75 protein-coding genes, 9 tRNA genes and 1 rRNA gene (1 of these 85 cut by a window edge) are annotated in these 94671 nt (G+C 45.4%); 22 read left to right on the top strand and 63 right to left on the bottom strand.

The genetic code is table 11. From position 1 onward, the window contains the following. Window positions 1–128: 128 nt before the first annotated feature. The 5 genes from AC6R00_RS11920 to AC6R00_RS11900 all read right to left on the bottom strand — a co-directional run bounded on the left by AC6R00_RS11920 (window position 129) and on the right by AC6R00_RS11900 (window position 6643). Window positions 129–1681: ribosomal RNA gene (locus AC6R00_RS11920) — 16S ribosomal RNA — on the bottom strand. Between the two features lie 485 nt (window positions 1682–2166). Next, window positions 2167–3429 (bottom strand): HD-GYP domain-containing protein, encoded by a 1263-nt coding sequence (locus tag AC6R00_RS11915; protein ID WP_500640537.1) that lies wholly within the window; start codon window positions 3427–3429, stop codon window positions 2167–2169. Window positions 3430–3548: 119 nt separating this feature from the next. Then, complete coding sequence (locus tag AC6R00_RS11910) at window positions 3549–3956, bottom strand: VOC family protein (RefSeq protein ID WP_500640536.1); 408 nt, start codon at window positions 3954–3956, stop codon at window positions 3549–3551. 204 nt (window positions 3957–4160) lie between these two features. Further along, window positions 4161–6074 (bottom strand): methyl-accepting chemotaxis protein, encoded by a 1914-nt coding sequence (locus AC6R00_RS11905; protein WP_500640535.1) that lies wholly within the window; start codon window positions 6072–6074, stop codon window positions 4161–4163. Window positions 6075–6558: 484 nt separating this feature from the next. Further along, window positions 6559–6643: transfer RNA gene (locus tag AC6R00_RS11900), tRNA-Leu, on the bottom strand. Window positions 6644–6900: 257 nt separating this feature from the next. On the opposite strand from AC6R00_RS11900, the gene AC6R00_RS11895 reads away from it, so the two are divergent. Then, a complete protein-coding gene (locus AC6R00_RS11895) occupies window positions 6901–7671 on the top strand; it encodes a substrate-binding periplasmic protein (protein ID WP_500640534.1) in 771 nt (256 codons plus the stop codon). Between the two features lie 123 nt (window positions 7672–7794). Further along, window positions 7795–8271 carry an RDD family protein gene (locus AC6R00_RS11890; protein ID WP_500640533.1) on the top strand — a complete coding sequence of 159 codons (477 nt, stop codon included), beginning with the start codon at window positions 7795–7797 and terminating at the stop codon, window positions 8269–8271. A gap of 65 nt (window positions 8272–8336) precedes the next feature. Here AC6R00_RS11890 and luxS read toward each other — a convergent pair whose 3' ends face one another. The 23 genes from luxS to pncC form a co-directional block, all read right to left on the bottom strand. Continuing rightward, window positions 8337–8855, bottom strand: a complete 519-nt coding sequence (luxS, locus tag AC6R00_RS11885) for an S-ribosylhomocysteine lyase (protein WP_171325048.1) — start codon at window positions 8853–8855, stop codon at window positions 8337–8339. A gap of 24 nt (window positions 8856–8879) precedes the next feature. Next, window positions 8880–9479 carry a transglycosylase SLT domain-containing protein gene (locus tag AC6R00_RS11880; RefSeq protein WP_500640532.1) on the bottom strand — a complete coding sequence of 200 codons (600 nt, stop codon included), beginning with the start codon at window positions 9477–9479 and terminating at the stop codon, window positions 8880–8882. Window positions 9480–9488: 9 nt separating this feature from the next. Then, on the bottom strand, window positions 9489–11057 hold the full coding sequence (gshA, locus tag AC6R00_RS11875) for a glutamate--cysteine ligase (RefSeq protein ID WP_500640531.1): 1569 nt from the start codon (window positions 11055–11057) through the stop codon (window positions 9489–9491). Between the two features lie 108 nt (window positions 11058–11165). Further along, window positions 11166–14024 carry a M16 family metallopeptidase gene (locus AC6R00_RS11870; protein ID WP_500640530.1) on the bottom strand — a complete coding sequence of 953 codons (2859 nt, stop codon included), beginning with the start codon at window positions 14022–14024 and terminating at the stop codon, window positions 11166–11168. 9 nt (window positions 14025–14033) lie between these two features. After that, entirely contained in the window at window positions 14034–14495 is a 462-nt protein-coding gene (locus tag AC6R00_RS11865) for a YqaA family protein (RefSeq protein ID WP_004748154.1), read from the bottom strand. Next, a complete protein-coding gene (locus AC6R00_RS11860; RefSeq protein ID WP_500640529.1) occupies window positions 14489–15439 on the bottom strand; it encodes an NADP-dependent oxidoreductase in 951 nt (316 codons plus the stop codon). The genes AC6R00_RS11865 and AC6R00_RS11860 overlap by 7 nt, the downstream gene beginning before the upstream one ends. Before the next feature lie 122 nt (window positions 15440–15561). Continuing rightward, entirely contained in the window at window positions 15562–16692 is a 1131-nt protein-coding gene (locus tag AC6R00_RS11855; RefSeq protein ID WP_069667473.1) for a sodium ion-translocating decarboxylase subunit beta, read from the bottom strand. 9 nt (window positions 16693–16701) lie between these two features. Further along, on the bottom strand, window positions 16702–18486 hold the full coding sequence (gene oadA / locus AC6R00_RS11850; RefSeq protein ID WP_500640528.1) for a sodium-extruding oxaloacetate decarboxylase subunit alpha: 1785 nt from the start codon (window positions 18484–18486) through the stop codon (window positions 16702–16704). A gap of 31 nt (window positions 18487–18517) precedes the next feature. Next, window positions 18518–18775: an oxaloacetate decarboxylase subunit gamma gene (locus AC6R00_RS11845; protein ID WP_004748148.1), complete on the bottom strand. Its 258-nt coding sequence runs from the start codon at window positions 18773–18775 to the stop codon at window positions 18518–18520. A gap of 449 nt (window positions 18776–19224) precedes the next feature. Continuing rightward, window positions 19225–19301: transfer RNA gene (locus tag AC6R00_RS11840), tRNA-Arg, on the bottom strand. Window positions 19302–19365: 64 nt separating this feature from the next. Next, a tRNA-Arg gene (locus AC6R00_RS11835) sits at window positions 19366–19442 on the bottom strand. A 64-nt stretch (window positions 19443–19506) separates the two neighbouring features. Continuing rightward, window positions 19507–19583, bottom strand: a tRNA-Arg gene (locus tag AC6R00_RS11830). 64 nt (window positions 19584–19647) lie between these two features. Beyond that, window positions 19648–19724, bottom strand: a tRNA-Arg gene (locus AC6R00_RS11825). A 64-nt stretch (window positions 19725–19788) separates the two neighbouring features. Beyond that, window positions 19789–19865 (bottom strand) — tRNA-Arg (locus tag AC6R00_RS11820). Between the two features lie 96 nt (window positions 19866–19961). Continuing rightward, a tRNA-Ser gene (locus AC6R00_RS11815) sits at window positions 19962–20054 on the bottom strand. 25 nt (window positions 20055–20079) lie between these two features. Further along, window positions 20080–20156 (bottom strand) — tRNA-Arg (locus AC6R00_RS11810). 74 nt (window positions 20157–20230) lie between these two features. Beyond that, window positions 20231–20323, bottom strand: a tRNA-Ser gene (locus AC6R00_RS11805). A gap of 183 nt (window positions 20324–20506) precedes the next feature. Then, window positions 20507–20704, bottom strand: coding sequence for a carbon storage regulator CsrA (gene csrA, locus AC6R00_RS11800; RefSeq protein WP_004415691.1), 198 nt, complete (start codon window positions 20702–20704; stop codon window positions 20507–20509). A 92-nt stretch (window positions 20705–20796) separates the two neighbouring features. Further along, window positions 20797–21984, bottom strand: coding sequence for an aspartate kinase (locus AC6R00_RS11795; RefSeq protein WP_500640527.1), 1188 nt, complete (start codon window positions 21982–21984; stop codon window positions 20797–20799). A gap of 196 nt (window positions 21985–22180) precedes the next feature. Next, the gene (gene alaS, locus AC6R00_RS11790) at window positions 22181–24763 is read right to left on the bottom strand and encodes an alanine--tRNA ligase (protein WP_239827096.1); all 2583 of its coding nucleotides are present in this window, start codon (window positions 24761–24763) and stop codon (window positions 22181–22183) included. 141 nt (window positions 24764–24904) lie between these two features. Then, a complete protein-coding gene (gene recX, locus AC6R00_RS11785; protein WP_239827095.1) occupies window positions 24905–25369 on the bottom strand; it encodes a recombination regulator RecX in 465 nt (154 codons plus the stop codon). A gap of 78 nt (window positions 25370–25447) precedes the next feature. Beyond that, window positions 25448–26491, bottom strand: a complete 1044-nt coding sequence (recA, locus tag AC6R00_RS11780; RefSeq protein ID WP_004747283.1) for a recombinase RecA — start codon at window positions 26489–26491, stop codon at window positions 25448–25450. Window positions 26492–26682: 191 nt separating this feature from the next. Then, entirely contained in the window at window positions 26683–27177 is a 495-nt protein-coding gene (gene pncC, locus AC6R00_RS11775; RefSeq protein WP_500640526.1) for a nicotinamide-nucleotide amidase, read from the bottom strand. 127 nt (window positions 27178–27304) lie between these two features. On the opposite strand from pncC, the gene mutS reads away from it, so the two are divergent. Beyond that, window positions 27305–29842, top strand: a complete 2538-nt coding sequence (gene mutS / locus AC6R00_RS11770; protein ID WP_500640541.1) for a DNA mismatch repair protein MutS — start codon at window positions 27305–27307, stop codon at window positions 29840–29842. Window positions 29843–29932: 90 nt separating this feature from the next. Here the strand turns inward: mutS and lptG are convergent, their stop codons facing one another. Both lptG and lptF read right to left on the bottom strand, forming a co-directional pair. Continuing rightward, window positions 29933–31003: an LPS export ABC transporter permease LptG gene (gene lptG / locus AC6R00_RS11765; RefSeq protein WP_500640525.1), complete on the bottom strand. Its 1071-nt coding sequence runs from the start codon at window positions 31001–31003 to the stop codon at window positions 29933–29935. A gap of 3 nt (window positions 31004–31006) precedes the next feature. Then, entirely contained in the window at window positions 31007–32110 is a 1104-nt protein-coding gene (gene lptF / locus AC6R00_RS11760; protein ID WP_004747275.1) for an LPS export ABC transporter permease LptF, read from the bottom strand. Between the two features lie 190 nt (window positions 32111–32300). On the opposite strand from lptF, the gene pepA reads away from it, so the two are divergent. The 4 genes from pepA to AC6R00_RS11740 all read left to right on the top strand — a co-directional run bounded on the left by pepA (window position 32301) and on the right by AC6R00_RS11740 (window position 38213). Next, window positions 32301–33809 carry a leucyl aminopeptidase gene (gene pepA, locus AC6R00_RS11755; RefSeq protein ID WP_004747273.1) on the top strand — a complete coding sequence of 503 codons (1509 nt, stop codon included), beginning with the start codon at window positions 32301–32303 and terminating at the stop codon, window positions 33807–33809. Between the two features lie 78 nt (window positions 33810–33887). Then, window positions 33888–34337, top strand: coding sequence for a DNA polymerase III subunit chi (locus AC6R00_RS11750; RefSeq protein WP_500640524.1), 450 nt, complete (start codon window positions 33888–33890; stop codon window positions 34335–34337). A gap of 111 nt (window positions 34338–34448) precedes the next feature. Then, complete coding sequence (locus AC6R00_RS11745) at window positions 34449–37322, top strand: valine--tRNA ligase (protein WP_500640523.1); 2874 nt, start codon at window positions 34449–34451, stop codon at window positions 37320–37322. A gap of 153 nt (window positions 37323–37475) precedes the next feature. Next, a complete protein-coding gene (locus AC6R00_RS11740; protein ID WP_500640522.1) occupies window positions 37476–38213 on the top strand; it encodes a substrate-binding periplasmic protein in 738 nt (245 codons plus the stop codon). A gap of 12 nt (window positions 38214–38225) precedes the next feature. Here AC6R00_RS11740 and AC6R00_RS11735 read toward each other — a convergent pair whose 3' ends face one another. From AC6R00_RS11735 to rapA, 3 genes are all read right to left on the bottom strand, one after another. Next, window positions 38226–39188, bottom strand: a complete 963-nt coding sequence (locus AC6R00_RS11735; protein WP_500640521.1) for a D-2-hydroxyacid dehydrogenase — start codon at window positions 39186–39188, stop codon at window positions 38226–38228. Between the two features lie 37 nt (window positions 39189–39225). Then, window positions 39226–39963, bottom strand: a complete 738-nt coding sequence (gene rluA / locus AC6R00_RS11730) for a bifunctional tRNA pseudouridine(32) synthase/23S rRNA pseudouridine(746) synthase RluA (protein ID WP_500640520.1) — start codon at window positions 39961–39963, stop codon at window positions 39226–39228. 62 nt (window positions 39964–40025) lie between these two features. Beyond that, window positions 40026–42935 carry an RNA polymerase-associated protein RapA gene (rapA, locus tag AC6R00_RS11725; protein ID WP_500640519.1) on the bottom strand — a complete coding sequence of 970 codons (2910 nt, stop codon included), beginning with the start codon at window positions 42933–42935 and terminating at the stop codon, window positions 40026–40028. 475 nt (window positions 42936–43410) lie between these two features. Here rapA and AC6R00_RS11720 point away from each other — a divergent pair, with 475 nt between their 5' ends. The 5 genes from AC6R00_RS11720 to AC6R00_RS11700 all read left to right on the top strand — a co-directional run bounded on the left by AC6R00_RS11720 (window position 43411) and on the right by AC6R00_RS11700 (window position 48097). Then, window positions 43411–44787, top strand: coding sequence for a PhoH family protein (locus AC6R00_RS11720; RefSeq protein ID WP_500640518.1), 1377 nt, complete (start codon window positions 43411–43413; stop codon window positions 44785–44787). A 119-nt stretch (window positions 44788–44906) separates the two neighbouring features. After that, a complete protein-coding gene (gene argF / locus AC6R00_RS11715; RefSeq protein WP_272785749.1) occupies window positions 44907–45911 on the top strand; it encodes an ornithine carbamoyltransferase in 1005 nt (334 codons plus the stop codon). A gap of 251 nt (window positions 45912–46162) precedes the next feature. After that, on the top strand, window positions 46163–47092 hold the full coding sequence (gene pyrB / locus AC6R00_RS11710) for an aspartate carbamoyltransferase (RefSeq protein WP_272785750.1): 930 nt from the start codon (window positions 46163–46165) through the stop codon (window positions 47090–47092). A 13-nt stretch (window positions 47093–47105) separates the two neighbouring features. Continuing rightward, window positions 47106–47567, top strand: coding sequence for an aspartate carbamoyltransferase regulatory subunit (pyrI, locus tag AC6R00_RS11705; RefSeq protein ID WP_272785751.1), 462 nt, complete (start codon window positions 47106–47108; stop codon window positions 47565–47567). Window positions 47568–47707: 140 nt separating this feature from the next. After that, entirely contained in the window at window positions 47708–48097 is a 390-nt protein-coding gene (locus tag AC6R00_RS11700) for a RidA family protein (RefSeq protein WP_004747250.1), read from the top strand. Window positions 48098–48159: 62 nt separating this feature from the next. On the opposite strand, the gene AC6R00_RS11695 is transcribed toward AC6R00_RS11700, so the two are convergent. Continuing rightward, entirely contained in the window at window positions 48160–48351 is a 192-nt protein-coding gene (locus AC6R00_RS11695; RefSeq protein ID WP_004747248.1) for a hypothetical protein, read from the bottom strand. Between the two features lie 115 nt (window positions 48352–48466). Continuing rightward, entirely contained in the window at window positions 48467–49399 is a 933-nt protein-coding gene (mdh, locus tag AC6R00_RS11690) for a malate dehydrogenase (protein WP_004747247.1), read from the bottom strand. A 333-nt stretch (window positions 49400–49732) separates the two neighbouring features. Here mdh and argR point away from each other — a divergent pair, with 333 nt between their 5' ends. From argR to AC6R00_RS11665, 5 genes are all read left to right on the top strand, one after another. Next, window positions 49733–50203 (top strand): transcriptional regulator ArgR, encoded by a 471-nt coding sequence (argR, locus tag AC6R00_RS11685; RefSeq protein WP_500640517.1) that lies wholly within the window; start codon window positions 49733–49735, stop codon window positions 50201–50203. Between the two features lie 331 nt (window positions 50204–50534). After that, window positions 50535–51503 carry a TAXI family TRAP transporter solute-binding subunit gene (locus AC6R00_RS11680; RefSeq protein WP_171324963.1) on the top strand — a complete coding sequence of 323 codons (969 nt, stop codon included), beginning with the start codon at window positions 50535–50537 and terminating at the stop codon, window positions 51501–51503. 224 nt (window positions 51504–51727) lie between these two features. Beyond that, window positions 51728–54307 carry a TRAP transporter permease gene (locus AC6R00_RS11675; RefSeq protein ID WP_239853042.1) on the top strand — a complete coding sequence of 860 codons (2580 nt, stop codon included), beginning with the start codon at window positions 51728–51730 and terminating at the stop codon, window positions 54305–54307. Between the two features lie 101 nt (window positions 54308–54408). Continuing rightward, on the top strand, window positions 54409–54849 hold the full coding sequence (locus AC6R00_RS11670; RefSeq protein WP_004747240.1) for a universal stress protein: 441 nt from the start codon (window positions 54409–54411) through the stop codon (window positions 54847–54849). Window positions 54850–54991: 142 nt separating this feature from the next. Next, on the top strand, window positions 54992–55384 hold the full coding sequence (locus AC6R00_RS11665) for a DUF2061 domain-containing protein (protein WP_500640516.1): 393 nt from the start codon (window positions 54992–54994) through the stop codon (window positions 55382–55384). On the opposite strand, the gene AC6R00_RS11660 is transcribed toward AC6R00_RS11665, so the two are convergent. Together AC6R00_RS11660 and rraB are read right to left on the bottom strand one after the other, a co-directional pair. Next, the gene (locus AC6R00_RS11660; protein ID WP_500640515.1) at window positions 55381–56184 is read right to left on the bottom strand and encodes a glycosyl hydrolase 2 galactose-binding domain-containing protein; all 804 of its coding nucleotides are present in this window, start codon (window positions 56182–56184) and stop codon (window positions 55381–55383) included. The genes AC6R00_RS11665 and AC6R00_RS11660 overlap by 4 nt on opposite strands. 139 nt (window positions 56185–56323) lie before the next feature. Further along, a complete protein-coding gene (gene rraB / locus AC6R00_RS11655) occupies window positions 56324–56734 on the bottom strand; it encodes a ribonuclease E inhibitor RraB (protein WP_004747235.1) in 411 nt (136 codons plus the stop codon). Window positions 56735–57291: 557 nt separating this feature from the next. On the opposite strand from rraB, the gene arcA reads away from it, so the two are divergent. Beyond that, window positions 57292–58512: an arginine deiminase gene (gene arcA, locus AC6R00_RS11650; protein ID WP_171324952.1), complete on the top strand. Its 1221-nt coding sequence runs from the start codon at window positions 57292–57294 to the stop codon at window positions 58510–58512. Between the two features lie 194 nt (window positions 58513–58706). Here arcA and tldD read toward each other — a convergent pair whose 3' ends face one another. The 26 genes from tldD to AC6R00_RS11520 all read right to left on the bottom strand — a co-directional run bounded on the left by tldD (window position 58707) and on the right by AC6R00_RS11520 (window position 87978). Then, on the bottom strand, window positions 58707–60152 hold the full coding sequence (tldD, locus tag AC6R00_RS11645) for a metalloprotease TldD (RefSeq protein ID WP_500640514.1): 1446 nt from the start codon (window positions 60150–60152) through the stop codon (window positions 58707–58709). Window positions 60153–60161: 9 nt separating this feature from the next. Continuing rightward, entirely contained in the window at window positions 60162–60980 is an 819-nt protein-coding gene (locus AC6R00_RS11640) for a carbon-nitrogen hydrolase family protein (protein WP_500640513.1), read from the bottom strand. 12 nt (window positions 60981–60992) lie between these two features. Further along, window positions 60993–64868, bottom strand: coding sequence for a YhdP family protein (locus tag AC6R00_RS11635; protein WP_500640512.1), 3876 nt, complete (start codon window positions 64866–64868; stop codon window positions 60993–60995). Window positions 64869–64877: 9 nt separating this feature from the next. Beyond that, the gene (rng, locus tag AC6R00_RS11630; protein ID WP_004747224.1) at window positions 64878–66347 is read right to left on the bottom strand and encodes a ribonuclease G; all 1470 of its coding nucleotides are present in this window, start codon (window positions 66345–66347) and stop codon (window positions 64878–64880) included. A 20-nt stretch (window positions 66348–66367) separates the two neighbouring features. After that, window positions 66368–66928 carry a Maf family protein gene (locus AC6R00_RS11625; RefSeq protein ID WP_500640511.1) on the bottom strand — a complete coding sequence of 187 codons (561 nt, stop codon included), beginning with the start codon at window positions 66926–66928 and terminating at the stop codon, window positions 66368–66370. 2 nt (window positions 66929–66930) lie between these two features. Continuing rightward, window positions 66931–67419: a rod shape-determining protein MreD gene (gene mreD, locus AC6R00_RS11620; protein WP_486787251.1), complete on the bottom strand. Its 489-nt coding sequence runs from the start codon at window positions 67417–67419 to the stop codon at window positions 66931–66933. A gap of 2 nt (window positions 67420–67421) precedes the next feature. After that, entirely contained in the window at window positions 67422–68294 is an 873-nt protein-coding gene (mreC, locus tag AC6R00_RS11615; protein ID WP_500640510.1) for a rod shape-determining protein MreC, read from the bottom strand. Between the two features lie 54 nt (window positions 68295–68348). Further along, window positions 68349–69392: a rod shape-determining protein gene (locus tag AC6R00_RS11610; protein WP_004747218.1), complete on the bottom strand. Its 1044-nt coding sequence runs from the start codon at window positions 69390–69392 to the stop codon at window positions 68349–68351. A gap of 152 nt (window positions 69393–69544) precedes the next feature. Further along, window positions 69545–72445: a hypothetical protein gene (locus AC6R00_RS11605; protein ID WP_500640509.1), complete on the bottom strand. Its 2901-nt coding sequence runs from the start codon at window positions 72443–72445 to the stop codon at window positions 69545–69547. A gap of 2 nt (window positions 72446–72447) precedes the next feature. Continuing rightward, window positions 72448–72867, bottom strand: coding sequence for an MSHA biogenesis protein MshP (locus tag AC6R00_RS11600; RefSeq protein WP_500640508.1), 420 nt, complete (start codon window positions 72865–72867; stop codon window positions 72448–72450). After that, entirely contained in the window at window positions 72857–73582 is a 726-nt protein-coding gene (locus tag AC6R00_RS11595; protein WP_500640507.1) for a PulJ/GspJ family protein, read from the bottom strand. Before AC6R00_RS11595 ends, AC6R00_RS11600 begins: the two co-directional genes overlap by 11 nt. Beyond that, window positions 73582–74112: a type IV pilus modification PilV family protein gene (locus AC6R00_RS11590; RefSeq protein ID WP_500640506.1), complete on the bottom strand. Its 531-nt coding sequence runs from the start codon at window positions 74110–74112 to the stop codon at window positions 73582–73584. Before AC6R00_RS11590 ends, AC6R00_RS11595 begins: the two co-directional genes overlap by 1 nt. After that, complete coding sequence (locus AC6R00_RS11585; protein ID WP_500640505.1) at window positions 74112–74585, bottom strand: type II secretion system protein; 474 nt, start codon at window positions 74583–74585, stop codon at window positions 74112–74114. Before AC6R00_RS11585 ends, AC6R00_RS11590 begins: the two co-directional genes overlap by 1 nt. Window positions 74586–74726: 141 nt before the next feature. Continuing rightward, window positions 74727–75182 carry a prepilin-type N-terminal cleavage/methylation domain-containing protein gene (locus AC6R00_RS11580; protein WP_500640504.1) on the bottom strand — a complete coding sequence of 152 codons (456 nt, stop codon included), beginning with the start codon at window positions 75180–75182 and terminating at the stop codon, window positions 74727–74729. Between the two features lie 33 nt (window positions 75183–75215). Then, window positions 75216–75782: a prepilin-type N-terminal cleavage/methylation domain-containing protein gene (locus AC6R00_RS11575; RefSeq protein ID WP_500640503.1), complete on the bottom strand. Its 567-nt coding sequence runs from the start codon at window positions 75780–75782 to the stop codon at window positions 75216–75218. 78 nt (window positions 75783–75860) lie between these two features. Beyond that, window positions 75861–76340, bottom strand: a complete 480-nt coding sequence (locus tag AC6R00_RS11570; protein WP_500640502.1) for an MSHA biogenesis protein MshF — start codon at window positions 76338–76340, stop codon at window positions 75861–75863. Then, the gene (locus AC6R00_RS11565) at window positions 76324–77544 is read right to left on the bottom strand and encodes a type II secretion system F family protein (RefSeq protein ID WP_500640501.1); all 1221 of its coding nucleotides are present in this window, start codon (window positions 77542–77544) and stop codon (window positions 76324–76326) included. Before AC6R00_RS11565 ends, AC6R00_RS11570 begins: the two co-directional genes overlap by 17 nt. Window positions 77545–77552: 8 nt before the next feature. Next, a complete protein-coding gene (gene mshE, locus AC6R00_RS11560) occupies window positions 77553–79277 on the bottom strand; it encodes an MSHA fimbrial ATPase MshE (protein ID WP_500640500.1) in 1725 nt (574 codons plus the stop codon). Beyond that, the gene (locus AC6R00_RS11555) at window positions 79267–80313 is read right to left on the bottom strand and encodes a tetratricopeptide repeat protein (protein WP_500640499.1); all 1047 of its coding nucleotides are present in this window, start codon (window positions 80311–80313) and stop codon (window positions 79267–79269) included. The genes mshE and AC6R00_RS11555 overlap by 11 nt, the downstream gene beginning before the upstream one ends. A gap of 3 nt (window positions 80314–80316) precedes the next feature. After that, the gene (locus tag AC6R00_RS11550) at window positions 80317–81156 is read right to left on the bottom strand and encodes an ExeA family protein (protein WP_500640498.1); all 840 of its coding nucleotides are present in this window, start codon (window positions 81154–81156) and stop codon (window positions 80317–80319) included. Window positions 81157–81161: 5 nt separating this feature from the next. After that, window positions 81162–82829: a pilus (MSHA type) biogenesis protein MshL gene (gene mshL / locus AC6R00_RS11545; protein ID WP_500640497.1), complete on the bottom strand. Its 1668-nt coding sequence runs from the start codon at window positions 82827–82829 to the stop codon at window positions 81162–81164. Between the two features lie 15 nt (window positions 82830–82844). Beyond that, entirely contained in the window at window positions 82845–83168 is a 324-nt protein-coding gene (locus AC6R00_RS11540; protein WP_500640496.1) for an MSHA biogenesis protein MshK, read from the bottom strand. Further along, window positions 83161–83811: an MSHA biogenesis protein MshJ gene (locus tag AC6R00_RS11535; protein WP_500640495.1), complete on the bottom strand. Its 651-nt coding sequence runs from the start codon at window positions 83809–83811 to the stop codon at window positions 83161–83163. Before AC6R00_RS11535 ends, AC6R00_RS11540 begins: the two co-directional genes overlap by 8 nt. After that, a complete protein-coding gene (locus AC6R00_RS11530) occupies window positions 83811–85250 on the bottom strand; it encodes an MSHA biogenesis protein MshI (protein ID WP_500640494.1) in 1440 nt (479 codons plus the stop codon). The genes AC6R00_RS11535 and AC6R00_RS11530 overlap by 1 nt, the downstream gene beginning before the upstream one ends. An 8-nt stretch (window positions 85251–85258) precedes the next feature. Next, a complete protein-coding gene (gene csrD / locus AC6R00_RS11525) occupies window positions 85259–87277 on the bottom strand; it encodes an RNase E specificity factor CsrD (protein WP_500640493.1) in 2019 nt (672 codons plus the stop codon). A gap of 164 nt (window positions 87278–87441) precedes the next feature. After that, entirely contained in the window at window positions 87442–87978 is a 537-nt protein-coding gene (locus AC6R00_RS11520) for a single-stranded DNA-binding protein (protein ID WP_069667424.1), read from the bottom strand. Between the two features lie 283 nt (window positions 87979–88261). Here AC6R00_RS11520 and AC6R00_RS11515 point away from each other — a divergent pair, with 283 nt between their 5' ends. The 4 genes from AC6R00_RS11515 to AC6R00_RS11500 form a co-directional block, all read left to right on the top strand. After that, entirely contained in the window at window positions 88262–88912 is a 651-nt protein-coding gene (locus AC6R00_RS11515) for a LuxR C-terminal-related transcriptional regulator (protein ID WP_500640492.1), read from the top strand. Between the two features lie 117 nt (window positions 88913–89029). Beyond that, entirely contained in the window at window positions 89030–89905 is an 876-nt protein-coding gene (gene galU / locus AC6R00_RS11510) for a UTP--glucose-1-phosphate uridylyltransferase GalU (protein WP_500640491.1), read from the top strand. A 137-nt stretch (window positions 89906–90042) separates the two neighbouring features. Next, entirely contained in the window at window positions 90043–92865 is a 2823-nt protein-coding gene (gene uvrA / locus AC6R00_RS11505) for an excinuclease ABC subunit UvrA (protein ID WP_500640490.1), read from the top strand. Window positions 92866–92933: 68 nt separating this feature from the next. Continuing rightward, a protein-coding gene (locus tag AC6R00_RS11500; RefSeq protein WP_500640489.1) for a PglL family O-oligosaccharyltransferase crosses the window boundary here: on the top strand, window positions 92934–94671 show its 5' portion. 38 nt of this gene lie beyond the right edge of the window; the window shows 1738 of its 1776 coding nt (coding positions 1–1738); the start codon lies at window positions 92934–92936; the stop codon falls past the right edge of the window.

Genomic DNA, 94671 nt, shown 5'->3' with positions numbered 1-94671 from the left:
GACTTGAACCACCGACCTCTCGCTTATCAGGCGAACGCTCTAACCACCTGAGCTACAGACCCAGTATCGTCTCTTAACGTGTATAAACATATCAATCTGTGTGAACACTCATCGCAATAATCATCGTATAAGGAGGTGATCCAGCCCCAGGTTCCCCTAGGGCTACCTTGTTACGACTTCACCCCAGTCATGAACCACAAAGTGGTGAGCGTCCTCCCGAAGGTTAAACTACCCACTTCTTTTGCAGCCCACTCCCATGGTGTGACGGGCGGTGTGTACAAGGCCCGGGAACGTATTCACCGTGGCATTCTGATCCACGATTACTAGCGATTCCGACTTCACGGAGTCGAGTTGCAGACTCCGATCCGGACTACGACGCACTTTTTGGGATTCGCTCACTTTCGCAAGTTGGCCGCCCTCTGTATGCGCCATTGTAGCACGTGTGTAGCCCTACTCGTAAGGGCCATGATGACTTGACGTCGTCCCCACCTTCCTCCGGTTTATCACCGGCAGTCTCCCTGGAGTTCCCGACATTACTCGCTGGCAAACAAGGATAAGGGTTGCGCTCGTTGCGGGACTTAACCCAACATTTCACAACACGAGCTGACGACAGCCATGCAGCACCTGTCTCAGAGTTCCCGAAGGCACCAATCCATCTCTGGAAAGTTCTCTGGATGTCAAGAGTAGGTAAGGTTCTTCGCGTTGCATCGAATTAAACCACATGCTCCACCGCTTGTGCGGGCCCCCGTCAATTCATTTGAGTTTTAATCTTGCGACCGTACTCCCCAGGCGGTCTACTTAACGCGTTAGCTCCGAAAGCCACGGCTCAAGGCCACAACCTCCAAGTAGACATCGTTTACGGCGTGGACTACCAGGGTATCTAATCCTGTTTGCTCCCCACGCTTTCGCATCTGAGTGTCAGTATCTGTCCAGGGGGCCGCCTTCGCCACCGGTATTCCTTCAGATCTCTACGCATTTCACCGCTACACCTGAAATTCTACCCCCCTCTACAGTACTCTAGTCTGCCAGTTTCAAATGCAATTCCGAGGTTGAGCCCCGGGCTTTCACATCTGACTTAACAAACCACCTGCATGCGCTTTACGCCCAGTAATTCCGATTAACGCTCGCACCCTCCGTATTACCGCGGCTGCTGGCACGGAGTTAGCCGGTGCTTCTTCTGCAGCTAACGTCAAATGATGCCGCTATTAACGACACCACCTTCCTCACTGCTGAAAGTACTTTACAACCCGAAGGCCTTCTTCATACACGCGGCATGGCTGCATCAGGCTTGCGCCCATTGTGCAATATTCCCCACTGCTGCCTCCCGTAGGAGTCTGGACCGTGTCTCAGTTCCAGTGTGGCTGATCATCCTCTCAGACCAGCTAGGGATCGTCGCCTTGGTGAGCCCTTACCCCACCAACTAGCTAATCCCACCTGGGCATATCCTGACGCGAGAGGCCCGAAGGTCCCCCTCTTTGAGCCGAAGCTATTATGCGGTATTAGCCATCGTTTCCAATGGTTATCCCCCACATCAGGGCAATTTCCCAGGCATTACTCACCCGTCCGCCGCTCGACGCCGTTAACGTTCCCCGAAGGTTCAGTTAACTCGTTTCCGCTCGACTTGCATGTGTTAGGCCTGCCGCCAGCGTTCAATCTGAGCCATGATCAAACTCTTCAATTTAAGATTTTGTCGGCTCAATGAATACTGAACATTACATAAAGTAATGTTTGAATTGACTGTGCTGAGTCTTTCGACTCGTTGGTCACTTCGTATCATTGAAACCTAAATTGATACCGAAGTATCTATTTGGATTATCATCAACGAGTGCCCACACAGATTGATAGGTTTATATTGTTAAAGAGCTTTGCTTTGTGAGAAACTTTCTCTCAAAGCGGAGGTGCATTCTAGCGAGTTAATTTGAAGAGTCAAACACTTTTTCAAATTTATTTCTCAGAAGCTTTTTACCTCTCTGACACTTGCTGAAGCCTTGTGGCGTCTGCCGTGTCAGTGGAAGCGCATTATAGGGAGTTCCGTTTTGAAGGCAAGTAAAAAAACACGTTTTTTTCATAAAAAAAGCCTGACTGAACACTTATCAATCAGACCTTAAATTACACCCACTTTACACTCAATTTAATCAGAACTTACTCACAAGATCCTGTGTATAACTACTCATCAGAGTCGAAGAAATAGGAAATTCGTGAGCGTGGGTTTAGATACTCTCTCACTTTATCCGGCAACTTGGTCGGTAGTATGGCATTAACTATCTTTATATCTTTCTCTGCCAAGTCAATAATCGGGGCTTGCGTTCTAGGTACCGACGGATCATAAATCAGCACATTAGGGTGAAGGATGTTTTGCGCATTTACCGAAATCACTAAACCGACCATATCATTCGATAGCTGCACTACCGTTCCTGGCGGGTAGATTCCCATAAACTTAATTAAGAGGCTCAAGTTCTCATTATTATACTGATGCTTACAGTTCTTATATAAGTGGGAAAGCGCAACATACGGAATTTTTTGTTCCGAGGGGATATTGCTATGGCACAAGTTGTCATACGCATTTGCTACAGAGACTATCTGAGTAAGTTCATCAATTTGACCTTCTTTCAAGCCTTCAGGGTAACCGGAGCCATCGTTCAGCTCATGGTGCTGAGCAATCACTGTTCTAGCACTTTCGGGAAAGCTATCCATATTGGCTGCGATTTCCAAACCATACTTGGTATGCAATTTAAGATAGTTTTTTTCAGGTTCAGTTAAACGCGTCGGTTTTCGTAATATTGCGGTCGGTACTTTTACTTTGCCCATATCATGGAAAAGCGAAGCAAACGCCACCTCTTTTATCTGATCTGCACTTAACTGCTTTGCCTTCGCGATCATCATTGCAACGACAGATACATTGAGAGAATGGAAATAGATATCTTCAAACTCGCTTTTGCCATTCATAAGATGAAGTGTGACATTGTCATCGCTCAACAACTTGTCGACGATATCATTTACTAATTGGCTTGCTTCATCGACGGCTTGTTCTGGACGGTTACGAATCTTGTTCATCACCGCTCTCATTCTTGATAGAGAACGTTCAAACTCTTTTTCACAATTAATGACACGTCGACGGTAAGCACTTAACTTTTCGATTCTATCTTGCTTTTCTTTCCAAAGTTTTTGCGCCTCTAGATCGATTTCTTCATGCAAAACTTGTTCTACCCCCTCACTCGCTTTTTCTTCGGCCACAGGTAAAGGCTGAGTATCACTCTGAGAGGTGTTAATAAAGACGTGTTTAATCCCCAAATGGCGAATCATGCGGATCTGGTCTTCGTCTTTTATCTTAAAACTATTAAATAAGAAGGGGTGCTCATTCCATTTGACCGGAAGTCGAATATGCAACCCTGGCTGTAGTCTATCTACTGTTATCTTGATGCTGGCCACGATCTATATACAACTTATCTTTTACTAACCAATTTATAATTTTAGATGATTGAAAAACTGAATTCATCACGAGTGAATGTTAATGAGAGCTCACTAACACGTCAGATTGTATGCTTTTGTTATCTGACTAAATCACAGTTAAGTATCCAACGCACTCCGAACTTATCTTCTACTTTGCCAAAACGGGCTCCCCACGGTGCATCGGCAAGTGGCATCATGATATGTCCACCGTGAGACAGCTTGTCAAACACACGCGCCTGCTCATCAAGATCGGTCAGCACAATCGCTAGAGCAATGTTATTACCACTGCGTTCTTGAGCCAAAATTCCGTCAGAGAGCATCAACTTCATGCCAAACGCTTCGAATTCCGCATGCATTACCCAGTTAGGATCCGCCCCTTCTATTTGCTGGGGTGCATCTTTAAAAAGCTGTTTTGTTAGAACAACGCCAGCAAAACATTTGTGGTAAAAATCAAGCGCCTCTTCACAACGGCCAGCAAAAAATAAGTAAGGGGTAAGTTGATACATTTTCTATCTCCATGTTGTTATTTTAAAGATAGACAACCTTTTTCTAACTAGCAGAAAATTTTAGCTTTTTCAGTAAAAACTGTTACTCAACGCCAAGAACTCAAATCCCGAACCTTTTAGCCACAAACGTAAAAAAGACCGTGCATTGACGGTCTTCATTAGAGATTTACTGGGCTTAGCTTATTTACCCAACCATAAATCTAACTATTGCAGTTTAAACTGACGAACGATTGCTGATAACTGATGATTACTTTGTGCTAAATCGACAGTACTTGCCATCGTTTGAGAACTATTTGACGTCAGTTCATCAACCATCCCTTGGATTGTGGTCATATTTCGACTAACTTCTTCAGTGACAGAATTTTGCTGTTCGGCAGCTGTTGCGATCTCTAAGCCTAAATCATTGATACGTACAATTGAGCTCACCATCAGGTCAAGGCTTTCATTCACGTTTTCTGTGGTTTCAGCAGTTTTGTGGCATCGTTGCTTGGTTTCATCCATCGCTTGAACAACCGTTCTAGTCCCTTCATTAAGGTTGGCAAGCATGTTATTGATCTCAGAAGTGCTTTGCTGAGTTCTGGCCGCCAGTGCTCTTACTTCATCAGCAACCACTGCAAATCCACGTCCTTGCTCACCTGCTCTTGCCGCTTCAATGGCCGCATTGAGCGCTAATAAGTTAGTCTGATCCGCGATTTCACCAATAACTGTAAGTACAGAGCCAATCTTCTGAGAATCTTCGTTCATTGATTGAATACTGTTAGCCATGGCCTCAACTTCTTCAATCAAATCCGCCACGCTGCGCACTGCACTTGCAACCACCAGCTTTGACTGCTCGGCTTCGTCGTTAGTCACTTTGGTAAATTCCGCTGTCTGAGAAGCACTTTGCGCCACGCTTTCCGCAGTAGAACTCATCTCGTTCATTGCAGTTACAACTTGAGTCGTTTCCATCGCATGGGAAGTCAGGACTTGATCATTACTTTCTGTCTGCGCATTCAGCAATTCAATATTGTCAGATATATGTTTAGAAGATTGAGACACTTCTATCATCATTGTTTGAAGGTTGCCTATGAAAGTATTCACAGCCTGAGCGATCTGACCCAAGTCATCTTGAGTATTCACATCTAAGCGACGAGTTAAATCTCCGTTGCCTTGTGAGAGATCTAATACGGTACTTTTCAGAGCGAGTATTGGTCTATATGCGTAGCTTAGGATGGCAAAGAAAATGACGAAAGAAATGACCAATAAAGTCAGAGCAGTATAAAGGGATGTTTTAAGTGCCTCATCAACTTCTGCATAAGCAATAGACTTGTTAACACCAACTAGTAGATGCCAGCTAACTCCATCATCTAGTGGTAGAGTCTGAAAGAAGGCAACTTTTTCGACGCCTCCTAAGCTGTAATCCATCATACCTGTACTTTGTGACAACAAAGCATCAGTTAAAGGATTGAGGTCAGAGAAATCATACAACTGAGTTTCACCTGGTACATCGACTTCACCATTAGATGCGATGGTAAGACTAGTCTGATCATACAATCCCATCATAGCCCCTGGGAATGGTGCCTTCCTTACTAGCTCATCAAGCAAACCTAATTCTATGTCAGCTAACAGCACTCCTTTCAATTGACCTTGTGAGTAAAAAGGTTCAGCAACGCTCACCATTAAGCTCTTCGTTAAGGCATCACTATATATATCGGTAACAATAGTCGAACCTTTCTGCTTGGCTTTTTTGTACCAGTCACGAACCCTTGGATCATATTTTGTGAGATCTCTTTTGCCACTGTTATTACCGTAGGAACGTCCATCTTCATAGCCAACCAGTATGTCAGATGCTGGAGATGTATTAGCAATCTGCCTAATCATCAACAGAATCTGGGCATCATTGTAATCGGGAACAAAATCAGGCGCGTTCGATACCAAGCCAGATTTAATGGTATCTATCCAAGTCAAAATTGTGTCACTGGTCGTGCTAATTTTTAGCATCGAGTACTCATTCACTCGTTCATGGATAGACGAAGAGATTTGTCGATAAGAGAGGAAGCTGGATACTGTCAAAGACACCGTCAGTAATAGTATAACGACGGCAATGATTCTTCCTTTAAAGCTATGCAGAACATTCATATCATTTACCACTGTTTTATAAATGAGACGAATGTAACACCATGATTAAGTAATGCTCGCTATTTGCATTCAACTTTTAATATTGATCACACTATTAACAAACCTAACAACATACTGATAAGTCATTGTAAATATTGATTATTAATCATTAGATAGTGTGGGAGTTTGAATTTTTGGCCCCGTAGAATGCAATGAGCCATCAATAATGGAAATGTCTCCCCTATGTTTGAGAGACCAGCAAAGCGGTAAAAAGCTTGGTTTGTTTCGGTATTTAGTTAGTTGGACTAGAGTTAAATAGGCTAGCCCTTTGGAGTTAGCTAGTTTGCGAAAGAGCCGAAGAAAATTATAGAGAGCTCTCAAGAAATCGGGCGAAGGAAAGTAGATTCAGCAACGATAGTTCAACAAGGGTGCTTGAAAAATGCGCCTGAGTAGATATAAGCCCCGAAACGACGAAAGGCCGCTATAAAAGCGACCTTTCTATGTATGGTACCGGTGGGCGGACTTGAACCGCCACGCCCGAAGGCAACGGATTTTGAATCCGTCGTGTATACCAATTTCACCACACCGGCATCTTAGGACTTTGTCCTTTGATGCTTCGCATTATACGTATGCATTTTAGCTCTGCAAGGAGAAAAACCTTAGATAACCGTTGTTTGCTGATAAATTAGCCACGTTTCTGAAATTTTTGTCTTGTTCGTTACGTTAGTAGGTGTTTTAGCAGCTCCGCTTAAGGCATCGGTATGGCTGTAGGTAGGTGTTATTGCGCACCTGTAAAGGGTGAAAAGCTTTATCACTTTAAGTATGACTCTCACAATAGGCGTAACTCATGAGATTGTTGAATACTCACTTAATTGCTTTTTGTTTGTTCTACTCTTCTATTGCTTTCGCTACCACGATAACCCTTGCGTATTCGGATATTGAGTCTTACCCGTATCAACTTGGTAACGACAACAATACTCCAGAGCCTCCTGGCTTATCTTTAGATATCCTTAATCAAGTCGCCGTGCAATTAAACATAGAAATTGAATACTTTAGATTACCCGGAAAAAGAGTACTTGATTACATCGAGAGTGGTGACGTCGATGGCGGATTTATATTTTCGTACAATTCTACTAGAGCCCAATACGCACAGTACCCAATGAAAGACACAAATCCAGATAGCGAAAAGCGTATCGCAACACTTGGGTACTACTTCTATAAACTCAAAGAGCAACCTCTAGAATGGGACGGTTCTAACTTCTCAAAACTTGAAAACAACTTCATCGCGGCACATCTTGGATTTTCAATCACAAACAAACTCAGGCAAAACAAAATCAAAGTACACGAGGCTAAAAACACCGAGCAGCTTTTTGCTATGCTGAGATCACGTCGAATAGAGGCAATTGCGATCCAAAACACCATCGCTCAAGAATACCTTAGAGATAAGCCATGGTCTGATGAAATCGAACAAGTTCTTCCCGCGATTACGACGAAAGATTACTTCCTTATTTTTAACCAGAATTTTGCTAATTCTAATCCGAACTTAGTGAATCAAATATGGCTAGTCATCAGTGAAATCAGAGATAAAGTGGTATCAGAGAAAAATGACAAATACTGATCTTATGATGGCTATCCATTGCTCTCACTTCACGAATTGAAAAGTCTGTGGGGAAACTCTCTTTTCAGGACATTGGTGACACTATATTCTGTCGACTTATTTTGTTCTAAGTAAGTGAGTGTTATGTCTGCAACAGAGGCATTGCCACCAGCAGGGCTTTTTCGCCGCCTTGGTGCGCTGTTATATGATGGATTAATTATCATTGCCGTAGAAATGATGGCGGCGGGTGTTGTCGTCGCAATTTTACATGCATTGATGGCAATGGGACTATTTGGTCTTGGTGGGTATGAGGATGTAAGTGATTTCCTAACTAATCATCCAATTTGGAGCCCTGTTTATACTGCTTACTTAGCCTTTGTTTGGATCTACTTCTTTGTCTTTTTCTGGACTCGCGCAGGCCAAACATTGGGGATGCGAGCATGGAAATTGCACATGCGCAGTAATGATGGCTCTCCGGTGACAGTGACTCAGGCGTTGATTCGCATAGGTACTTCAGGTTTTGGCCTAGCGAATTTGACTGTACCAATCGACCCTAAAAAACGAGGTTTTCACGATATTTGGGCAAAGACCCAAGTCGTCGTCCTACCAAAAGCTAACTAGCGTCTGGTTAAGTACATACAAAAAAGGGAAAGCGAAATGCTTTCCCTTTCGCTTTTATGCGATAGCTAGTCTATTTTAAGCTCTTTTAGCATCTCTTCTGGCAGCGCTAACTCATCATTTTTGTTAACCGAAACTCCGGCAGCAAGAATAGCTTCAGCAATCTGTTTCGCTTCATCTAGCGAGTGCATAGCCGCCGTACCACATTGGTACTCATTCAGCTCTGGGATTTTGTTTTGGCTTTCTACTTTTAACACGTCTTGCATTGCAGATAGCCAAGCATCGGCAACTTGCTGCTCTTGCGGCGTACCAATCAGGCTCATGTAAAAGCCCGTACGACAGCCCATTGGAGAGATATCGATAATCTCCACAGCATCGCCATTCAAGTGATTACGCATAAAGCCCGCGTAAAGATGCTCTAAAGTATGAATCCCTTTCTCTGACAAGATATCTTTATTTGGTGCGGTAAAGCGTAGGTCAAATACCGTAATGGTGTCACCTTTAGGTGTCGTCATGGTTTTCGCTACACGGACGGCAGGTGCATTCATTCTTGTGTGGTCTACGGTAAAACTATCTAATAACGGCATTGTACTTCTCCATGTTTACTGCTCTTAAAAGAACCAGCTTCTGTTGTCTTCTAATTCTTGTCGGCACTGCTTGAGTTGCCAACCATAATCCTTTGCTTGTTGCTCCACTTTACGAGCGACTTTCACCAATGAGGGCTTACTTTGGTAGCTTTTTCTTTTAAAACCTCCGCGTCCTTCATGATAGGCAAGATATTGATTGTAGGCATCCCATTTAGAAACGCCCAGCTGCTTCTGCGTGGCATCAGTATACCAACCCACAAACATTATTGCGTCTGAAAAATCGGTTCTCGAACCACCATGATTGGTCGCCTTCTGGAAATCTTCCCATGCAGGGTCTTGAGCTTGTGCATAACCATAAGCACTGCTCACTCGTCCCCAAGGAATGACACCTAAAATATAGTCTTTCGGTGGTCTAGCATCATGGCGAAAGCTGCTTTCTTGCTTGATAAATGCCATTGCGACCTGAATAGGGGTTCCCCACTCTTCTTGCATGTCTAGCGCATCATCATACCAATCTGGCTTTTCACGAAATATTTCGCACAGGTTGGTCTGATTTTTTGGTGGTGCAGTGGCACAACCACCTAACACCACCAAGCTAAGGATGACAACTAACGTCCTTATCACTTTGCTACCTTAAGCTTTTAAGTAAGCGAAGTACTCTTCAAGGAATTGATCAAAGCTCTGTGTGTCTGCTGCTTCTGCTTCTGTCTGAGCAACACGAGAACGCTCTACTTCGTGCTCCATCTCAGACTCACTATAGAAACGATAGTGATGACCAAGGTGCTGTTGACGGTACTCTTTACCAAATTCACAGCCAACTTTACCTAAACCACCAAAGCGCTTGGTATCTTCAAGTAACTGACCAGAAATGGTTTGCTCTGGGTTATCAATCCACGAAAGCAGTTTGTAGCAAACCGCCTGATATTCGTTAACGCCATTCGCCGCATCCATTTTCTCAGCGATTTGGGTCAACTCAACAAACACGCGCTTTGCCCAATCTTGTAGCGTTAGAATCTCACCTTTACAACCGATTTGCAGCTCTAAACCGTGTTTACGGCCTTCTACGATAACTTTATTCCAGTTCTCGCGCCAACAAGCCTGTTCGCAGTGATCCATCGGCTCTGATTCTGTTAACGCTGCCCATGTCAAAAATAGGTCTAAGAAGCGAACTTGATCCTCATTGATACCAATTGCGCTATATGGGTTTACATCAAGAGAACGAACTTCGATATATTCCACGCCACCACGAGCTAACGCTTCTGATGGTTTTTCGCCTGCCTTAGCCACACGCTTAGGACGAATTGGCGCATAAAGCTCATTTTCGATCTGGAGTACATTACTATTCAGCTGACGATACTCACCTTCAACCTTAACGCCTATTTCCGCAAACTCTGGCGACGGGGTACGAATCGCTTTGTTCAACCCTTCCAAATACTCGTCGAGGCTGTTGAAGCCAATCTTCAGAGCACTTTGCGCACTGTTGGTGTAACCAAGATCGCTCAAGCGTAATGAAGTTGCGTGAGGTAGATACAGCGTGCCGCCAATACTTTCAAATGGTAGATTGGTTTCGCGCCCTTGAATAAATGAACCACATAAAGCCGGTGAAGCGCCAAAGAAATAAGGAATTAACCAACCAAAACGGTAGTAGTTTCGGATCAGACCGAAATAAGCTTCAGACTTGCTATCTTGTCTGTCTTCATCACTCTGCTCACCAAATAACTGCTCCCAAAAAGACTCAGGGAATGAAAAATTAAAATGAACACCAGAGATAATTTGCATCAAGCTGCCGTAGCGATGCTTGAGGCCTTCTCGATACAGCGTTTTCATTTTTCCAGAGTTAGATGAACCGTACTGCGCCAGATTGATGTCATCTTCGCTACCTACATAACAAGGCATAGAAAGTGGCCACATTTTCTCTTCACCCAGCTTAGTTTGAGTAAAGTGATGAATATCCTCTAACTGAGCAGTTAAGGTGGAGATGTTACTTGATACAGGCGTAATAAACTCCAGCAGCGACTCAGAAAAGTCAGTGGTTATCCAATTATTAGCGTAAGCCGAGCCTAGCTCAACCGGATGAGGGGTTGTTGCGAGATGTCCATCTTGGTGGTATCGCAGCGTCTCACGCTCCACACCACGTCCAAAACTCTTAAATACTTCTTGGTTTTGTGCAACTCGCTCCAGTCGCGCAGCAAATTCAGTCAAAATGAGGTTCGCTTATATCTGTAGTTTGGTTGTGATACCAAACTGGCTAAACAAATTATAAAGGGTGACCAAAGTCACCCTTTAGCTATGCACTATGTTATGTGTACTCTAGCGGATGATTTCAAGCTCTTCTATCGGAATCTGTAAACTTTCTAGCTGAGGCTTTAACGTTTTCGCATCACCTACCACAATAATCTGGTACTCATCAGGAGCAAACCATTTGCTTGCTAGCCCATCTAAGGTCTTCTTACTAACGGTTTCTACGATCTCATTTCTCTGCTTGAGGTAATCTTCATCCAAGCTATATGCCAGAATACTATTAAGTAGTCCTGTTTTCTGTGAAGGCGTTTCATACTTTAACGCATCTTGTTGACCGACCGCTAAGCGCAAAAATTTCATTTCATCATCGGTCATGCCATTTTTGCTGTAATCCTCGAGCTCTTTTTGCATCTCGACAATTGATGGCACCGTAGAGTCTGCACGAACTTGCGCTGAGAAAATTATCGCGCCGACTTCTCGATTTGCCGCGAGATAACCGCTTGCACCATAAGTGTAGCCTTTATCTTCACGCAAATTTTGGTTAACACGACTATTGAAGTTACCCGCTAAGTTAAAGTTAGCTAACTGCGTTAAATACACTTCTCCTGTCGCATCAAACGGTAACCCTTGACGAACCATGCGTACCACACTTTGCGGAGCACCCGGTTTATCTATCAGGTAGATCTTCTGCTGTTCGAGTGGTTTCACCAATTGCGGCCTTAACAAAGGAGCAAACTCACCTTGCCAGTTGTCAATAAAGGCCAGTTCTTTTTTCACTTGGCGTTTGTTAATGTCGCCGACCACCACAATTTGCGCACCTTGTGGCGTGTAATGCTGTTTATAGAAGTCTTTAACGTCATCTAAGGTTAAGCTAGATACAGAGGCTTCTGTACCATCATTGGAGCGTTGATAAATCGAGCCAGCAAAAAGAACTTGTCGCGTCGCCTGAGAAGCCATCCAACTTGGCTTTTGATGCTGATAAACCAAACCTTCTAACATCTGTTTCTTCAAGCGATCGAAGTCCTCTTGACGGAAAGCCGGTTTGAATAACACTTCCTCAACGATCTTCAGCGTTTCGGTAAGGTTCTTTTCCAAACTGGAGACGGAAATACCCGTGGTATAGTTACCCGCATCAATAGAAACCGTACTACCTAAGGTATCTAACCTAGCTTGCAGCTCTTCCAAGCTAGAGTCGAGTGTCGCCTCTTGCATCATCGCAGCAGTTAAGTTGGCTAGCCCCTCTTTACCTTTCACTACATAGCGTTCTCCGGCAGGGAAACTGATATTCAGTTGAACGGTTGGCGTTTCAGAACTGACCGTGCCAAGTAATTCAGCACCATTGTCGAAGTAGAGGTGATACAACTGTGGCATTTGAGCTTTCACCCCCTGAGCGACTTCAGGCATCGCAGAGCGATCAAAGGTATCTGTCGCACGACGATAAGCTAGCTGATCTTCGGTCACTTTTTGATACTCTGGCAGAGTTCTCGGTGGCGTAACAAAGGTAGCCGGTTTAGCCGCTAGTTCAGTTTTTCCACGCGGAACGACACTGAGTGCCACTTTATGGTGACCGTTTACATAGGTTTTGTATGCCGCCATTACTGACTCTGGCGTGACCGCTCGAATTTGCTCTAGTTGGGTTTGAATCCGATCAGGCGTATCGAAGAAGGTTTCGTTGGAAGCAAGTTGAGTTACCTTGCCACGAACACTTTGCAACGCAAATACCGCATTAGCTTCTGCCATTCCAGTGATCTGCTCTAGTCGCGCCTCATCGACACCTTTCGCCTCAAATTCATCCAGAGTTTGCATCAACTCCTGATACAGAGGTTTAAGTGCGCCTTTTTCTCCAGATGGTGCCATTGCGTACACATAGAAGGTACAGGCAAGCTCTGCGCAATCTTGGAAAGCCCCGGCATCTACCGCCTTCTGGGTCTTCACTAGCTTTTGATAAAGCAGACTGTTTGCCCCGCTGCCTAACACGTTAGCCAGCGCATTGATCGACGCCTGCTCTTCAGCCCCGTTGTATTTCGTCGGCCAGCCAATCATCAGCATCGGTTGCTGAATACGATCTTCTAGTGTGATGTAACGATCTTCTGTCAGTTTTGCTGGTTGCTTAGGTGCCCGCTGAACTTCAGGCCCAGCAGGAATAGAACCAAAATATTTGCTTACCCACTCTAAAGTCTGCTCAACGTCAATGTCACCACCTATTGTCAGCACCGCGTTGTTTGGACCGTACCAACGAAGAAAGAAGGCTTTAAGGTCATTCACATCGACCCTATCTAGATCTTCAACATACCCGATAGTTTGCCAAGAGTAAGGGTGGCCTTCAGGATACATAGCTTCACCCATTCGCTCCCACATCAATCCATAAGGGCGATTGTCATAGTTCTGCGCACGTTCGTTTTTAACCGTATCGCGCTGAATTTCAAACTTACGTTGTGAGACAGCATCTAGCAAAAAGCCCATTCGATCAGACTCAAGCCAGAGCATTTTCTCTAGCTGATTCGATGGCACAGTTTCAAAATAGTTGGTGCGATCTCGGTTCGTCGTCCCATTAAGCGTTCCGCCTGCTTCGGTAATGATCTTAAAGTGCTGTTGGTCACCAACATTCTCACTACCTTGAAACATCATGTGCTCAAAAAAGTGAGCAAAGCCTGATTTACCAATCTCTTCACGCGCCGAGCCAACATGATAAGTCACGTCAAGGTGAACCAGTGGATCGGAGTTATCTGGTGATAGGATCACCGTCAGACCATTATCTAGCTGATATTTTGAGTATGGGATTGTTGCCTTACCAGGTTGAACTGGAACTTCTTCAACGAGAGTAACGCCTTGTGGCAGTGAAGATAAAAATGAAACAGAAGAGAGGTTGTTGGAACTACAACCGTAAAGTGCGACAAGAGAAATAGCACCAAGCCATATCTTTCTCATGACATCCCCTTAGAAAAATCCGTAAAAAATTGCTGCCAGTAATGAGTATCGAAGCGCTTTACCAATCAATATAAGCCAGAAACATGGCCAAAAGCGCATTCGAAGCCAACCTGCGGCTAAACATAAAGGGTCACCGATTATCGGTAACCAACTAAAAAGAAGCGACCAATAGCCGTATTTATTGAGCCATAATAAAGCTTTATGACCATGTTTTTCATTTTGAGTTCGGTTTGGTAACCATAAACCTAACCAAAAGTTGGTCAAGCCACCGAGCGTATTACCCAAAGTGGCGACAAGAATGATTAGGGGAGTTGAAAACTGATTGAGACTTAATGTGGCAATCAAGCCAGCTTCTGAACCACCAGGCAATAAAGTGGCACTGAGAAAGCCGCTTAGAAACAGAACCCACAGTGCCGAGTCAGAAAACCATAGTGCAAAAGATTCAAAAGCGCTATTAAACGCTTCTAGCACTGCATATCAAGCAAAACCTTGCCTCTCGTGTGACCGGTTTCAATCTGTTTATGTGCTTCGACCACTTCAGTCATTGGATAAACCTGTTGGATCTCTGTTTTCACCAAGCCAACGCTGACCATATACAATAAGGCATCGAGCTGTTCTGGGTTAGGATCAACCAGCATACCTGTTGCTTCAAAGCCAAGTAGTTTGGCTTTCTCACAGATAAGCTCAGCGGTAAGTGTTGGAACTGTCACGACTTTAGCACCGTCTTTTAGACATTTCAGTGCATCAAGCGCTGCGTCACCACCAACCAGATCGATCAATACATCGGCTTCCTCTACACGCTCTGAAACAGGTGCAAATTGGTAGTTGACGGCATGGGCACCTAATGTCGCCATATAATCTAAGTTAGCTTCACTGCAGGTGGTAAACACCTCCGCTTTTGCTGCCACAGCAACTTGAATCGCAATATGACCAACGCCACCTGCCCCAGCTAAAATCAGTACTCGATCACCCTCATGTACACCTGCCTTATCCAAGGCTTGAACCGCTGTTTGACCAGCTAAAGGTAAAGCTGCCGCAGCTTCTAAAGTGACAGAATCTGGCACTAGGCTAAGTGCGCTTTCTGGCACACAAATATATTGGCTATAACCACCACCAGTAAGAGGAAAGCCAACAAAGCCCGCTACGTTATCACCCACGGAGAATCGCTCACTGTTTTCGCCCAAAGAGGCGACTTGACCAGAGACGTCGTAACCTGGTACCCAAGGCAAGTTGTCTTTGTTTTCAGACGCGGCCCAGCCTAGCCCTGCTCGTGTTTTCACATCGATAGGGTTTACGCCAGAAAAATGTACTTTGACCAGTACTTCACCTGCTTGTGGCTGTGGTATCGGTGAGGTCTGAGTAACAAGAACGTCTGGGTCACCAAATTGAGAGATTGCGATTTGTTTGTTTTCCATTTCTTCATTTCCCTATCGGTACAAAAAAGGGATGCTAAAGCATCCCTTTGAATATATACCATTTATTGGCAGCAAGTTAACCACTTGCTCTCAAATTAACCAATTACTAACGCTAAAGGCGATTAACCAACCAGTGCCAGCAGAATACCCGCGGCGACAGCAGAACCAAGTACACCAGCTACGTTAGGGCCCATTGCGTGCATCAGTAGGAAGTTTTGAGGGTTGGAATCCAAGCCGACTTTATTCACCACTCGCGCCGCCATTGGTACCGCTGAAACCCCAGCCGCACCAATAAGAGGGTTAATATCTTCTTTAGAGAACTTGTTCAGTAGTTTAGCCATAAGCACACCGCCAGCAGTACCAATACTGAAGGCTACCGCACCTAAAGCCAAAATACCTAACGTCTCAACGTTAAGGAACTCTTCTGCTTGAAGTTTAGAACCAACACCAAGGCCAAGGAAGATGGTTACGATATTGATCAACTCATTCTGCGCTGTTTTGGATAAACGATCGACCACACCAGCTTCACGCATCAAGTTACCAAGACAGAACATACCAACCAGAGGGGTTGCTGCAGGCAGGAACAGAATCGTCATCAGCAGTACCGCGAGTGGGAACAGAATCTTTTCAGCTTTACCCACGTGACGTAACTGCGCCATCTGAATCTTGCGCTCTTCTGGCGATGTTAACGCCTTCATAATTGGTGGCTGAATAATCGGAACCAATGCCATGTAGCTGTATGCGGCAACGGCTATCGCACCCAAAAGATCTGGTGACAACTGGCTCGCCAAGAAGATCGCTGTTGGTCCGTCTGCACCACCAATAATGGCGATTGAAGCCGCATCTGGCATGCTAAATTCCATGCCCGGTACATAGTTAAGCAAGATCGCACCAAATAGAGTGGCGAAAATACCAAACTGCGCTGCGGCACCTAACCAAAGCGTTTTGGGGTTAGCGATCAAAGCACCGAAATCGGTCATTGCACCAACCCCCATGAAGATCAATAGTGGGAAAATCCCTGACTCAATCCCCACGTAGTAGACGTAGTAAAGCAAGCCACCTTCATCGGTAAAACCCGCATTGGGAATATTGGCTAAAATAGCGCCAAAACCAATGGGCAGTAGAAGTAATGGCTCGAAGCCTTTACGAATAGCCAAAAACAGCAGAGCACAACCAACCAAGATCATACAGATCTGGCCAAACTCAAAGTTAGCGATCCCTGTTTCTGACCATAAGATCATTAATCCTTCCATGGTACTCCCTTACGCTAAGCTCAGTAGCGGAGCGCCAACTGTCACAGAGTCACCCTCTTTGACGTGAAGATCTTGAATGATACCACCACGCGCTGCGCGCACTTCCGTTTCCATCTTCATCGCTTCAAGGATCAGTAACACGTCACCTTCAGCCACTTGCGCACCACTTTGGACATGGACCTTAAAGATGTTACCGGCAAGAGGAGCTGGAACCGTTTCCGAATTACCCGTTGGTGCAGCTGCAGGCGCTGCCGCTTGTTGCGGAGCTGCAGCTGAAGGAGCAACTGAGGTTAACTGACCTTGTGGGCCAACTTCAACATCGTAGACCTGACCATCAACTTTAACGCTGTAAGTTTCGATGCCACCTTGAGCAGGCTGAGCTTGAGGAGCAGCAGGCGCTTCTTCTAGCCATGGTGCTGGCTCAAAGGCTTCTGGGTTACGGCGGTTCTTAAGGAACTTCAGACCTACTTGTGGGAATAGCGCGTAGGTCAGCACGTCATCAACCGTATCTTCTGCGAGAGAAATGCCATCTTGTTTCGCTTTAGTCAGCAGTTCTTCAGTCAGCGAGTTCATCTCTGACTCAAGCAAGTCAGCCGGACGACAAGTAATCGGCTCCGCGCCTTCCAGTACTTTGGCTTGCAGCTCTGCATTCACTTCTGCTGGCGCTGCACCGTACTCACCTTTCAGCAAACCCGCCGTTTCTTTGGTAATGCTCTTATAGCGTTCTCCAGTCAATACGTTGATTACCGCTTGGGTACCGACGATTTGAGAGGTTGGAGTCACGAGCGGAATGTAGCCAAGATCCTGACGTACGCGTGGGATCTCTTCGAGAACTTCATCGAGCTTATCAGCTGCGCCCTGCTCTTTGAGCTGACCTTCCATATTGGTCAACATGCCTCCTGGCACTTGAGCAATCAGGATACGAGAGTCAACACCCTTAAGTTGACCTTCAAACTTGGCATACTTCTTACGAACATCACGGAAGTAAGCGGCAATCGGCTCAATTTGATCTAGTTTAAGGTTGGTGTCACGCTCGGTGCCTTGCAGCATAGCGACCACTGTCTCTGTTGGTGTATGACCATAAGTACAGCTCATTGATGAGATAGCGGTATCAAGGATATCTACTCCAGCTTCTACCGCTTTTACAGCAGTCGCTGTTGATAGACCCGTTGTTGCATGACAGTGAAGCGCTAAAGGAATATCAGTAGAAGATTTGATGCGAGTAATTAACTCTTCCGCTTCATATGGCTTAAGCAACCCAGACATATCTTTGATACACAATGAGTGACAGCCAAGGTCTTCAAGACGTTTAGCAAGATCCACCCAAGTATCTGTATTGTGTACTGGGCTAGTAGTATAAGAAAGCGTACCTTGAGCATGCGCGCCGACATTGACCGCTGCTTTTACTGCCTTCTCAAAGTTGCGCACGTCGTTCATCGCATCGAAGATACGGAAGACATCCATACCATTGGCATGGGCGCGTTCAACAAATTTTTCGACCACATCATCTGCGTAGTGGCGGTAACCCAGTAAGTTCTGGCCGCGCAGCAGCATTTGCATTGGTGTATTTGGCATCGCTTTTTTCAATGCACGCAAACGCTCCCAAGGATCTTCCCCTAAGAATCGAATACAGGCATCAAACGTCGCACCGCCCCATGTTTCTAGAGACCAGTAACCGACTTTATCCAGTTCCTCTGCGATAGGTAACATATCCTCTAGACGCATACGAGTCGCAAACAGCGATTGATGGGCGTCACGAAGGACCACGTCCGTTAAAGCTAGTGGTTTAGACATGCTCATTAACTCCTTTTAATCCTGTCAAATGCTACTTAGCGGTAGAGGTACGATACTGATGTACCGCTGCGGAGATTGCCGCAACTACCTTCGGGCTAACAGCAGAAGATGGTGATTGAACTTTGTTATTTTGAATAGGGGTCGCGATCGGCTCAGGTACTTCTTGTGGTACCAGTTTTGACATCAACCGAACGAGATAGACGAGAATAGTGAGGAATATAAATACTACAGCCATCCCTGTAAGCATCAGGGTTGCAGCATCTACTAGCAGGCTTCCAATATTATCCATTTTTGCATCCTTTCTTTGTCATCCTGACAACAGCATTAGGTATATCGCTAAAAACATCGTGTTTTATCATCGCTCAACGCTAAATTTAGCCAGCATCTTGCTAGCACTCTTGTTGCCAGAACATGCAGTAAAATCCTGACAAGAGGTCTAGGATTATCTCGATTGGTTAAACTTTGTCAATTTTGTTTAAGGTGCTATTGAGGATATTGCACAAATCTAGGGAATTATTCGTCACACAAATCACATAAATCTGCAATACATCTTCATATAAGCATAAATAACTGCGTGTTTTATGACGTTATGCCAAAACATGGTGCATTACTGCGATAGGCTTAAAAGAAACAGGAAAAGAGTCTAAGAAACAATAGCTTGTAAACTCATTGTTTCAATAATGTTGCTAGAGTGTTAATAAAAAAGCCCTGCTATTTCTAGCAGGGCTTTAAAATAAGTGGCGCGTCCTGGAGGATTCGAACCTCCGACCGCCTGGTTCGTAGCCAGGTACTCTATCCAGCTGAGCTAAGGACGCACGGTTTTGATATCGACTCTAGATCAATATCAGGATGACTTTGATAAAAAGAAACCCTAAAGAGTGGCGCGTCCTGGAGGATTCGAACCTCCGACCGCCTGGTTCGTAGCCAGGTACTCTATCCAGCTGAGCTAAGGACGCGCAGTTTTGATATCGACTCTAGATCAATATCAGGATTGCTTTGGTAAAAAGAAACCCTAAAGAGTGGCGCGTCCTGGAGGATTCGAACCTCCGACCGCCTGGTTCGTAGCCAGGTACTCTATCCAGCTGAGCTAAGGACGCGCAGTTTTGATATCGACTCTAGGTCAATATCAGGATTGCTTTGATAAAAAGAAACCCTAAAGAGTGGCGCGTCCTGGAGGATTCGAACCTCCGACCGCCTGGTTCGTAGCCAGGTACTCTATCCAGCTGAGCTAAGGACGCGCAGTTTTGATATCGACTCTAGGTCAATATCAGGATTGCTTTGATAAAAAGAAACCCTAAAGAGTGGCGCGTCCTGGAGGATTCGAACCTCCGACCGCCTGGTTCGTAGCCAGGTACTCTATCCAGCTGAGCTAAGGACGCGCAATGTTCTCTAAAACAAGAGATGTGAAGTATATCACACTAGTTCTTTGAAACAACAGGGCTTTAAAACAAAAAAATTGGCCATAAGCCAATTAATGGCGGTGAGGGAGGGATTCGAACCCTCGATACGGCTACAAACCGTATACTCCCTTAGCAGGGGAGCGCCTTCAGCCTCTCGGCCACCTCACCGTTTTATTCCCTGGTAAGGAAATTATGGCGCGTCCTGGAGGATTCGAACCTCCGACCGCCTGGTTCGTAGCCAGGTACTCTATCCAGCTGAGCTAAGGACGCGCTATGCTTTCTTGCGAAAGAAAGTTGTTTTAAAGCTGTTCCGAAGAACAATTCTTCCGAGGAAGATGCAAGAATGGCGGTGAGGGAGGGATTCGAACCCTCGATACGGCTACAAACCGTATACTCCCTTAGCAGGGGAGCGCCTTCAGCCTCTCGGCCACCTCACCGTCTTGCGGAGGCACATATTACGATTTACCAAAAATATGTCAAACATTTTCTTGGCAAAAATAGCAAAAAGTCATTCAACCGTTGGCTATTTAATCAAAGCGATGTTAATTCGCTCTTTTTCCTATGTTTAGTTGCCTTTGTCGCACAAAAAAGGCTGACAAAATGTCAGCCTCTTCGTGTAATTAGTAGTTGCCTGATGCAACGTTACCATTACCTTTTTCTGCCTGAATGCGCATGTAGATTTCTTCACGGTGAACAGACACTTCTTTCGGTGCATTTACGCCGATACGTACTTGGTTACCTTTAACACCTAGTACAGTTACTGTTACTTCATCACCGATCATGAGAGTTTCGCCAACGCGGCGAGTTAAAATTAGCATTCTGTGCTCCTTGAGTAATCTCTGATTTATCTTGCTACGCGGCTATTATCCAACAAAAGTTATATTTTCGTAAACTCTATTGTGGCTCGAATCTAGCCTAAAAAGGCATGTTTTTGTCGGCAGTCGACTGCCTCCGCAGAAGTTATGTAAGCATCATGCAGTATGTTAGCCGCTTTGTCGACACATTCTGGTAACAGGACAAGCATCAAAGATTGTGGATTGACTGCGTAGTGCTCAACCTCAATACCCTGCTCCGTCAACAACGCGTAAGATCTTTCAACCAGTCCTTCGACATGTAGACCAACTGCTGTTAGCAAGCTTACTAACTCACTATTACGGATTTTGTCACCGAAAACCAGTTCCAGTTTTGCATAAGCGTCGTGTTTTATCACTACACCTATCCATTCTGCATGCTCGATCACATTCCAAATTGTGACGCCCAGCATCTGACACTGTTTTCTCAGACTGGCTAAGGCATCTTTTTCAATTCTGATCAAACACATATCGCGTTGAATGGCAACGCCACACACTGCAGACTGGCACTCCTCACCTTTGACCAAACTGCCAGCATTTACATCGAATGTAGATAATACCCGCAAAGGTACATTGTGTTTCCATGCATACTGGACTGAAGGCAAGTGCAACACTTTAGCCCCTTTACGAGCCATCTCTTCCATCGAAGGGAAATCGATGACATCTAATTTTTGTGCATTGGCGACCACGCGCGGATCGCAAGTATAAATACCGTCAACATCAGTAAAAATCTGGCACTCATCCGCTTCAAGCGCTCCAGCAAGTGTTACCGCACTGGTATCTGAGCCACCTCGACCAAGAGTTGTGATATCCCCGTTATCATTCACACCTTGAAAACCGGCGACGATTACAACTTGATCCTGTTCAAGGAGTTGAGTTATCGCGGTCGTATCAATTTGTTTAATCGTTGCGTCATTATGCTGATTGTCAGTCACAATACACGCCTGTGCTCCGGTAAGTGAACGTGCTGCATAGCCTAGTTTATTTAGAGCCATTGCAAGCAGTGCCATCGACACCTGTTCACCAGCAGAGAGCAAAACATCAAGTTCTCTGGCGGTAGGCACTCTGTCTACCTGTTTAGCCAAGTCCATCAATCTGTTTGTTTCACCAGACATTGCCGACACGACTACGACAACTTGATTACCATCATTTTTCGCCTTTATGATGTGTTCAGCAACCTTATGGATTCTTTCTATTGAACCCACAGAAGTTCCGCCAAACTTTTGCACGATAAGGGGCTTTTTCACCAGTCTTCACCTTCCCAAGACCAAAGTCTCATTCGAACCACATTCAATATGTTGAATATTGCTTGCAGTAGTTATAATAAAAACCAAGTGACTTACTTGATGTTCATTGTGAGCATCAATTAAAGCACTTGGTTGTCAGAAAAAAATTACGCTCAATCAAATAACTGATTGAGCGTAAGAATCGTTTAATTTTTAATTAAAGACGTTCTTCTAGCCATGGCTGAACTGTCTTCATTGCTTCAGGTAGAACAGCAACGTCAGTACCACCCGCTTGAGCCATATCAGGACGACCGCCACCCTTACCGCCAACTTGCTCAGCAACCATCTTCACTAGGTCACCGGCTTTTACTTTGCCGATAAGATCCTTAGTCACACCCGCGATTAAGCCAATCTTGTCACCGTTAACATTGGCAATCATTACAACGCCGCTGCCCATTTGGTTCTTAGCATTGTCGACCATAGTACGAAGGTTCTTAGGATCCGCCCCTTCCATACCTGCGATAAGTACTTTAACGCCATTGATCTCTTGAGCTTTCGCCATGATGTTGGCGCTTTCAGCTGCCGCCATCTTGTCTTTTAGCTTCTGAATTTCTTTCTCTAGCGATTTTGCTTTCGACGCTGATTCTGCAAGCTTCTCTTCGAACTTCGCTTGTTGAGCTTCGATTGCATCTAGTGCCGCTTCACCTGTTACAGCTTCGATACGACGGATACCTGCTGCAATACCACCTTCAGAAGTGATCTTGAATAGGCCAATATCACCCGTGTTTGATGCGTGGATACCACCACAAAGCTCGGTAGAGAACTCACCCATTGAGAGAACGCGAACCTCATCATCATACTTTTCGCCGAATAGTGCCATTGCACCTTTCTGCTTCGCTGATTCGATGTCCATTACGTTAGTTTCAATAACGTGGTTACGACGAACTTGAGCATTCACTAGACGCTCAACTTCTTTTAGCTCTGCTGGCGTTACCGCTTCTAGGTGTGAGAAGTCAAAACGTAGGTTTTCAGGTTTAACAAGCGAGCCTTTCTGCGTAACGTGTTCACCAAGTACTGAACGTAGCGCTGCGTGTAATAAGTGAGTCGCAGAGTGGTTAAGAGAAATCGATGCACGACGCTCAGCATCAACGGTCGCTTGTACTTCATCACCCTTCGCTAGAACGCCTTCCGCAAGAACACCGTGGTGCGCAATTGCGTTACCTAACTTCTGAGTATCTTCTACTTTAAACAGACCAGATTCAGTCTTCAGAACACCAGCGTCACCACATTGACCGCCAGACTCAGCATAGAATGGCGTTTCACCAAGGATGATGATCGCTTTGTCGCCTGCCGATAGAGCCTCTACTACTTCACCATCAACGAAAATTTCAGCAACATTACTCTTACCTTCGGTACCTGTGTAGCCACAGAACTCAGACTCAGCTTCCGTTTTGATCGTTGCGTTGTAGTCAGTACCAAACTGGCCTGCTTCGCGAGCACGTTGGCGCTGCTCTTCCATCGCTTTCTCAAAGCCAGCTTCGTCAATTGTAAAGTCACGCTCACGAGCCACATCGTTAGTTAAGTCAGCAGGGAAACCGTAAGTGTCGTAAAGTTTGAAGACTGTTTCACCGTCTAGCTCTTTGCCTTCAAGTGCATCAAGCGCTTCATTAAGAATAACCATGCCGCGCTCTAGTGTGCGACCAAAGTTCTCTTCCTCGATGCGAAGTACTTTCTCAACAAGCTCTTGCTGTTTCTTAAGTTCTTCTGCAGCGCTGCCCATCACTTCAGCAAGTACACCAACAAGTTTGTGGAAAAATACGCCTTGCGCACCCAACTTGTTACCGTGACGAACGGCACGACGAATAATACGGCGTAGGACGTAACCACGACCTTCGTTTGAAGGCATAACGCCATCAGCGATTAGGAATGAACAAGAACGGATGTGGTCAGCAATAACGCGTAGAGACTGGTTTGACAGATCATCGTGACCTACAACCTCAGCTGTCGCTTTGATCAGCTTTTGAAATACATCAATTTCGTAGTTTGAGTGAACGCCTTGCATGATTGCAGAAATACGCTCAATACCCATACCTGTATCAACAGCAGGCTTAGGTAGTGGCTCCATCGTGCCATCTGCATGACGGTTAAACTGCATGAATACGTTGTTCCAGATCTCGATGAAACGGTCACCGTCTTCTTCTGGAGTACCAGGACGACCGCCCCAGATATGCTCACCGTGATCGTAGAAGATTTCTGTACATGGACCACAAGGACCTGTATCGCCCATCGTCCAGAAGTTGTCAGACTCGAACTTCTTGCCACCTTCTTTGTCGCCTATGCGAACGATCTTGTCAGCAGGCACGCCTACTTTCTTGTTCCAGATCTCGAATGCTTCGTCATCTGTTTCGTATACCGTAACCAGTAACTTTTCTTCTGGTAGACCAAGAGTCTTAGTCAGGAACTCCCAAGCAAACGCGATTGCGTCTTCTTTGAAGTAATCACCAAAGCTGAAGTTACCGAGCATTTCGAAGAAAGTGTGGTGACGAGCTGTGAAACCAACGTTCTCTAAGTCGTTGTGTTTACCACCCGCACGTACACAACGCTGAGCCGTAGTTGCTCGTGTGTAGGCACGCTTTTCGGCGCCTAAGAAGCAATCTTTAAATTGGTTCATACCTGCGTTTGTAAATAGCAGGGTTGGATCGTTATGCGGAACCAACGATGAACTGTCTACGATTTGGTGTCCTTTGCTTTCAAAGAACTTAAGGAACGCGTTACGAACCTCATCAGTGCTCATGTACATGCAGCTCTTCCTGAAAATAGTCGAGTTAGAATTTTGCGCTATTGTAGATCATGGTTAACGCTACGACTAGTTTTCTCGCAGAAAAGAGCAGATTGATGTGTTAATTCATCGCAAATCTTTAAATTGATGAGTTATTTGACTTCAGTCCTCATCATTAGCGCTAAGCGCATAACTAATTTGTTCAAAGCTATAGCCACGATATTGAAGAAAACGCACCTGTTTGGCGTACTCTTTTTGGTCTTTCGCTTTAATCCCTTTAAATTTCTTCTCTGCGGCTTGTTTTGCTAACTCGAACCAATCTTGCGGCTCTTCTTCCATTGCTTTATCGACCACTGAGTCCGCGACTCTTTTCTGCTGCAATTCTTGTCGGATGCGCCTCTCTCCATGGCCTTTGTAGACATGTTGGCGAATTTGGCTTTTGGCATATCGCAGATCATCCAGGTAGTTATGATCGATACAAAAGTTCACGGCCTCTTGAATAGCGTCTTGTTCATAACCTTTCAGGCTCAATTTCTGGTATAGCTCGTATTCACCATGATCTCGGCGACTTAGCAATTGAATAGCGGCTTCTTTGCTCGATAATGTCGGTGGCTTTCTTTGAAACATCTGAAATAAATTTCTAAATTCTAAATACAACAAAGCCCCGCACATAGGCAGGGCTTAAACAATGAGTAGTGAGCTAGCTTATAACTCTTGCTCTGGCATCTCACCTAGCTCAGCATCATCTGGCTGAACTTCAGCTGGTGACAGTAGCATTTCACGTAGCTTAGCATCGATCGCTTGTGCAGCTTGCGGGTTCTCGCGTAGGAACTTACCAGCGTTCGCTTTACCTTGACCGATCTTATCACCATTGTAGCTGTACCAAGCACCCGCTTTTTCAACTAGCTTGTGCTTAACGCCTAGGTCGATTAGCTCACCTTCACGGTTAAAGCCTGCGCCGTATAGGATTTGCGTTTCAGCTTGCTTAAATGGTGCCGCAATCTTGTTCTTAACAACTTTGATGCGAGTTTCGTTACCAACCACTTCGTCGCCTTCTTTGATAGAACCAGTACGACGAATATCAAGACGAACAGATGCGTAGAACTTAAGCGCGTTACCACCTGTGGTCGTTTCTGGGTTGCCAAACATGACACCAATCTTCATACGAATTTGGTTAATGAAGATACACATACAGTTAGACTGCTTCAGGTTACCTGTTAGCTTACGCATTGCTTGAGAAAGCATACGCGCTTGAAGACCCATGTGGCTGTCGCCCATTTCACCTTCGATTTCAGCTTTAGGAGTTAATGCTGCAACTGAGTCAACAACCATTACGTCGATAGCGCCTGAACGTGCTAGCGCGTCACAGATTTCTAGAGCTTGTTCACCTGTATCTGGCTGAGAAACCAATAGCGCGTCAATATCAACACCTAGCTTCTTAGCATAAACTGGATCAAGAGCGTGCTCAGCATCGATAAAGGCACAAGTTTTACCTTGCTTTTGCGCGGCTGCAATACACTCAAGTGTTAGCGTCGTTTTACCTGAAGATTCTGGACCGTAGATTTCTACGATACGACCCATAGGTAGACCACCAGCACCTAAAGCGATATCCAAAGAAAGTGAACCTGTAGAGATAGTTTCTACGTCCATTGCGCGGTTGTCACCAAGGCGCATGATTGAACCTTTACCGAATTGCTTTTCAATCTGACCTAGCGCAGCGGCGAGCGCTTTCTGTTTGTTCTCGTCCATCACTTTCTCCAAATGATTCATCTATTTCGTGCTGATGATTATCAATCTAATTCTTCCGTTCAGCTCAGTGACTGAACAATCAATGCAAGCCATTATACTGTTGATTCATACAGTGTCTATACCTGTATGGTTTTTTTTTAGCTTTTGGTGATATCCACCTAATTTTAAAAGCATTTAAATTACAGGGTAGCTCATTTATTTCTTGCCGATAGTTCCACGTACAGTACTTTTAGCGCGTGTTCGACAGCCTGTAGGCGAACTTGCGCACGGTCGCCTGAGAAGCACACTGTTTCTACTTTTTTCCAATTTCTAGAGTCAGCCCAAGCAAAACAAACGGTTCCTACCGGTTTTAGCTCAGTGCCACCTTCTGGGCCCGCGATACCGCTGATTGAAACGCCAATATTGGCTTTTGAGTTCTGTATCGCCCCCTTAACCATCTCCACCACAGTTTGCTCACTCACCGCACCAAACTGTTCGAGTGTCGCCGCTGACACCCCGAGCATCTCCATCTTGGCTTCATTGCTATAGGTGATAAACGCACGATCAAACCAAGCTGAGCTGCCAGCAATATCGGTAACTGCCGCTGAAACACCGCCACCAGTGCAAGACTCGGCAGTGGTCATGACTAATTTATGATGATTTAGCAGCTCACCTAACTGTTGAGAGAGATTTTGCTGTGATTCCATATCTAAAACCCTTTATTACACCTTTTCGCTCTTAGGCTATTCACGTATCCTAAGCCGCAATAGGAATAAACAAAAGATCTATACCGTGAAAGCGTTACCTGAAAAAGAAAAGCAAAAACACACGCCTATGATGCAGCAATATCTCAAGCTCAAAGCTGAGAACCCAGATATCTTGCTGTTTTATCGGATGGGAGATTTCTATGAGCTTTTCTACGATGATGCGAAGCGAGCATCTCAATTGCTCGATATTTCTCTGACTAAGAGAGGCGCTTCTGCCGGCGAACCTATACCAATGGCGGGTGTGCCATTTCATGCCGTGGAAGGCTATCTGGCAAAACTGGTTCAACTTGGTGAGTCTGTCGCTATTTGTGAACAGATTGGCGATCCTGCAACCAGTAAAGGGCCAGTTGAGCGCGCTGTTGTTCGCATTGTTACACCGGGTACCGTCACCGACGAGGCACTGCTCTCGGAACGACTAGATAACCTGATTGCTGCCATCTATTACCACGATGGCAAATTCGGCTATGCGACTTTGGATGTCACGTCAGGTCGATTCCAATTAATGGAACCTGAAAGCGAAGAAGCGATGGCGGCAGAGTTGCAACGCACTTCGCCACGTGAACTGCTTTTCCCGGAAGATTTTGAACCTGTTCACCTGATGTCTTCGCGCAACGGTAATCGTCGTCGCCCTGTTTGGGAGTTTGAACTTGATACCGCTAAGCAGCAGTTAAACCAGCAATTTGGTACACGTGACTTAGTGGGCTTCGGAGTGGAGCACGCGAAGCTCGGACTCTGCGCAGCAGGTTGTTTGATTCAATATGTCAAAGATACTCAGCGCACGGCACTACCACACATTCGCTCGTTGACCTTTGACAGACAAGATCACTCTGTCATTTTGGATGCCGCGACACGACGCAACCTAGAAATTACTCACAATCTAGCTGGCGGCACAGATAACACCTTAGCTGAGGTGCTAGATCATACTGCGACAGCTATGGGTAGCCGTATGCTCAAACGTTGGCTACATCAGCCGATGCGCGACATCGACACGCTGAATCATCGTTTAGATGCCATTTCTGAATTAAAAGAAGTGTCACTATTTGCTGACCTTCACCCTGTGCTAAAGCAAATCGGGGATATCGAACGTATTCTTGCTCGCTTAGCTCTACGCAGTGCAAGGCCTCGTGATATGGCTCGCCTTCGTTTTGCCATGCAGCAATTACCTGAGCTAGCAGAGTCGATGAGTTCATTGGCTCACCCATACTTATCCAAACTGGCTCAATACGCTGCGCCAATGGACGAAGTATGTGGGCTACTAGAGCGCGCAATCAAAGATAACCCACCTGTGGTAATTCGTGATGGTGGTGTGATTGCTGAAGGCTATAACGCTGAACTCGACGAATGGCGTAAGCTAGCGGATGGGGCAACAGAATACCTTGAGCAAATGGAGCAGGATGAACGCGAACGTCACGGTATCGATAGCCTAAAAGTGGGCTACAACAACGTGCATGGTTTCTTTATCCAAGTCAGCCGTGGTCAAAGCCATTTAGTTCCTCCGCATTATGTCCGCCGTCAGACATTAAAAAATGCTGAGCGTTACATTATCCCAGAGCTCAAAGAGCATGAAGATAAAGTGCTTAACTCTAAGTCGAAAGCACTCGCTCTGGAGAAGCAGCTTTGGGAAGAGCTATTTGATCTCTTATTGCCACATTTGGAACAGATGCAAAACGTCGCTTCAGCGGTGTCGCAGATCGATGTATTGCAAAACTTAGCTGAGCGCGCAGACAGCCTAGATTACTGTCGTCCTACTTTGACTAAAGAAGTGGGCATTCATATTCAAGCAGGCCGTCACCCAGTGGTTGAACAAGTAATGGACGACCCATTTATTGCCAACCCTATTGAGCTAAACCCACAGCGTAAAATGTTGATTATTACTGGTCCGAATATGGGTGGTAAATCGACTTACATGCGCCAAACCGCATTGATTGCGCTGATGGCCCACATTGGTTCTTATGTACCTGCAGAGTCCGCTCAAATTGGTTCTGTTGATCGCATTTTTACCCGTATTGGCGCTTCTGACGATCTGGCCTCTGGTCGCTCGACCTTTATGGTTGAGATGACGGAGACAGCAAATATCCTCCACAACGCCACAGCCAATAGTTTAGTTTTGATGGATGAAATCGGTCGCGGTACCAGTACCTATGACGGGCTGTCTCTTGCTTGGGCTAGTGCCGAGTGGCTAGCTAAAGAGCTAGGCTCAATGACCCTGTTTGCGACTCATTATTTCGAGTTAACTGAGCTGCCAAATCAGATCCCACACTTAGCTAATGTCCACCTAGATGCAGTGGAACATGGCGACAGTATTGCCTTTATGCACGCGGTCCAAGAAGGGGCTGCAAGTAAGTCTTATGGTCTAGCGGTAGCGGGCTTGGCTGGTGTACCTAAGAGTGTGATTAAAAACGCGCGAGCTAAGCTGACACAGCTAGAACAGTTAGGCCAAGAAGGTGAAGGAGCACCCCGTTCAAGCGCAGTAGATATCGCCAACCAACTTAGCCTGATTCCAGAGCCAAGTGAGGTTGAAGAGGCACTGTCTGCGATTGACCCTGATGACTTAACGCCAAGGCAAGCATTAGAAGAACTTTATCGACTGAAAAAGTTGATGTGATAACTAAGGTCTGTTGACCTAATACCATAGAAAACAAAAACGGCAGCCAATTGGATTGGCTGCCGTTTCTTTATTACGAAAACACTTAGCTTAGAGCTTCCTACGCAGTAGCAACAAAGCGACCGTTAAGAACACAATACTTGGCATCACCGCGCCAAATACTGGCGGGATGTTATAAACCAAACTGAGCGGGCCAAAGAATTCACTCGATATATAGAAAGTAAATCCGGCAATCACACCCGATAGAATACGCGCACCCATTGTCACACTGCGCAAAGGGCCAAAGATAAATGACAGAGCCATCAACATCATCACCGCAATGGAAAATGGCTGAGTCACTTTACGCCAGAAGGCCAATTCATAACGCGATGGATCTTGCTCAGACGCTTTCAAATAAGTGACATAATCATACAGACCACCTAGAGATAACTCTTCTGGTTTGACCGTTACTACCGCTAGCTTGTCCGGTGCCAGAGAAGTCGTCCAGCTATACTCAGCGAGACTTTGCTTGGAGATTTCTACCTCGTCCACCATTTCGGTTAGCTGAACGTCTTTCATCGTCCAAGTGTTATCTGATACATACTCTACTTCCGCGGCATAAACGACGCTTTCCAAACGCTTGTCATCGTCGTAGCGCCACATGTTCATGCCATAAATTTTGCTGTCCTCAACCTTACCGATAAAAATAAAGTCATTGGCGTCGCGTGCCCAAACCCCGGTTCGTACTGACATTAGCGCGCCACCTGAAGTGGCAAAGGCACGCAAATCACGCGCCGCTTTTTGCGCTTGAGGCGCACCCCATTGACCAAGCAAAGTAACCATTATCATCAGGGGCACAGCGGTTTTCAGCACCGATAAGCCAATGTCGAGTTTCGAAAAACCCGCCGCCTGCATAACCACTAGCTCAGAACTTGAGGCCAACATACCAAGACCAATCAGAGCACCAAGCAATGCCGCCATTGGAAAGAACATTTCAATATCACGTGGAATACTGAGCAAAACATACAGCAAGGCTTGCAAAAGGTCGTATGTCCCCTCACCAACTTTACGCAACTGCTCTACATATTTGATGATCGCAGAAAGGCCGACAAAGGTTGCCAATACCAAAGATGAAGTGGCAATAATGGTTCTACCTATGTAGAGATCGAGAATCTTAAACACGACTTACGCTGCCTTTTTTCTTTGTCTTAATTTGTCTTTGAAGCGGCGAACAGGAATGCTGTCCATCGAGTTAATACCAATCGCGGTCAAGAGTAGCGCAGCATTTATTGGCCACATACCAACGAAAGTAGGAATAGAACCATCTTCAATCGCTGACTTAGTGGCACTAATCGCCAAGAAGTAAGCCAGATAGATTAAAATAGCCGGTCCCATTTTAGCAAAGCGCCCCTGACGTGGGTTAACCGCAGAAAGAGGGACAACCAACATAGTCAGTAGTGGAATACAAACAACCAATGAGATACGCCATTGAACTTCTGCTTGTGCGCGAGGATCTGGATTCTTCATCAATTCAAGAGTAGGAATCGCTTCCCAGTCACGACCTTGAGGCTTAACGTCACGCTGACCAATCAGACCTTCATACTGATCGAAATCCGTCACCATGTAATCAACGCGTGTAGGAACACCCTCGTAACGGACACCATCGTACATACGAATAACTTGTCGCCCGTCACTGAGCTCTTTCACTTCTCCTGATTGAGAAAAAGAGACGCTCGGAAGAATGGAGTCACGCGGACGCATCTGGGCAACAAACACGTGCTTGAGTTTCTTGCCATCAATATCATCAATGAAAACCACTGAAGAGCCATCTGGCGTGCCTTGGAAGTGGCCTTTCTTCAGCAAATCGACACTGTTTTCTGCCGCCGTTTCTTCTTGCAGCTTAACCAGCTGGTCTTGGCTATATGGGGCGAAAACAAAAGAGTTAAAACCCGCAATCGCACCGGTAATAACGGCTAAGTATAAAGCTGCGCGGATCAAGAACTTATTACCAATCCCCGTCGCATTCATCACGGTAATTTCACTTTCTGCGTATAAACGGCCAAAAGTGAGCAAGATCCCTAAGAAAAGACTCAACGGCAACATCAAAAGTCCCATTGAAGGCATGCTTAAAGCAACATAGTGCATGACCAAGCTGGCGGGAATATCACCATCCGACGCATCGGCCAAAACTTTGATCAATTTTTGGCTAAGGAACACTAAAAACAGGATAAAAAATATCGCTAATTGGCTTTTGAGTGTCTCGCGGATCAAATATCTAACAATAATCACGCTGAAATTACCTATACAAAACTTGTTTTTTTAATTGAATCACTATAATTTCCCGTTGAACCTTTTATTTTTAAATTTTTGGCTAACTGTTAATGCGCTTATTTAAGAATAGTTCCGAGTAAGGAATCAACAAGTAAGACGGCATTATCTAACATTTAGTTCTATTTGTCTTCAGGATGTAGGAGTACGCATGGAGTTCAGTGTAAAAAGTGGCAGTCCAGAGAAACAACGCAGCGCATGTATCGTTGTGGGCGTGTTCGAGCCACGTCGCCTTTCTCCAGTTGCCGAGCAGCTAGATAAGATCAGCGATGGCTATATTAGTTCACTACTTCGCCGTGGTGACCTAGAAGGAAAACCGGGGCAGATGCTACTGCTTCATCAAGTACCAGGTGTACTGTCTGAGCGCGTTTTACTGGTTGGTTGTGGTAAAGAGCGTGAACTGGGTGAGCGTCAATACAAAGAGATCATCCAAAAGACCATCAACACACTTAACGAAACAGGTTCAATGGAAGCGGTATGTTTCCTAACAGAACTTCACGTTAAAGGCCGCGATACATACTGGAAAGTTCGTCAAGCGGTTGAAGCAACAAAAGATGGTCTATACACCTTCGATCAGTTCAAGAGCCAAAAGCCAGAAACTCGTCGACCACTACGTAAACTGGTATTTAACGTACCTACACGTCGTGAGCTAAATCTAGGTGAGAAAGCGATCGCACACGGTCTTGCTATCTCTTCTGGCGTTAAAGCATCAAAAGATCTTGGCAACATGCCACCAAACATCGCTAACCCTGCTTACCTTGCTTCTCAAGCACGTCGCCTAGCTGACGACTACGAGACAGTCACAACCAAGATCATTGGTGAGCAAGAGATGGAAAAACTGGGCATGACTTCATACCTAGCGGTAGGTCGTGGCTCTAAGAATGAATCTATGATGTCTATCATGGAGTACAAGGGCAACCCAGATCCAGAAGCGAAACCAATTGTCCTTGTTGGTAAAGGTCTTACTTTCGATTCAGGCGGCATCTCACTAAAACCTGGTGAAGGTATGGATGAGATGAAGTACGACATGTGTGGTGCGGCATCAGTATTCGGTACAATGAAAGCACTGGCAAAACTGAACCTACCAATCAATGTGGTTGCTGTTCTTGCTGGCTGTGAAAACATGCCGGGTAGCAACGCTTACCGTCCAGGTGACATTCTAACTACGATGTCAGGCCAAACCGTTGAAGTACTCAACACTGATGCTGAAGGTCGCCTAGTATTGTGTGACGCGCTGACTTACGTAGAACGCTACGAGCCAGAGTGTGTTGTAGACGTTGCAACGCTAACGGGTGCTTGTGTTATCGCACTAGGTCACCATATCAGTGGTGTTATCTCTAACCACAACCCACTGTCTCACGAGCTAGTGAACGCTTCTGAGCAAGCAAGTGACCGCGCATGGCGTCTACCTATGGCAGACGAGTACCACGAGCAACTTAAGAGCCCATTTGCTGATATGGCAAACATTGGTGGTCGTCCTGGCGGTACTATCACTGCGGGTTGCTTCCTATCTAAGTTTGCGAAGAAATACCACTGGGCGCACGTTGATATCGCAGGTACTGCGTGGAAATCAGGTGCAGCGAAAGGCTCAACAGGCCGTCCAGTCTCAATGCTTGTCCAATTCCTGCTTAACCGCAGTGGCCAAGAGACAGAGGAATAATCCTCAAAATCTTAAAAGGGCCGCAAGGCCCTTTTTTGTATCTTCTAGTCCTGTTGTTTCGACTAAAGGCGAACTGCTATGGCAAATGCAACCTTTTACATTATCAATCCAGACTCTCCTCAGGCCGAAGCTCAGGGGTTTGGTTTATATGTATTGTTTCTTGCACATCATTTCGCCAAGCAAGGTGCTAAGGTTCATCTCAATTGCAACGATAAATCTCACGCTGAACAAATCGCTGAATTTTTCTGGCAAGTCGATGCCAAACAATTTGTTGCCCATAATCTAGTCGGTGAAGGGCCAAGATACGGCACCAACATCGAGATTGGCTACCAAGGGGTTAAACCTTCTTGGAACCGACAACTGGTAATAAATTTGGCGGAAAATGAGACAACCTTTGCGAACAAGTTTGCTGAGGTGGTAGACTTCGTCCCTTGCGAAGAAAAAGCCAAGCAACTGGCGCGAGAAAGATATAAAATCTACCGCCAAGCGGGCTATCAGCTACAAACGATCGAGATCGCACACAGCTAGCAGCAACAAAATATGCAACCGGTCAATCTTTATAGTTAAGCTCTCCACTTAGAGAGTTCACTTATAATGATTGACTACGATTACCATCAACGTATCCAGTAAATGAGTACTATGGAAAAGACATACAACCCAACTTCAATTGAACAAGCTTTATACCAAGCTTGGGAAGAGAAAGGCTACTTTAAGCCACACGGTGACACGACGAAAGAATCATACAGCATCATGATCCCGCCACCGAACGTCACTGGTAGCCTACACATGGGCCACGCGTTCCAAGACACCATCATGGATACTCTGATCCGTGCTGAACGTATGAAGGGCAAAAACACCCTTTGGCAAGTAGGTACTGACCACGCTGGTATCGCAACTCAGATGGTTGTTGAGCGTAAGATCGCGGCTGAAGAAGGCAAGACTAAACACGATTACGGTCGTGATGCTTTCATCGACAAAATCTGGGAATGGAAGAACGAATCTGGTGGCACAATCACTAAGCAGCTTCGTCGCCTAGGCGCATCTGTAGACTGGGACCGCGAGCGTTTCACTATGGATGATGGCCTATCAAACGCTGTTCAAGAAGTATTTGTTCGCCTGTACGAAGAAGACTTAATCTATCGTGGTAAGCGTCTAGTAAACTGGGATCCTAAACTGCACACAGCGATTTCTGATCTTGAAGTTGAAAACAAAGACAAAAAAGGTCACATGTGGCACTTCCGCTACCCACTAGCAAATGGTGTGAAAACAGCGGAAGGTAAAGACTACATTGTTGTTGCGACAACACGTCCTGAAACCATGCTTGGTGATACTGGTGTCGCTGTTAACCCAGAAGACCCACGTTACAAAGATCTTATCGGTAAAGAGATCCTACTTCCTGTCGTTAACCGTCTGATCCCTATCGTAGGCGATGAGCACGCAGACATGGAAAAAGGCACAGGTTGTGTGAAGATCACGCCTGCGCACGACTTCAATGACTACGAAGTTGGTAAGCGCCACCAGCTACCAATGATCAACATCCTAACTTTCAACGCAGACATCCGTGATGCGGCTGAAGTCTTCACTACTAATGGTGAAGCTAGCGATGTTTACTCTACAGAACTGCCTGCGAAGTACCACGGCATGGAGCGCTTTGCTGCACGTAAAGCGATCGTTGCGGAATTTGAAGAGCTTGGTCTACTAGACGAGATCAAAGATCACGATCTAACAGTTCCTTACGGCGACCGTGGTGGCGTTGTTATCGAGCCAATGCTAACTGACCAGTGGTACGTACGCGCTGCACCTCTTGCAGAGCCTGCAGTTAAAGCAGTTGAAGATGGTGAAATCCAATTCGTTCCTAAGCAGTACGAAAACATGTACTTCTCTTGGATGCGTGACATTCAAGACTGGTGTATTTCTCGTCAGCTTTGGTGGGGTCACCGTATCCCTGCATGGTATGACAACGATGGCAATGTATACGTAGGCCGTACTGAAGAAGAAGTACGTGCAAACAACAACCTTGCACCGGTTGTAGTTCTACGCCAAGACGACGACGTACTCGATACATGGTTCTCTTCTGCTCTTTGGACTTTCGGTACTCAAGGCTGGCCTGAGCAAACTGAAGACCTGAAGACATTCCACCCTTCAGACGTTCTAGTAACGGGCTTCGACATCATCTTCTTCTGGGTTGCACGTATGATCATGATGACCATGCACTTCAACAAAGATGAAAACGGTAAGTCGCAAGTACCATTTAAGACTGTTTACGTAACGGGTCTAATCCGTGACGAAAACGGCGACAAGATGTCTAAATCGAAAGGTAACGTTCTTGACCCGATCGACATGATCGATGGTATCGACCTTGAGTCTCTAGTAGAGAAGCGTTGTGGCAACATGATGCAGCCTCAGCTAGCGAAGAAGATCGAGAAGAACACTCGTAAGACTTTCGAGAACGGTATCGAACCATACGGTACTGACGCACTGCGTTTTACTCTTGCTGCTATGGCTTCTACTGGCCGTGACATTAACTGGGATATGAAGCGTCTTGAAGGTTACCGTAACTTCTGTAACAAGCTATGGAACGCAAGCCGTTACGTACTAATGAATACAGAAGAGCACGATTGTGGCATGTCACTATCAGCTGAAGACCGTGCAAACATGGAATTCTCTCTAGCGGACAAATGGATCGAGTCTCAGTTTGAACTAGCAGCGAAAGAGTTTAACGCTCACCTAGACAATTACCGTCTAGACATGGCAGCGAACACGCTTTACGAATTCATCTGGAACCAATTCTGTGACTGGTACCTAGAGCTAACTAAACCCGTTCTTTGGAAAGGTACAGAAGCTCAGCAACAAGCGACTCGCTACATGCTGATCACTGTGCTAGAGAAGACGCTACGTCTTGCTCACCCAGTGCTACCTTACATCACTGAATCTATCTGGCAGAGCGTTAAGCCGCTAGTAGACGGTGTTGAAGGCGACACTATCATGACTCAAGCGCTTCCTCAGTTTAATGAAGAGAACTTCAACGCTGAGATCGTAGAAGACATCGAGTGGGTTAAGACTTTCATCACGGCTATCCGTAACCTACGTGCAGAGTACGACATTGCACCTAGCAAAGGTCTAGAAGTAATGATCAAGGTTGCGAACGAGAAAGACGCTGCACGTATCGAAGCAAACAAAGTTGTTCTGAACTCTCTTGCTAAGCTAGATAGCCTAACAGTGCTAGCTCAAGATGCTGAAACTCCTGCGTGTGCGACTAAGCTAGTGGGTCAATCTGAACTGATGATCCCTATGGCAGGTCTTATCGACAAAGATGCAGAACTTGCTCGTCTTGATAAAGAAGTGCAAAAAACGCACGGCGAAATCAAGCGTATCGAAGGTAAACTAGGTAACGAAGGTTTCGTTGCTAAAGCACCTGAAGCGGTTATCGCGAAAGAGCGTGAAAAACTAGTGGGTTACCAAGAAACACTAGCCAAGCTTGAAGAGCAGAAAGCGACAATTGCTGCGCTTTAAGATAAGCAAATAAACGCTTAAAAGATACAAAGGCCAGTCATCATGACTGGCCTTTTTTGTTTCCTTAAGAGTCGGGATGTTTTTGAACCTTGGCTTGGTCACTGGTAAATTATCTTCTAACTTTAATAGAGGACGAATAAAGCAGGAGCCTATATGCCGTACTACTTGCTATTATCAAGCGCTCTGCTTCTGTTGCTCTCTCCCTTTTCGTTTGCAAATGAACCTCCTAAAGTCATCAAAATTGCGGCTGGTAACTGGGCTCCCTTTATCGGCGAGAAGCTTGAAAACTACGGTTATGTTGGTGAAACCATCCAGCAAGTTTTTGCCAATAAGGGCTACCAGGTTGAGTTCCACTTTTACCCTTGGAAAAGAGCTTACAAAAAGGCGAGCGAAGGTGAGTACGTCGCGACTGCAGTTTGGATGTATGCCGAAGAGCGTACCGAATTTTTCATGTACAGCGATCCTGTAGCCCAAGAGCAGTTTGTCTTTTTTCATCTGCGCGAAAAGCCTTTCGATTGGCAAACTTTGGCTGACTTAGAAGGAAAGCTGCTTGGAGGCGGACTGGGCTACAGTTATGGCGCTGAGCTCGATCAGTTGCTAGAGAGCCAATCCATCAAAATGAATCGAGTTGAAAGCCCAACCAAAGCCTTTCAACTGCTTAAATATCGTCGAGTTGAACTTGTCCCAGAAGAGAAACATATTGGCATGTTCTCACTAAGTAAACTGCCGATAGAAACACAGCAGTTGATCACCTATAACCCAAAACCTTTCCTGACCAATGACAGCTATTTAATGTTTTCCAAAGCTCACCCCGAAGCGATGGCATTAATGGAGATATTTAATCAGGGCTTAACAGAGTTAAAAGCCGCTAAGGGAGAACTAGAGAACTAGAGAACTAGAGAACTAGACTACGCGGTTTTGCTCTCTGCCCTCAATAAAGGCAACAATATTATCAATCAGAATATCGGCAAGCTTTTGAATCGATGAGTCACTACCCCACGCAACATGCGGGGTAAGAAGTAAATTCGGTAGATGCATGTTAGCAATCAAAGAGTTGGACTCATCCGCAGGCTCATCGGTAAACACATCAAACCCTGCGCCTCTTATCACGCCATGCTTAAGTGCATCAATTAGAGCTTCTTCATCGACCAAGCCACCACGTCCGGTATTGATGACAATACTTGAAGGTTTCATTGAGGATAGTTCTTGGCGACCAATAAGGTGTTTTGTCTGCTCGTTCAATGGACAGTGCAATGTCAGGACATCAGAAACAGCTAACACCTGCTCGAAAGGTAAATAGCCCTCACGACACGCCTTCGCTCCTTTATGCTCAGCAAACAATACATACATGCCCAAAGCCTTAGCTAAGGCTGCTGTTGCTTGGCCTAACTCACCGCCGCCAATTACACCCATAGTCGAGCCCACCGTATCGCTGATTGGGTGAGTAAAAAAGCAAAACTGCTTGTTGCGCTGCCACTCTCCGGCAGCGATATCGTTGTGATAGCCTTTTAAGTTGCGCTTTAACGCGAACATCATTGCGATGACATGCTCTGGAACGGATTGTGTCGCATAACCTTGAACATTAGTCACCGCGATCCCGCGCTCTTTACAGCAAAGCGTATCAACATTGTTGAAACCTGTAGCCGAGATAGCGACAAGCTTTAGGTTAGGTAACTGAACTAAGACATCTCGATCCAAAACGACTTTATTAGTAATGACGATCTGGGCATCTTTGGCTCTCTCGACAACTAATTCTGGTGCAGTGAAATCATACTCGATCCACTGATGATCGAAAGGTAGGTGAGGCAATTCAATTTGAGTTGGGATCGTAGCACGATCCAGAAAAACAACAGTAGGCAGCGACATAAGATCTCCTTGCGCTGCCGAATCTATCCTTGAATTATTATGGGCGTGGCAGCAATTTATAGTCTGGTAATTCTCGCACAAGTGAAAAATAGTTAAAGATCATCGCTTCTGCTTCAAGATAGAAATCACACGGTACAAAGCGAGTTTGCAATAACTCAGTTTCAGGATGATAAAAACTAAGTTCAGCGGCATGAAGTTCTAAGCGCGAAGAAAACTTAAAGGCCTCTCCTTGTGAGTAAAACTCATCACCGACGATCGGGTAGCCCAACGCCTGCATATGTACCCGAAGTTGATGAGATCGACCCGTAATCGGTAGCAGCCTAACAATCGTAGTTTTCTCTTCGTGTTTGACCACCTGATATAAAGTTTTTGAAGGCTTGCCGTGTTCAAAGCAAACTTTCTGCCTTGGGCGGTTTTCCCAGTCGCAGATCAAAGGCAGGTCAACCTCTCCCTCAGGCTGCTCAACATGACCCCAGACACGCGCGTAGTACACTTTATGCGTCAAGCGATATTGAAACTGCTTCTTAAGCGAGCGTTCCGCTTGTTTATGTTTAGCCAACAACATCAAACCCGATGTATCCATATCGAGGCGATGTACCACTTGGATCTCAGGGTAGAGTTCAACTAAGCGCGACCACAAACTATCGTAATGCTCTGCTAAACGACCCGGCACAGACAAAAGCCCCGATGGTTTATTAGCCACCAAGATATGCTCATCTTCAAATACCACATCAACCCAAGGCTCTTGAGGTGGGTTGTATTCAGTCATTGACATAATATCTATCCAATAAAAACCCAGCTGAATGCTGGGTTTAATACATGCTTACTGTCTAATCACTAATTATGACTAACAACTATCATACGTAACGAATCCAACTGATACTGAGCTTGGCCGATGTAGCCCGTAAGCTCTTTGATTTGCCCATCAATCGCTTCTATCTCTTCGTCACGAATGTTTGGGTTAACCGCTTTCAAAGCTTGTAGACGTTCTAGCTCACTGTTCAAGCTCGCTTGCATCTCTTGCTGAGCCTGATTACGGATCGCATCAACTTTTTCAACAATCAGCTTTTCGCCAGCTTCAACCAATTGGTGGACCTGTGCCTGAACCGAAGCGACTAGCTTAGTTGCGATATGACGACCCACTGGGCTTAGCTGACGGTTGAAGCTCTCGAACTCAACCTGTGAGGATAAGTCATTACCTTTACCATCAAGCATAATGCGGATAGGTGTTGTCGGTAAGAAACGACTAATACCACTGCGCTTAGGCGCCTGAGCATCGACTTTGTAGACAAGCTCTAACAACATGGTACCAACAGGCAGTGCTTTATTCTTAAGTAAAGAAACCGCCGTCGTGCCCACACCTTCACTCATCAGTAAGTCGATGCCACCCTGAATCATCGGGTGCTCCCAGCTGATGAAGTTCATATCTTCACGCGATAGTGCTGTTTCGCGGTCAAAGGTAATGGTTGCACCTTCGTACGGTAAGCCAGGGTAGCTTGGCACTAGCATATGCTCAGATGGCGTTACAACGAGCGCGTTCTCACCTTTGTCATCTTGGTCTAAGCCAATCGTATCAAACAGGCTTAAAGCAAAAGTAACTAGGTTAGTATCACCATCCGTCGCTGCAATCTTATTGACAATCGCTTGCGCTTTTTCGCCGCCATTCGAGTGCATCTCAAGCAGACGGTCACGACCTTGCTCAAGTTGCGCTTTAAGTTCTTTATTCAGCGCCGCAGATTCTGCAATAACTTCATTAAGATCACTGGTATCACCGGATGCCAGCATCTCAATTAAACGCTCAGAGTACTTGTCGTAAACGGTACGTCCCGTCGGGCATGTTTCCGCAAACGCATTGAGCCCCTCTTCGAACCAACGCGCCAAAATAGCCTGCGACGTCCCTTCTAAGTAAGGCACATGGATATCAATATCGCGGTTCTGACCAATACGGTCTAGACGACCAATACGTTGCTCAAGCAAGTCAGGGTTAAAAGGTAAATCGAACATCACCAGTTGGTTAGCAAACTGGAAGTTACGACCTTCTGAACCGATTTCACTACAGATAAGAACCTGTGCACCACCTTCTTCTTGTGCGAAGTAAGCCGCGGCTTTATCGCGCTCAAGAATCGACATCCCTTCGTGGAAAACTGTCGCTCGAATACCTTCACGTTCACGTAATGCTTGTTCAAGCTGCAACGCGGTACTTGCGCGAGAAGCGATCACCAAGATTTTTTCGCTACGCTTCTCTTTAATCTTCTCTAGCAGCCAGTTCACACGACTATCAAACTGCCACCAGCTTGCATCATCGCCTTCGAACTCTTGGAAGATCTCCTCTGGGTAGAGATTCTTCAACGCGCGAGCTTCAGGACTAATCTTGCCACCAATCATACCAGATACACGCATAGAGGTGGTGTACTGCTGTGGGATTGGCATTGGAAGTAGATGAACGTTACGCTGCGGGAACCCTTTGATTGCCGCACGTGTGTTCCTAAACAGAACACGACCTGTGCCGTGACGATCCATCAGATTGTCGATCAATTCCTGACGCGCGGCCGCTTTAGCTTCTTCATCTGAGTCGCTTTCGATGATGCGAAACAGTGGCTCGACATCCTGTTCTGAAAGCAATTCTGTAATTTGGTTCTTTGCTTCATTCTCTAGTGATTGGCCTGAGAACAAGGCGCTCACTGAATCGGCAACTGGTGCGTATTGCTCTTCTTCTTTGACAAACTCTTGATAATCAAAGAAACGATCTGAGTCTAATAGACGCAAACGGGCAAAGTGACTTTCACGGCCTAGCTGCTCTGGTGTTGCGGTTAGCAGTAAAACTCCTGGAGTACGCTCAGCTAATCCTTCAACCACTTGGTATTCACGACTAGGCTGTTCCGGGCTCCATTCAAGGTGATGAGCTTCATCTACGACAAGGAGATCCCACTCACCTTCTAAAGCTTGCTCAAAACGCTTGCGGCTCTTACGTAAGAAATCAAGGGAACACAGCACATATTGCTGAGTATCAAAAGGGTTGTCAGAGTCGGCAAATGCTTCGATACAGCGTTCTTCATCAAAGATAGAGAAATGCAGATTAAAACGACGCATCATCTCTACCAACCACTGGTGCTGTAGTGTTTCTGGTACCACAATTAGGATACGCTCGGCACGACCTGCCAGCACTTGCTGGTGAATGATCATCCCCGCTTCGATGGTTTTACCTAGACCTACTTCGTCGGCTAGTAGGACGCGAGGTGCATGGCGGCGACCGACTTCATGAGCAATATAAAGCTGATGAGGAATTAAGCCAGCACGCATACCACACAAGCCACGCATTGGGCTTCTGTGCTGTTCATATTGGTTCATCAATGCACGATAACGAAGCACAAAGTTATCCATACGGTCGATCTGACCTGCATACAACTTATCTTGTGGCTTGTTAAAACGAATCTGGTTACTCAGCATAATTTCACGCAGAATTACACCTTCTTCAGCGCTGTCTTCGCGTACACCAACATAGCTAAATAGCCCTTGGTCTTCGACCACTTGCTCAACTTTAAGAGACCATCCTTCCTGGCTATCAATTACATCGCCAACATTAAAGGTTACTCTGGTTACGGGCGCCTCATTTCGAGCGTAAACTCGGTTCTCTTCAGAAGCTGCAAACATTAGTGTCACAGTACGAGCATCCAATGCTACAACGGTTCCCAAACCTAGGTCGCTTTCCGTATCGCTGATCCAGCGCTGGCCCAAAGCAAATGTCATGAATCGACTACCTCATCTATTAATTCAAAAATGGGTCTATTTATTTTAGTAACTCTTACGCAACTTGAAAGGCAACTGACGAGGAAACAAAGGTGTCAGCCGTTGCGTGGAAAAAGGTCGCTAATCTTACTCGAAGCTGTGACATTGGTCACGTACAAAGGCCTCAAAAACCAACAATTTTTTGTCCAACATGAGGATGACATCAAAGTGTAAGAAATCAGTGGCACTTCTAAACAAGAGTGTTGAAAAACGTGCTTATACTTATTGATGAAAGTGCATCATTTAGCGTCAAGTTTCTGGCTGGCACGAGTGATGCATTTGATAGGATGACGATCAACACGGGTTTGCAGTTTTTGTAGTCAAACCATCAGCGTACTCTGATTGCCAGGCTACATTACTGCAAGCAACCGCAGGTAGACCACTTCATGCACATGCATGAGGGGTAAGCAAGCCGCAGCGCGGCAAGGAGACGCTTATGGGTGACACAGACCGGAAGCTTTTTGTCCTAGACACCAATATTCTGCTACACGAACCACTAGCCATCTACTCATTTCAAGAACACGATGTAGTCATCCCGATGACTGTCCTCGAAGAGCTCGACAGGATTAAAGACAGTAAACGCGACGTTGCTCGTGATGCCCGAGTGGCAATACGAGCACTCGAAGCCATGTTTAAAGACGCCACGCCAGACGAGATTTCGGAAGGCATTCCTATCAACAAAGATAAAGAGGCCACAGGTCATATCGCGATTTTGGCTGACTTTGAACTGCAAGAAACCGTTAAAGCCTTTGCGGATAAAGCCGGTGACAATCGCATTCTTAACGGAGTGCTATACCTACAAAATAAACGCGCTCCCCGTGAAGTCATTTTGGTCACCAAAGACATCAATATGCGCCTGCGCGCCAAAGGAGCAGGGGTTCGTTTTGTTGAAGATTATCGTACCGACCAATTGATTGATGATGTTCAGTATCTCACCAAGGGCTTTCAACAGATCGAAGGTGAGTTCTGGAGCAACATTCAGAATGTAGAGAGCAAGAATCTGGCAGGCCGAACTTATCACACCTTAGATAGAGACCCGTTCGAGCCCACTTATATCAATCAATATGTCATAGATGAAGAGAGTGATTTTGCCGGACGGGTTGAAGAGATCGAAGCGGATAAAATCACCATCAAGGATCTTAGCCGTGAGCGTATGATGCATCGCCGTGCTTGGGATATCACACCAAAAAATATCTACCAAGGTATGGCTCTGGATGCTCTGCTCGATCCCGATATCGACCTGGTGATATTAACTGGCGCCGCTGGTAGTGGTAAGACCCTACTGGCTATGGCTTCTGCCCTAGAGCAAACCATAGAGAAAGGCGTCTTTGATAAGATCATTGTTACCCGCAACACGCCAGATATTGGTGAAGCGATAGGTTTCTTACCCGGCAGTGAAGAGGAAAAAATGATGCCTTGGTTGGCGGCGGTGACCGATACCTTAGAGGCGCTACATAAGAATGATCATTGTACTGAAGGCTCACTTAAATATATTTGCGATAAAGCCAATATTCAGTTTAAGTCGATCAACTTTATGCGCGGGCGCTCGATCCAAAATGCCTTTGTTCTGCTCGATGAATGTCAAAACCTGACTGCATCACAGATCAAAACCATCATCACTCGCTGTGGTGAAGGCACCAAGATCGTCTGTTCAGGTAACTTGGCTCAGATAGATTCACATTACCTAACCCCTGTGACATCGGGTCTGACTTACATGGTCGAACGCTTCAAAAACTTTGAAGGCAGTGCCAACATTCACCTTAACGGTGTAGTTCGCAGTCGCTTAGCAGAGTTTGCCGAAGAGAATTTATAGTCACATTTGCCGAGATATAATTCATATCTCGGCACTTTATTAAAATAATTATTCACAAACAGTGGTTAAATATGATTAACTAAAGCCATTATAATGAATGAACATTCAAGGACTGGAGCATGGCCTTTAATCTACGTAACCGAAACTTCCTTAAGCTACTCGATTTCTCCCCTAAAGAGATCCAGTTTTTACTCGATCTATCGGCTGACTTAAAAAAGGCCAAATACGCTGGGACTGAGCAAAAAAAACTGGTCGGCAAAAACATCGCTTTGATCTTCGAGAAAGCCTCTACACGTACGCGCTGTGCTTTTGAGGTCGCGGCATTTGATCAAGGAGCACAGGTCTCTTATATCGGCCCATCGGGTTCTCAGATCGGACATAAAGAGTCAATGAAAGATACTGCGCGTGTTTTAGGTCGTATGTACGATGGAATAGAGTATCGCGGCTTCGGCCAGCCAATCGTTGAAGAACTTGGCGCTCATGCAGGCGTACCCGTATGGAATGGCCTCACCGACGAATTCCACCCAACCCAGATCCTAGCGGACTTCCTCACTATGCTGGAACACGGTCGTGGCAAGCAACTGCATGAGATTAAATTCGCCTACTTAGGTGATGCGCGCAATAACATGGGTAATTCCTTGTTAGTCGGTGCAGCTAAGATGGGAATGGACATTCGCCTAGTCGCACCAAAAGATTTTTGGCCAGAACAAGAATTGGTTACCACCTGTCAACAGATTGCACAGCACACTGGCGCCAAAATCACCCTTACTGAAAATGTCGAAGAAGGCGTCAAAGGTTGTGATTACCTCTATACCGATGTTTGGGTCTCAATGGGCGAAGCGCCGGAAGCCTGGGATGAACGTGTCGCCAAAATGACACCGTATCAGGTCAACATGGATGTGATTGCAAAGACAGGTAACCCACAGGTTAAGTTCATGCATTGCTTACCAGCCTTCCACAATGACGAGACCGTAATAGGTAAACAAGTCGCGGATAAATATGGCATGAATGGCTTAGAAGTTAGCGAAGAGGTATTTGAGTCAGAACACTCCATTGTTTTCGACGAGGCAGAGAATCGCATGCATACGATTAAAGCTGTGATGGTTGCCACACTTGGTGCTTAAGAGGCGGGACTAAACGACACTAAAACCCTCGATGTAATCGCTTGCGTTAACAAATCTTCAGCGTATAATGCTCGGCAATTTGTCTGGAGGTAGTAAAAACAATGCCACGTAATTCGTGCTCTACAAAGCGTCTTACATTGGGTAAGCCAACGTGCTTATCTGGACTGTTGTTTTCTATTTCCACCGATTTCTAAAGCCTCCCGTAATGGGGGGCTTTTTTGTGCCTAAAATTCATGACTGGGAAGATGATTATGACAAACACGCTTTATAACAAGCATATTATCTCAATTCCTGAGCTTTCTCGTGAAGAGCTGGAATTGATTGTCAAAACGGCGGGAGAATTAAAAGCAAATCCGCAGCCAGAGCTGATTAAAAACAAAGTCGTTGCAAGCTGCTTTTTTGAGCCATCTACCCGCACCCGTTTATCTTTCGAAACCGCTATTCAGCGAATCGGTGGTGATGTGATTGGCTTTGATAACGGCGGCAACACTTCTCTGGCTAAGAAAGGAGAAACGCTTGCAGACTCAGTACAAGTAATCTCTTCTTATGTTGATGCATTTGTAATGCGCCACCCTCAAGAAGGTGCTGCGCGATTGGCTTCTGAGTTCTCTAATGGTGTTCCAGTAATCAATGGTGGCGATGGCGCTAACCAGCATCCAACCCAAACGCTACTCGACTTGTTCTCTATCGCTGAAACGCAAGGTCGTCTTGATAACCTCAATGTTGCTTTCGTTGGTGACCTGAAATATGGCCGCACCGTTCACTCTCTGACTCAGGCACTGGCGAAATTTAGTAATGTTCGCTTTTTCTTTATCGCGCCAGAAGCACTCGCAATGCCAGATTACATCTGCGAAGAGCTAGATGAGTCAGGTATCGAATACAGCCTGCACACGGACATGGAGAGTGTGATTCCACAACTAGATGTGCTGTATATGACTCGCGTCCAGAAAGAGCGCTTCGACGAATCTGAGTATGCGCATATTAAGTCTGCGTACATTCTAAATGCAGCTCTACTGAAAGATGCGCGTGAGAACTTGAAAGTCCTTCACCCGCTACCACGTGTTGATGAAATTACGGTTGATGTCGATAAAACACCACACGCTTACTACTTTGAACAAGCAGAGAATGGGGTTTACGCCCGTCAAGCTCTACTCGCCCTTGTCTTAAACGAAACACTGTAATGAGGTAATCACCATGGCTAAAGAAACTCAATTGCAGGTTGAAGCAATTAAAAACGGTACTGTTATCGACCACATCCCTGCACAGATTGGTATCAAGGTGCTTAAGCTGTTTTCAATGCATAAGTCGCAGCAGCGTGTCACTGTTGGTTTGAACCTGCCTTCATCAGCACTGGGGCACAAAGATCTACTTAAGATTGAAAACGTGTTTATTAGCGAAGAGCAAGCAAGCAAACTAGCCTTGTATGCCCCGCATGCAACAGTCAATCAGATCGAAGACTACCAAGTGGTAAAGAAACTGCCTCTTGAGTTACCAGAGCAAGTCAACAACGTGTTTGAATGCCCAAACACTAACTGTATTACTCACGGTGAGCCGGTAGAAAGCAGCTTTAAAGTGTTTGAGAAGAAAGAAGATATTCGTTTGAAATGTAAATACTGCGAGAAAGTCTTCTCACGTGAAATCGTCACTGAGCGTTAAACCGACTCGGGTTACTCAATAAGCATAAATTAATTCTCCTCGCTCGATTTGGGCGAGGATTTTTACTTTACCCAACCGCTATTTCGCGGCACACTGAATCCCCTAAATTCTGTTCACCCCTTAATAGATGGAACATAATAATGACTAAAGTACTTCACACAGAATCAGCTCCAGCAGCAATCGGCCCATACGTACAAGGTGTTGACCTAGGCAACATGGTTCTGACTTCTGGCCAAATCCCAGTAAACCCAGCTACTGGTGAAGTATCTGCAGATATCGCAGAGCAAGCACGTCAATCTCTAGACAACGTGAAAGCAGTCGTAGAAGCGTCTGGCCTGTCTGTTACAGATATCGTAAAAATGACGGTTTTCGTTAAAGACCTAAACGACTTCGGTACCGTAAACGAAGTTTACGGCAAGTTCTTTGATGAGCACAATGTAGCAAACTACCCAGCACGTTCATGTGTTGAAGTCGCTCGTCTACCTAAAGATGTGGGTATCGAAATCGAAGCGATTGCAGTACGCAAATAATCTTTCGCTAAAGATTGAAAAAGCGAGCTGATTAGCTCGCTTTTTTGTTGGTGCTTTCGACACTAGTAGTACTTGTCGCACCCTTGATGAAGTTGAGGGTCTTCCATCAAATCCTTGATATCTACCTCGAATTTTTGGTGAGAATTACGCTCTTCAATCACCACGGCTCCATGTTCCTGATCGACTTCAAGAACAGTTCCAATCCCTTGCTGACACTCAACCAGCATGCCTTTCTCGATTTGACTTATCTCCATTGTGCACTCCTTGGCTAGAATCTATTGCCTCTCATTAAGTGTACATCTCGATGGGCAAAAAGGATCAAAAAAGCCGACTTAGAAAAGTCGGCTCTCAAATTCAGCTTAGGTTTGATTACTTAACGAAATCAACACCTGTTTGGATATCACCATTCAGTGTTTCTAGCATGCCATCTAGTGCAGACTTTTCAAAGTCACTTAGTTCACCGTAGCTTAGTACTTCTTCAACACCTTCTTTACCTAGCTTCACTGGCTGAGCGAAGAATGGTGCGTGCTCACCGTCGCCTTCAACGTAAGCGTACTCAATCACGTCTTCACCTTGAAGTGCTTTAACAAGAGCAAGACCGAAACGACAAGCTGCTTGGCCCATAGATAGTGTTGCACTACCACCGCCAGCTTTCGCTTCAACAACTTCAGTGCCCGCGTTTTGAATACGCTTAGTCAGTGCTGCAACTTCTTCATCAGTGAACTCAACACCTTCAACTTGAGAAAGTAGAGGTAGGATAGTTACGCCCGAGTGGCCACCGATAACAGGAACGCGAACGTCACCTGGATCTTTGTCTTTTAGGTCAGCAACGAAAGTTTCAGAGCGGATAACGTCTAGAGTGGTTACACCAAATAGACGACGCTTGTCATAAACACCCGCTTGCTTAAGAACTTCAGCAGCAATTGGCACAGTCGTGTTTACAGGGTTAGTGATGATTCCCACGAGCGCTTTAGGACATACATCGGCAATTCTTTGCGCAAGAGATTTAACGATACCCGCATTTACGTTGAACAGATCAGCACGATCCATACCTGGTTTACGAGCAACACCCGCAGAGATAAGCACAACGTCAGCACCTTCTAGTGCCGGTGTTGGATCTTCACCTGCGTAACCTTTGATTGATACTGGCGTTGGGATATGGCTTAGATCAGCAGCGACACCTGGTGTAACAGGTGCGATGTCATACAGTGCTAGATCTGAACCAGCTGGAAGACGGTTTTTTAGTAAAAGGGCTAGGGCTTGACCGATGCCACCAGCGGCACCAATAACGGCTACTTTCATCGTAGTTCTCCTTGAGACGATTCTCTTATATATGTTTTGTAGAGCGATTTGTAATCAACTAGGTCAAACTATAGTAATCACAACCTGATTACAATCAATTAACGTCAGCTTTGCGACCTTGCGCAATCCGACAAAAACGTGCCACACACAAGGGCGCCATTATGTTCTCCTTCACCTGTAATGACAAAGGTTTAAGCAAGTTTTCTGTCAATAATTTCTGCCAGATTTACAGTGATAGACTAGACAGAAATCAGGCTTCACATTGGCACTATTTGCATAGCTATGCGAGAATATTCACTTGCTTTTTATAAAAACCAACATAGAAAGAGAACCATGCGCCATTCTGAAAAACAAGATAACCTCGTTCGTGCTTTCAAAGCCCTGCTAAAAGAAGAACGTTTTGGCTCCCAAGGCGACATTGTGGAAGCTCTTAAAAACGAAGGGTTTGAGAACATCAACCAATCGAAAGTATCACGTATGCTGACCAAGTTCGGTGCAGTACGTACTCGCAACGCAAAAATGGAGATGGTTTACTGTCTTCCTGCTGAGCTAGGCGTACCAACTGTTTCGAGCTCACTTCGTGAACTTGTTTTAGACATCGACCACAACAAAGCATTAGTCGTGATTCATACCGGCCCGGGTGCCGCGCAGTTAATTGCACGCCTACTTGACTCATTGGGTAAAGCCGAAGGTATTCTAGGTGTGGTTGCCGGTGACGATACCATCTTCATCACCCCAACTCTGTCGATCACCACCGAGCAGCTATTTGCCTCAGTTTGTGACCTATTTGAGTACACAGGTTAGTTTCATATAAAACGGCAGAATACAAATCACGCCGCCAAATTCGCGGCGTGATTGAGATCACATCTTAAAAAAATCATACCTTAGTTAACCACTCAATATAAGCCAATGATTTTAAAGAACTTTAACCTGGAAATATTCCAGATACATCAGGTTAATATTCAGGCATATTGTCTATATTCTTTAACATCCGTGTAATTATGTGCCAATTTTTTGCTATTATTCAGCCACTTTTTCAACATACGGATTGAAAAAGATGCCGTTTCCAGTAATAGGAAACGCCCAAAGCAACTACACTTGCTAGGGGTTAATAATGAATAAGGAAGGGAAATTCATGGCATTGAACAAACTTATTAAAGTTGGTGCGATTGCAGCTGCTGTAATGGGCGCTGGCGCAGTTAACGCTCAAGAATTCATCACTATTGGTACTGGTTCTGTAACTGGTGTTTACTACCCAACTGGTGGTGCAATTTGTAAGCTAGTTAACAAAGGCCGTAAAGAACACAATATTCGTTGTTCTGTAGAGTCGACTGGTGGTTCGATCTACAACGTGAACACTATCCGTGCAGGTGAACTAGACTTCGGTATCGTTCAGTCTGACTGGCAGTACCACGGTTACAACGGTACAAGTAAGTTTGCTGAGCAAGGCCCGTACAAAGAGCTACGTGCAATGTTCTCTCTACACACAGAACCGTTCAACATCATCGCGCGCAGCGACGCTGGTATTGAAAACGTTTCTGACCTAAAAGGTAAACGTGTAAACATCGGCAACCCAGGTTCTGGTGACCGCGCAACAATGGGCGTTGTGATGGAAGCTATGGGTTGGACGAACGACGACTTCAAACTGGCTTCTGAGCTGAAAGGTTCTGAGCGTTCACAAGCACTTTGTGACAACAAGATTGATGCGTTTGTTTACGTAGTTGGCCATCCGAATGGATCTATCAAAGAAGCAACAACTTCATGTGACGCTAAACTAGTTTCAGCAACTGGTGCGAAGATCGATGAAATCGTTGCAAACAACCCTTACTACGCATACAGCACAGTACCTGCGGGCATGTACCGTGGTACAGACAAAGACGTAAACAGCTTTGGTGTTGCTGCAACTATGGTAACAACGACAGACGTATCTGATGAAGTTGCTTACAACGTTGCTAAATCTGTATTTGAAAACTTCGATACGTTCAAGCGCCTACACCCAGCGTTTGCAAACTTGAAGAAAGAAGACATGGTGAAAGCTGGTCTTTCTATCCCTCTACACCCAGGTGCAGAGAAGTACTACAAAGAGATCGGTCTACTTAAGTAAACTCTCTTTACCAAGGAGGCGATAGCCTCCTTGGTTCGTAGTTGCAGCGACTAAGCCGTTGCGTTCAAATTTTGAGTTTCACACTCTTGAAACTCACCCTCGTTTTATACCTAAGAAAATCACACAACTGAGCAATATTTCATCTTTTCACTACACTGAAAGATGCTAAATAAAGGTTCTCATAATCATAAATATACGGACCATTTATAATAAGGATTAAGTACATGTCGAAGACAACAGCTCCGTCTCAAGATGTGCAAGAAATGGTAGCTCAATCCGATACAGGTGCACGTGCCCCGCAAGGGCTTTCTGGTCGCATCTTATGGTTTGTGCCGCTATGTTGGTCACTGTTCCAACTTTGGTACGCATCCCCTCTGCCGTTCATTTTTAATTTTGGCGTACTCAACGATACTGAAGCGCGTTCAATTCACCTGATGTTTGCGGTATTCCTAGCGTTTACAGCTTACCCAGCGATGAAAAACTCTCCACGAGATCGCATTCCAGCTATAGATTGGTTGCTTGCCTTGGCAGGTAGTTTTTCTGCTGCTTATATCTATATTTTCTATACCGAGCTAGCGGGTCGTTCTGGCGCCCCAACGACGCTCGATATTGTTGTTGCCGTGATAGGCATGGTGTTACTCCTTGAAGCGACACGTCGTGCGCTCGGTCCACCGCTAATGGTAGTCGCAGCGGTCTTCTTGCTGTACACCTTTGGCGGCCCATACATGCCAGACGTTATTGCTCACAAAGGCGCGAGCCTTAACAAAGCAATGTCTCACCTATGGCTAACTACCGAAGGTGTCTTCGGTGTTGCGCTAGGTGTATCCACTTCATTTGTTTTCTTATTTGTTTTGTTCGGCGCTATGCTAGAGCGTGCTGGTGCGGGTGCTTATTTTATTAAAGTCGCTTTCTCGTTACTTGGTCATATGAAAGGCGGCCCTGCCAAAGCTGCCGTTGTCGCTTCTGGTCTATCAGGGTTAGTGTCTGGCTCTTCAATCGCTAACGTTGTGACGACGGGTACTTTCACTATTCCCCTAATGAAACGAGTTGGTTTCCCAGGAACGAAAGCAGGTGCAGTAGAAGTTGCCGCTTCAACCAACGGTCAGCTAACGCCACCTATCATGGGCGCGGCTGCTTTCCTAATGGTGGAATATGTCGGTATCTCGTATGTAGAGGTAATTAAGGCTGCGATTCTTCCAGCTCTAATCTCGTACATCGCTCTGATCTACATTGTCCACTTGGAAGCGTGTAAAGCGGGTATGACTGGTCTTCCTCGTCGTCATAACCCAACCCTGCTTGCTAGCTTACTTTCATTTACCGGCACTATTCTTGGCTTGTGTGTGATCAGTGCCGTGGTTTACTACGGTGTCGGCTGGACTAAAGACGTATTCGGTGACGCAGCTACTCCAATTGTGACTGTCGCCTTGCTGTTAGCTTATGTTGGCCTAGTCAATATCTCTGCTAGGTACGCCAAAGAGGGCGCAATTGAAATTGATGCAGAATTGACTGAAGTGCCAGATCCAGGTCCAACGATTAAGTCGGGTTTACACTACCTACTGCCAATTGTGGTTCTCGTTTGGTGTTTGACAGTAGAGCGTTTCTCTCCTGGCCTATCTGCTTTCTGGGCAACGGTATTCATGATCTTTATCTTGATCACTCAACGCCCTCTAATGGCAGTAATGTCAAAGCAAGGCTCTATTGCCGAGCAAACCAAAGAAGGCTTTGTTGATCTGCTAGAAAGCCTTGTCTCAGGCGCACGCAACATGATCGGTATCGGTGTCGCGACAGCGGCTGCAGGTACGGTTGTGGGTGTCGTGACACTAACGGGTATTGGCTTGGTGATGACGGACTTCGTCGAGTTCATCTCCGGCGGTAACATCATTCTAATGCTTCTGTTTACAGCCGTGATCAGCCTAATTTTGGGCATGGGTCTACCTACGACAGCGAACTATATTGTTGTATCGACTCTGATGGCTCCGGTTATTGTCACCTTAGGCGCGCAAAGTGGTTTGATCATCCCGCTCATTGCCGTCCACCTATTCGTGTTCTACTTCGGTATCCTAGCTGATGACACGCCGCCGGTAGGTCTTGCTGCCTTTGCCGCTGCAGCAATTGCTAAGTCAGATCCGATCAGAACTGGTATTCAAGGTTTCACCTACGATATTCGAACCGCGATCTTGCCATTCATGTTCATCTTCAATACTCAGCTATTGTTGATGGGTATCGATTCATGGTGGCATTTGTTGCTCACGATCATATCTTCCGTGATTGCAATGCTGATATTCTCTGCTGCAACGCAAGGTTGGTGGTTTACCAAGAACAAATGGTGGGAAACAGTTCTACTGCTTGCGTTGACCTTTACCTTCTTCCGTCCAGGGTTCTGGTGGGATCAAATCTACCCTGCCAAAGTACTTTACCCGGGAACCGAGATCGCACAGATCACAGAAGGACTCAAAGTTGGTGAAGAGATTGAGCTGCTTGTTGCCGGTGAAAACCTAGAAGGTGACTACATCTCTAAAACGGTTCGTCTGCCGTTTGAAGATAAAGCAACAACAGCCGAAGAGCGTATTTCTTCGATGGGTCTAATGCTCAACAATGCCAATGGCCGTATGTTGGTCGACATGGTTGAGTTTGGTAGCCCTGCCGAGTCAGCAGGTGTTGATTTTGACTGGGAAATTCGCTCAGTAGTTGTAGAAGCGGATCGACCAATGAAAGAGTGGGTATTTGTCCCGGCTCTACTCATCTTAATTGGCCTTGGTCTCAACCAGAAACGACGAGCTCGAAAGGAACAGATGAGCGCGTAACTTAGTCAGCCCCGCATGGTATGTGGGGCTACACTTAAACTAAGGATGCATTAACATCGCCTGTTGTCAGTAGTAACAGGTGACGAAATAGAGAAATTACAATGTATAAGCAAATTCTTGTTCCAGTCGACCTCAATGACAAAGGTTTCTCAGATAAAGCGGTCGAGTTAGCCGTTTGGCATGCTAAGCACTCCAATGCTGAAGTACACTTACTTAATGTGCTGCCTGGCATTCATATGTCGATGGTCGCAACCTATTTCCCAAAAGACGCGGCGCTAAAAATGAAAGCCGATGTCGAAAGTCAATTGAAAGACTTTGCGGTTAAGCATATCGATGAAGATGTAGTGTATAAAGTCCATGTAGCGGAAGGTAAACCTTACTCGACCATTTTAGACTTCGCTGAAAAGCTGGGGGCAGATCTGATTGTGATGCCTAGCCATAAGCGTTCTAAGATTGATAAAGTCGTACTTGGTTCGGTTGCCAGTAAAGTGGTACAGAATTCACCGATTAATGTCTTAGTCGTCAAGCCACAAGGCTCATAAAATAAATACTTAGTAAAAAGGCGCTCGATGAGCGCCTTTTTAATAGGTATTGACTATTAATTGTATTGAAACAAGCCATTTCACTTATTAAGAATAATTCTCAATAATAACCCTATCGCAAGACATTACACGGGTTATCAAGATGAAGAAAACAATCACATTCGCAGCCATTCATTTTACGATTGCATTTACAGTCGCCTACCTACTGACTGGTGATATTCTGATTGGTAGCCTTATCGCTATGATTGAACCATCAGTCAACACGGTCGCGTTCTACATTCATGAGCGCGTCTGGTCAAAGAGCAAGTTACTGTCCAATTTATCTCGCTCTGCAAAAATCAAAACCACTAGCTTTGCCGTTGTTCACTTCAGCGTTGCATTTGGGGTGGTTTATATGATGACTGGCGATGCATTTGTTGGTGGCATCATGGCAGCCATCGAGCCTTCAATTAATACCGTTGCCTACTATTTTCACGAAAAGGTTTGGCTACGCAGTCAGCAGGATACTCAGCACTGGGGCTGTGCTCACGCTTAAAGCGGATAGTGAGATACACACATGTCTTTACTCAACCCAATGTGAAAACGTTGGGTTTGCCCATCGAGAGTCACCTCAAGTAAGTACAAATCTTCGAGCTTAGGGTTTTCGTTATCGGCATAGATAGGTGCTTCAATCTGAAACAGTGCACTCGTATGGTTATCCCGAACATCAATGGGTAGATGATAGGTCATTCCATTAAACTTAACCGATGCGGAAACCAAGCCAGGAGAGTAAGTCTTGTAGTGCAAATCAACCAAGAACTCACAACCACCGCCGTGATGCCAAATTTGCTCAGTGGTCACGTGCTCAAGGCGAACATTGCGAATAAACTGAAGTCGTGGAGTATGCCAGATACCCAGTCTTTCATCATGCTTGCGATATTCAGGCGTGCCTAGCTGACAAAGTTCTTGGCTCTCTTCTTCACCGAGTAACCAATCTTCATCTTCCTGCAGAAAGAGAACTTCAAAACGATTTCGCCCCATCTGCAGATATGGGCGGATATCTTTCTTATATTCAGATTGAGTCTGATCGCAATCGAATACCGCAACACCGTTAATACGAACTTCAGCATGATAATCGACACCAGACATGATCAGATCAACGGATGGAAAAGCCAGCATGGCTTCATCAACCTCAATGTCATGCATTAGATGCCATTCTTGTGCAACAATTTCAGATTCAGATAAGGAATCAGGCAGTACCTGACTTAAAGGGGCAGGAAAAGTAATATCATCTTGAGGGATAGATAAATCGGTCAAAGGTGACACTTGCCAAAGGCCTGCGAGAGAGAGTTCCATAGAGCTAAATCTTGTCCTAGATCAAAGTTGCCTGATTATAATGCTAACTCGATAGGAAAAGATATAAGTCGCATGAGACTAAACAAAAATACCAGCCGATTGGCTGGTATTTAGAAATTCGCTTTAAGAAGAAGCTTACTTACTCTTCATCATCTTCTTCTGGGTATAGGGCGTCTTCACCTTCATAGTATGTACCCCAGCCGTCATAAATAATGTCGAACTTTTCCGCAAGGTGAACAAGCTTTTCTACTTGAGCATCGATTGCTTCAGGGTTTAATGCAGACTCCATCGTTGCATCACAGCAAAGCAGCTTCTTGCCATCTTCATCTTCTGTCTCTTCTGCTTCAAGTACTTCGAAGCCCATCTTGAATGCTTCAACAACAGCTTTCTCTAGCGTGTTGAAGTCTTCAGCGAACAGATGGTGCTCAATTTCGTATAGCGCATCTGGATCACTGCCGTCTTCTAATAAGGCTTGGATGATTTCGCGAGTCTCTTCCTTTTGAATCTCAATTAACTCTTCAACAGACAGATATTCATCTTCGTGAGACATATTTTGTGCTCCAGATAGTGACAAAGTTGATCATAATTTACCGCGACGAAATATCGCATGGATCCAGAGAAATTACTACCCAGAATATGTCTTGAACCTGATCTTTCTGCATCACTTCAACCGTGATCAAATAAGATCCATCTCACAACAAGAGAAATTAACAAATTTTTATCATAACGAGGATTCAGAGTTTTCTCTCAGTTCTTAATACCACCACAAAAGTACAATTCACTGCGTTTTTATATCAGCCCACTGCATAGACTCGATGATAGGTGAAATGCATAAATAGGTAGCAATAATCCTTATCAACTCCCAATTGTGCATAGCTATGCTCTGGTTCACAAAAAACGAGCACTCTTTTTAGCCATTAAGAATCGCATAGCAACGCATATCATTGAACCGAACAGTTAAGTTATAAAATAGCACCAAAACTCAAAATTTAGGGGTATTTCACTACAATAACACATAAAAGCAGCAAACCAATCTGTATTAGCCGCTTGCATCTTTATAACAAACTTGTCATAAATACGCTCTGGAACTAATTGTAAGGATACAAAATGAGTAAGTTGTATGTAGGCTCAGAAGTTGGTCAACTTAGACGTGTACTATTAAATCGTCCAGAGCGAGCACTCACCCACTTAACCCCATCGAACTGTCATGAACTTTTGTTTGACGATGTGTTAGCGGTTGAAGCTGCGGGTGAAGAGCACGACAAGTTTGCCGAAACCTTACGTAGCCAAGACGTCGAAGTTCTGTTACTTCACGACCTACTTGTTGAAACTCTTGCTGTTGATGAAGCAAAGACTTGGCTCCTTAACACCCAGATTTCAGATTTCCGTTACGGCCCGACCTTTGCCAAAGACCTACGCCATTATCTGTCTGAAATGGACAACGAGCATCTAGCAACCGTATTGCTTGGCGGTTTGGCGTATTCAGAGCTGCCGATTCAATCATCGTCAATGCTGCCACGTATGCATCGTCCATTAGATTTCGTGATTGAACCTCTTCCTAACCACCTCTTTACCCGCGACACGTCTTGTTGGGTATATGGTGGTGTGTCACTCAACCCAATGATGAAACCTGCACGTCAACGTGAAACTAATCACTTACGCGCTATCTACCGTTGGCACCCAGTATTTGCAGGCCAAGATTTCATTAAGTACTTCGGTGATGAAGACCTGCACTACGACAACGCCAATATTGAGGGCGGTGACGTACTAGTTATCGGTAAAGGAGCTGTTCTTGTCGGTATGTCAGAGCGTACCACTGCGCAAGGGGTTGAGAACCTAGCAGCTAGTCTGTTTAAACATGGTCAAGCTAAGCAAGTGATCGCTATTGAACTGCCTAAGCACCGTTCATGCATGCACTTGGACACCGTTATGACCCATATGGATATTGATACCTTCTCCGTCTATCCAGAGATCATGCGTAAAGACCTCAACACTTGGCGCCTGACTCCGAAGGACGATGGTGATATGAAAGTTGAGAAAGTGCCAAGCTTCATCCATGCGATAGAAGAAGCATTGGGCTTGGATTACCTTAAGATCATTACCACAGGTGGCGACAGCTACGAAGCTGAGCGTGAACAATGGAATGACGCCAACAATGTATTAACCGTGAAACCAGGCGTTGTGATTGGTTATGAACGTAATGTCTACACCAATGAAAAGTATGATCAAGCAGGCATCAAGGTCCTTACCATTCCAGGTAATGAACTAGGCCGCGGCCGCGGTGGCGCTCGTTGTATGAGTTGTCCGATTGAAAGAGATGGGATTTAAGCGAGAAGCGAGAAGCGAGAAGCGAGAAGCGAGAAGCGAGAAGCGAGAAGCGAGAAAAATTAAAGGGTTGGCGCATGGCGTCAACCCTTCTTTTTATGGCCAATTAAGCTTTCCAGCAACTTTCGACCACTCATCCACAAAGACTTCTCGAAGGACAGAGTCCGTTCTCGGAGCGAAAGCGTTCCCTTCCTCTCCTACTCCGTACCACCTACAGTGATGGAGTCGAGCTTGAGCGTTGGCTGACCAACACCGACAGGGACACTTTGGCCTGCTTTACCACACACGCCGACACCGCGGTCGATGCTAAGGTCATTACCGACCATAGAGACTTGCTGCATTGCTTCTATACCAGAACCAATCAGTGTCGCACCTTTTACTGGGCGAGTGATCTTACCGTCTTCAATTAAATAAGCTTCAGAGGCTGAGAACACAAACTTACCTGAAGTAATATCAACCTGACCACCACCAAAGTTAGGCGCATACAGGCCTTTCTTAACCGTTGAGATAATCTCTTCTGGTGTATGCTGACCTGGCAACATGTAGGTGTTAGTCATACGAGGCATAGGTAAATGTGCGTAAGACTCACGGCGACCATTACCCGTTGGGTTGACACCCATTAAACGGGCATTGAGCTTGTCCTGCATGTAACCTTTGAGTACACCATTTTCAATCAAGGTGTTGTATTGACCATTGACGCCTTCATCATCAACGTTTAACGAACCACGCAGATCTTTCAATGTACCATCATCAACAATAGTACAGAGCTCAGACGTTACTTTCTCGCCGACCTTTCCACTAAATACCGAAGACTCTTTACGGTTAAAGTCACCTTCAAGACCGTGACCGACGGCTTCATGCAGTAATACTCCCGGCCAACCAGAGCCGAGAACCACTGGCATCATGCCAGCAGGTGCAGCATCCGCTTCCAAATTGACTAGTGCCATACGGATCGCTTCGTCTGCGTAGTGATAAGCGACCTTGGCACCCTCTTCTTCAGTGAGGAAGAAGTCGTAACCAAATCGACCACCGCCACCAGAACTACCACGTTCACGGCGGTCACCTTTTTGAGCAAGCACGCTAATCGACAAGCGCACAAGTGGGCGCACATCGCCAGCATAAGTGCCATCAGTTGCCGCGACAAGCATTTGCTCATGCACACCACTTAAGCTGATGGAGACTTCTTTAATCAATGGTTCTTTGGTACGAATATACGCATCAAGCTCTTTAAGCAGTTTTGTCTTCTGCTCTTTTTCCCAACTCTCTAGTGGGTTAGCCGCAGCATAGTAGCTTTGATTGTCGCTACGCTTAAACGCCTGTACTTGACCGTTTTGACCTTGTTGAGCAATACCGCGAGCGGCAACAGCGCTTTGGGTCAAACCTTCAAGTTGGATTTGGTCTGAATAGGCAAAACCGGTTTTCTCTCCAGTGACAGCACGAACGCCCACACCGCGATCAATGTTGAAAGAGCCATCTTTGATAATGCTATCTTCTAGCACGAGAGATTCATGCCAGCTCGACTGAAAGTAGATATCTGCGTAATCAATTTGGCGAGTTGCAATACTCGCTAGCGTATCAGCAATATCTTGTTCACTAAGTCCGGCTGGCTTTAGCAACGCATCTTCTACATGATTTATTGTCATACTTTGCTCTTAATTTTGTAACTGGTTGCTGAATCGAGCATGCTGACCCACTGGCATCGCAGCTCTCAATTCTTGTACTTGGCTGAGGTCGATTTCGACCAATAAATTACTTGCTTGATCGGCAAGACTCGCGATCACTTCTCCCCATGGAGAAATAACCATAGAATGCCCCCACGTTTCTCTGCCGCAGGGATGAGTCCCGACTTGGTTAACGGCTATCAGCCAAGATTGAGTTTCAATCGCACGGGCCCGGAGTAAGGTTTCCCAATGTGCCTTGCCCGTCACCGCTGTAAAAGCGGCAGGTACGAGAATCACGTTTGCCCCTAAGCGAGCTAACTCACTATACAAACTTGGAAAACGTACATCATAGCAGATACTCAAGCCAATATGGGCGAATGGTGCAGGATAAGAAACCACGCTCGAGCCCGGAGTAAAGGTTTCTGACTCTCGATAGCGTTTGTGACTATCAGCTACATCAACATCAAACATATGCAGCTTGTCATACTCAGCCACTAACTTGCCTTCGGGCGAATAAAGCAAGCTGGTTGTCGTAACGCCTTGTTCTCGTTGAATAGGCATACTGCCAATGACCAACCAAACCGTATTCTCTCGCGCAATCTCAGATAGTGCAGCTTGCAAATCACCGTCACCTATCGGCTCAGCATTTTGGTGATAGTCCTGACGATTGCCGAACACTAAAGCGTTTTCAGGCGTAACAACAAACTTTGCTCCCTGCTTAGCCAAGCTTGCCACTTGTTGACGAATATAGGCCAAATTCTCACTCGGATTTGGCCCAGAGGTCATTTGAATTATTCCCACTCGTTCCATGAGCCTTATTCCTTACTTAGTCGATTCGCGTAAAGATTCCGGGAGTTTAAACTCCCCTTTACTGCGTGAGAGTTCTTTAACCACAGGTGAATCAAGCGGCCCTTTCACTTCATAATTAACCTGAGTAAAGACTTCAACCACTGGAGAGATCACGGTAGTAATCGCTAAGACATACAGCGCAGTTTGCGGGGTAACCGCAAAGGCGGTTAATACCGGAATACCCGAGGTAATATCTGGTGTAAACTTCACTTCCGCATCCACGGTGCGAGAGTTAAGGTTAGCTAGCCCTTTGATATTCATCTCACCAGCAACCGCATCCATCTTGATATCGTTAGTTAAGAAAATACCATTACGGATTGAGCCACTACCTGTAATTGAATTGAACGCCATCCCTTTATCAAATACGTCACTGAAATCGAGCTGCATCTTACGGATAATCGAATCTAGGCTAAATATCCCAAGCAAACGCGCAGCACCGCTGACATCAGAAATCATCCCCTTACCTAGCTTAGTCGACACTTCACCATTAAGCGTATCTACCTTGCCAGACCATGGAGATCCATCCCATTCAAGCTGAGTACTGATTTCAAACGGCGCACGCTGAATACCTGATGTAATACCGAAGCGTTCCATTACATCACTGTTATTTTCACCGGACATTTCAACATCGAATTTGGTGTGGCTTTCGGTTTCACTCATCCGCCACCAGCCTTTTATATCGACTTTGTTTGCACCGCTCTCAAATGTCAGTTTCTTCCATTCCAACTTCTCGCCCTGACGTTGTAAATCAAGATGAGTTTTGCCGACTTTGTATCCTTGTAGCCAAAAGTCATTGATCGCTAAAGTGATATTTGGAATCTGCTCATGGAAAGTCCGTTCAAAATGACTGATCAGAGGCGCGTCGTTGTTTTCTGGCTCAAACATGCCCTTGTCTTTGTATTCCTTATCTAATGCAGGAATGTAGACGTGTAAACGTTCTAAAGAGACCGAGAGATCATACGGCTCAATATAGCTGGCTTCACCTTTTGCTTCTTGACTATCTAAGTTCATGTACCAGCCAAGCCCCTTCCGCTTGGCACTAAAATCGACATCGTTCCAGTCAATTGTACCTAGCGTGAGCTCTTTAGCATCAAGGTCAACTCGGGTTGGCAATGGAATCTGTGGCGTGTTCATCTGCGCAACAAGGGCTTCAGAAGGTCCTTCTTCAACGGCGAAACGCTCGAGCCACTTATCCAAATCGAGCTCATCGACCACCACTTTAGCTTGATGACCGGCTACTGGGCTGATCTTAAAGCTACCTTTACCTAACAATAGGTAAGTATCGGTTAGAACAGGCACATCAGGTCGAATATCTATTTCGGTTTGATATTTAAAGTTCGGCAGCTGTACTCGAGCAGTAATACTTTCCTGGTTACCGGATGCTTCAAGGCGAGCCTTACCAGAGACTCCAGCAGCTTTATTTAGTGGTGCAGGAAAATCACTCGCAAGAAACTTAAGATCCGCTTCAGTATTGATCTGATAGGTGAACCCAACATCGTTGAGCTGAATATCCACATCCATACTCCAAGGAGCGTGGCCATTCAAAGGTTCAAGCCACTGCTTACCTAAATATGGAATCAAAGGTTCAACTTCCCAATCGCCAACAACATCAATCGCGACACCATAACCTTGATTGATATTTTCGCCTTGGAAGTCAATCGATACCGGCTGGTTAAGCAGTCCAGCGGACAAACCCGCGGCACTGACAACGTCATTGTCAAATTCCACTCGACCCGAGACTTTCTCTAGTGTCATTGGCGGAGCATCAATAGTGACATGGTTGTCTTTCAGATCCGCGTACCCCCAAGCTCTCGCTTCCTTATCTTCGCTAAATGGAATATTAAGCTGGAAGCTAGACTCTACTCGCCCGTCGACTTGCACTGCCGTCAGAGCAGCACCAACAGAATCAACCAAAGGAGAGGCTGTCATGTAGTCACGTACCGCATTACCTTGTGCGACTGCCTGCGCTTCAATTTCAATATGCCCGCCTTCCGCTAACTCTGGAATTCGACCAGTAATGCGCTTAGCTTTAACATCCATTAAGGTAGCACTGCGTGAGTCGAGGTGCATGGCATCATTCTGGAACAGCAGGTCTAGCTGCAGATCGGTAATAGGTGGCCAAGCTGTATCAAAGCTAAACTTGGCTTGCTTTAAGCCCACCCACGCTTGGAACATACCGTCGTTATTGTGGTAAGGAAAATCGCCTAACTCGCCATACCAAAGCAGTTTGGCCGTATTCACCTTACCACCTTGAATAGCAGTACTTAGGTAGTCGGTTAGATCACGGCCGAGCGCCAAAGTTGGTAAGTAACGCCAAGTTTCAGCGGCATTATATAAATCGGCTTCTGCGTAAAAGGATAAAAATGGGCTTTGGTCTTTAGGGAAGTCTAACTTAAAAGCGCCCAAGACTTGCAAGTCGGGAGTCGCTGCGGTGACTTTATCTGCCCACAAGCTCCAACCTGATTCACTATTTTGCCAAACAATATCTACTTGGCCTTGCTTGATATTGAGTGGCGCTTGGAAGACATCACCATAAGGAAGCACGTCGTCAATTAAAGTGACTTTAGCTTTCGCTTGTTGCAGATCACCAGACACAGACGCCGATAAATGATTTAGACCCGGTAGAAGTTCCCATTGAGTCATAGAGGCATGGGAAAGCTCTGCCGAGTATTGCAAGCTATCTAACTCAGAGCCCATAGACACTCTGATATCTTCAATCAAACCACCGATAGATAGCGATTTAAGGAAGTCAGTCGTTTCCTTGGAATTTGGGGCCAGCTTTACTAAAGGCGTAATCGCTGCAATGTCGAGTTGTGAGACATTCAAACGCCACTCATCAGGTTGCCAGTCAAAGGCGATATCGAGTGCTGGCCATTTAGTCTCATCCGTTGTGAAGCTTAGTGAGTGAGCATTTACTTGCCAGCCATCGTTATAAGGCTCTAACTCAACAACCCCCGAATCTAACCACAACTCGTGCTGTTGTCCTTCCTGCCAACTTAGCTCTGAAGAATCAAACTCCAAGTAGGCGCTGGTAGGTTGGCTATGCTTTAACGTTAACCAGCTACTGAAGCTGATTTGGCCTTTATCGATACCCGATTCAGTTTTTATAAATTTGGTCAGCCACGGCGTAATCAGAACGTTTTGCACCGAGAGATAAAACTCACCGCTCACTTCTTTCAACGAGCCGTGATCAATGAAATTCGCTTTTACTTGCGCCGAATTCAAGTTGCTATGGGCAAGACTGACTTCACCATCTGCAAGGTGATGACGACCATTGTTTTGCCAACGTAACTTTTTAATATCGAGTTCGCGGTTAGTGCCATCAATACCTAAGAAATGTATTCTCGACTCTGCTAAAGAGAAACCATCAAGCTGACGCAGTAACAGTTGGTCAAGCTGCTGCATTACATCCTTCTGTTCGCCCTGAGGCTGCAACTTAGGGGTTTCATCACTGCCAGTATTTATCCACTCAACCGACGAGATATCTAGATTGAGTTGATAGATATTGAGATCTGCTACGACGGGCTGTTGTTGCAGTAAAGATTGAATAAGGTCGAGTTCAACTTCAACTTTATCGGCCGAAAAATGAATACCACTGCTTGCAGGCGTCTTGGCTTTTACCTGTTGCAGTGACAGTGAGGGGTGTGTATTGCGCCAAAAGCCCTTAATTTCAGCAACCTCAAATTCAAGCCCTGTACCTTGGTTTATCCAGCTTTGGATTTGAGGCTGAAAGTGGTTGAGTTGAGGTAGCGCAATACGCATCGCCGTTACCGCTATGGCCAGAATGACCAAAGCTGTAACGGTAAGCCAAAGTAGTAATCGAATAAGCCGAGTCGCTGTTGAAATCACAAACAACCTTTACATCATCACAACGTCAAATTGCTCTTGAATATAGAGTGGCTCAGCTTGGATTTTCACCTGCTTGCCAATAAACACTTCAAGTTCAGCGAGGGCATGAGATTCGTCCCCTTGTAGCGTCTCTGCGACTGCAGGAGATGCATAGACAACGAACTTATCAGCGTCATAGGCGCGATTAACACGCGTAATCTCACGCAAGATCTCGTAGCAAACTGATTCCACCGTTTTGACACTGCCTCGCCCTTCACAAGTTGGACAAGTCGAACAAAGAATATGTTCAATGCTTTCACGGGTACGCTTACGTGTCATCTCGACTAAACCAAGTTGAGTAAAGCCATTGATATTGGTTTTAACTCTATCTTTGTCCAAGGCAGCTGCTAATGAAGTAAGTACACGCTCACGGTGCTCATCAGAAGCCATATCGATAAAGTCGATGATGATAATACCGCCAAGGTTACGTAGCCTTAATTGGCGAGCAATCGCTTGAGTCGCTTCAATGTTGGTATTGAAGATGGTCTCTTCTAGGTTACGTCTGCCAACAAATGCTCCGGTGTTAATATCGACAGTCGTCATTGCTTCGGTTTGGTCGATGATCAAATACCCACCAGATTTAAGCTCTACTTTACGCTCTAGAGAACGTTGTATTTCGTTCTCAGTGTCGTACATATCGAAGATAGGTTTATCACCTTCATAAAGCTCAAGCTTTTCTGTTAGTTCAGGAACATATTCAGAGGTGAACTCTTTGAGGTTTTCAAATTCGGTACGTGAGTCAACAAGGATCTTGTTTAGCTCGGTGCCGACAAAGTCACGTAGGATACGTTGCGACAAACCTAGCTCACCATACAGAGTAGCGCGGGTTTTGTATTTACTGCGGCGTTCAATCACCTTTGACCACAAACGTTTTAAGAAAGCGGCATCTTGTGACAATTCTTTCTCGTCTGCACCTTCAGCAGCGGTACGAATAATGAAACCACCATTTTCGTCACAATACTCACCCACCACCTTTTTAAGACGGTTACGCTCTTGCTCACTTTCAATTCGTTGCGAAACGCCGACATGGCTCGCACCAGGCATAAACACAAGGTAACGAGAAGGTAGAGTGATATCGGTTGTCAGGCGTGCGCCTTTTGTGCCAAGTGGATCTTTAACCACCTGAACGACAATATCTTGCCCCTGACGAACGAGCTCAGAAATATCGCGCACCTGAAACTGCTGCTTTTCATTTTCAGCCACACACTCAGTATGAGGAACGATATCTGACGCATGAAGAAACGCTGCTTTTTCTAGTCCGATATCGACAAAAGCAGCCTGCATACCCGGTAAGACTCGACTGACCTTACCCTTATAAATATTCCCGACAATTCCGCGTTTTGCTTCACGTTCAACATGGATCTCTTGTAGGGTTCCCCCTTCAATCATGGCCACGCGAGTTTCACTCGGGGTCACGTTGATAATCAACTCTGCACTCATAAGAGTACCTCAAATTTTAATTATAAGAATTTGTGCAAGAGCTGGTCAGTTTCATACAGAGGTAAGCCAACGACTGCGTAGTAACTGCCTTCAATGCGAGTTACAAATCGTCCGCCCAATCCTTGAATTCCATAACTACCAGCCTTATCGCAAGGTTCGCCCGTGTGCCAGTATTGTTCTATTTCTTGCTCTGACAGGGTCTTGAACCATACGTCTGTAGATACCACTACAGTTTCTTGAATTTCTTTTGTGGCGACAGTCACTGCTGTCATCACTTGATGCGCTCTGCCCGAGAGCGCCATTAGCATTTGTTTAGCATGCGCTAAATCATCTGGCTTTTCCAATACCTGTTGATCGCAAACCACAATGGTATCAGACCCGATTACCACTGAATTTGGCTCAAGCTCGACTACTGCCATCGCTTTGTCTTTAGCTAGGCGAGAAACATAGTCAAATGCGTTCTCACCAGATTGGCGACACTCTTCAACATCGGTTTTCACCACCGAAAAGGTATAGCCAAGTTGAGAAAGCAGCTCTTTACGTCTTGGTGAGCCTGAAGCCAAAATCAATGGTTTAGTCATTTTTATCGTATATGCCAGTGACGTCTTACACGACGCATTAATAGGAACATCCAAGGCCATAGAATGCAGTTAATCAAACCACTCCACAGCGAGACCGGATTAAAGGTCACATCTTGGATTAGATACTCCCCACAGAAGATAAGCACGTCGAGTAACATCGACATCGCACCAATCAAAATGGCTTGTTGCCACAAGGCCATGTTGCGGATCACGAGGAAGTTGAGCGCAACGAGGTAAATCACTATCGACATCATCATGCCGCGGATACCCAGTGTCGAGCCAAGCAGTAGATCCCATAGCAAGCCCAAGATCAATGCCGAACCAACGTTCACTCGGTGCGGCAATGCAAGCACCCAGTAACAGGTCACTAATAGCAGCCATGACGGACGCAACAAATCAAGCATTCCCGGCCAAGGTATTGTTTGTAAAGTCAAAGCGATTAAGAACGAACAAGCAATGACAAACTTTCCTTTTAGTACACTATTTGCCATCTCTATTGTTCCTCTAGACTCTCTGGTGTCACTTGCTGGATTTTCTCCTGACGAGAATCATTCGGCCAGATAAGTAGTAGATATCGTAAGCGTTCAAAGTCGACCACAGGTTCTGCCTCTATAACGGCAAATTCTCGTGCGGTATCACGCTCTACTTCTGAAACGTGTGCAACTGGGAAGCCTTCAGGATAGATACCACCGAGACCGGAAGTCACCAGTAGATCACCTTCTTCGATATCTAAACTGATCGGGATATGATCAAGGTTGATTCGATCTGATTTACCTGTACCGGAAGCGATGATTCGAATATCGTTGCGGATCACTTGTACCGGGATGGCACTTAAGCTATCGGTAAGCAGCAGCACTCGACTATTGTGCGCCGAAACAAAGGTCACTTGACCAACAATACCCTTCTCGTTTGCAACAGGTTGACCAACATAAACGCCATCAATCTGACCTTTATCGATCACCACTTGATGGCGATAAGGTGACGTATCTACCGCCATCACTTCGGTTACGACTTTGCGCTCATCGCGAATAAATGAAGAGCCGAGCAACTTACGCAATCTTTGGTTTTCTTCGCGATATTGATCAAGCAGTAGCAGGTCGTTTTTAAGACGCAGCACTTCACGTTTAAGTTTGCGAGTGCTTTCCATATAGTCTTGACGAATATTGAAACGCTCATAAGCGCCATCAAACATCACGCGAGGGACATCCGCCAAATACTGAATAGGTGCCACCATACTGTTAAGTAGGTAACGAACTTGAGCAAACGCACCTAAACGACTATCAGCCAGCATAAGGCTGGCTGATAGAATAACGGCAAAAAACAGGCGTAACTGTAGTGAAGGTCCTCGGCCAAAAATAGGCTTCATGGAATATGAGATCCTTATCTTGCCAATCTTGGCACTAGGCCAAGATCATTCAAATTACTCTTCGCTAAATAGATCGCCGCCATGCATGTCGATCATCTCTAACGCTTTACCACCACCACGAGCAACACACGTGAGTGGATCTTCAGCAATAACGACAGGAATACCTGTTTCTTCTGTTAGTAGACGATCAAGATCTTTAAGTAGAGCACCACCACCTGTCAGTACCATACCATTTTCTGAAATATCCGACGCTAGCTCTGGTGGACATTGCTCTAATGCAACCATTACCGCAGATACGATACCTGTTAGTGGCTCTTGCAACGCTTCTAGGATTTCGTTTGAGTTTAGGCTAAAGCTACGCGGCACACCTTCTGCTAGGTTACGACCACGCACTTCGATCTCTTCTACTTCATCACCTGGATAAGCAGAACCAATCTCGTGTTTGATCTTTTCAGCTGTCGCTTCACCAATCAAGCTGCCGTAGTTACGACGAACGTAGTTGATGATCGCTTCATCAAAGCGGTCACCGCCGATACGAACTGAAGAGGAGTAAACAACGCCGTTTAGTGAGATAACTGCAACTTCAGTAGTACCACCACCGATATCGACTACCATAGAACCAGTAGGCTCTGATACGCGTAAACCTGCACCAATTGCTGCCGCCATAGGCTCATCAATTAGGTAAACTTCACGCGCGCCTGCGCCTAGTGCAGATTCACGAATTGCGCGGCGCTCAACTTGAGTAGAACCACAAGGAACACAAACCAATACGCGAGGGCTTGGTTTTAGCACGCTGTTGTCGTGTACTTGCTTGATGAAATGCTGCAGCATTTTTTCAGTCACGTAGAAGTCAGCGATAACGCCATCTTTCATTGGACGGATAGCAGAGATGTTCCCCGGTGTACGACCCAACATTTGTTTAGCAGCATGACCAACAGCGGCTACGCTTTTACCTGCGCGGTTACGGTCTTGGCGGATGGCTACTACTGAAGGCTCGTCAAGAACGATACCCTGTCCTTTAACGTAGATAAGTGTGTTGGCAGTACCTAAATCGATTGATAGGTCATTAGAAAATATGCCACGAAGTTTTTTGAACATATTCTTCGCTCGTCCTGAAAGAATTAGAAGATAGAAAATTGCACTAAATGTACCAATGCCTTGCCGTCACAGCAAGGCATTGAAGTGTAAACATGGGCTGAAACACGCAATTTCTAACAGATTCCTAACGATAGGCAAAAAAATGACAAAAATTACTGGCCGGTTAATCCAGATTCACCGCGGAAAATCACTCGATCATTGCCGCGGAAAATACCAAAAGTAACTACGGTAGAGGGATTCTCCTCATCGGTGCCATTTTGGTTCCAATCATACATCATCCAAGTCTGACCATTATTAGTTCCACTGCAATTTGCGGAAGGGCTACTGTTGTCTAATCGAAGCCATAATTGCACTTGCTCTCTTGCCGATGTTGTTTGACGAGCAACAAGGGTTCGTGAATCCCCAGAACTTAATGTACCGTTTTCATTTAAGGTGACATTGCCATTGGTCGCTCCCACACTAGGCCAGATGACATTGCTGCAATGGTGTGTACCATCAAAAGTCGAAAAACTATCATTAACATTGGTCTGGAAACTACTACCATTCCAATACTGAGCTTGCAAAGGTACAGTGATTGACTCACCTTGCACACCACCGACATCGGCAAGGTTATATCGTCCAAACAATAAGCGAGGTTGCTCATCAGGTAGGACTTGAGTTGACGAAGGATTAGTATCAGAAGCAGATAGCTTGAACCTTACAGGATCATTTACCGTAGAAGGTGAAACTTCTAGGTTTACATTAAGCGTACTGCCTGAAAGATAGTTATATGGTCCATCTGGTGTGAAGTCAGCATTTTTGCTCCAAGCAATTTGATCACTACTTAAAACCCACTGGCTCGATTGATATGAAGATTTCGTCGCTAAGGAAGCGGTATCAGCATTGGTCAGCCTATCTCGATTATCAAACTGAAAGACTGCCTGGAGAGAGCTCGAGAACGCTCCATAATTTGTAGTCGCTGTACCTTGAACATTGTACGCTCCGACCTTAGCTGTCACGCTGCTAAAGGCTTGGTTCATATATGTAAAGGCTTGTTTTTGCGGCCCCCCACCTACTAGCGGATCATTCCACGCGTTCTCGTCTATTTTAAAGAAATCAGGATAGAAACGCCCAACTTTGCGAAGGCCTGCGATGATGCTGCCGCTATAGCCTGAGCTACTAGTATTGGCTATCAAGCTGATGCTACCGACCTCACTCCATTTTAATTTCGTTAATTCATGCTTCAGTTCAGGGTTTACCACAGTGTTAGTTCTTTGCAGGCTATCATCACTTGTAATAACTCCGAGGCTTCCTCCAATAGGGCTATCAAGCTCATGACTTAAAGAAACCGTATAACTAGGTGAATTAGAAATAGAAGGGTTGGAAAGTGGGGGGACTGAACAAACTACATCATCACTAACTAAACGACCACTACTATCAATAGTAACTCCAGATTGATAACCTATAGGGTAAACCTGAACATCAAACTCCCCACCAGCCGCAACAAAAGCAGGGCCAGATGAGGATGTCCCGGAAGTCTCCGCTGAAGTACATACAGCAAAAGCCCAAGGACGACTCTGTATAGTAAAAGTACCAACGATATCTTGACTGCCTCCTGAAGGACACCCCTGTAATCCTCCCCCTAGGTCATCACAGCTGATATTGTCGCTAAATTCTCCAGTGAGGGTACCAGTTTCATCAAACCGCATTGTCGCTGCTGCTTCTCCATTAGTGATTGGAGCACTAAAGCTAAGCTTTCCAATATAAGTACCTGATGCGGGAGAAAATGAAGAAACGTTGATGTCTGACTCAGTAAAAGTTTTATTGTAGTTAATCGAAATTGGCTTCCCAGCACTGTCACAAGCTAATGTTTTCACGGATATATTAGTATCTTGCAACCCAGCAACTAGAGAAATAGCGTTTCCGTTATTCACTTCAAACTTAAAAGGGACATACATTAAATCACTTGTAGCAGACACACTATTATCGGAATCGAGTGAGGCTTTAATTCTGATAGCTTCATATTGATTGTCTGACTTATCCCCCAAAGTAAACTCATATCTCCCTTCACTAGCATTAAAACCATTGCTCGTTACAGTGAGCTTGTTTGTAGATACTTCTGAAAGGGTTACGTTTTCTCCATCTACGTCAAAAAGGCGATTGCCATTGCTGTCATATGGTACAACGTATAATTGAGTATTGTCTTGACAGGTTAAATGGAAATTATTCGGTTCAACTACCAGAGAAGCAACGGGGCTATTAGAGGAATCACAAGAAAAGCCACTAAAATGGGAGAAGGTATTATTGTTGCCTGATACCTCAATATTGTATGCCGTTATGCCACCTGTAAAACTATTGTTGTTACTTAGTACACCAAAGCCACCCTCACTGGTTGCTTCATGACTGATGTAGAAATATGCTTTAATCGTGGCACTGTTTTTTTCAACTTTGACAAAAGAGTCTTCGCCATGACCAATAAATAAAACCTGATTCGCAGGATTATTGCTGTTAACAACTATTCCATTCTGCTTAAAAAAGATTTTATTGAAGTGAATTTCAACCGGACCAGTAACTTCTAACTTGGCTCCATTAGCGTCAAAGTTCAGCTCATTAAAATAGTACACTCCAGAGTTAAGCGTTAAAGTTGCATTGTTTTTTGTTATCTTGACGTCTTTATATGTCCCTGAAGATAAAGAACAGTTTGTACTCTTACACTCGAAATCACTCCCTGATGCAGGAAAAGCGGGAACATTGAAAGGGAAACCAGGGTAAGTAATCGTATTGTCAATCAAACAAGTTTGCTTAGGGTCTGTTGGATAGTCGCACTGAAAGTTACCGCTATTACTATCAAATGAAAGCTTTTGTCCATCTTTGGGCACTTGAATAACATTCTGAGCATTTCCAGAAAGTACAAGTCTACCGTTGTAAACTCCCCCATTATTATAGCTGTTAGTCTGTGCAACGGAGGGAACATACTGACAGATTTTTGTATTCAGCTCTTGCTGCGTTAGTGCATAAGAAGGCACAGAGAAAAGAGCCAATAGAATAAAACAAAATTTTGTTGGTAGCCCCATACCTACTCCCGAATCCATACTTCTTGGTTGCGCTGCATTTGGATAATACCGATACCACATATCGCCGTTGAACTGATTACGTACATCTGACTTCCATCAGACAATTGCCCACCGCGCGACTCACAGCTTACCTGCACATCTTGGCAATTTACCGTGGTATCAAACGTACTAATATTCGTCCCATTGATAGCAGGACACTGCGTACTGACTGGGTTAGTACTCGTAATGCCATAAATTTGTTCGAGTGCCCATTCATTACCAGAGTGCGCTAATAACGCCGCTTGAGTACCAACAACATCTTTGGCATGACTGTCACTGTTCGACCAACTAATCTGGCTCAATGTGGTGGCAAGGAAACCCATCACTACCAATACAAAGATAATGACTATGTATAAACTACCCTGCTGTTTATTACGGGACATTTAACACCTGTATCTCTTGTATAAAGTTAGTTGATTCATCACCAGCCGCATTGTTGAAGGTCATATTTACCTGAACGATGCCATTGTTTTGCACAGTTGCAGGCGTGTAAGTTAGCGTTCCAGTAACACCAGAATCCGATAGTGGCAGCGCATTCGCCCCACTCACACTGCGTCGAAGCTGACCCGCTACCAAACAATAGTTGACCATTCCATTGGGGTTGTAGATATAGTGGCGATTTGATACTGAGCCTCCAGCGATAGAAGCTGCTGCATCTGGCAATATAAAAGTATTACTCGCACTGCTGACATTGGCTAACGGAAATACATTGGTAGTTGGGTTTGCTTGGGTTGGATTAATTACCATGTTGAGTGTATTAATGTTAGCGACAGTCACCCCATTGCGTCCTACTACAAAGTTGATATCTGCCCCTGATATGGCATAAAAACCTGACTCGACAATAGGAAAGAAGGAAATACAACTGTTTGCCTGAGGAATAGCCAAGTCACTATTGAGCATATTGGGCACTGCATGGCGTACTTCACGAGACATCTTCTCAAGAATAAACTTGGCTTGGGTCTGCAGCCGCTGCCTATCAACCGTATCGCTATAACCGCGAGCACCTAGCTCAACAAATCCAGCAATACCAAGTACTAAGATCGCCCCGACAATCAAGGTCACCACCATTTCGATTAAAGTAAAGCCTTTCACTTTCATCAGTAGTTACCTCGATAAGCATTAAGCACGATCGGAGTTTGATCAGAGGCACTCACAGTAAGGCGGATTCGTTTAAGCTGATTCGTTATCGCATATGTGACATCAATATCGACTCGAAAGTTAAGATAACTACTCCCTCCAACTAGCAAGTTTAGATCACGACAACCATTGGTTGCTAAAGGCTCCCAGCAGCCATGGAAATCATCAACATCGTTATAAGCATCAGGGTTGTTGTCAGTCTCGCCTGTATCGATTCCAAAGTTACCTAGGGCGGTACAAGCGGTAGACCCAGCATCTGTTGATGAACAGCGCGGTATACCACCTTGATCGCCACTATTTTGATCAAACTTACGCGCCAATATCTGAGTCATCACACTCTGCCCTAAAGCAGCAGTTCGCGTTTGGTAATGTGGGTCAGCACTACGCGATACTTGGGGGACTAAAAAGCTAGTAATAGTAAGCATAGCAATACCCATGACAACAATGACTATCACGCTTTCAACCAATGTAAAACCGCGCATACGCTCCATTAACAACTCCCCGGTGAAACATAGCCCACTGCATTGATTTGTACAGCGACACAAGTGCCGTCCGTCGAGGTCATTTGTATATTAATGGGAGTTGCGACGCTATCAGGATTGCCTAGCAAATCAAAATTAACCAGTGCGCCAACATTGGAAGTAAAAGAAACATCATTGAGCGAGACCCAATCGCTGCGCCCATCGTCGCGTGCGACACAGGCAGCCTGAGAGCCAATGCAGTTGCTGAGTAAACTAAGCGTAAAGTTGGTATTGCCAGTGATTGCGTCCATATCAACATTAGACTGCATGCGATTAACCTGAACTTGGCGAATAACCGAAATAATGCGTTCTTGGGCAGCGTAAGGAGAGAAACCAGAACGACCCGAATAACGGCTGGCAGCATAGACTGAAACAATCGACACCAATAAAATAACGACGATAAGTTCGACTAATGTAAAACCAGAGACTTTTGACCGAGCCATAACCAGTGACCGTGGGACGTATACTTAAGTTGAGTATATACCAGATGGGACTAGAGCTGTTGTTTATTAAGGATTTTTGATAGGTTACAGGGTTGAATAATCGGTTATAAAAAAGGTCAGCGTGTGCTGACCTTTAAGTAATTAGTTGCTACACCCTGTAGTGACGACACTCGCCGAAGCAGCACTCGTGGTACTTGTACCAGAGGCTTGTGTATATACGACAGCACAATTGGCATCTGTAGTACCTTCAAAACTGTAAGTAATGCTTGTTCCAGAACTAGCGACTATATCCCAGTCCGTACCTAATCCAACAACCGCTTCACCTATCCCTGCAGCAGTAGCAGTTGGATAACCGTATATAGTGCTAATACCTGATACGTTTACTGCAGAGCTAGATGTCTCCTTACCATCTATTGCGGCCTTACCATAGACAATACCCGCAGCTCCATCAATTGCCCCCTTTAGTCCTTGGAGTGAGGCTTGACGGGCATCATTTTGCAAATTTAGAAATCTTGGTGCTGCAGTCACTGCAAGAATACCAAGAATCACAATTACCACCACTAGTTCAATTAGGGTGAAACCGCCTTGTCTTTTCATAGTAAAAATCTCTCTATGTTGTGGGCTGCAGAGTTACTGCAAAGTTACGGTCACACGACCAGTTTCAATTTCATAAACAAACTGATGCTGGCTATTGCCTTCTCGCTGAATATAAGTGCAAGTTGACGCAGCATTATCAGCCTGTGCTGAATACTTAATATTAGAATCCGCTTGAGCCTCAGTTACTGTCCCTACTTTTGGTGGGTTTTGCAGTAAATTGGTCATCAGCTCAACACAAATTGTGTTAGTTAACTCGGTAGGAAAGTTAGCATCATTGGTGTTGATGGCAAAAGGGTAACCATCTCTAAAGTCACCACCAGATTGACTGGTACTGGTCAGCCAAAATTTAACGCCGTCATAATTTACTGTATTTCGCACAACCGAGTTGACTGTCACTGAAGGTCTCGCTTCCGCTTCCCATTGCGCTCTAGCTGACAAAACCCCAGTCGCATAACCACCAGCAACACCCTCAACGCTGGCTTTTTTCGCTTCATCGGTTACATCCAAGAAGCGCGGTAAGGCAGCAACAGCGAGTAGGCCAACCACCACGATAACCACAACGAGCTCAACTAGTGAGAAACCAGACTGTTTGTTTGACATATACTTATCACCTACCGTTATGTACCGTGCATTATACGGAAATTGCATTAATTCGCCATATTGAGAGTCTCAATAACTCTACTCCGCCAAGAAACCGGTCTTAGCTATAAACCTATTATCTATCAAAGTAATGGAGATTAATCTGTTGTTGCTATATAGATAATTACAATGATAGCCGTTATCTATAATTTGATTTTCAATCTGGCTAGGTCGATTACCTAAAACCTCATGCTGTGGGTATAAGATATCTAGCCAATACGAGCAATTCACCTGCTGCCTATCACCCAAAGGTTTAATCCACCCCATACTAGTATAGTTCAACGTAAGACCATCAATAGTTATCTCATTTTGCTGCCCAGATAACAACCACTGCTGTTTGTAGTAGTTTGCTCGCTCAACGATTCTTTGACTCGCGAGCAAAAAAGCCGATTGATTGGCTTCTTTAACCACGTTTTGCCACACCAACATAAAGCTCATGATCAAACAGACAATTACCAGTAACCAAATTGCTAGCCGTAATCGCTCTATGTAGCTGATTAAATTAGCCTTTAATGGCATCTAACATTCCCCACATTGGTAGGAAGATACCTAGAGCCAGAATCAAAACCATACCTGCCACAATGACAAGCAAGATAGGTTCGATCCGTGCGGTTAGCGTCTTTAAATCATAATCGACTTCACGGTCGTAAAAATCGGCTACTTCTAATAGCAACTCATCGATACGACCCGTTTCTTCACCGACACTGATCATTTGAATAACCAGTGGGGTAAACACACCACTATTTATTGCTGTTGCAGAGATAGTTCCCCCCGCTTCAATAGAGGACTTCATCTCAATGAGTCTGTTCTCTAAAAACTTATTGCCGAGGGCTTCTGCTGAGAGCGCCAAAGACTGGTTCAACGGCACTCCCGCTTTAAGCATCAGAGCAAATGTACGCGAAAAACGCGACAGCTGGGCGCGATTAATCAACTCACCTACTACAGGCATTCGTAAACGAAACTTATCCCACTTTTCTCTTCCACTGGCGGTATTTAGCCAAGCTCTAAAACCAAACAAAACCGCTACTATTCCTGCTACCATCATGATCCAGTAGTTGACAAAAAACTCTGACGTCGCAATTAAAATGCGAGTCGGTAGAGGAAGATCCACGCCAAAGCGAGAGAACATACTGGAAAACTGAGGGATCACTTTGACGTTAAGAATAAACAGAGCAATAACAATAAAGCTGATAACAAACGTTGGATAACGCATCGCAGTTTTGATTCGTTTGCGTGTCTCTACTTCTTGTTCGTAATAATTAGCAAGCTGCAACAGAGCTTGATCGAGTCGACCAGTATTCTCACCGACGTGGATCATAGAAACAAACAACGGGCTAAATACCTTAGGGAATAACTGCATAGAGGCAGACAAACTGCGACCATTTGTGAGTTCTTGCGTCACATCTTCGAGCGCAGCTTGCAGCTGTTTGTTGGCGCTATTTTGGCTCAGCCCTTTCATAGAGCGAAGCAGAGGGACCCCTGCTTTGGTTAAGCTATAAAGCTGACGGCAGAAAATAACCAACACCTCTAAAGGAATCGCAGGGGTAAACAGCGCCTTAAGGTCAAGATTCAACGGGCTCTTACCACTATGAACTGAGATATTAATTGGAATAATACCTTTGCCCATAAGCTGCTCTGCTGCGGCTTCTTGAGTTGATGCTTCTAGCTGCCCTGAAACCGCACTGCCATCAAGATTTCGTCCTTGGTATCGAAAGCTCTTCATCGTTTACCTTAGATATAAATCGCTTGCTGGAAACCAGATGAATCGCCTTCACCTAGGCTCATCACTTCACTTAAACTTACTGTCCCCTGCAAGGCTAACTCCATCGCTGATGCCAACAAAGGTTTATAATTTGCTGACTGCCGCGCTACTTTAGAAAACCCAACCGCATCATTGGCGCGCAGCATGTCCATCATCTCTTGCTCGAGCTCAAGCATCTCAAACACACCTATCCGGCCTCGATAGCCTGTGAGGTTACAGTTCTGGCAACCTCGCCCCTTCACAAAACTCGCCCCAACTTGATTAGGGAAACGCTGAGCAAGCCACTGCACTCTTGCATCGTCAAGCTGCTCCTCGGTTTTACAATCAGGGCAAACTTTACGTACCAGTCTCTGCGCAACCACAGCACGAACCGCACTCGCGACCAAATAACCTGGCGCCCCCATATCCATCATTCGCAGCGCGCTATCTATCGCGTCATTAGTGTGCAAAGTACTCAATACCAAGTGACCAGTAAGCGCCGCTCGTAAACCAATCTCGACCGTCTCTTGGTCACGCATCTCACCGACAAGTATAATATCCGGATCCTGACGGAGGAAAGTTCTCAGTACCGTCGAGAAATCAAGGTCGATCTTGGGGTTAACTTGTACCTGATTGACACGTGGTAGTCGGTACTCGACAGGATCCTCAGCGGTGATAATCTTTTTGCCCGGCTCATTAAGCTCACTCAACGCACCATACAAGGTAGTGGTTTTACCTGAACCCGTTGGTCCGGTTACCAAAATCATGCCGTGTGGGCGACGGAGTTGACGCCTTAACTTATCGAGGAGATGAGAAGGAATACCCGACTCTTCTAACTTACGCACACCCGAGGACTGATTAAGCAGACGCATTACCACCGACTCACCGTACTGAACGGGCATAGTCGACATACGAATATCAACCGACTGACCTTTCGAACGGATATTGAAGCGTCCATCTTGCGGCAAGCGCTTTTCGGAAATATCCAGATTAGCCATCAACTTCAAGCGCAAGACTAGAGCAGAGGCAATATTAACCTCGTTAAGTAGTGTCTCGTGTAAGACACCATCAATACGTTGACGCAAGCGCAATACATTCGAGTCCGGTTCGATGTGGATATCTGATGCCCCAACTTGAATCGCATCTTCAAACAGCGAGTTGATCAACTTAACAACCGTCACTTCTTCGCTATCATCACCTTCAATACTGAAATCAAAGGCTTCGGTCACTTGGTGCTCAGCCTGTAACTGCTCAGCAAAAGAGGCAATTTCCTTAGTGCGGCGATAATAACGATCGAACCCCTCCACCAATTGATTTTCTGGTGCGATCACAAACTCGATACCATATTGAGCGAGTTGACCTAGCAATGCTTCTTGAGCAAAGAGGTCGGCAGGATCACTCATCGCAACGCGTAAAGTATCCATGTGGCGACCGATCACTAACGCTCTCAGTCGTCTAGCATGTACTTCTGGAAGAAGTTGCACAGCCTCGACATCGACATCAGCTCGACTGAGATCAATTAGAGGAATATCAAGTTGTTGTGATAAGAATGACAACATCTGATGCTCGGTCAAAGCCCCAAGCTCTATCAGTGTTGCACCTAATTTTCGGCCTGTTGATTTTTGCGCACTCAGTGCTTGTTCTACTTGCTGCTCGGTAATAATACCTTCTTCAACCAGTAAGTCGCCGAGACGTTTTCTTAGCTTAATTTTCACTCGGCTGCTCCTCTAAACTTTCAATCAAGGAAATTCGGTCACGTATAAACTGTTGCGATTGGCTAGAGAGACCCAGCTTCGTCAAGGCTTGTGAGTAAGATGACTTGGCATCCGCTAACTGAAATGCGCGCTCTTGTTGAATACCTAACCCCATCCACCAGCGACCACTTTCCGGCTCTCGTTGAACGAGCTGTTGGTAACTTTGTAATGCAAGTTGATCTTGTTTCTCTTTTTGGGCTAATGCTGCGCGGAGAGAAAGGTATTCAACAGGAACTGATGCTGGGAGCGTACTTAACACAGTGAGTGCTACCGCATTTTGCTGCTCTTTCATCAACATTTTTGCCAAGGAGAGGCGTAAGGCAGAGTCATTGCTGTCTAATGCAATTCCCTTTTGCAGGATATCTGCTGCCTTACGTACTTCACCCTTGCCATAGTAAAGGGCAGCGAGGCGTTTTCTTACCTGTTTATTCGTTGGCGTATAACGCAATGATTCGGCGTAGTGATTTAGCGCATCAGTGAGGTTATTGCTGTCGAGCGCCTTTTTCGCTCGCTCTTGAGCTTTGGCTGAAAGCTGCTCTGGTGTCAGCTCCACTTGCTCTATCACCACTTCACCTTGAGTGGGAGCAGGATTTGAAGCCGAAGCCGGCGTACTTGTGGCCGCTTTAGCAATCACAACAGGTTTGGTTGGTTGCTTAGCTTGAGGTTGAACCGATGAGGCGGGTTTCGAGCGAGGGGAAACATCCTCTTCTACTAATGTTTGATAAACAGGTTGGTCGACAACAGCTACCTTTGTCGTAGGAGACTCCACAGTTTGTTGCTGGCTGTCAGTAGTCGTGATAGAGCTAACAACCACCTCTGATGGCGATTGTTGCGAGAGCGCCCAGCCACCAACTGCCAAGCTTAGCGTGAAGCTCCCAACCACCCATGGCAATACGGCTCTTTGCTTTACTGGCTGCACATTCGCTTTGCAGATACCCTTGGCCAAAGTGGACTTGTCATTGGCTAGTTGGGACAGCGCATTATTAATCGCACTCATTGTTTAACTCCACCCCCATAACAGCGGGCTCTTGAATTTTGGTTTACTACTGTCGTAAGTGTCATGAATCGCATCGAACAAATGACCATTCGCCACCTGTTCTTGTTTGTCGCTACTCGCCAGTAGCAGAGCTTTATGGCAAATCTGGTTAATCAGACGTGGATAGCCCTTGCTTGCCCGCCAGATTGCCTTTTTGTGCGCGAGCAAAAAAAGATTCTCGCTGCCGCCCGCTTTCTTCAAGCGACTCTCGATATAAGCGACACACTCATCTAAAGTTAGCCCCCGCAGTTTGGCACTGAAGGTAATACGCTGACGAAACTGCCTTAGGTGATGACTGGCTAAACGCTCATCGAGTTCAGGTTGACCAAGCAAGATGATCTGCAAGAGCTTTTCTTGCTCTGTTTCTAGGTTGCCAAACAATCTAAGAACTTCTAACGCGTCATCACTCAATGCCTGCGCTTCATCGACTAAAACCACCACCTGCTTTTGCTTTTTTTTGAGTTCTATCAGGCGCTTTTGAATCTCATCAACAATTGTCGCTTCATTGTCAGTACTCAGACCCAACTCACTTGCAACTGCTAAGCGTAACTGGCTTCCATTTAAGGCAGGATTTGGCACAAAAACCAATTGAACACTCGATTTAAAGTACTTAACCAGTACACGACAAATCATAGTTTTGCCAGTACCGACCTCTCCAGTCACTTTGATCATCCCTTCACCCATTTCTAGTGCCGAATTGACCATTTGAATCGCCTCATAATGTGGCGCTAGCCCCAGAAACATCTCCGTATCTGGGGTGAGATGAAAGGGTAAACTCTCAAAACCAAAGTGCTCAAGATACATTGTGACTATTGCTCGTCAGGGAACCATTCTTGTAAAAGATCCCGCGAGCGCTCCAATTCTTTTTGCCACGTATTAACACCGACTACCGAAGGCTTAAGCAAAATAACCAATTCCGTTTTCTGAGTTAACTTGGTTGTATTGCGGAATAAATGCCCTAACGCAGGTACATCACCTAAAAATGGCACTTTCGATACTTGATCAAAGGTGTTGGACTTCATCAAGCCGCCAATCACGACCACATCACCATCTTGTGCACGAATTACAGAATCAGATTCACGAATCGAACTGGTTGCCAGTGGCAGCGTTAAGCTGTTGTTGTTTCCGTAATCTATCGTTTTGCGCTCTTCTTTGACTTCGAGAACCGCCGGATGAACATGCAATAGAACATTGCCCTGATCATCTATCTGTGGCGTTACATCTAACGAGATACCCGAGAAGAAGGGAGTCAATTCGACATCGGTCGTCGTGTTGTCATTGTTGGTGTTGCTACTGGTGCTGGTATTCGAGGAAAAGTCGGTCACGTAGTAGCTATCTGTACCAACTTTAATCACTGCCTTTTGGTTATTTGAGGCCGTAACACGTGGACTAGAAAGTACGTTTAGGTCACCTTGGGTTGCCATAAAGCTCAGTACCGCTTCAAAGCTGCCACTCGAAATAACCAAGTTTGATTGCCCGCCGAGCAGAGTGCCGATTGAGTCTAATCCCGGTAACGCAGCAGGAACGATAGCCCCCGCAGCATCCTTGACAATTGAGCCCTGACCTAAGGAATAGTTGGTTCCATTAGAAGAGAATGCTTTTGACCAGTTGATCCCTTGCTGATAACCATCACTCAAAGTGACTTCCAGTATTTTCGCTTCCAAAATCACTTGGCGATGCATGCGCTGCTGAGACACACCTAAGAAGTTACGCACTTCTCTGATTTCATCAGGGAAAGCTCGTACTGTAATCACACTGGCTTGTGGCGTAACCACAACACTTTGGCCATCACCAGAGCCTATCAACTGTGCGACAGCCGTTTCTAATTGAGGCCAAAAATCACTTTCGCTGGTTGTTTCTATCTCCGTTCCACCTTTAACGCTGTTACTACTGTTGTTCGAGCTAGAGTTAGAAGAAGTCGTAGAGCTGGTTGAACTCGAAGATGAGTTATTGTCAGTGTTAGTGATCGTCCCTGTCGAGATAGAAGTTAAGGAGCGCCCCGCGCGTTTAAACTGCAGATAGTCAACAGGAATAGTCACTGTCCTAAGACCTGCAGGATAAATCTGAATGACATTGCCCACTTTATCGATGTCATAGCCATACATATCTTGCACAACTGACAATACTTCATCTAAAGAAACATCATTTAAATTAACAGTAATATTACCAGTAACATTGGGGTGGATAGCCGCACTGTACTGCGTGCCTTTAACCAAGCTAGCAAAAAAGGCTTTCGCATCAACACCATTGGCTTTAATCCTGAAACGCTTAATGGCCTTAGAAACCGCTGCCTCATCACCGCTAAGTTCAGGCATTAGATCAGCTTCAACCGAAGGTGGCAGTGTCTCTAAGGTACGACTATTATTTTCGTTAATCGCTTGATTAATTGTACTTTTAGCCTCTACAGGATCTCTATGTCCCATCGCACAACCGGCTAATAAGCTTGTAATCGTGATTGCTATCGCGAGTTTACGCATACGTTTCCACTGACCTTACTGTTTCACTTCCAGAGAGAAGAGATTTAATTTCCACTGCTTGCCACCTCTAACTAAGGTCACAACTTCTGGTTTTATTTGACTCACTTTGTAGCCGTTCACTTGCTCCCCAGCAAGTACAACCTGACCATTGATAATGGCGCTACATCCCCCCACTTCCTCGCAGACGATACTTTGTAGCTTAGGCACTGGCTTACGCTTTACAATTGCTGCCTTACTCTGCTGAGGACTTTGCCACCCGAGTGGTGCAGTTGGGTCTTGAGATGCCATGACGTTAAGAGAAACCCCAACCGAAAGCAGTGTAAGTATCGTTCTAACCACCTATAAACTCCTGCCTTGTTCCTAAGGTATACACCTCTAGCACTAAACGCGCTGTTGGGTACTCCTCAACCGAGTAGTGAAAGCTGCGCCAATAATATTTTACCGGTAGTGCTTCCAATGCCTCTAAGTAATCGACAATGGCAAAATACTTGCCAGTCAGCTCCAATCTCACTGGGTGCACATAGTAACTGGCCAAATCGGAATTGCTTTCATTGCTGACAATTGGCTCTGCCGTCTGTGACTCTAAAGAAACTAAATGCAAACCTTTAGAATCTGCGAGTACTTGTTCCAACAACTGAGCCATTTGACTCGGTGCGATAAGGTTTTCGACAATCGCAGCCAATTGCGTTGACAGCTCTTGGCTTTCTACCATCAGCTGTTTGTACTCTTGATTCAGCACTTGATCCGGATCTTTTTGCAACTTTGCGGTCATCAACAAAATATCGGCTTCTAAGCGCTGTACATTAAGCTTAGTCGACGCAATGCGCTGCGAGGTTGCCCTGTTTTGCTCATAGGCTGGCTCAATCAATAGTGTCAGCAGGCCAAGGATAATGACCACAAAACCACAGACAGTGATCAACACCTTTTCTCTCACGCTTAGTTGGATAAATCGATCACACCACGACTGCCAGTACTGCTGCATTATTTACTCTCCTGCTCAGTCTTAAGCTCAAAGGTAATGATGTTCTGCTCATTGCGGCTTATTTTAAGTTTTTCAAACGTTCGCCCAACGAGGTTCAACTCGGTTTTAAACTGATTGATCCAATTTGGTATGGCTTTCGCCTCACGCGCTAATCCATGCAAGTCCAACTGGGTCGCATTGATGGTGATTGAGTTTAATGAAATATCGTTACGACCAAGTTGAGCTAAAGAGCGCATCACTCCGGAGTAACCCAGTTGTAGTGAATTATCGAACTCACCAACGGCTTGTAGTGAATTACGCTTAGCCTCTATCTCTAACTTAAGTCTAGCGACTGCCGCGACTTTTGCAGGTGTTGGTTTATGCTGAGCGACACGTTGGGTTAAGCTCTCGGCTTGCTGCTTAAACTCGACTTCTTGCGACAAGTAGGTTTTCAGCTCAGAGTCCATTTGGCTGTGTTGGTATTTTAATCCGACATAACCTAGGCCTAACAAAAGCGCCGTGACAAACCAGCCCAACGCAACGTAGGGCATAGTGAAGTACTCTTTGCTCGGTTTTAAATCATCAGGAAATAAGTTGATTTCCACCTGCTCTAGCTTAAGGGCGCTCTCAGCTAGCACCGTGCCAGACTCTTGCTCCATATCAGCAAGAGCGGCGACTTTTACACTCAGGCTATCAGCTAAATTTTGTATGAGTTCTTGCTGCTGCTCTTCATCACAACAAACTTGTAACTGATGCAATGAAGCCCCGCGCATCTGGGAAGAGAGGTAATCAATCGAGCGTTGTAACTCTAGAGCGAGACTATCAAGTTGTAGCGCGCTCGCCACCATACCTGTTAATGGTGCGACAACACCACGAATCGTCCTTTGAAAAGCACATTGGGATTCGACAAAGGCACTAATCCGGAATGCCCCTTGCTTACTTCTTTGCAACAGCAAGAAGGTCGTCATATCGCCAGCGGAATGCCCCCATACTTCGTCTTCAACCAACACTCCTGACAACTCAATTTTGAGCTCTTTTAAAGACTCATATAGCCCAACAACCACAGCGCGTTGCAGCACGTAAACCTGAAGCTTGTTGTTGACAGCAATAGGGGCTGAATCAGCAACAATCTCAGTAATTTTCTCACTAATCAAATCTTTAACTAAGAACGGCAATGCACTTTTCAGTTCTTCAGGCGGAATGTTGGGTTTATCAACCTGGAAGGTTTGATAAATATTGGCGTGCAAAACGACTTTTAGTGAGATATTAGTAACATGAGCGTCACGTAAGGTGTTAAGTAGCGCCTCTTGCCATGAGATACCTTCAATTGCCACTTGGGTCGGCAAGGAGAGGTCTGCCGGAGCAGAGAAAAAAAGTGCACTGGGTTGCACCACGACGCAAACACCTGCCGTAGCCTGATTGCTGCTTTTAAACTTTCCTATTAAAGATTGAATCTTCATCTTTATATCTACGCTTTGCGCCAACGGTTGCGGCGGCCAATTTGTACTTTGTTCTGCTTAACCTGCATAGGTTCTTTGCGCTCAGCCACTTTTGGCTTAGGCAACATCTGCTGTTCCGCTGCCAAAAATCGCCCTTGAATACCGTGAACGCCTAGGTCAAGCATAGTCCTGTGCTCTTGTTTATTATCGACACCTACAGCGATAACCTGAGTTTTTAGTCCTGCACATGCCCCGAGCAAACTACGTACAAACAATTGGTTTTCATGACGTTGGTCGATTTTCTTAATTAAACTTCGGTGTAACTTCAGGTAGCTAACCGGAAACTCTTTCAGGTAGTGAGTACTAACAATGGAGCGCCCAGCTTGACCAACAACAACACGACAACCTAGGCCTGTAATCATTTTGGCAACTGGTCGAATGTAATCTAAATGCTTAACCAAGCGAGCTTCAGCAAACTCAAAAGATAGTCTAGCTCTCTGCTCGCTAGTCAGTTGCAGCAACTCATCACGAAACCATTTAAAGAAACTCCGTTCGGCAAAAGGTACCACATGCAGGTTAATAGAGTAACTGTTTGAATCATTTGAATGTCTTATATGGCGAATTATTGTTTTCACCACAGCTTTATCTAGTGTTGCTTCATAGCCGATAGACTCTACCGCTGAGTTAAATCGAGAGGCCTTTATGACCCCTTTTTCAGGATCATTAATGCGAGCAAACAACTCAAAATGTTCGACTGACGGCTCATTTTGCTTATCTAACAAGTAACACGGTTGGGAAAATATATAGAGTTGATCAGGTTGTAGCGCGACATCCAATAGCGTACGCCAACGAACACTACCACGTTCTTCATCTTGACTGACGTGTTTTTGAAATCGGCTCCAAGTATTGATTCTTTGCAACTGGGCACTCTTTAATGCAGTCTCAGCTTCATCAAGAATACGACCTTGGCTTTCACCTTCTCGGTACATACTGACCCCAATGTGTACCCAATTATCATTTTCTAAAGGTGAAGGAGGCGCTAGTTTAGTAAGTTGTTTGAGACATTGAGCAGCCACATTGGAGACTTCTTTGCTCGAAAGGTTTGGCGCGAAAATCGCAAAGTCAGAGCTGTAGTAGCGCGACAAGATCACATCCGGGTAACGCTGTATTACGTTGCTCAGTCCTTCTCCGACGCTAATGAGGAAATCATTCGCGACTTGCTTATCATGGTCTTCTTCGATTTGCTCCCAATCATCTACACGTAGGATCAGTATCCCGCCACGCGAACCGTGTTCAGATAGCGCTGCTTCCAACTTGCTATCAAACAGCACTCGGTTTGCCGCCCCAGTTAACTGATCTAGAAACGTCTGACTACGAATAAAGGTATCAAAACGACTGCGCTCCTGGCGTGCATCTTGCAACTCTTCAATAAGTCGGTCTAATGCTTGGCTCGCGGTAAACGGCCACTCTCTTTCATCCCCGACCGAGTGCTCTTCAACCCTTCCTGCAAGAATCATTCTGCCGCGTTCTTCGAGTAGCTCAGAACCATATAGCTGCTCTTTTAGCCATTTCAGTCCCCTCACCAAACAAAATACAATAAACGCTACCGCTAAAGTGATCGACCACAAGGCTTGGATTGAATAGCCATAGCCGATATAAGGTGGCACTGCTTTGAAATGTATCCGATAACCTTGATTGCGCTCCAATGTATACTCGGTTTCATAAAGCAATGCAGTCTCGACTTTCGATGAGGTATCTTTAAAGCGGTAAATCACGCCAAACTCAGACAACAACTCCATTTCAACAATGTTGGAGGCTTGGAGCATTTTAGGCATCCACCTTTGCAGCGAGTAGGCGGCATCAGGGTCTTCCATTTCTTTATCAAGCACTTCCACAATCCCTTTGAGAGATTGATCGAGATATTCTTGCCCAAGACGTTTAAACGATAGGGTGCCACCTAAGAAAAGGATAAACATCGCACTGATAACGATCATGGTGACAAAAGCAACCAGCCGAGTACTGAGCTTTAAGGTAGGGGTATACCTCATGAATCGAGAATTCCTTTTCTAAATAGACAATCGGTTTATTTATGCTGGAGAGGCTAAAAATCAACATGGTAAGGAACGGATGTTGATGACGACAATAATTTTAGCCCTCTATTTACTATATAAAAAAGCCGCGACTTGCGCGGCTTTTTTTCAATAACAGGCACTTAGAATGGGATGTCGTCATCAAAATCCATTGGCGGCTCATTGTACTGTGGCTGAGCTTGCTGTGGTTGCGACTGCGGTTGTTGAGCAGGTTGATGCTGCATTGCAGGCTGTTGAGGCTGTCCCCACCCACCTTGCTGAGGTTGCTGCTGTTGGCCCATACCTTGACCTGGAGCACCACCTTGAGCACGACCACCAAGCATTTGCATTACGCCGTTAAAGCCTTGAACTACAACTTCTGTTGTGTAGCGGTCTTGACCACTTTGATCTTGCCACTTACGAGTTTGAAGTTGGCCTTCAACGTAAACTTGAGAGCCCTTACGTAGATACTCACCAGCAACTTCAGCTAATTTGCCGAATAGTGCAACACGGTGCCATTCCGTTTTTTCACGCTGTTCACCAGTGGCTTTATCACGCCACGATTCAGACGTTGCGATAGTAATATTGGCTACAGCACCGCCACTTGGCATGTAACGTACTTCTGGGTCAGAACCCAGATTACCGACTAAAATAACTTTGTTAACTCCACGGCTAGCCATGTTTCGCTCCGTCTAACTTTGGTATTGATTAAGAAATAGCGCAATAGGATAACACGCTTTGCGCTCGGTACAAATCTCTGTCACCACAATGTCTAGAATCTAGAGATAGCTATATCTTGCGCGGTGTAATTTTAGAGAAAACTCAAAACTTATCGAGATTGAGAAATCAGTTAATTACCGAATGGCATGAAATAAAACGCAAAGCCTGCACCTCAATTCGCACATATTTCCCCTTTAAGTCACTCTAAATGGAAACGTAATCAATGTCAGTAACGAGGGGCTTATGGCTAAAAACATCTACGCACGAACCATTTACTTTCTCACAGAAAACAAGTCTGTAAATCCAATCATTCAACACCTAGAGCGACGGATGGAGATTTCTATTCCAACGATGACACCCAAGGATTTGTTACTGGCCTTACAACAGTATAAACATCGCATCCTCATTATTGATTACCAAGAATACACCCAACTCAAAAACGTGATTAGTGAACTACCACTGGCAGACAAATCATTTGAAACCATCATTTTTAATGTCTCTCATCGTTTGACCACCGACGAGCTATTGGCATTTGGTCATTTGAAAGCAGTTTTCTATCAAGATCTAGACATAGAGCAGCTAGTCAAAGGGTATGAAGGTGTTATCAATGGTGAAACCTGGTTACCAAGAAAAGTAACGGCTCAGTTGCTGTTCCACTACCGTAATGTTGTTGATACCCATACCACTCCCGCTACCGTGGACTTAACCACTAGAGAAATGCAGATCCTACGCTGTTTAATGTCAGGGGCTTCCAACACTCAAATCGCTGACGATATGTTTATTAGTGAGTTCACCGTCAAATCCCACTTGCAGAAAGTGTTCAAGAAATTAAGCGTCAAAAATCGCGTACAGGCTGCAGCTTGGGCGAAACAACATATGAGACCACTGTCTTAAATCTAAAACCAAATTATATTTGGTTGTTTTTCTCGCTGCTCATTCATCAACAATTCACTTTCCTTGTGGTATTGTTGCGCCAGTTTGAGAATAAGTATCTATAGCAAGGGATGAATCATGATTAAAAAATGCCTGTTTCCGGCAGCGGGTTACGGTACGCGCTTCCTACCAGCCACCAAATCAATGCCAAAAGAGATGATGCCAGTGGTGAACAAGCCACTTATTGAATACGGTGTCGAGGAGGCGATTCAAGCAGGTATGGACGGGATGTGCATCGTGACAGGCCGCGGTAAACACTCGATCATGGATCACTTTGACAAAAACTATGAATTGGAGCACCAGATCAGTGGTACCAACAAAGAAGAACTGCTGGTCGATATTCGCGATATTATCGAGAGTGCTAACTTCACATACATTCGTCAACGCGAAATGAAAGGCTTAGGTCATGCAATCCTTACAGGTAAAGAGCTGATCGGTGATGAGCCTTTTGCTGTCGTACTCGCAGACGATTTATGTGTGAACGAGCAAGAAGGTGTTTTGGCGCAAATGGTAGCACTTTTCAAGCAGTTCCGTTGCTCCATTGTCGCGGTGCAAGAAGTACCTGAAGATGAAACCCATAAATACGGCGTTATCTCTGGGGAAATGATCAAAGACGATATCTTCCGCGTCGATGACATGGTCGAAAAACCAGAACCTGGCACAGCACCAAGCAACTTAGCGATCATTGGCCGCTATATCCTTACTCCAGATATTTTTGAACTGATTGAAAAAACCGAGCCAGGTAAAGGTGGTGAAATTCAAATCACTGATGCGTTGCTTAAGCAAGCCAAAGCAGGCTGCGTATTAGCATACAAATTCAAAGGCAAACGCTTTGACTGCGGCAGCGTAGAAGGCTATATCGAAGCAACGAATTACTGTTTTGAAAATCTTTACTTAAAAGACGCACATAAATCTGAGTTAGGTAAGCAAAAGACAACCAAAGAAAACGCTTAATTCACTCCGATATAGTTATCTCTTCTTAAGGCAGCCTCATCGCTGCCTTTTTACTGTTTTTTTATCCAGTATTTTCTTTGCACAATTCTCACACTATGTAATACTTAGCCAACTTATTGTTACCTAGAGTGTTGAGAATGGATCAGATAGAAGTCCGTGGTGCCCGCACCCATAACCTGAAAAATATTAACGTAACCATACCTCGTGATAAGTTGATCGTGATTACAGGTCTATCTGGTTCAGGTAAGTCATCACTCGCTTTTGATACCTTGTATGCTGAAGGACAACGTCGCTACGTCGAATCGTTATCCGCTTACGCTCGTCAGTTTCTCTCTTTGATGGAAAAGCCTGATGTTGACCATATTGAAGGCCTGTCCCCAGCGATCTCAATTGAGCAGAAATCAACCTCGCATAACCCACGTTCAACCGTCGGTACCATTACCGAAGTCTACGACTATCTAAGACTGCTCTATGCTCGTGTTGGTGAGCCACGCTGTCCTGACCATAAGGTTCCACTAGCAGCACAAACTGTGTCCCAGATGGTGGATAAAGTGCTTGAGTTACCCGAAGGTTCGAAGATGATGCTGCTAGCTCCTATCGTTAAGGAGCGTAAAGGTGAGCACGTAAAAACCTTAGAAAACCTCGCAGCTCAAGGTTTCATTCGCGCACGAATTGACGGTGAAACCTGTGATCTTTCCGATCCCCCGACGCTAGAGCTGCATAAAAAGCACACCATTGAAGTGGTTGTCGACCGCTTTAAGGTACGTGGCGATCTTCAACAACGTCTTGCTGAATCGTTTGAGACCGCGCTGGAGCTCTCTGGCGGTATTGCTGTTGTTGCTGCTATGGACGGTGACGGAGAAGAAATCGTCTTCTCTGCTAACTTCGCTTGCCCACACTGTGGTTATAGCATGCAAGAACTAGAACCTCGCCTATTTTCCTTCAACAACCCTGCCGGAGCTTGTCACACTTGTGATGGTCTTGGTGTTCAGCAGTACTTTGATCCTGCGCGAGTGATCGTCGACGATTCACTGAGCCTAGCCGAAGGGGCGATCCGAGGTTGGGATCAGAAAAACTATTACTACTTCCAGATGCTCTCTTCTCTGGCCGAGCATTATGATTTCGATCTGAAAGCGCCATTTAACTCACTACCAAAGAAAATTCGTGATGTCATTCTGACTGGCTCTGGACGCACTGAAGTTGAGTTTAAATACATTAATGACCGTGGTGATATTCGCGTTAAGCGTCATCCATTTGAAGGGATATTAAATACCCTCGAACGCCGCTATCGTGATACTGAATCCAATGCTGTGCGTGAAGATTTGGCTAAATATATCTCGACCAAAACCTGTTCTAGCTGTGATGGAAGTCGCCTACGTCTAGAAGCGCGTAATGTATTTATCGGTGATACAACACTGCCAGAAATTGTTGAGCTCAGCATTGCTGACGCATTAGGTTTCTTTGCTTCTTTGCACCTTGAAGGACAGCGCGCTCAGATCGCAGAGAAAGTGATGAAAGAGATCAATGATCGCCTGCAGTTTCTGGTTAATGTCGGCTTGAACTACCTTAATCTCTCTCGCAGTGCAGAGACCTTATCCGGTGGTGAAGCTCAGCGTATCCGTCTTGCGAGCCAAATTGGTGCAGGGCTGGTTGGTGTGATGTATGTTCTCGATGAGCCTTCAATCGGCCTACATCAGCGTGATAACGAACGCCTACTTAAAACTCTGACTCACCTACGTGACCTAGGCAATACGGTGTTAGTGGTTGAGCACGATGAAGATGCGATTCGTATCGCTGATCACGTGATTGATATTGGCCCAGGCGCTGGCGTCCACGGTGGTAACGTGGTTGCAGAAGGGACAATGGATGAGATTATTGCCAACCCGAATTCAGTAACCGGACAGTACCTCAGTGGTAAGAGAGAAATTTCTATCCCAAGCAATCGCACGCCTAAAGATAGCAAGAAGGTTGTTGAGCTTATCGGCGCTTCAGGCAATAACTTAAAAGATGTCACTTTAGAGATTCCAGTCGGTCTATTTAGCTGTATCACTGGCGTGTCTGGCTCGGGTAAATCAACCCTTATCAACGACACTTTCTTTAAGATTGCCCACACCCAACTTAATGGTGCGACTACAGCTATGCCTGCGCCATATAAGAAGATTAAAGGGTTGGAGCATTTTGATAAAGTAATCGATATTGACCAGAGCCCGATTGGTCGTACGCCTCGTTCAAACCCAGCTACCTACACAGGTATTTTCACCCCAATTCGTGAATTATTTGCCGGAACTCAAGAGTCTCGTTCTCGTGGCTATAAACCGGGTCGCTTTAGTTTCAACGTACGCGGCGGTCGTTGTGAAGCTTGCCAAGGCGATGGTGTGATTAAAGTCGAAATGCACTTCCTGCCAGACGTCTATGTGCCATGTGATGTGTGTAAGGGCAAGCGTTACAATCGCGAAACCTTAGAAGTTCGCTACAAAGGCAAGACAATCGATGAAGTGCTGGAAATGACAGTCGAAGATGCTCGTAAATTCTTCGATCCAGTGCCCGTGATTGCTCGCAAGTTGCAAACCCTGATGGATGTAGGCCTCTCCTACATTCGCTTAGGCCAAGCTGCGACTACCCTATCCGGTGGTGAAGCGCAGCGCGTCAAACTAGCTCGTGAGTTATCTAAGCGAGATACCGGCAAAACATTATATATTCTCGACGAGCCGACTACAGGTCTGCACTTCCACGATATACAACAATTGCTGACGGTACTGCATCGCCTGCGTGATCACGGCAATACCGTTGTCGTGATCGAACACAACCTAGATGTGATCAAAACCGCGGATTGGATTGTTGATTTAGGACCAGAAGGTGGCCAAGGAGGCGGTGAAATTATCGCTCAAGGCACGCCGGAAGATGTATCACTCATCGAAGGCTCTCATACTGCCCGATTCCTCAAGCCTATGTTAAAATAGCAATTAATAGTAAAATTTACAGGCCAGTGAGTATTTCGCTGGTCTGTTTGTTTGAGGTATCAAGATTTATGGCGACCACACATTTAGCAGGGACAGAGCTTGAAATAAAGGCGCCAAAGATCCCTTTAACTAGACCTTTCTTGGTCACCATCGGGATACTCTTCCTGTTGGCGATGCACTTTTTTATGCCCAACCCTGGTGGCGTAGGCCTCGCACTTGCCTTTAACCCCACAACTTGGCTTGTGGTGAGTTTCTCTATTGCGATAGGTTTATACCAACTCGGTAGCTACGGCAGCCTAAGATACAACAAGCTCACTATAGGTTTGTTTGTTTGCTGCATTATGCTCACGCTGCCCGCGCTCTATTCAGGTTCGAATCTTGAGCTATCACTAGGGAAACTCACTGGCCTTTGGGCAGGTTATATTCTGTTTGTTGTCTTGCAGCAATTTCGCTTCAGCAACAAACGAAAGCAGCGTCTACTCTGGTTTATCACCATTGCGGTCTTTATCGAAGCTATTTTCGGCTGGGTACAGTATTTGGTATTAGAGCCTGGTAATTTATTTGGCTACAACACTGAATCAAACCGCCCTTACGGCATCTTTCAACAACCCAATGTGATGGCGAGTTTCCTCGCTACTGGATTAGCGCTATCTGGCTACTTGCTCACCCGTCATCCAACCAAGTACCAACGTAAAATCAGTGAAGTCGCCTTACTGTATTTAATGCCAACAATAACTATCCCACTGTTAGTATTTTTGGCTTCTCGTACAGGCTGGTTAGCAGCATTACTCTCCACGTCGTTCCTGCTGCCTTATATCTATAAGTTCGCAACTAAGAAACGTTTTTTCGGTTGGCTGATTTCCATTTTTGCAGGTATATCTGTTGCTCTTGCGGTGACAAATTTTTACCCAGCCAACAACGAGCTCATTGAAGAAAAGCTAAGAACTGAAGACGTACGGCAAAAGATCTATTCCCAATCATTAGACATGCTGATCGAAAAGCCGTTTACAGGCTATGGCTATGGTCGATTTGAGCCAGAGTACATGGTGTACACGGCGAGACAACACCAGCTAAATCAGAGCTATAAACCAGGTTTAGCGGCGATGGACCATCCGCACAATGAATTGCTCTATTGGGGAGTAGAAGGAGGCTTACTGCCCCTACTCGCGATCATACTCGCGGCGCTGTTTGTTCTCGCTCGACTCTATCAAGCCAAGAAAGGTACACGCTTGGCAATGTTTGCCCTGTTTGTGCCCATCGTACTGCACAGTCAGCTTGAGTATCCGTTTTATCACTCAGCGATTCACTGGATAACCTTTGTCATTCTGCTCTACTGGGTTGATCAAAGGGCGAGCAGTTATCGCCAAGCACCATTTAGTATTATCTCCAAGACAGCGCTACGGGTGTCTAGTTTAGTTATACCGATTGTGACAAGCTTCTATATGCTGACCACTTTGCATACCAATTATGTGCTTACCCAGTTTGAGCGCTCACAGCCTAAAGATCCTGAAATACTCAACCAAGTCAGCAATCCAGTGGTTTGGAAAGACAGATACGATTGGGATATCTATAGCACCTATCTCAATATTGGCTTATACAAGCAAGATCCTCAGTTTATCAAGCCATACATAGATTGGTCACTGAAGATTATTAAAGATAAACCTCGTCCTGCTTTCTATAACAATTTGATCTTGGCCTATCAAGGGCTGGGAGACAGTGTGAAAGCGGAGCAAATTCGTAGCGAAGCTCAGTTCCTATTTCCTGAACGGGATTTCTCTGAGGTGCAGTACATCCCACCGAATATCG

Source organism: Vibrio sp. R10-SF1-ISO8 (genome assembly GCF_059833805.1).
This window is presented reverse-complemented; position numbering and strand designations above follow the sequence as displayed.

Coding starts and splice junctions, on each gene's coding strand:
- AC6R00_RS11595 (WP_500640507.1), bottom strand. CDS start 73,582: ATGAAAGTGAAAGGCTTTACTTTAATCGAAATGGTGGTGACCTTGATT.
- AC6R00_RS11625 (WP_500640511.1), bottom strand. CDS start 66,928: ATGACTAAACCATTGATTTTGGCTTCAGGCTCACCAAGACGTAAAGAG.
- argF (WP_272785749.1), top strand. CDS start 44,907: ATGGCCTTTAATCTACGTAACCGAAACTTCCTTAAGCTACTCGATTTC.
- rapA (WP_500640519.1), bottom strand. CDS start 42,935: ATGACATTTGCTTTGGGCCAGCGCTGGATCAGCGATACGGAAAGCGAC.
- AC6R00_RS11665 (WP_500640516.1), top strand. CDS start 54,992: ATGAAGAAAACAATCACATTCGCAGCCATTCATTTTACGATTGCATTT.
- AC6R00_RS11895 (WP_500640534.1), top strand. CDS start 6,901: ATGAGATTGTTGAATACTCACTTAATTGCTTTTTGTTTGTTCTACTCT.
- AC6R00_RS11700 (WP_004747250.1), top strand. CDS start 47,708: ATGACTAAAGTACTTCACACAGAATCAGCTCCAGCAGCAATCGGCCCA.
- mreC (WP_500640510.1), bottom strand. CDS start 68,294: ATGAAGCCTATTTTTGGCCGAGGACCTTCACTACAGTTACGCCTGTTT.
- AC6R00_RS11600 (WP_500640508.1), bottom strand. CDS start 72,867: ATGTCCCGTAATAAACAGCAGGGTAGTTTATACATAGTCATTATCTTT.
- AC6R00_RS11555 (WP_500640499.1), bottom strand. CDS start 80,313: ATGAGTGCGATTAATAATGCGCTGTCCCAACTAGCCAATGACAAGTCC.
- mdh (WP_004747247.1), bottom strand. CDS start 49,399: ATGAAAGTAGCCGTTATTGGTGCCGCTGGTGGCATCGGTCAAGCCCTA.
- AC6R00_RS11565 (WP_500640501.1), bottom strand. CDS start 77,544: ATGAAGAGCTTTCGATACCAAGGACGAAATCTTGATGGCAGTGCGGTT.
- csrD (WP_500640493.1), bottom strand. CDS start 87,277: ATGAGGTATACCCCTACCTTAAAGCTCAGTACTCGGCTGGTTGCTTTT.
- tldD (WP_500640514.1), bottom strand. CDS start 60,152: ATGACAATAAATCATGTAGAAGATGCGTTGCTAAAGCCAGCCGGACTT.
- galU (WP_500640491.1), top strand. CDS start 89,030: ATGATTAAAAAATGCCTGTTTCCGGCAGCGGGTTACGGTACGCGCTTC.
- mreD (WP_486787251.1), bottom strand. CDS start 67,419: ATGGCAAATAGTGTACTAAAAGGAAAGTTTGTCATTGCTTGTTCGTTC.
- AC6R00_RS11590 (WP_500640506.1), bottom strand. CDS start 74,112: ATGGAGCGTATGCGCGGTTTTACATTGGTTGAAAGCGTGATAGTCATT.
- AC6R00_RS11695 (WP_004747248.1), bottom strand. CDS start 48,351: ATGGAGATAAGTCAAATCGAGAAAGGCATGCTGGTTGAGTGTCAGCAA.
- oadA (WP_500640528.1), bottom strand. CDS start 18,486: ATGTCTAAACCACTAGCTTTAACGGACGTGGTCCTTCGTGACGCCCAT.
- AC6R00_RS11575 (WP_500640503.1), bottom strand. CDS start 75,782: ATGTCAAACAAACAGTCTGGTTTCTCACTAGTTGAGCTCGTTGTGGTT.
- pncC (WP_500640526.1), bottom strand. CDS start 27,177: ATGGAATCACAGCAAAATCTCTCTCAACAGTTAGGTGAGCTGCTAAAT.
- mshL (WP_500640497.1), bottom strand. CDS start 82,829: ATGCGTAAACTCGCGATAGCAATCACGATTACAAGCTTATTAGCCGGT.
- AC6R00_RS11605 (WP_500640509.1), bottom strand. CDS start 72,445: ATGGGGCTACCAACAAAATTTTGTTTTATTCTATTGGCTCTTTTCTCT.
- AC6R00_RS11515 (WP_500640492.1), top strand. CDS start 88,262: ATGGCTAAAAACATCTACGCACGAACCATTTACTTTCTCACAGAAAAC.
- AC6R00_RS11870 (WP_500640530.1), bottom strand. CDS start 14,024: ATGAGAAAGATATGGCTTGGTGCTATTTCTCTTGTCGCACTTTACGGT.
- AC6R00_RS11740 (WP_500640522.1), top strand. CDS start 37,476: ATGCCGTACTACTTGCTATTATCAAGCGCTCTGCTTCTGTTGCTCTCT.
- rng (WP_004747224.1), bottom strand. CDS start 66,347: ATGAGTGCAGAGTTGATTATCAACGTGACCCCGAGTGAAACTCGCGTG.
- pepA (WP_004747273.1), top strand. CDS start 32,301: ATGGAGTTCAGTGTAAAAAGTGGCAGTCCAGAGAAACAACGCAGCGCA.
- AC6R00_RS11720 (WP_500640518.1), top strand. CDS start 43,411: ATGGGTGACACAGACCGGAAGCTTTTTGTCCTAGACACCAATATTCTG.
- csrA (WP_004415691.1), bottom strand. CDS start 20,704: ATGCTAATTTTAACTCGCCGCGTTGGCGAAACTCTCATGATCGGTGAT.
- AC6R00_RS11530 (WP_500640494.1), bottom strand. CDS start 85,250: ATGAAGATTCAATCTTTAATAGGAAAGTTTAAAAGCAGCAATCAGGCT.
- mutS (WP_500640541.1), top strand. CDS start 27,305: ATGATGCAGCAATATCTCAAGCTCAAAGCTGAGAACCCAGATATCTTG.
- recX (WP_239827095.1), bottom strand. CDS start 25,369: ATGTTTCAAAGAAAGCCACCGACATTATCGAGCAAAGAAGCCGCTATT.
- AC6R00_RS11910 (WP_500640536.1), bottom strand. CDS start 3,956: ATGTATCAACTTACCCCTTACTTATTTTTTGCTGGCCGTTGTGAAGAG.
- AC6R00_RS11550 (WP_500640498.1), bottom strand. CDS start 81,156: ATGTATCTTGAGCACTTTGGTTTTGAGAGTTTACCCTTTCATCTCACC.
- recA (WP_004747283.1), bottom strand. CDS start 26,491: ATGGACGAGAACAAACAGAAAGCGCTCGCCGCTGCGCTAGGTCAGATT.
- AC6R00_RS11735 (WP_500640521.1), bottom strand. CDS start 39,188: ATGTCGCTGCCTACTGTTGTTTTTCTGGATCGTGCTACGATCCCAACT.
- AC6R00_RS11750 (WP_500640524.1), top strand. CDS start 33,888: ATGGCAAATGCAACCTTTTACATTATCAATCCAGACTCTCCTCAGGCC.
- AC6R00_RS11680 (WP_171324963.1), top strand. CDS start 50,535: ATGGCATTGAACAAACTTATTAAAGTTGGTGCGATTGCAGCTGCTGTA.
- AC6R00_RS11855 (WP_069667473.1), bottom strand. CDS start 16,692: ATGGAAGGATTAATGATCTTATGGTCAGAAACAGGGATCGCTAACTTT.
- AC6R00_RS11610 (WP_004747218.1), bottom strand. CDS start 69,392: ATGTTCAAAAAACTTCGTGGCATATTTTCTAATGACCTATCAATCGAT.
- AC6R00_RS11580 (WP_500640504.1), bottom strand. CDS start 75,182: ATGAAAAGACAAGGCGGTTTCACCCTAATTGAACTAGTGGTGGTAATT.
- pyrI (WP_272785751.1), top strand. CDS start 47,106: ATGGCTAAAGAAACTCAATTGCAGGTTGAAGCAATTAAAAACGGTACT.
- AC6R00_RS11860 (WP_500640529.1), bottom strand. CDS start 15,439: ATGGAAAACAAACAAATCGCAATCTCTCAATTTGGTGACCCAGACGTT.
- alaS (WP_239827096.1), bottom strand. CDS start 24,763: ATGTACATGAGCACTGATGAGGTTCGTAACGCGTTCCTTAAGTTCTTT.
- luxS (WP_171325048.1), bottom strand. CDS start 8,855: ATGCCGTTATTAGATAGTTTTACCGTAGACCACACAAGAATGAATGCA.
- AC6R00_RS11670 (WP_004747240.1), top strand. CDS start 54,409: ATGTATAAGCAAATTCTTGTTCCAGTCGACCTCAATGACAAAGGTTTC.
- AC6R00_RS11890 (WP_500640533.1), top strand. CDS start 7,795: ATGTCTGCAACAGAGGCATTGCCACCAGCAGGGCTTTTTCGCCGCCTT.
- pyrB (WP_272785750.1), top strand. CDS start 46,163: ATGACAAACACGCTTTATAACAAGCATATTATCTCAATTCCTGAGCTT.
- uvrA (WP_500640490.1), top strand. CDS start 90,043: ATGGATCAGATAGAAGTCCGTGGTGCCCGCACCCATAACCTGAAAAAT.
- AC6R00_RS11640 (WP_500640513.1), bottom strand. CDS start 60,980: ATGGAACGAGTGGGAATAATTCAAATGACCTCTGGGCCAAATCCGAGT.
- AC6R00_RS11905 (WP_500640535.1), bottom strand. CDS start 6,074: ATGAATGTTCTGCATAGCTTTAAAGGAAGAATCATTGCCGTCGTTATA.
- arcA (WP_171324952.1), top strand. CDS start 57,292: ATGAGTAAGTTGTATGTAGGCTCAGAAGTTGGTCAACTTAGACGTGTA.
- AC6R00_RS11745 (WP_500640523.1), top strand. CDS start 34,449: ATGGAAAAGACATACAACCCAACTTCAATTGAACAAGCTTTATACCAA.
- AC6R00_RS11845 (WP_004748148.1), bottom strand. CDS start 18,775: ATGGATAATATTGGAAGCCTGCTAGTAGATGCTGCAACCCTGATGCTT.
- AC6R00_RS11535 (WP_500640495.1), bottom strand. CDS start 83,811: ATGCAGCAGTACTGGCAGTCGTGGTGTGATCGATTTATCCAACTAAGC.
- AC6R00_RS11660 (WP_500640515.1), bottom strand. CDS start 56,184: ATGGAACTCTCTCTCGCAGGCCTTTGGCAAGTGTCACCTTTGACCGAT.
- argR (WP_500640517.1), top strand. CDS start 49,733: ATGCGCCATTCTGAAAAACAAGATAACCTCGTTCGTGCTTTCAAAGCC.
- AC6R00_RS11520 (WP_069667424.1), bottom strand. CDS start 87,978: ATGGCTAGCCGTGGAGTTAACAAAGTTATTTTAGTCGGTAATCTGGGT.
- AC6R00_RS11585 (WP_500640505.1), bottom strand. CDS start 74,585: ATGGCTCGGTCAAAAGTCTCTGGTTTTACATTAGTCGAACTTATCGTC.
- AC6R00_RS11675 (WP_239853042.1), top strand. CDS start 51,728: ATGTCGAAGACAACAGCTCCGTCTCAAGATGTGCAAGAAATGGTAGCT.
- rluA (WP_500640520.1), bottom strand. CDS start 39,963: ATGTCAATGACTGAATACAACCCACCTCAAGAGCCTTGGGTTGATGTG.
- AC6R00_RS11570 (WP_500640502.1), bottom strand. CDS start 76,340: ATGCCATTAAAGGCTAATTTAATCAGCTACATAGAGCGATTACGGCTA.
- rraB (WP_004747235.1), bottom strand. CDS start 56,734: ATGTCTCACGAAGATGAATATCTGTCTGTTGAAGAGTTAATTGAGATT.